Source organism: Ruegeria sp. BE1, from assembly GCF_056538885.1.
This window is the reverse complement of record NZ_JBQFTY010000008.1, coordinates 1-115,343: the sequence shown is the minus strand read 5'-3', so window position 1 is coordinate 115,343 and position 115,343 is coordinate 1. Positions and strand designations below refer to the sequence as shown.

Annotated in this window: 95 protein-coding genes and 1 tRNA gene (1 of these 96 running past the window's edge); 51 read left to right on the top strand and 45 right to left on the bottom strand. The window is 58.4% G+C overall.

Annotation, left to right across the window (positions count from 1 at the left end):
* Positions 1 to 841, top strand: partial view of a bifunctional enoyl-CoA hydratase/phosphate acetyltransferase gene (locus ACR0J5_RS19300; protein ID WP_480656299.1) — the 3' portion only. The gene continues 551 nt to the left of window position 1, outside the view; only the last 841 of its 1,392 coding nucleotides appear in the window; its start codon lies off the left edge, out of view; its stop codon occupies positions 839 to 841.
* Positions 834 to 2,003, top strand: coding sequence for an acetate/propionate family kinase (locus ACR0J5_RS19295; protein ID WP_480656297.1), 1,170 nt, complete (start codon positions 834 to 836; stop codon positions 2,001 to 2,003). Before ACR0J5_RS19300 ends, ACR0J5_RS19295 begins: the two co-directional genes overlap by 8 nt.
* A 6-nt stretch (positions 2,004 to 2,009) precedes the next feature.
* Here ACR0J5_RS19295 and ACR0J5_RS19290 read toward each other — a convergent pair whose 3' ends face one another.
* The 5 genes from ACR0J5_RS19290 to ACR0J5_RS19270 form a co-directional block, all read right to left on the bottom strand.
* The gene (locus tag ACR0J5_RS19290; protein WP_480656295.1) at positions 2,010 to 2,483 is read right to left on the bottom strand and encodes a hypothetical protein; all 474 of its coding nucleotides are present in this window, start codon (positions 2,481 to 2,483) and stop codon (positions 2,010 to 2,012) included.
* 9 nt (positions 2,484 to 2,492) lie between these two features.
* Positions 2,493 to 2,750, bottom strand: coding sequence for a hypothetical protein (locus ACR0J5_RS19285; protein WP_480656294.1), 258 nt, complete (start codon positions 2,748 to 2,750; stop codon positions 2,493 to 2,495).
* Positions 2,751 to 2,815: 65 nt separating this feature from the next.
* Positions 2,816 to 3,487: a D-lyxose/D-mannose family sugar isomerase gene (locus ACR0J5_RS19280; RefSeq protein ID WP_480656292.1), complete on the bottom strand. Its 672-nt coding sequence runs from the start codon at positions 3,485 to 3,487 to the stop codon at positions 2,816 to 2,818.
* Between the two features lie 16 nt (positions 3,488 to 3,503).
* On the bottom strand, positions 3,504 to 4,430 hold the full coding sequence (locus tag ACR0J5_RS19275) for a carbohydrate kinase family protein (RefSeq protein ID WP_480656290.1): 927 nt from the start codon (positions 4,428 to 4,430) through the stop codon (positions 3,504 to 3,506).
* 40 nt (positions 4,431 to 4,470) lie between these two features.
* Positions 4,471 to 6,393, bottom strand: a complete 1,923-nt coding sequence (locus ACR0J5_RS19270) for a family 1 glycosylhydrolase (protein ID WP_480656288.1) — start codon at positions 6,391 to 6,393, stop codon at positions 4,471 to 4,473.
* 419 nt (positions 6,394 to 6,812) lie between these two features.
* On the opposite strand from ACR0J5_RS19270, the gene ACR0J5_RS19265 reads away from it, so the two are divergent.
* The 4 genes from ACR0J5_RS19265 (at position 6,813) to ACR0J5_RS19250 (ending at position 11,356) form a co-directional block, all read left to right on the top strand.
* A complete protein-coding gene (locus tag ACR0J5_RS19265) occupies positions 6,813 to 7,937 on the top strand; it encodes an extracellular solute-binding protein (protein ID WP_480656286.1) in 1,125 nt (374 codons plus the stop codon).
* 117 nt (positions 7,938 to 8,054) lie between these two features.
* Complete coding sequence (locus ACR0J5_RS19260; RefSeq protein ID WP_480656284.1) at positions 8,055 to 9,167, top strand: ABC transporter ATP-binding protein; 1,113 nt, start codon at positions 8,055 to 8,057, stop codon at positions 9,165 to 9,167.
* A gap of 12 nt (positions 9,168 to 9,179) precedes the next feature.
* Positions 9,180 to 10,100, top strand: a complete 921-nt coding sequence (locus tag ACR0J5_RS19255) for an ABC transporter permease (RefSeq protein WP_480656282.1) — start codon at positions 9,180 to 9,182, stop codon at positions 10,098 to 10,100.
* On the top strand, positions 10,097 to 11,356 hold the full coding sequence (locus ACR0J5_RS19250; protein WP_480656280.1) for an ABC transporter permease: 1,260 nt from the start codon (positions 10,097 to 10,099) through the stop codon (positions 11,354 to 11,356). The genes ACR0J5_RS19255 and ACR0J5_RS19250 overlap by 4 nt, the downstream gene beginning before the upstream one ends.
* A gap of 40 nt (positions 11,357 to 11,396) precedes the next feature.
* Here the strand turns inward: ACR0J5_RS19250 and ACR0J5_RS19245 are convergent, their stop codons facing one another.
* The 10 genes from ACR0J5_RS19245 to ACR0J5_RS19200 form a co-directional block, all read right to left on the bottom strand.
* Positions 11,397 to 13,304: a beta-galactosidase gene (locus ACR0J5_RS19245; RefSeq protein WP_480656278.1), complete on the bottom strand. Its 1,908-nt coding sequence runs from the start codon at positions 13,302 to 13,304 to the stop codon at positions 11,397 to 11,399.
* Positions 13,301 to 14,161, bottom strand: a complete 861-nt coding sequence (locus ACR0J5_RS19240) for an SMP-30/gluconolactonase/LRE family protein (RefSeq protein WP_480656276.1) — start codon at positions 14,159 to 14,161, stop codon at positions 13,301 to 13,303. Before ACR0J5_RS19240 ends, ACR0J5_RS19245 begins: the two co-directional genes overlap by 4 nt.
* Complete coding sequence (locus tag ACR0J5_RS19235; protein WP_480656274.1) at positions 14,158 to 14,763, bottom strand: 2-dehydro-3-deoxy-6-phosphogalactonate aldolase; 606 nt, start codon at positions 14,761 to 14,763, stop codon at positions 14,158 to 14,160. The genes ACR0J5_RS19240 and ACR0J5_RS19235 overlap by 4 nt, the downstream gene beginning before the upstream one ends.
* A complete protein-coding gene (locus ACR0J5_RS19230; RefSeq protein WP_480656272.1) occupies positions 14,760 to 15,653 on the bottom strand; it encodes a 2-dehydro-3-deoxygalactonokinase in 894 nt (297 codons plus the stop codon). Before ACR0J5_RS19230 ends, ACR0J5_RS19235 begins: the two co-directional genes overlap by 4 nt.
* Positions 15,654 to 15,657: 4 nt before the next feature.
* The gene (locus tag ACR0J5_RS19225) at positions 15,658 to 16,422 is read right to left on the bottom strand and encodes an SDR family NAD(P)-dependent oxidoreductase (RefSeq protein ID WP_480656270.1); all 765 of its coding nucleotides are present in this window, start codon (positions 16,420 to 16,422) and stop codon (positions 15,658 to 15,660) included.
* Positions 16,422 to 18,131: an IlvD/Edd family dehydratase gene (locus ACR0J5_RS19220; RefSeq protein WP_480656268.1), complete on the bottom strand. Its 1,710-nt coding sequence runs from the start codon at positions 18,129 to 18,131 to the stop codon at positions 16,422 to 16,424. The genes ACR0J5_RS19225 and ACR0J5_RS19220 overlap by 1 nt, the downstream gene beginning before the upstream one ends.
* Before the next feature lie 14 nt (positions 18,132 to 18,145).
* A complete protein-coding gene (gene melA / locus ACR0J5_RS19215; RefSeq protein ID WP_480656266.1) occupies positions 18,146 to 19,486 on the bottom strand; it encodes an alpha-galactosidase in 1,341 nt (446 codons plus the stop codon).
* Positions 19,483 to 20,331 carry a carbohydrate ABC transporter permease gene (locus ACR0J5_RS19210; RefSeq protein ID WP_480656264.1) on the bottom strand — a complete coding sequence of 283 codons (849 nt, stop codon included), beginning with the start codon at positions 20,329 to 20,331 and terminating at the stop codon, positions 19,483 to 19,485. The genes melA and ACR0J5_RS19210 overlap by 4 nt, the downstream gene beginning before the upstream one ends.
* 1 nt (position 20,332) lies before the next feature.
* The gene (locus ACR0J5_RS19205) at positions 20,333 to 21,256 is read right to left on the bottom strand and encodes a carbohydrate ABC transporter permease (RefSeq protein WP_480656262.1); all 924 of its coding nucleotides are present in this window, start codon (positions 21,254 to 21,256) and stop codon (positions 20,333 to 20,335) included.
* Between the two features lie 97 nt (positions 21,257 to 21,353).
* Positions 21,354 to 22,613: an ABC transporter substrate-binding protein gene (locus tag ACR0J5_RS19200; RefSeq protein WP_480656260.1), complete on the bottom strand. Its 1,260-nt coding sequence runs from the start codon at positions 22,611 to 22,613 to the stop codon at positions 21,354 to 21,356.
* A 146-nt stretch (positions 22,614 to 22,759) separates the two neighbouring features.
* Here ACR0J5_RS19200 and ACR0J5_RS19195 point away from each other — a divergent pair, with 146 nt between their 5' ends.
* From ACR0J5_RS19195 to ACR0J5_RS19160, 8 genes are all read left to right on the top strand, one after another.
* Positions 22,760 to 23,566, top strand: coding sequence for an IclR family transcriptional regulator (locus ACR0J5_RS19195; RefSeq protein ID WP_480656259.1), 807 nt, complete (start codon positions 22,760 to 22,762; stop codon positions 23,564 to 23,566).
* On the top strand, positions 23,563 to 24,621 hold the full coding sequence (locus ACR0J5_RS19190; RefSeq protein ID WP_480656257.1) for an ABC transporter ATP-binding protein: 1,059 nt from the start codon (positions 23,563 to 23,565) through the stop codon (positions 24,619 to 24,621). The genes ACR0J5_RS19195 and ACR0J5_RS19190 overlap by 4 nt, the downstream gene beginning before the upstream one ends.
* A 151-nt stretch (positions 24,622 to 24,772) precedes the next feature.
* The gene (locus tag ACR0J5_RS19185; protein WP_480656397.1) at positions 24,773 to 25,732 is read left to right on the top strand and encodes a dihydrodipicolinate synthase family protein; all 960 of its coding nucleotides are present in this window, start codon (positions 24,773 to 24,775) and stop codon (positions 25,730 to 25,732) included.
* A complete protein-coding gene (locus tag ACR0J5_RS19180) occupies positions 25,723 to 26,655 on the top strand; it encodes a 4-hydroxyproline epimerase (RefSeq protein WP_480656255.1) in 933 nt (310 codons plus the stop codon). Before ACR0J5_RS19185 ends, ACR0J5_RS19180 begins: the two co-directional genes overlap by 10 nt.
* Complete coding sequence (locus ACR0J5_RS19175; protein ID WP_480656253.1) at positions 26,652 to 27,890, top strand: NAD(P)/FAD-dependent oxidoreductase; 1,239 nt, start codon at positions 26,652 to 26,654, stop codon at positions 27,888 to 27,890. Before ACR0J5_RS19180 ends, ACR0J5_RS19175 begins: the two co-directional genes overlap by 4 nt.
* Positions 27,891 to 27,899: 9 nt before the next feature.
* Positions 27,900 to 28,925, top strand: coding sequence for a trans-3-hydroxy-L-proline dehydratase (locus ACR0J5_RS19170; protein ID WP_480656251.1), 1,026 nt, complete (start codon positions 27,900 to 27,902; stop codon positions 28,923 to 28,925).
* 75 nt (positions 28,926 to 29,000) lie between these two features.
* Complete coding sequence (locus ACR0J5_RS19165; protein ID WP_480656249.1) at positions 29,001 to 30,122, top strand: tetratricopeptide repeat protein; 1,122 nt, start codon at positions 29,001 to 29,003, stop codon at positions 30,120 to 30,122.
* Between the two features lie 260 nt (positions 30,123 to 30,382).
* Complete coding sequence (locus ACR0J5_RS19160; protein ID WP_480656395.1) at positions 30,383 to 32,596, top strand: NADP-dependent isocitrate dehydrogenase; 2,214 nt, start codon at positions 30,383 to 30,385, stop codon at positions 32,594 to 32,596.
* A gap of 295 nt (positions 32,597 to 32,891) precedes the next feature.
* Here the strand turns inward: ACR0J5_RS19160 and ACR0J5_RS19155 are convergent, their stop codons facing one another.
* The 13 genes from ACR0J5_RS19155 to ACR0J5_RS19095 form a co-directional block, all read right to left on the bottom strand.
* A complete protein-coding gene (locus ACR0J5_RS19155; protein ID WP_480656247.1) occupies positions 32,892 to 33,998 on the bottom strand; it encodes a peptidoglycan-binding protein LysM in 1,107 nt (368 codons plus the stop codon).
* Positions 33,999 to 34,038: 40 nt separating this feature from the next.
* Entirely contained in the window at positions 34,039 to 35,118 is a 1,080-nt protein-coding gene (locus ACR0J5_RS19150) for a peptidoglycan-binding protein LysM (protein WP_480656245.1), read from the bottom strand.
* A gap of 74 nt (positions 35,119 to 35,192) precedes the next feature.
* Entirely contained in the window at positions 35,193 to 36,455 is a 1,263-nt protein-coding gene (locus ACR0J5_RS19145; RefSeq protein ID WP_480656243.1) for a peptidoglycan-binding protein LysM, read from the bottom strand.
* A gap of 22 nt (positions 36,456 to 36,477) precedes the next feature.
* Complete coding sequence (locus ACR0J5_RS19140; RefSeq protein ID WP_480656241.1) at positions 36,478 to 37,260, bottom strand: PP2C family protein-serine/threonine phosphatase; 783 nt, start codon at positions 37,258 to 37,260, stop codon at positions 36,478 to 36,480.
* 3 nt (positions 37,261 to 37,263) lie between these two features.
* Complete coding sequence (locus ACR0J5_RS19135) at positions 37,264 to 38,355, bottom strand: FHA domain-containing protein (RefSeq protein ID WP_480656239.1); 1,092 nt, start codon at positions 38,353 to 38,355, stop codon at positions 37,264 to 37,266.
* A 208-nt stretch (positions 38,356 to 38,563) separates the two neighbouring features.
* Entirely contained in the window at positions 38,564 to 40,753 is a 2,190-nt protein-coding gene (locus ACR0J5_RS19130) for a protein kinase domain-containing protein (protein WP_480656237.1), read from the bottom strand.
* A 336-nt stretch (positions 40,754 to 41,089) separates the two neighbouring features.
* A complete protein-coding gene (locus ACR0J5_RS19125) occupies positions 41,090 to 42,376 on the bottom strand; it encodes a dynamin family protein (protein WP_480656235.1) in 1,287 nt (428 codons plus the stop codon).
* Positions 42,373 to 44,415, bottom strand: coding sequence for a dynamin family protein (locus ACR0J5_RS19120; protein WP_480656233.1), 2,043 nt, complete (start codon positions 44,413 to 44,415; stop codon positions 42,373 to 42,375). The genes ACR0J5_RS19125 and ACR0J5_RS19120 overlap by 4 nt, the downstream gene beginning before the upstream one ends.
* A 67-nt stretch (positions 44,416 to 44,482) precedes the next feature.
* Complete coding sequence (locus tag ACR0J5_RS19115; protein WP_480656231.1) at positions 44,483 to 45,349, bottom strand: hypothetical protein; 867 nt, start codon at positions 45,347 to 45,349, stop codon at positions 44,483 to 44,485.
* Between the two features lie 23 nt (positions 45,350 to 45,372).
* Positions 45,373 to 45,774: a hypothetical protein gene (locus ACR0J5_RS19110; protein ID WP_480656229.1), complete on the bottom strand. Its 402-nt coding sequence runs from the start codon at positions 45,772 to 45,774 to the stop codon at positions 45,373 to 45,375.
* A gap of 20 nt (positions 45,775 to 45,794) precedes the next feature.
* Complete coding sequence (locus tag ACR0J5_RS19105; protein ID WP_480656227.1) at positions 45,795 to 47,483, bottom strand: dynamin family protein; 1,689 nt, start codon at positions 47,481 to 47,483, stop codon at positions 45,795 to 45,797.
* 8 nt (positions 47,484 to 47,491) lie between these two features.
* Positions 47,492 to 49,501, bottom strand: a complete 2,010-nt coding sequence (locus tag ACR0J5_RS19100; protein ID WP_480656225.1) for a dynamin family protein — start codon at positions 49,499 to 49,501, stop codon at positions 47,492 to 47,494.
* 2 nt (positions 49,502 to 49,503) lie between these two features.
* Positions 49,504 to 49,911: a hypothetical protein gene (locus tag ACR0J5_RS19095; protein ID WP_480656394.1), complete on the bottom strand. Its 408-nt coding sequence runs from the start codon at positions 49,909 to 49,911 to the stop codon at positions 49,504 to 49,506.
* Positions 49,912 to 50,631: 720 nt separating this feature from the next.
* On the opposite strand from ACR0J5_RS19095, the gene ACR0J5_RS19090 reads away from it, so the two are divergent.
* A tRNA-Leu gene (locus ACR0J5_RS19090) sits at positions 50,632 to 50,716 on the top strand.
* A gap of 35 nt (positions 50,717 to 50,751) precedes the next feature.
* On the opposite strand, the gene ACR0J5_RS19085 is transcribed toward ACR0J5_RS19090, so the two are convergent.
* Positions 50,752 to 51,846, bottom strand: a complete 1,095-nt coding sequence (locus ACR0J5_RS19085; RefSeq protein ID WP_480656223.1) for a Hint domain-containing protein — start codon at positions 51,844 to 51,846, stop codon at positions 50,752 to 50,754.
* Here ACR0J5_RS19085 and ACR0J5_RS19080 point away from each other — a divergent pair.
* From ACR0J5_RS19080 to ACR0J5_RS19065, 4 genes are all read left to right on the top strand, one after another.
* The gene (locus ACR0J5_RS19080; RefSeq protein ID WP_480656221.1) at positions 51,839 to 52,165 is read left to right on the top strand and encodes a hypothetical protein; all 327 of its coding nucleotides are present in this window, start codon (positions 51,839 to 51,841) and stop codon (positions 52,163 to 52,165) included. The two genes, ACR0J5_RS19085 and ACR0J5_RS19080, sit on opposite strands and share 8 nt — an antisense overlap.
* 28 nt (positions 52,166 to 52,193) lie before the next feature.
* A complete protein-coding gene (locus ACR0J5_RS19075) occupies positions 52,194 to 52,535 on the top strand; it encodes a class I SAM-dependent methyltransferase (RefSeq protein WP_480656219.1) in 342 nt (113 codons plus the stop codon).
* Between the two features lie 218 nt (positions 52,536 to 52,753).
* Complete coding sequence (locus tag ACR0J5_RS19070) at positions 52,754 to 53,149, top strand: GtrA family protein (RefSeq protein WP_480656217.1); 396 nt, start codon at positions 52,754 to 52,756, stop codon at positions 53,147 to 53,149.
* Between the two features lie 90 nt (positions 53,150 to 53,239).
* Positions 53,240 to 54,049 carry a VOC family protein gene (locus tag ACR0J5_RS19065; protein ID WP_480656215.1) on the top strand — a complete coding sequence of 270 codons (810 nt, stop codon included), beginning with the start codon at positions 53,240 to 53,242 and terminating at the stop codon, positions 54,047 to 54,049.
* A 12-nt stretch (positions 54,050 to 54,061) separates the two neighbouring features.
* On the opposite strand, the gene ACR0J5_RS19060 is transcribed toward ACR0J5_RS19065, so the two are convergent.
* Positions 54,062 to 55,918 (bottom strand): sigma 54-interacting transcriptional regulator, encoded by a 1,857-nt coding sequence (locus ACR0J5_RS19060; protein WP_480656213.1) that lies wholly within the window; start codon positions 55,916 to 55,918, stop codon positions 54,062 to 54,064.
* A 203-nt stretch (positions 55,919 to 56,121) separates the two neighbouring features.
* Between ACR0J5_RS19060 and ACR0J5_RS19055 the strand changes: the two genes are divergently transcribed.
* The 5 genes from ACR0J5_RS19055 to ACR0J5_RS19035 all read left to right on the top strand — a co-directional run bounded on the left by ACR0J5_RS19055 (position 56,122) and on the right by ACR0J5_RS19035 (position 66,287).
* Entirely contained in the window at positions 56,122 to 57,513 is a 1,392-nt protein-coding gene (locus ACR0J5_RS19055) for a CmpA/NrtA family ABC transporter substrate-binding protein (RefSeq protein ID WP_480656211.1), read from the top strand.
* A complete protein-coding gene (gene ntrB, locus ACR0J5_RS19050; RefSeq protein WP_480656209.1) occupies positions 57,514 to 58,350 on the top strand; it encodes a nitrate ABC transporter permease in 837 nt (278 codons plus the stop codon).
* A 12-nt stretch (positions 58,351 to 58,362) separates the two neighbouring features.
* Positions 58,363 to 59,268, top strand: coding sequence for an ABC transporter ATP-binding protein (locus ACR0J5_RS19045; protein WP_480656207.1), 906 nt, complete (start codon positions 58,363 to 58,365; stop codon positions 59,266 to 59,268).
* Between the two features lie 39 nt (positions 59,269 to 59,307).
* Positions 59,308 to 59,778 (top strand): cyanase, encoded by a 471-nt coding sequence (gene cynS / locus ACR0J5_RS19040; RefSeq protein ID WP_480656205.1) that lies wholly within the window; start codon positions 59,308 to 59,310, stop codon positions 59,776 to 59,778.
* Positions 59,779 to 60,152: 374 nt separating this feature from the next.
* Complete coding sequence (locus ACR0J5_RS19035; RefSeq protein ID WP_480656203.1) at positions 60,153 to 66,287, top strand: hypothetical protein; 6,135 nt, start codon at positions 60,153 to 60,155, stop codon at positions 66,285 to 66,287.
* Positions 66,288 to 66,397: 110 nt separating this feature from the next.
* Here the strand turns inward: ACR0J5_RS19035 and ACR0J5_RS19030 are convergent, their stop codons facing one another.
* The gene (locus ACR0J5_RS19030; RefSeq protein WP_480656201.1) at positions 66,398 to 67,024 is read right to left on the bottom strand and encodes a TetR/AcrR family transcriptional regulator; all 627 of its coding nucleotides are present in this window, start codon (positions 67,022 to 67,024) and stop codon (positions 66,398 to 66,400) included.
* Between the two features lie 127 nt (positions 67,025 to 67,151).
* On the opposite strand from ACR0J5_RS19030, the gene ACR0J5_RS19025 reads away from it, so the two are divergent.
* The 14 genes from ACR0J5_RS19025 (at position 67,152) to iolB (ending at position 81,739) form a co-directional block, all read left to right on the top strand.
* A complete protein-coding gene (locus ACR0J5_RS19025) occupies positions 67,152 to 68,204 on the top strand; it encodes an ABC transporter substrate-binding protein (protein WP_480656199.1) in 1,053 nt (350 codons plus the stop codon).
* A 2-nt stretch (positions 68,205 to 68,206) separates the two neighbouring features.
* Positions 68,207 to 69,052 (top strand): ABC transporter permease, encoded by an 846-nt coding sequence (locus ACR0J5_RS19020; protein WP_480656197.1) that lies wholly within the window; start codon positions 68,207 to 68,209, stop codon positions 69,050 to 69,052.
* Entirely contained in the window at positions 69,049 to 69,822 is a 774-nt protein-coding gene (locus ACR0J5_RS19015; protein ID WP_480656195.1) for an ABC transporter permease, read from the top strand. Before ACR0J5_RS19020 ends, ACR0J5_RS19015 begins: the two co-directional genes overlap by 4 nt.
* Positions 69,819 to 70,868, top strand: coding sequence for an ABC transporter ATP-binding protein (locus ACR0J5_RS19010; protein ID WP_480656193.1), 1,050 nt, complete (start codon positions 69,819 to 69,821; stop codon positions 70,866 to 70,868). The genes ACR0J5_RS19015 and ACR0J5_RS19010 overlap by 4 nt, the downstream gene beginning before the upstream one ends.
* Positions 70,868 to 71,599, top strand: coding sequence for an MBL fold metallo-hydrolase (locus ACR0J5_RS19005; RefSeq protein WP_480656191.1), 732 nt, complete (start codon positions 70,868 to 70,870; stop codon positions 71,597 to 71,599). Before ACR0J5_RS19010 ends, ACR0J5_RS19005 begins: the two co-directional genes overlap by 1 nt.
* On the top strand, positions 71,599 to 72,630 hold the full coding sequence (locus tag ACR0J5_RS19000) for an alcohol dehydrogenase catalytic domain-containing protein (protein ID WP_480656189.1): 1,032 nt from the start codon (positions 71,599 to 71,601) through the stop codon (positions 72,628 to 72,630). The genes ACR0J5_RS19005 and ACR0J5_RS19000 overlap by 1 nt, the downstream gene beginning before the upstream one ends.
* A 105-nt stretch (positions 72,631 to 72,735) precedes the next feature.
* Positions 72,736 to 73,734, top strand: a complete 999-nt coding sequence (iolG, locus tag ACR0J5_RS18995) for an inositol 2-dehydrogenase (protein WP_480656187.1) — start codon at positions 72,736 to 72,738, stop codon at positions 73,732 to 73,734.
* A gap of 136 nt (positions 73,735 to 73,870) precedes the next feature.
* Positions 73,871 to 74,812 (top strand): sugar ABC transporter substrate-binding protein, encoded by a 942-nt coding sequence (locus ACR0J5_RS18990; RefSeq protein WP_480656185.1) that lies wholly within the window; start codon positions 73,871 to 73,873, stop codon positions 74,810 to 74,812.
* Positions 74,813 to 74,890: 78 nt separating this feature from the next.
* Positions 74,891 to 76,015 carry an ABC transporter permease gene (locus tag ACR0J5_RS18985; protein ID WP_480656183.1) on the top strand — a complete coding sequence of 375 codons (1,125 nt, stop codon included), beginning with the start codon at positions 74,891 to 74,893 and terminating at the stop codon, positions 76,013 to 76,015.
* A 1-nt stretch (position 76,016) separates the two neighbouring features.
* Positions 76,017 to 76,835: an ATP-binding cassette domain-containing protein gene (locus ACR0J5_RS18980; RefSeq protein ID WP_480656181.1), complete on the top strand. Its 819-nt coding sequence runs from the start codon at positions 76,017 to 76,019 to the stop codon at positions 76,833 to 76,835.
* A gap of 92 nt (positions 76,836 to 76,927) precedes the next feature.
* Positions 76,928 to 78,760, top strand: a complete 1,833-nt coding sequence (gene iolD / locus ACR0J5_RS18975; RefSeq protein ID WP_480656179.1) for a 3D-(3,5/4)-trihydroxycyclohexane-1,2-dione acylhydrolase (decyclizing) — start codon at positions 76,928 to 76,930, stop codon at positions 78,758 to 78,760.
* A complete protein-coding gene (iolE, locus tag ACR0J5_RS18970; RefSeq protein WP_480656177.1) occupies positions 78,757 to 79,656 on the top strand; it encodes a myo-inosose-2 dehydratase in 900 nt (299 codons plus the stop codon). Before iolD ends, iolE begins: the two co-directional genes overlap by 4 nt.
* A 48-nt stretch (positions 79,657 to 79,704) precedes the next feature.
* Positions 79,705 to 80,886: a phytanoyl-CoA dioxygenase family protein gene (locus ACR0J5_RS18965; RefSeq protein ID WP_480656175.1), complete on the top strand. Its 1,182-nt coding sequence runs from the start codon at positions 79,705 to 79,707 to the stop codon at positions 80,884 to 80,886.
* Between the two features lie 46 nt (positions 80,887 to 80,932).
* Positions 80,933 to 81,739, top strand: coding sequence for a 5-deoxy-glucuronate isomerase (gene iolB, locus ACR0J5_RS18960; RefSeq protein WP_480656173.1), 807 nt, complete (start codon positions 80,933 to 80,935; stop codon positions 81,737 to 81,739).
* A 2-nt stretch (positions 81,740 to 81,741) separates the two neighbouring features.
* Here the strand turns inward: iolB and ACR0J5_RS18955 are convergent, their stop codons facing one another.
* Genes ACR0J5_RS18955 through iolC form a run of 3 tightly spaced genes read right to left on the bottom strand, consistent with a single transcriptional unit; the run spans position 81,742 to position 84,392 of the window.
* On the bottom strand, positions 81,742 to 82,581 hold the full coding sequence (locus ACR0J5_RS18955; RefSeq protein WP_480656171.1) for a class II fructose-bisphosphate aldolase: 840 nt from the start codon (positions 82,579 to 82,581) through the stop codon (positions 81,742 to 81,744).
* Positions 82,578 to 83,414, bottom strand: coding sequence for a 5-deoxy-glucuronate isomerase (locus ACR0J5_RS18950; protein ID WP_480656169.1), 837 nt, complete (start codon positions 83,412 to 83,414; stop codon positions 82,578 to 82,580). Before ACR0J5_RS18950 ends, ACR0J5_RS18955 begins: the two co-directional genes overlap by 4 nt.
* Positions 83,415 to 83,423: 9 nt before the next feature.
* Entirely contained in the window at positions 83,424 to 84,392 is a 969-nt protein-coding gene (gene iolC, locus ACR0J5_RS18945) for a 5-dehydro-2-deoxygluconokinase (protein WP_480656392.1), read from the bottom strand.
* 126 nt (positions 84,393 to 84,518) lie between these two features.
* Here iolC and ACR0J5_RS18940 point away from each other — a divergent pair, with 126 nt between their 5' ends.
* Together ACR0J5_RS18940 and ACR0J5_RS18935 are read left to right on the top strand one after the other, a co-directional pair.
* Positions 84,519 to 85,622, top strand: a complete 1,104-nt coding sequence (locus ACR0J5_RS18940) for a Gfo/Idh/MocA family protein (RefSeq protein ID WP_480656167.1) — start codon at positions 84,519 to 84,521, stop codon at positions 85,620 to 85,622.
* Positions 85,623 to 85,658: 36 nt separating this feature from the next.
* On the top strand, positions 85,659 to 86,792 hold the full coding sequence (locus ACR0J5_RS18935) for a Gfo/Idh/MocA family protein (RefSeq protein WP_480656165.1): 1,134 nt from the start codon (positions 85,659 to 85,661) through the stop codon (positions 86,790 to 86,792).
* Here ACR0J5_RS18935 and ACR0J5_RS18930 read toward each other — a convergent pair whose 3' ends face one another.
* Positions 86,793 to 87,791: a LacI family DNA-binding transcriptional regulator gene (locus tag ACR0J5_RS18930; RefSeq protein WP_480656163.1), complete on the bottom strand. Its 999-nt coding sequence runs from the start codon at positions 87,789 to 87,791 to the stop codon at positions 86,793 to 86,795. It lies immediately after the preceding gene.
* A gap of 453 nt (positions 87,792 to 88,244) precedes the next feature.
* On the opposite strand from ACR0J5_RS18930, the gene betA reads away from it, so the two are divergent.
* Together betA and betB are read left to right on the top strand one after the other, a co-directional pair.
* Positions 88,245 to 89,930 (top strand): choline dehydrogenase, encoded by a 1,686-nt coding sequence (gene betA / locus ACR0J5_RS18925; RefSeq protein WP_480656161.1) that lies wholly within the window; start codon positions 88,245 to 88,247, stop codon positions 89,928 to 89,930.
* Positions 89,931 to 89,989: 59 nt separating this feature from the next.
* Positions 89,990 to 91,447, top strand: coding sequence for a betaine-aldehyde dehydrogenase (gene betB, locus ACR0J5_RS18920; RefSeq protein ID WP_480656159.1), 1,458 nt, complete (start codon positions 89,990 to 89,992; stop codon positions 91,445 to 91,447).
* A 120-nt stretch (positions 91,448 to 91,567) separates the two neighbouring features.
* Here the strand turns inward: betB and ACR0J5_RS18915 are convergent, their stop codons facing one another.
* From ACR0J5_RS18915 to ACR0J5_RS18895, 5 genes are all read right to left on the bottom strand, one after another.
* The gene (locus ACR0J5_RS18915; protein WP_480656157.1) at positions 91,568 to 92,314 is read right to left on the bottom strand and encodes a hypothetical protein; all 747 of its coding nucleotides are present in this window, start codon (positions 92,312 to 92,314) and stop codon (positions 91,568 to 91,570) included.
* Between the two features lie 89 nt (positions 92,315 to 92,403).
* Positions 92,404 to 93,540 carry a DUF3300 domain-containing protein gene (locus ACR0J5_RS18910; protein ID WP_480656155.1) on the bottom strand — a complete coding sequence of 379 codons (1,137 nt, stop codon included), beginning with the start codon at positions 93,538 to 93,540 and terminating at the stop codon, positions 92,404 to 92,406.
* A gap of 162 nt (positions 93,541 to 93,702) precedes the next feature.
* Positions 93,703 to 94,803, bottom strand: coding sequence for an alpha/beta hydrolase (locus tag ACR0J5_RS18905; RefSeq protein WP_480656153.1), 1,101 nt, complete (start codon positions 94,801 to 94,803; stop codon positions 93,703 to 93,705).
* A gap of 69 nt (positions 94,804 to 94,872) precedes the next feature.
* Positions 94,873 to 95,367, bottom strand: coding sequence for a hypothetical protein (locus ACR0J5_RS18900; RefSeq protein WP_480656151.1), 495 nt, complete (start codon positions 95,365 to 95,367; stop codon positions 94,873 to 94,875).
* A gap of 50 nt (positions 95,368 to 95,417) precedes the next feature.
* Positions 95,418 to 97,115: a sulfatase-like hydrolase/transferase gene (locus tag ACR0J5_RS18895; protein ID WP_480656149.1), complete on the bottom strand. Its 1,698-nt coding sequence runs from the start codon at positions 97,113 to 97,115 to the stop codon at positions 95,418 to 95,420.
* A gap of 173 nt (positions 97,116 to 97,288) precedes the next feature.
* Between ACR0J5_RS18895 and ACR0J5_RS18890 the strand changes: the two genes are divergently transcribed.
* Together ACR0J5_RS18890 and ACR0J5_RS18885 are read left to right on the top strand one after the other, a co-directional pair.
* The gene (locus ACR0J5_RS18890; RefSeq protein ID WP_480656147.1) at positions 97,289 to 98,593 is read left to right on the top strand and encodes a hypothetical protein; all 1,305 of its coding nucleotides are present in this window, start codon (positions 97,289 to 97,291) and stop codon (positions 98,591 to 98,593) included.
* Complete coding sequence (locus tag ACR0J5_RS18885; RefSeq protein WP_480656145.1) at positions 98,532 to 99,593, top strand: class I SAM-dependent methyltransferase; 1,062 nt, start codon at positions 98,532 to 98,534, stop codon at positions 99,591 to 99,593. Before ACR0J5_RS18890 ends, ACR0J5_RS18885 begins: the two co-directional genes overlap by 62 nt.
* Positions 99,594 to 99,620: 27 nt before the next feature.
* Here the strand turns inward: ACR0J5_RS18885 and ACR0J5_RS18880 are convergent, their stop codons facing one another.
* Both ACR0J5_RS18880 and ACR0J5_RS18875 read right to left on the bottom strand, forming a co-directional pair.
* On the bottom strand, positions 99,621 to 101,396 hold the full coding sequence (locus tag ACR0J5_RS18880) for a sulfatase-like hydrolase/transferase (RefSeq protein WP_480656143.1): 1,776 nt from the start codon (positions 101,394 to 101,396) through the stop codon (positions 99,621 to 99,623).
* 221 nt (positions 101,397 to 101,617) lie between these two features.
* A complete protein-coding gene (locus tag ACR0J5_RS18875) occupies positions 101,618 to 102,595 on the bottom strand; it encodes a helix-turn-helix domain-containing protein (protein ID WP_480656141.1) in 978 nt (325 codons plus the stop codon).
* 86 nt (positions 102,596 to 102,681) lie between these two features.
* On the opposite strand from ACR0J5_RS18875, the gene ACR0J5_RS18870 reads away from it, so the two are divergent.
* Genes ACR0J5_RS18870 through ACR0J5_RS18860 form a run of 3 tightly spaced genes read left to right on the top strand, consistent with a single transcriptional unit; the run spans position 102,682 to position 105,331 of the window.
* Positions 102,682 to 102,873 (top strand): hypothetical protein, encoded by a 192-nt coding sequence (locus ACR0J5_RS18870; protein WP_480656139.1) that lies wholly within the window; start codon positions 102,682 to 102,684, stop codon positions 102,871 to 102,873.
* Entirely contained in the window at positions 102,866 to 104,521 is a 1,656-nt protein-coding gene (locus ACR0J5_RS18865) for a sulfatase-like hydrolase/transferase (RefSeq protein WP_480656137.1), read from the top strand. Before ACR0J5_RS18870 ends, ACR0J5_RS18865 begins: the two co-directional genes overlap by 8 nt.
* 57 nt (positions 104,522 to 104,578) lie before the next feature.
* Positions 104,579 to 105,331 (top strand): hypothetical protein, encoded by a 753-nt coding sequence (locus ACR0J5_RS18860; RefSeq protein WP_480656135.1) that lies wholly within the window; start codon positions 104,579 to 104,581, stop codon positions 105,329 to 105,331.
* A gap of 99 nt (positions 105,332 to 105,430) precedes the next feature.
* Here ACR0J5_RS18860 and ACR0J5_RS18855 read toward each other — a convergent pair whose 3' ends face one another.
* Complete coding sequence (locus tag ACR0J5_RS18855; protein ID WP_480656133.1) at positions 105,431 to 106,558, bottom strand: Hint domain-containing protein; 1,128 nt, start codon at positions 106,556 to 106,558, stop codon at positions 105,431 to 105,433.
* Positions 106,559 to 106,935: 377 nt separating this feature from the next.
* On the opposite strand from ACR0J5_RS18855, the gene ACR0J5_RS18850 reads away from it, so the two are divergent.
* From ACR0J5_RS18850 to ACR0J5_RS18835, 4 genes are all read left to right on the top strand, one after another.
* A complete protein-coding gene (locus ACR0J5_RS18850) occupies positions 106,936 to 107,841 on the top strand; it encodes an NAD(P)-dependent oxidoreductase (RefSeq protein WP_480656131.1) in 906 nt (301 codons plus the stop codon).
* Between the two features lie 171 nt (positions 107,842 to 108,012).
* Entirely contained in the window at positions 108,013 to 109,113 is a 1,101-nt protein-coding gene (dctP, locus tag ACR0J5_RS18845) for a TRAP transporter substrate-binding protein DctP (protein ID WP_480656129.1), read from the top strand.
* 75 nt (positions 109,114 to 109,188) lie between these two features.
* Positions 109,189 to 110,520, top strand: coding sequence for a TRAP transporter small permease subunit (locus ACR0J5_RS18840; protein ID WP_480656127.1), 1,332 nt, complete (start codon positions 109,189 to 109,191; stop codon positions 110,518 to 110,520).
* 15 nt (positions 110,521 to 110,535) lie between these two features.
* Positions 110,536 to 111,879: a TRAP transporter large permease gene (locus ACR0J5_RS18835; protein WP_480656125.1), complete on the top strand. Its 1,344-nt coding sequence runs from the start codon at positions 110,536 to 110,538 to the stop codon at positions 111,877 to 111,879.
* 98 nt (positions 111,880 to 111,977) lie between these two features.
* Here the strand turns inward: ACR0J5_RS18835 and ACR0J5_RS18830 are convergent, their stop codons facing one another.
* Both ACR0J5_RS18830 and ACR0J5_RS18825 read right to left on the bottom strand, forming a co-directional pair.
* Positions 111,978 to 112,595 (bottom strand): response regulator transcription factor, encoded by a 618-nt coding sequence (locus tag ACR0J5_RS18830; protein WP_480656123.1) that lies wholly within the window; start codon positions 112,593 to 112,595, stop codon positions 111,978 to 111,980.
* Complete coding sequence (locus ACR0J5_RS18825; protein ID WP_480656121.1) at positions 112,592 to 114,982, bottom strand: ATP-binding protein; 2,391 nt, start codon at positions 114,980 to 114,982, stop codon at positions 112,592 to 112,594. Before ACR0J5_RS18825 ends, ACR0J5_RS18830 begins: the two co-directional genes overlap by 4 nt.
* Positions 114,983 to 115,343: the final 361 nt, after the last annotated feature.

Genomic DNA, 115,343 nt, shown 5'->3' with positions numbered 1-115,343 from the left:
GAACTCGTTAGGCGGTGCGTTACTGGCCAGGAAAAAAGGGATCATCACGCCAATCCTCTTGGGTAATCTGGCCAAGATCGAAGCGGCGGCTGCCGAATTGGGTGCAGACCTTACGGGGATTGAGATCATCCAGGCGAACAACCATCACACTGCGGCCCATCGCGCCGTTGATCTTGTGGTGTCGGGCAAGGCCCACACCCTTATGAAAGGGTATCTGCATACCGACGAACTGCTGCATGCAGTTCTGCGCCGGGACAAGGGGCTGCGGACAGGGCGGCGTCTGTCGCATGTCTTTGTGATGGATGTGCCGGGCATGTCGCGCCCCATCATGGTAACAGATGCGGCGGTCAATATCGCACCCGATCTTGAGACCAAGGCCGACATCGTACAGAACGCCATTCATCTGGCGCAGTCTATCGGTATCGAAACGCCCAAGGTCGGGGTGTTATCGGCGGTCGAAACGATCAATCCACATATGCCCTCATCCGTTGATGCGGCCTTGCTGTCGAAAATGGCGGAACGGGGCCAGATCACAGGCGGTCTGGTAGATGGTCCGCTGGCGATGGACAACGCTGTGGATCTGAAGGCCGCGCGCACCAAGGGCATCCATTCGCAGGTTGCGGGGGTCGCGGATATTCTGGTGGCTCCGAATATCGAAGCGGGGAACATGGTGGCCAAACAGCTGACCTATATCTCGCATGCTGAGGCGGCGGGGATTGTTGTTGGCGCGACGGTGCCGATCATTCTAACCTCGCGGGCGGATGATGATGCGTCGCGGCTGGCCTCTTGCGCAGTGGCGGCGCTGCACGCTTTGGCACTTAAGGGAAAAGTGAATGTCTGATCATATTCTGGCGCTGAATGCCGGCTCGTCCTCGTTGAAATTCGCACTGTACGAATTGGAGGATGGCAACACTCCTGTGCTGCGCTGGAACGGCCAGATCGAAAACCTGCAGGATGTGCCCCGGCTGGAGGCCCGGTTTGAAGACGGCAGAAAGATCAAGCGCGAGCTGACCCAGGTTCAGGGTCACGACGCGGCCATTCAGGCGTTTCTGGGGATGATGGATGAATACATGCCCGGTATGCGCATCCGGGCGATTGGCCATCGGGTTGTCCATGGTGGGACTGAATATTCCGAGCCGGTGCGGATCGACGACAGGGTGACTGAAGTCCTGAGCGGACTTATCCCCTTTGCGCCCCTGCACCAGCCTTACAGTCTGGCCGGTATACAGGCGGCCAGTGCGGCCTTTCCCGAAACGGTGCAAGTGGCCTGCTTTGACACGGCGTTTCATCGAACCCACCCATGGGTGAATGACACCTTTGCCCTGCCGCAAAGCTATTACGACAGAGGTGTGCGCCGCTATGGCTTTCATGGGCTCAGCTATGACTACATCACACAGACGCTAAAAGAGACTGCGCCTGACCTCTATGCGGGTCGGGTGGTGATTGCCCATCTGGGCAACGGCGCATCCATGTGTGCGGTCTCGGGCGGGCGTGCTGTTGCGTCGACCATGGGTTTCTCGGCGCTGGACGGGTTGCCGATGGGAACACGCAGCGGGCAATTGGACCCGGGTGTCATGCTGTACATGTTGCAGCAGGAGGGGCTGTCGGCCGACGAAATCGCCGATCTGTTGTATCGCAAGTCCGGTTTGCTGGGCCTGTCGGGTCTCAGCTCGGACATGCGCGATCTGCTTGAGGCCGACACGCCCGACACACGGGGCGCGATTGACTATTACGTGTCGCGCATCCGGGCCGAACTGGGCGCATTGGCTGCCGCAATGCAGGGGATCGACGCTTTGGTCTTTACCGGAGGTGTGGGCGAGAACGCGACCCAGATCCGGCAACAGGTCTGCGACGGTCTGGGCTGGATCGGGATTGAGATGGATGCCGATCGAAATGCCAACCGCGACACTGTGCTGTCCAAGGATACCAGCCGCGTGCGGGTTCTGACGATCCCCACGAATGAGGAAATGGTGATCGCCCGCGCCGCCGCGCAGATGATCTGAGGGCCACTATTCCTCGGGCTTGGATTTCCGCCGCCGCGCGTATCGGACCAAAACCCCAAGCACGGTACTGATGATATCGGGCGACAGGGCCGCCAGCGGGTCGCGCCGCAGGCCCGCCATGGTGCCCCTTGCGTCGGACAGAGTGTCTTTGACCTCAGATTCAATGTCCTGCAGCGCCATATCCCGCAGCTCGACCGCGGCGGTTGTGTCAGCCTGGGCGTCTTGGGTGTTGGCCAGCATCACAAGCAACAGCGCCAGCACCAGATTGGCCCCGGCCAAAATCAGCGCGGCAGCCGGTTTCGACAGTGTGGCCGATAGCCAAAAGAACCCGGCAATGTTCAGCATGACGACGGCCAGTCCAACCGCCAGCCCGGCTGCTGCATAAAACCCCGTGCGCCGCGCGGCCACGGCCACATGGCGCTGTGCGATCAGCCGTTCAGCGCGCAGAATGATCGAGATGTTTCGTGAAATACGGCTCATGGTCAGCTCCTACCGGGACCGGCCCAGCAGATAGCCAAGCGTGAAAATGCCCAGAGCAAACAGAATGGGCCGGTTATGCGGCAGGTCTTCAAGCTCGGTCAGGGCCTCTTCCAATTGACCCGACCAGTTGTCGATATTTTCGGCAATCTTGTCAGCCACCGTGTCATGGTGCGGTGCCGCTGTCGCTTTTTCAGCGGCGCTTGTTTGCTCGGCCAATTGACGGCGCAGATCGGCGACCTGGGCTTCAAGTTCGGCTTTTGTGACCATGGGCGCGGTCCTTTTCCGGTTTCCACACCCATATTACAGCGATTTTCCCCTTCTGGAAAAGGGGCTTATCCATAATAGTCCGCAACCAGCAGGAAATCGGGATCGGCGTCTTCCTCGATCGAGGCAAAGCGGGGGATCGGGTCCTCGAACACGTTGTCGGTGCGGTCGTCATTGACGGTCGAAACCTCACCAATCAGACAATCGGCCTTTTCTGCCCAGAACGCGTGCCAGACCCCGGGCATCAGCGTGACGCTTTCGCCCGGTTTCAGGCGCAACATCTCACCGGGTGTGATCGTGACCGCGCAGCCGTCACTTGGCACGACAATCGGCGTGTCGCGATCTATACCGCCCTGCGGGTCCGAGGCGTAGATCTCCATCACCAGATCTCCGCCGCCCCGATTGATAATATCCTCGGCCTTGATGATATGGCGGTGCATCGGCGACAGTTGATTGACGCGAGAGATCAGCAGCTTTTCCGCATAGAGCATCCCCCGACCACTGCTCAGATCGGCAACATCGCCATTGCGCAGGGTGAACAGGAACAGGCCCAGTTCATCGAACCGGCCTTGTCCGTAGTCGGTGATGTCCCAGCCCAGACCCCGGTCCCGGATACCTGCGGCTTTGTCGCTGCGCATCTCGTCCGGGGTCCAGTTGGCAAAGGGCGGAAGAACTGCGCCGAACGAGCGGATAAAGGCCTCGGCCTCGGTTTTGATGGCGTTGATGTCAGAGCGTTTCATGGTGGTCCCTTGTGGATCAGAGCTCGTGCGCCCAGGGGGGATTGGCCCCTGCACGCGATACGGTAACGGCGGCCACTTCGGCCCCTTTGGCCAGAGCTGCGCGCAATTGGTCTGCGCTGAGGGTGCGCAACGCGGTTTTGGTCAGGTGACCGCCGCTTTCCAGCTCGGCCAGAACGCCTGCGTTGAACGTGTCGCCGGCGCCGACAGTGTCGACAACCTGAACCGGGCGCACCGGGACCGAGGTTTCGGACCCATCGGCCAGATACCCGGAGGCACCATCGCCGCCACGGGTCACAATGACAACGGCAGGCCCGGCCTGCAGCAACAGCGGAACCTTGTCGGCAAGGCGTTCGGGGCCGGGGATGATCCAGTTCAGATCCTCGTCCGAAACCTTGAGGATGTCGCTCTGTGCGATCATCTGGTTCAGGCGTGTGCGATACCGGGTTTGGTCCTTGATGAAATCGGGGCGGATGTTCGGATCAATCATCACCGCCCGATCCGCCCCGTGCCGGTCCAAAAGCGCGGCATAGGCGTCGGCGCAGGGCTCACAGGCCAGGCTGATTCCGCCAAAATACAGGGCCGAGACCGCGTTCAGCTGATCCGGCATATCTGCGGGCGTCAGCATGCGTCCGGCCGAGTTCTCATCGTTGAACGTGTAAGTTGCATGCCCGTCCTTCAACTGCACAAACGCCAACGTTGTAGGGCGGTCCGAGCGGATCAGGTGGCTGCCATCCACGTGGCTGGCCTGCAAGGCATCGGCCAGCTGCGCGCCAAACATATCCGTCGATATGCCCGTCAACAGACCGGCAGGCGCGCCCAGACGCCCCAATGCGATGGCAGTGTTGAAAATGGCGCCGCCCGAATGCGGCACAAAGCCGTCGCCCCCTGAAACGGTTGGGGCGGGGATCATGTCGATCAGGGCTTCGCCACAGCACAGGATCATAAGGGGGTCCTTTCTTTTGCGCGGAATTCACAGGGGCGGTTTAACGTTCAATGGCAGCCTTACAGAAGTTGTTAGCGCCAACAATGCCAAATTCGTCCTGTTCCGAAACATAAAGGTTGAAGGATTGCCGTAAATCGCTGAACCGCCCGCCCGCGTTAAACGCCGCACGGAAACTGTCACCAAACAGCCAGCGGTTCTTTTCGGCGACGCCCCCCACCAGGAAAACCCCGCCTGCGGGCATCAGAACGACCGCCAGATCACCCATGACAGCACCCAGATGGGTGGTAAAGAGTTCGGCGGTTTTGATGGCGATTGGATCGGTGCCGGCGCGGGCATCCTCAAGAATGTCGCGGGCGCTGCGTTGTGTGGTTTCGCTTTGGCCCGAGGCCAGTTGAGCGGCCCGATACAGGATGGGCAGGCCGGTGCCGCTGAGGAACATTTCGGCCTCCAGCACCAATGTGTCGTCAAAAAAGCACTCGGGCGCAAACTGGCGGGCGGCGCGAAAGATGTCCACCTCATCCGCATGGCGCGGAGACAGGCCGATATGGCCCCCTTCACCCGAAGCGGTGTGATAGCGACCCTCGGAATACAGCAGCGCCCCGACCCCAAGGCCGGTTCCGGGCCCAACCACAAGCCGGGTTCCGGTGGGCGGGGTGGGCGCGCCCTGCAGCACCTCGACATCGTCGCCGGTGATCTCGGCAACGGACCAGGCCGCTGCGGTAAAGTCGTTGATTACAAACGTATGCTGCGCGCCCGTGGCGCCGCCGATGTCATCCTCGGCCAGATCGAGATTGGCGTTGGTCAGCCGGATTACACCACCCCTTACGGGTCCTGCCCCGGCGGCGACGACAGCGCGGGGATCGGTGCCGATTTCATCGCGCAGACTGTGAAACGCGTTGAGCAAGTCGGGTAGCGTGCCGGTGGGGTATTTGCGCAGATCCGTCAGCTTGCCGTGTGTGACGACGCCCAAACGGGTATTGGTGCCGCCGATATCCGCCACCAGGTTCCAGTGATCCCGCAGTGACCCTGCACCTTGCGCAAGGGGCACCGCGACATTGGACCCCGCAAGTAGGGGCTTCAGGGCGGACAAATCCCGATCCTTGTGCCACGGCATGATAAGCACCTGGACAGATGCCCCCAGTGTCACAGCACCATGAACCGCCGCAAGTGTATCGGTGAAATCGGCGTCTCTGTGCCCTTCATTGATCAGAACAAGGGGCTGATCCAGCGGGGTTGGGGGCAGGGCGCTCAGCGCGTTTGGGGCGTCAAAGCTGAGGCCCAGCCAATCCGTCTTGGTACCAATGCTGGCAAAGTCATCCTGCCAGCCCGTTGGCAAATGCGGCTCGAACCGGGTCAGCGTGTTTTTTGAATACGCTTTGTCCAACACGCCCTCCGAAAATGCTGAAAGGACGATGTCATTGGAAACCGACAGGCTTGCCATGGCACCCAGATTCGTCAGCCCCAACCCGCGCATAGCCCCAAGCGCGTGGCTTTGGGCCAGCAACATGTGATGCACGGACCGCGCCGCAGTGCGGGGGTCGCTGGCAAAACTGACCGCGCGCAACGTCTGGCGCGGGTTGAACGGCGCAACACTGTACACCCGATCGCCAAGGTGCCCCATCGCTGTCTCGGTGTATTCGGTGAACCAATGGCAGATGTCGCGGTTCCGCCACCCGCCCTGATCCAGCAGCGTCGGAGGCAGAGTTCCATCGTACAACACCACGCTTGGGCGTAGCCCCCGTTCAAGCAGCGCATCAATCAACCGATCATAGTGGGCCAGAGCATCGGGGGTTGTCTGCCCTTGGTCGGCCGGTGAAACTTGCGCCCAATTCAGGGCAATGTGCACACAATCAAATCCAGTATCGCGCAGTGTGTCGAATGTCTGAGGGGCGGTTTCCACCTGATCGGGACCGGTCACACCAAACAGGAAGTCTGCGGGGAAATCGGAACGGGAATATTGCATGGTCAGAACCTGTTTGAACGGGTGTGCTGCACCTATCAGGATGGCAGCGATTTTGCCAGTTTTATCCGGGGTTTTCGGTGTCTTACCGGGTTCGGGCAGTGTTTGATCAGGTGCGTAGCAGGAAAAATGATAGCGCTATCATATACTAAGCGTCCCGGGTGAGACAGGTCGTCGCAACACTGGTTGCAACGCTTGGATCAGCGCACAGCGCGGATTTGGTTTGAGATTCAGAATTCCCGTCTTATGGTATCGGGATGCAAAGTGGACCGGGACTTGAATCCGGTTCTGTTTCAAACGATTGCAAACTGGACGCGCCGAAACCGGTAACTGTCACTTTTGGACTGACAGCGGTATCGCAAAGCTCTAACCTGCATTCACACAACAAAAAACGACCAAGACCAACAACGGGAGATACGACAATGGCTGAACGGAAAACGCTTTCCAGACGCACGGTGCTAAAGGGCGCAGGCGCGGCAGCGCTGGCTGCACCGCTCTACAGCAAAAGCGCACTGGCATCCTCGGGTGAGATCAACATTCTGATGTGGTCGGACTATCTGCCGCCCACTTTCCTACAGGAGTTCGAAACCCTGACCGGGATCAAGGTGAACTATACCGGCATCGGGTCGAACGAAGAAATCATCAACAAGATGAAGGCCACCAAGGGTCAGGGCTTTGACATCGTGTCGCCCACCAACAACCGGTCCCTGCAGTGGGAGCCGCTTGAGCTGCTGCAGCCTTTTGACATGAACAAAGTGCCGATTGATCTGGTGAACCCGGCGATGGCGGCGATTGGCACGGATGCCTGGAACTTTGCCGACAGCGGCGTGCACTGGCTGCCGCATATCTGGGGCACCGAAGGCATTGCCTATCGCACCGACCTGTGGCTGCCCGAGGGCGACGCGCCATCCTATGGCGACGTCTGGTCCGAAGAGAACGCGGGTAAAACAATGGGCCGTGCGCATTCGATGATGCTGGGTGCGGGTCTGTATATGGAAGCCGCGGGCGAGATGGAGCCAGGCTCGGTCTGGGCCGCTTACGGCGACGAAGACACCATGCGCAAGGTTTGGGGGCAGATCACCGATTGGTGCATTGACCGCAAAAACCGGATCAAGCTGATCTGGAACGACGCGGATACCCAGAAAAACGGTCTGCTGAACGAAGGTGTGGTTGTTGGACAGACCTGGGACGGCCCGCCACTGGCGCTGAAATCGGCAGGTGAGCCGGTGCATTATCAGGCCCCGGTCGAAGGTGCGATGGCGTGGGTCGACGGTATTGCGATGCCAACCGGTGCCACCAATGTCGATCAGATTTATGCCTTCATCGACTTTGCCTATCAGGCGAAACCGGCCGGTGTTGCGATTGACAGCCACGGCTATAACTCGCCGGTTCTGGGGGCTGACCAGTATTCGGGCGACACCTACAAAAAGAACTTTGCCGAAGCCTATCCGGGCGACTCGCTGGCCAACCTCAACCCGTGGCCGGCCGAGGCCCCGTGGTATGCGGAAACACGGACCGAGTTCGTCAACAAGTTCAAAAGCGCCTGATTGCTTTGAAAAACAACCCTCTGCCACGTGGCAGGGGGTTATCCACCCGCGCGCCATTTTGGCGTGACGGACGTTATTTTGGTGCGGCCACCACCCGCACCTGACGGAGATACCAAAATGAGTGCAGGGGTCGGTGTAGATCTTGAGAATCTGTGGATTCGCTTTGGCGATTTCGTTGCCGTTCGCGACGCCAACGTGAATATCAACGGGGGCGATTTCTTTTCCTTCCTTGGCCCCTCGGGCTGTGGAAAGACCACGATCCTGCGGGCCGTGTCCGGGTTTCTTGACCCCAGCGAGGGCAAGGTCCTGATCGGCGGCAAGGATATGCGTGGGATTGGTCCGAACAAGCGTCCCACGGCACTGATCTTTCAGAACCTGGCACTCTTCCCGCTGATGAAAGTGTGGGAAAACATTACCTTTTCGATGGAGATCAAAGGCGCCAGCGCCAAGGAACGTCGCAAGCGCGCGGATGAGTTGCTGGACATGATCGCGCTGCCGGGGCAGGGGGACAAACTGCCCAGTGAGCTGTCGGGCGGCCAGCGTCAGCGTGTGGCCATTGCTCGTGCTCTGTGTGCGGAACCCGATGTGCTGTTGCTGGATGAACCGCTCTCGGCGCTGGACCTGAAGCTGCGCCAGCATATGCGGACGGAACTGCGCGAGATTCAGCAGCGGGTCGGAATCACCTTCATCTATATCACCCACGATCAGGGTGAGGCCCTGACCATGTCGGACAATATCGCCGTCATGCGCGCGGGTGTGATCGACCAGATCGCCGATGGAAAAACCATCTATAACGACCCGAACACGGCCTTTGCGGCCTCATTCGTCGGTGAAAACAACGTGTTCCGCGGCAAGATCAAGCAGGTCATGGGGACTGAGGCCGTGATCTCGACCAACCGCACCGGCGATCTGATGGCGCGGATTTCAACCGCCAATCAGGGCAAAATGCGCGAAGGGGACGAAGCGATGATGTTCATCCGACCCGAGGCTTTTGCCATCGCGTCTAATGATGCGCCGGGTGATCACTGCGTCACGGCCCGCGTCAAGCATGAAGAGTTCGAAGGCAACGCTTTCAACATCTTCACGGAAGGCGAAGGCGGGAAAGAGATCAAGGTCTCCCTGCCAAATGTGGGTCAATCATTTGAGGATCACACAGGCCAGACCATCCGGCTGGAATACGAGACCCGCAACGCGGTTCTGGTGCCAGCCGGTGAGCTGGCGGCGGAATAGGGGGCCTAGCAGATGCCTCGTTTCCTGAAAGAATTTTTCAACCGCAACGGCACCGGCATGGGGCTGACGATTCTGGGTCTGGTGATTTTCTGGACGATCGGACTGATCATCCTGCCGCAGCTGTCGATGCTGGATTTCTCATTCCGTCCCAACCTGCCCCCGCCTGAAATCGGTGGGCCAAAGGACGTCTATACGCTCGAGAATTACAAATACCTGATCTATGGGCCCGAAGGTGGCAGTCAGGATTATAACTCGGTCGATCTGCGCGTGTTCTTCCGCACGCTTGTTGCAGCGGTCTGTGTGACGATCTTCAACCTAATCCTGTGTTATCCCATCGCCTACTACCTGGGACAGTCCAAGGGCAGCCATATCCGCATCTTTGCGATCATGCTGATCATTCCCTACTGGATCAACGAAATCCTGCGGGCCTTTGCCTTGCGGATTATCTTTGGTGAGACCGGAGTGCTGAATTCGCTGTTTGTGGGCCTGGGCATCTGGGACGTGCCGTTTGACTTTATCCGCAATGACATCGCGCTTTATGCGGGGCTTGGCTATGCCTACATCCTGCTGATGATCTTCCCGATCTACAACGTGATCGAAAGTCTGGATCACAATCAGATTGAGGCCGCGCGCGATCTGGGTGCCCCCTGGTGGCGCATCCACTGGCGGGTGGTCATCCCCTATGCCAAACCGGGGATCAGCTCGGGCTGTACGATGGTTTTCATGCTGTCGGCCGGTGCGTTGGCCGCGCCGCAGATTCTGGGCGGGCCGTCCAGCCTGTGGTTCACGCAGCTGATCTATCAGCAGTTCAACGACAATAACGACTGGCCGCAGGGGGCCGCCTACGCCATCGTGCTGCTGGTGACCTGTATCCTGTTCGTGCTGGCCGTGATGCGCCTGTTCAAGGTGAATATGGGGGATATCGGGAAATGAACCTGTCTTTCCTCCGCATCAGTATCTGGGTCTATCTGGCGATCTTCTTCCTGTATCTGCTGGGTCCGCTGGTGATCATGTCGGTGACGGCGTTCAATTCCTCGGAATTTCCGCGGATGACGCCTTGGGAATGCCTGACCTTCCAGTGGTTCGGAGAGTTGTTTCAGGACCAGCGCATCCTGAACGGCATCAAGAACTCTCTGATCATCGGGGCGGGTACGGTGGTTCTGTCGGTGGCGATGGGCCTTGCCGGGGCGCTGATGCTGACGCAGATCTGGCCCAAACTGCGCGCGACCTACTACACCATCATCATTGCGCCGATCCTGATCCCCGGTGTGGTGCTGGGTATTTCGACGCTGGTGTTCTGGGACCGTATCAGCCGGATGCTGGGGCTGGGCGCGGACAGCGTACTGTCGAACGGGATTTTCCTGACGGTGATCGGCCAATCCACCTTTATTGCCAGCTATTGCATGCTGGTGCTGGTAGCGCGGTTGCAACGCTATGACATTGCCCTGACCGAGGCCGCGCTGGACCTTGGCGCGACCCACGCGCAGGCGTTTCGTAAAATCCTGCTGCCCTTCATGCGACCCGCGATTGCATCCGCTGCGGTGCTGGCGTTTCTGGCCTCGTTTGAGAACTACAACACCACCACCTTCACCTTTGGTGAATATCCGACGCTGACGATCGAGCTGGCGCAAAAGGTACGGTATGGCATCACGCCCTCGATCTCGGCATTGGCCTTTATTATCGTGGCGCTGACCGTGTTCTTTGCCCTGTTGAACGAGGCCAAGCTGAAACGGCAGGAACTGGTCGCAGCGGCCCGCAAACAGGCCACGGTTGAGGAACTGGCAGGCAAGATCAAGCTGCCCAGCTTTTTTGCCGGGAACATGGCCGCTGTTCTGGTGGTCGTCTTTGCTGTGGCTACGATCACCGTCGTGGGCACCGCAACCGCCTATAACCCCGGCCAATGCATCGCCGATGTGCGCGCCCAAAAGCAACTGGAGGCCGAACAGCGCATTCAGGAGCTGCGCAAGCAGCGCGAGGAACGCCGCAAACAGCGCGAGGCGGAACAGGCCGAGCAAGAGGGTGCCCAATCCGCGCCAAAGCCGTCCAACAACAGCGGGTTTGGCAATGTCTTTGCACCGAACACGCTGGGCGGCGAGGATGAAGAAGAGGAATCCGAGGCCGAAGACCCACCCGTCAGCAATGGCGGGTTCGGCGGGGCGTTTGACCCAAATAGCCTGCAAAGCGATTGATCGCCCACAAGGTGGGTGAGTGAACCGCGCGCCCGAAGAGTTACAGCTTTTCGGGCGCGTCTTTGTTCAGGATGGCTACGTCGCAGCCTGCAACCTCAACGCCGTTCCAGTGCACAGGAACGGCGTTGTAGTTGATCAGGAACACATGCCGGGCCGTCTCACGCCGTCTCAGGCCAGCGGGCAAGGGATGCAGGGTCAGGCCCACCTCTGTGGCTGCCAGTTGGACCACCCGATCCCACAGCGCCTCATCGGGGAAGCCGGACAGGTACCACAGACTGTTTTCCCCTTTCAGCGCTGGTATGCCGTCTGAATAGGTCAGCAAATCCGGCGCGCTACCGGACAGACGGTCGATCCAATGCTGCGCCGCGCCGCCGCCAACCACGTCGCGCTGCACGTTGGGGGGCAGGGTCTCGACCAGATCCACATTGCAATCCAGCCCGGGCAGACCCGGCCGTCCGGCTTCGGGGATTTGGAAATCATGCGTGATCGCCCCACTGCGCGGTCCCAGTATTGTCAGATCAGCCCGCTGTTCAAACGTCTCATCCAAGGTGGCCAGACCCGGTGCGAGGATCAGTTTGTAACCCGAGGCATTGGCGTCCGCGCCCGAGATAATGTCGACAGACAACCCGGCCCGCCGCAAAGCGCGATAGGCGGCAAAGACCAGCCGGAAATAGTTGAAACCGGCCCCTTGCGGCTGGGTTGTCCATGCCCAGTCTGAGGCGTAGTCGAACAAAATCGCAACCTCGGCCTGCGTTTGCGCCACATCCCCAATCTGTGCCAGATCATCGGCGGTCTGACGCGCCTCGGCCTGTGCCGGGGCGGGGGCGTCTTGAGGGGTCAACAGCCCTGCGTGCATCTGCTCTTGCGCGAAGGGGGCCTGACGCCAGCGGAAATAGCTGACCACTTCGGCCCCATGGGCCACAGCCTCAAGCGACCACAGACGGACCATGCCGGGCAGGGGCGCGGGATTGTAAGGTGCCCAGTTCACGGGGCCGGGCTGTTGCTCCATCACCCACCAGCGGCCACGTCCGACCGCGCGGTAGAGGTCATGGTGAAACGCCTGCATGTCGGGATCGCCCTGCTGCAAATAGGCGGTTTTATGCGCCTCATCCACCTCAAGCCGGTCTGACAGAAAGCCGATGGGATAGCTGTCCCATGTGGCAATATCCAGATCCGCCCCCACCTTGAAATGGTCGAATTCCAGAACCCGACCCATGTAGTTGTGCAGCAGGGGTGCGTCGGTCAGCGGGCGCAGCACATCCACCTGCGCCTTGTTGAACACCGCCACCTGGTCCGAGCTGAACCGGCGGAAGGCCAGTACATGCGCGGGGTTGGGTTCCGTCACGGTCAGGTTGGGCAGGTCGATCTGATCGAAGCTGTTATATTCCATCGACCAGAACACATTGCCCCATGCCGCATTCAGCGCGTCAATCGTGCCGTATTGATCGGCCAGCCATGTGCGGAACGCATGCAACGCAACCGCGCTGTAACTGATCGTGGTGTCATGGCAGCCATATTCATTGTCGATCTGCCACGCAGCGACATGCGGGTTGCGCCCATAGCGGTCCCCCATGATGCGGGCAATACGCGCGCATTCCTCGATATAGCCCTGATGGCTGAAACAGTAGTGCCTGCGCGATCCGAACTTTCGCGGGTTGCTCTGTTCATCCACGGCCAGCATGTCGGGGTGCTTGTCCAGCATCCAGCGTGGCGGCGTTGCCGTGGGTGTCCCCATCACCACCTTGAGGCCAGCCGCCCCCAGCACCTCGACCGCGCGGTCGAGCCAGTCGAATTGCAGATCGCCGGGGGTGGGCTCGAGCCTGCTCCATGCGAATTCGCCGATCCGCACCCAGCTGAGGCCGGTTTCGACCATACGCGCGGCATCGCTGGCCCATGTCTCCTCCGGCCAGTGTTCGGGATAATAGCAAACGCCAAGTTCGGGGGTCATAGCAGGACTCTGTGTTCGGCCTGCCCTTTGCCTGCGCCGGGGGCGGCAAGGACCATGCCATTGGTGGGGTGTGTGGACAGCGTGTCTGCGTCCAGCCCTTCGCGGGCGGTGGTGCAGAACAGGGTCGTCAGGTCAGCACCGCCAAAGGCGGGGCACGAGGTGTGCGCGGCGTCAAACGGGATCGCGTTCAGAAACGCGCCATCGGGGGCGTAGCAGGCCACGCGATAGGCCCCCCATTGGGCAATCCAGATATTGCCGTCCGCATCGACCACAGCCCCGTCGGGGTTCAACCCTTCGTCTCGCAGGTCCAGAAAAACCTCCGCTTTACCCGCAGACCAGCCGGTTTCAGGGTTCAGACGCCAGCGCATGACCTGTTTCGTAGCCGTATCTGCGAAGTAGGCGCAGGATCGATCCGGAGCAAAACAGATGGCGTTCGAGATCGTGACATTCGGAACCAACTGCCGCAGCTTACCCTGCCAATAGCGATAGATCGCCCCTGCACCGCGCTCGGCGCTTTTGCCCATCGTTCCAATCCAGAACCCGCCCCAGGGATCGGCGCGGCCGTCATTGGATCGGGTGATCGGGTTATCTGCCTCAAGCGGGGTGATCAGGTCTTTCTGACCGCTTGTCAGGTTGAATTTCCACAGTCCCGTCTCAGACGCCATCAGCAGCGTATCCATGTCGGCCCAGCCCGCAGCTGAGACATGTTCGTCAAACTGCCAGCTTTGGGCCTTGCCGTTCTCACGGGTCATCAACCGTTTGCCGCGGATGTCGAACCAGAAAAGCTGTTGTCGTTCGGGATGCCACAGGGGGCCTTCGCCCAGCTCGCAGGGGCGGTCGTCAAAGACGGTGCTCATCCGGCGGCCTCATCATAGGCCGAGACGATCTTTGCCGCGCGGTCGGCGACGTCACCGACCGTCATGCCGGGCTTGAACAGAGCCGAGCCAATGCCGAACCCATCCGCGCTGGCCTTGATCCACTGATCGAAATTCTCGGGCCCTGCACCGCCCACGGCATAGACCTGCGTGCCCTTGGGCAGCACCGCGCGCATGGCCGACAGCCCTGCGGTGCCAGCCAGCGCGCCGGGAAACAGCTTGAGCCCCGTCGCGCCGGCCTGAAGGGCGGCAAAGGCTTCGGTTGGGGTGAAGATGCCGGGCCAGCTCTCCAAACCCAGCTTGTGTGTGTGGGAAATCACCTGCGTGTCGCAGTTTGGCGACACGATCAGTTTGCCGCCCACTTGCGCCACTGCATCCACCTGATCGGTCGTCAGAACAGTGCCCGCACCAATCAGGGCGTGGCTGCCAAAGGCGTCAACCATAGCTCCGATCGACTCAAGCGGATCGGGCGAGTTCAAAGGGACCTCGATCTTGTCGATCCCCGCGTCAATCAGGGCGCGTCCGACGGGAAGGGCTTCGGACGGGGTCAGGCCCCGCAGGATGGCAATGATAGGGCGGCTCATGCGGTTTGCCTCGTCAGGTTGCGGGCCTGCAAGAGGCCAGCCAATGTGCATTGGGTGCTGTTGGCGGTTTCGACAAATGCGCCCTGTTGTTGCAAGGCTTTGGCGTAGATGGTGGTCAGCCCTTCGGCCCCGATCAGGGCCAGTTGTTGACCTAGCCAATAAGGGCGCGTGGCGGCCAACTCGGCACCGATCAAATAGCCCGACAATTGCGCGCGCGCTTTGCCACCATCCTGACCTTGCAATAGATCTGCCGCGCGCAGGCCAAACAGCCGCGCCGCCAGTTGTTCAGGTTTGGACAGGGCATCGGCGGCTGCCTCGGCAAAGGCCGCATCGTCCCAACCCTGACCCACCGAATGCCTCAGAACGGATTGCGCGGACAATAGGTCGAACATCTCGCCGGTCAAAAAGGTGCGAAAGCTGACGACCTCTCCGGCGCTGACCTGCACCCATTTGGTATGAGTCCCCGGCAGGCACAGAACGCCGTCCCAGTTTGGACGGGTGGCCAGAAAGCCCGCGATCTGCGTTTCTTCGCCCCGCATCACGTCAGGCTGCGTGTTCTGTTTCAATCCGGGCACCACAAAGGCGCGAATGCGCGGATCGGTTCCGGGCACGCGAAACGGCGCAACCGGGGTGGGTGCGCAAGGCACGGCCGAATAGGGCGCCTCGACCCAGCCCTGCCGGGCACCGACCATGCCACAGGCGATGACGTCAACCGGCGCATCGCCAAGCCAACCCTCGATCAGTTCGAACAAGGCGGGTTGGAACCCGTCCCTGTCCACACGGCCCATGCCTTTGTGCGACTGTGCCTGATCCAATGCGGTGCTGCCCTGCATGGCCCAGACCCGCAGATGAGAGGTTCCCCAATCGACAGCAATCCATTCGGTATTCATGGTTCTACCCCGTTACGACAACGCCGCCGTCGACGGCCATACATTGCCCGGTCATGGCCCGGCTGGCCGCAGAGGCCAAGAACAGGGTCGGTGCAATCATGTCTTGGGGCGTCAGATGTTCTTTCAGGCACTGGCGGTCCATATGCGCCGCCAGATCTTCGGGCGTGGCCCACATATCCAGCTGCTTTTGCGTCAGAACCCAGCCGGGGGCCAGCGCGTTGACGCGGATGTTCTGCGGACCCAGCTCGCGCGCCAGCGACCGGGTCATACCGGTGATCCCGGCATTCGACGTCGTGTAGATCGGATAGCCCGCATTGCCCATCATGTAGCTGATCGAGCTGAAGTTGATGATCGCGCCCCCGTTTGTCATCTGCCGCGCGGCCTCTTGACAGGCAAAGTAATAGGCTTTGAGGTTCACCTCGATCATCCAGTCCCAGAACTCAGGCGTGGTTTCCTCAAGCGAGTGGCGCTTGTCGTTGGCGGCGTTGTTGACCAGCACGTTCAAAGGCCCATGCGCCTCGGCTGCTTTTTGCATCGTGGCGTGCAGCAATTCGGTATCGGTCATGTCGCCTTGCATGAACAAGGGCGCGCGTCCGTGTTTGTCGCGCATCTCTTCGACAAACCCGCTGGCGTCAGACCGGCCGATGAACGCCACATTGGCCCCCTGGGCCAGAAAGCCATCCGTCAGCGCGGCGCCAACGCCCGAGCCACCGCCGGTGATATAGACCGAGGCCCCGTTGAGATCGTGGAAGGTGGCAGGTTGGTCCATCAGTGGCTCTCTCTGGTGACAAGGCGGGTGTCTTTGCCCACAAGGAAATCAAGGTCCGCGCCCTGATCGGCTTGCAGCACGTGATCGATGTAAAGTCGGGCGTAACCGCGCGTGTAATGCGGATCGTCCGGTTGCCATGCGGCGCGGCGGGCGTCCAGTTCTTTGTCGTCCACCAGCAGTTCCAGTTCGCCCTTGCTGGCGGAAACACGGATGCGGTCGCCGGTTTTGACCAGCGCCAGCGTGCCGCCCGCCTGTGCCTCGGGGCTGACATGCAGGATGACGGTGCCGAAGGCAGTGCCCGACATGCGCGCGTCCGAGATGCGGATCATGTCGCGCACGCCTTCTTTGACCAGCTTGGCCGGGATCGGCATATTGCCGACCTCGGGCATGCCCGGATAGCCCTTGGGGCCGCAGCCTTTTAGCACCAGAATGGTTTCGGGCGTGACCGGCAGGTCGTCGCGGTCGATATTGGCCTTCAGGTCTTCGATGCTTTCGAACACAAAGGCTTCGGCCTCGGTTTCCAGCAATTCATCTGTCGCTGCCGAGGGTTTCACGATGGCTCCGTTCGGCGCAAGATTGCCGCGCAGAACGCGCAGACCCGCCGCAGCTTTCACCGGATCGTTGAAGGGGCGGATGACATCGCTGTTGTAACACTCGGCACCCTCATAATGGGCCGAAATGTCCTTGTTCAGAACGGTTGTCGCAGGCCGCAGGAAAGGTTTCAGTTCATTCAGCACGACCGGAACACCACCGGCATAACAGAAATCCTCCATCAGGTATTTGCCTGATGGCATGCAGTTCACCAACAGCGGAATTTCCGATCCGATTTCAAAGTCTTTCAGCGTCAGGTCGACGCCGACCCGACCCGCCAGCGCCAGCAGGTGAACCACTGCGTTGGTCGATCCGCCCACGGCGGCATTGGTCAGGATCGCGTTTTCGAACGCCTCTTTGGTCAGGATGTCCGAGGGTTTGAGGTCTTCGTCCACCATCTCGACAATCCGCTTGCCGGTCAGATGCGCCAGCGCCATGCGGCGGGCGTCAACGGCGGGCAGGGCGGCGTTGGTGGGCAGGGACATGCCCATCGCCTCAACCAGCGATGCCATGGTCGAGGCCGTGCCCATCGTCATGCACACGCCCTTGCTGCGCGACATGCCGGATTCCGCGTTCATGAAATCCTGCAGGGTCATTTCTCCGGCGCGGACCTCTTCCGAGAATTTCCATACATCCGTGCCCGAGCCGATATCCTTGCCTTTGAACTTGCCGTTCAGCATCGGGCCGGAACTGACCACGATTGACGGCAGATCGACCGAGGCCGCGCCCATCAGTTGCCCCGGTGTGGTCTTGTCGCACCCGCCCAGAAGGACAACACCGTCAATGCCATAGGCGCGGATCGACTCCTCGACATCCATGGCCAGCAGGTTGCGGAACAGCATGGCGGTCGGCTTCATCTGGGTCTCGCCCAGCGACATGACTGGGAATTCGACGGGGAAGCCCCCCGCCTCCCACACGCCGCGTTTGACGCCCTCGGCCAGATCGCGCAGGCCCGAGTTGCAGGGTGTCAGTTCCGACCACGTGTTGCAGATGCCGATAATCGGACGCCCGTCAAAGGCATGATCGGGAAAGCCCTGGTTTTTCATCCACGAGCGGTGGATGAATCCGTCCTTGTCCAACTTTCCGTACCAATGTTCTGAACGGCGTTTTTTGGTCATTGGCTAGGCCCCTTTCAAGCGGCTTTGGCGGGCTGGCACCAGTCCGGCAACCAGTCAGAATGCGCGGTCAGCAGATCGCTGACCAGATTGCGGATCTGGCGCAGGTCCAGCTCGGCTGCGGTGTGCGGGTCCATCATCGCGGCGTGATAGATGTGTTCGGGGTTCTGGTCGACCAGCGCGCGGACTGTCAGTTCCTGTACGTTGATCTGACTGCGCATCAGCGCGACCAGTTGTGGCGGGATGTCGGTGACGACCGAAGGCTGAACGCCATTGCTGTCCACCAGACATGGGGTTTCAACCGCAGCACCCAGCGGCAATTGCGGAATCTGGCCCGTGTTGGGCAGGTTGCCATAGGCCACATAAGGCGTATCGGTGACGATGGCGTTCATCAAATCCGCCGCGAATTCGTGACTGCGGGTCACTTCGATATCGCGCCCATCGGTCAGGGTTTTAGCCTGTTCTTTCCAACTGGCGATCTGCTCGACACAACGGGTCGGGTATTCGTCCAACGGGATTGAGAATTGCTCGATCAGGTCCTGCCGTCCGTCTTTGATGAACCACGGCACATATTCGGCCAGATGTTCCGAGCTTTCAGTGCAGAAATAGCCCAGATGATCCATCACCTCATACCGGACCTTGTTGGGGCAACGCGGCATCAGCAGGGGCGATTTGGGGATTTGACCGCTGGCATAGCCCTGTCGCAGCGCGGGGTAAAGGTCTCGCCCCTCATGCTCCAGCCGCAGGAAGAAGGCGACGTGGTTCACACCGGCGACCTTGTAACGGATGTCTTGTTTGGGCAGGTCCAGATCATGGGCCAGTTCTTCGACCGTATTCTGGACGGAATGGCACAGACCTACCTGTTTCAAGGCCGGGAATTGTTCGGCCAGGGCCCAGGTGTTGATGGCCATCGGGTTGACGTATTGCAGTAGGGTGGCGCCGGGGCATAGCTGCATCATGTCCTGCGCGATGTCCCAAAGAACGGGCACAGTGCGCAAGCCACGCATGATCCCGCCAACACCCAGCGTGTCGGCAATGGTCTGGCGCAGCCCGTATTGCTTGGGGATTTCGAAATCCGTCACGGTGCAGGGCTGATACCCCCCGACCTGAAAGGCGGTGATCACGAAATCCGCCCCATCCAGCGCTGCGCGCCGGTCGGAGTGGGTGGTGACGGTCGCACCAGACCCGACGGATCGGATCATTGCATTGGCCACGGTTGCGCTTTCGGCCAGTCGCTCGGCGTCGATATCCATCAGGGCAAAATGGCTGTCAGCCAGCGATGGGGTCAGCAGGGCGTCCCCGACGATGTTCTGCATGAAGATCGTTGAGCCCGCTCCGACAAAGGCGATTTTTTTCATTTTACAGCCCCCAGGGTCAGGCCCGCGATGAAGTGTTTCTGCATCAGGAAGAACATGGCCACAGGCGGCAACGCTGCGACGATGGAACCCGCGCTCATAAGTTGATAGGCGGCGCGGAACTGGGCGTTAAAGCTGGTGATGCCCGCAGTGACGGGTTGGCTTTCGGCGCCTTGTGTCAGCACCACGGCCCAGAAATAGTCGTTCCAGATGAAGGTGAAGATCAGCACGCTGAGCGCGGCGATGGCCGGTTTCATCAGCGGCAGGACCACGTACCAGAAGATACGAACCTCGCTGATGCCTTCGACCCGTGCGGCCTCGATCAGTTCAAAGGGCAGGGCGCGGATAAAGTTGCGCATAAACAGTGTGCAAAACCCGGTCTGGAAGGCGATGTGGAAAAGCACCAGACCGGTCTTGGTGTTGTAAAGCCCCAGTTCCAGTGTCAGATCGCGCACTGGCACCATCAGAATCTGGAACGGCACAAAGTTCCCGGCCACGAACATGAAAAAGATCCAGAGGTTCGATCTGAACTTGTAGATGCCCAAAGCGAACCCGGTCATGCAGCTGAGCGCCACCGCGCCGATCACCGTTGGGATGGTGATCATGAACGAATTCAGCAGATAGCGCGGCATGTCCGAGTTGAAAAAGACCTGCCCATAGTTGAACGCGCCCTCAAAGCTGGAGGGCAGGCCCCAGTAATTCGCATTGGTGAAATCCGCCGCCGGTTTGACCGAAAACAGCGCCACCGCCAGCAGTGGCCCCAGCCACAGCAGCAAGGCGATGGGCAGCATGGCCTGATAGGTGATCTGCGCCGGCCGAGATTGTTTTTCGATGGGTTTGGGAAACATCCTAGTGCCCCCTTTCTTCGCGGTACATCGACCACAGGAAGTAGGCGATGAAGCAGAGCATGATCAGGAACAGGATCACGGCAATGGCCGCGCCATATCCCATACGGAAGCCATATTCGGACAGCGCGACCTCGAACATGTAATAGGCCAGCACGCGGGACGACCCAAAAGGCCCGCCCTGCGTCATGATCGAGATCAGGTCAAAGGAGCGCAGCGCGCCGATGATGGTCACGACAAAGGCGATGAAGGTGGCGGGGCGCAGTTGCGGCAGGATGATGTGCCACAGCATCCGCAGGCCGTTGGCGCCGTCCAGACGACCGGCTTCGATCTGCTCGGGGTCCACGGCGTTCAGGCCGGTGAGGTACAGGATCATGCAATAGGCGGTTTGCGGCCAGAGACCGGCAAAGATGATGCCATAGGTCACAAAACGCTCATCCCCCAGCACGTTCAGCGGGCCGAGACCGAAGAGCCCTAGGAATTCGTTCAGCAACCCAAACGTGGGGTCATAGAACCATGTGAAGACGAGGCCCACGACAACCTGTGAGATCACGAAGGGGAAGAAGAACAGCGATTTATAGAGGCGGATGCCCCAGACCGTCTGGTTGAGGAACAATGCGATGAACAGCCCTGCCGGGATCGCTGCCAGATACAGGATCAGCCAGATCAGGTTGTTCTTGAGCGAGGTGTAGAACGCGTCGCGGTCGACCCATTCCCAATAGAGGTCCTCGTAGTTTCTGAACCCTACATATTCAGCCGCACCAAGCCCGTCCCATTCGTACAAAGACAGGTTAAAGGACTGAAAGACCGGTATGATCACGTAGACCATGAAGAACAGCAGGCCCGGGGCCAGGAACAGCCAGGGCGCGATGCGTTGCTGATTTCTGTGGAACCAGCTTTCCTGTTCAGGGATTTCGACGGCAGACATGCGGATACCCGGGGTTTAGGTCGAAGGAGTAAGGCGGGTTGAAACCCGCCTTACGCAGAATTTGGATCAGACCGGGCCGGGGCCCGGTCTGCCCGGATCAGTTCTCGTAAATCCGGCCGCGTGCGCGTTCCAGCTTGGCGAGAATGCGGTCAAGATTGTCGGGTTTGACCATGAATTCCTGGAAGCCTTCCATCGAGACTTTGGCCATTTCCGCAGGCGCGTCACGGTCCCAGAACTGGGCGACACCGCCGGGGCTGTTGGAGGACAGCATCTCAAAGCCTTGCAGCAGGAATTTGTCGTCATCCACTTTCGACTGCGCGTTCACCGGCAGCTGGCCCAGGTTTGCACCGTTGTTGATCTCGGTCTGTTCATCCGCCGAGACGACAAAGCGCAGGAATTCACGCGCGGCTTCTTTGTTCGAGGCGTTGGACGGGATGTGGAACGTATCGGTCGGCGCATCCTCGGCCAGTTCGACATCGGGGTTGATCGAGACGAACTGGTAGAAGTCCAGCTGGTCATCCGTCAGGCCCGCCTCGCGCAGCGGTGCCACGGCGAAGTTGCCCATGAGGTAGGCCGCGGCTTCACCATTGACCATGAAGGGCAGGGCTTCTTGCCAGCTATAGGTCTGGTGGTTGTCGATGAACGCGCCCATGTCGATCAGCTGTTTCCAGTTCGCGAAGGTCTGTTTGACCCGGTCGTCTTCCCAGCTGATTTCGCCATTGGCGAGCTGGTTGTGGAAGTCGAACCCGTTGGTGCGCATGTTCAGGTAGTCAAACCAGCCACCAGCGGTCCACAGGAACTTGGTGCCGATCGTATAGCAGGCGCGGCCTGAATCGACGATCTTCTGGCAGTTGGACAGTTCCTCTTCCCAGGTGGTGGGTTCGCTCAGGCCCAGTTCGTCAAAGATGTCTTTGCGATAGTAAACGCCCCACTGGTAATAGGTATAGGGCACGCCCCATTGCTTGCCATCGATGGTCATCGCGCCTTTGGTCGAGGCCAGGTTGTCGCCGATCTCGGGCTCGGCCCACAGGTCGGAGACGTCTTCGAACAGACCGGCCTCAACATAAGGCTTCATACGGTTGGCGGCGTACCAGTTGGCCACATCCGGCGTGTCTGCGGTCAGGAAGTTGCGGATCTGCGTCTTGTACGCTTCGCGGTCGATCACCGTGGTTTCGATCTCAAGCCCCGGATGCTTGGCTGCGAACCGTTCGATCATCGCCTCCATCGTTGCGCGCGGCGCCGGGTTCGATGTGTCCAGGAAAATGCGCAGCTCGCCGGTCAGTTCGGCGGCAACGGGCGCGGCAAGTGCCACACTGGCGGCCAAAGCTGCTGCAGTGCGCTTGAACATGGAATTCATGGTGTCCTCCCTTTGATCCCACTTTTATGTTAGTTCCAAATAATGAAACAGTGTTTTACATATTGAAAACTACACATCGAATCGGTTAGCCTTGTCAAGACCCGCGTGAAAGCCGCGATGGGTCATTGGGAGGAGATCGAAAGCCAGTGGCTGGTGACGGAACAATAGGCAAAGCATGTGATGTGCTGGATCAGGTGGCAGGGTTTGCCCGCCCGGTCCGGTTTGCTGAGCTGTTGGAAAGCAGTGATTTTCCCAAGGCAACGCTGTACCGGTTTCTGCAGTCGCTGACCAATCAAGGCATGCTGTCTTATGATCCCGACCGGCAGACATACGCTCCGGGGTTGCGTCTGGTGCGTCTGGCCCATGCGGCCTGGACGCAAAGTTCAATCGCCCCGATCGCGCGGCCTTTTCTGGACGCGCTGAGCCGCGAGACCGGAGAGACGGTGCATCTGGCACAGCTTGATTCCAGTCAGGTCCTGTATGTCGACAAGCGAAACGCCACCCAACCGGTTGAGATGTTCTCGCAGGCGGGCAAGGTAGGCCCGGCCTACTGTACCGGCGTGGGTAAGGCGATGATGGCGTTTCTGGACGATGACGCACTGAACCGCGCGGTGACACAGCAAAGCTATCATCGGTTCACCGACAAGACCCTGGCGTCCGAAGCGGAATTGCGGGCCAATCTCGATCTGATCCGCAGCCGGGGCTACGCCATCGACGATGAGGAGCATGAGCCCGGCATTATCTGCATCGCTTGTCCGATCCTGACATCGGGTGGCCGCATGTTGGGGGCGATTTCGGTGACGGGATCGACCGAAAGAATGAATTTCGAACAATTAGAAGCCTGGGTGCCGCGGGTTCGGCGGGTTGCCGATCAGATCGGGGCTGAGGCACAGGCGTGGCGGTTTCCCGAGACCCGTCCAAACACCGACACAGACAGGATGCAGGCAACATGACCGGAGTGACTCTGAACCAGGCGATCAAGCGGTACGGCGAGACGCAGGTAATTCACGGCATTGATCTAGAGATCGAGGATGGAGAGTTCTGCGTTTTTGTGGGCCCCTCGGGCTGTGGCAAGTCGACGTTGCTGCGGATGATCGCTGGTTTGGAAGAAACGTCCGAAGGTCAAATCCATATTGGTGCGCGCGATGTGACCCATATGGATCCGGCCAAGCGCGGTGTGGCGATGGTGTTCCAGACCTATGCGCTGTACCCGCATATGACGGTGGCTGAAAATATGGGCTTTGGTCTGCGCATGAATGGCGTTGCCAAATCGGAAATCGACCAGAAGGTTCAGCAGGCTTCGAACATTCTGAAACTGGATCAGTACCTCAAGCGCAAGCCCAAGGCCCTGTCGGGTGGTCAGCGTCAGCGGGTTGCGATCGGGCGCGCCATTGTGCGTGGGCCCGAGGTGTTTTTGTTCGACGAACCTCTGTCCAACCTCGACGCCGAATTGCGGGTCGAGATGCGGGTTGAGATTGCGCGCCTGCACAATGAGATCGGGGCCACGATGATCTACGTGACCCACGATCAGGTCGAAGCGATGACCATGGCCGACAAGATCGTCGTGTTGCGCGATGGTCGGATTGAACAGGTTGGCGCGCCGATGGATCTGTATCGGGATCCTGACAACCGCTTTGTGGCGGGGTTCATCGGGTCTCCGGCAATGAATTTTCTGGAATGCGACTATGCCGATGGCAAGGTGTCTCATCCGGCGCTGAGTGCACCATTGGCCGTTTCGGCGAATGTGCCCGCGGGTTTGGACAAGGTCACGCTGGGTATTCGCCCCGAGCATATTGAGGTGGACCGCGCCGGCGACACCTGTACCGTTGATCTGACCGAGGCGCTTGGCGGGGTCAGCTATTCTTACCTGCTGACGCCAAATGGCGACAAGCTGATCGTGGAAGAGCGTGAAGACGAACGTTCAAAGCAAGGGGCAAAGATCGGCATCACCGTGCGCCCCGAGCGCGCCATGTTGTTTGATCCGGACTCTGGTCTTCGGTTTAGGTAAGTGCATTTCAAACATCGAACCAAGCGCGCCGATCCGGCGCGTTTTTTTTGGCGTCGCAAATTTTATGGATTTTGTATCCAATATCCTCTATGACGCAATCATCGGGCGTCACCCGATTGCGCCGCCTCTGACCTTTTCAAGGATTTATCCCATGTCGACCACTGTTTTTTCGGGCACGATGCCCGCACTGATGACCCCCTGTACCGATGACCGAAGCCCGGATTTCGACGCGCTGGTGCGCAAGGGGAAACAGATGATCGACGCTGGCATGTCGGCGGTCGTCTATTGCGGATCAATGGGGGATTGGCCGCTGTTGACCGATGACCAACGGATGGAAGGGGTTGAGCGTCTGGTCAAGGCCGGGTTGCCGGTTGTGGTAGGCACCGGGGCGATCAATACGAAATCGGCGGTGGCGCATGCCGCCCATGCGCAAAAAGTGGGGGCCGTGGGTCTGATGGTGATCCCGCGCGTGCTTTCGCGGGGCAGCTCTGCAACAGCGCAGCGCAACCATTTCAAGGCCATTCTGTCGGCTGCACCGGATGTTCCTGCGATTATTTACAACAGCCCGTATTATGGTTTTGCCACGCGCGCTGATCTGTTCTTTGCGCTGCGGGCCGAACATCCGAACCTGATCGGGTTCAAGGAGTTCGGGGGCAAGGATGACCTGCGCTATGCGGCAGAAAACATCACCAGTCAGGACGATCAGGTGACCCTGATGGTAGGCGTTGATACCGAGGTGTATCACGGGTTTGTCAACTGTGGCGCGACCGGCTCGATCACCGGGATCGGGACCGCCCTGCCGCAAGAGGCTTTGTTGCTGGCTGCTCTGTCGAAAAAGGCGGCGCGGGGCCATGCCGAGGCCCGGCAAAGGGCGCAGGAACTGACCGAAGCCATCCACGTTTTGTCCAGCTTTGACGAAGGGCCGGATCTGGTGCTGTATTACAAACATCTTCTGGTGTTGAACGGGGAACAGGAATACCGCTTGCATTTCAACGAAACGGATGCGTTGACCGATGCGCAGCGCAATTATTGCGAAGAACAATACGCGTTGTTCCGTGCTTGGTTTGCGGATTGGTCAAAACAGGGCGGGGTGATTGCTGAATGCATGTGATCGACAGCCACACCGGGGGTGAGCCGACACGGGTCATTCTGGATGGCGCACCCGATCTGGGCTCGGGCCCTCTGGCAGAGCGCGCCCGAAAGCTGGCAACCGATCACGAAACATTCTACCGCTCACTCATGTTAGAACCGCGCGGCCAGCCCGCCATGGTTGGGGCCCTGCTGGTCGAGCCGGTGGATCCCACCTGCGTGACCGGCGTGATCTTTTTCGACGTGGATGCGGTGCTGGGCATGTGTGGGCATGGCACGATCGGTCTGACGGTGACGCTGGCGCATCTGGAACGTATCGGCTTGGGGCGTCACAAAATCGAAACGCCCGCAGGTGTTGTTACGGTCGAGCTGCACGACGCCAATACCGTTACAGTGACGAATATCGAAAGCCGCCGGGTGCATAAGGATGCGGTGCTTGACGTGCCCGGCCTTGGGCTGGTGACTGGGGATGTGGCCTATGGCGGCAACTGGTTTTTCATCGTCGATCCCAGTCCGATCCCGGTTGAAACTGCCAATATCCCCCAGTTGACCGATCTGGCAATTGCCATCCGCGACGCCTCAATCGCGCAAGGGATCGGAGGAGAGCAGGGCGAGCCCATCGACCACGTGATCTTTCAGGACGCATCACACGACCCGAATGTGCACAGCCGCAACTTTGTGCTGTGTCCCGACAACAACTATGACCGCTCACCCTGTGGCACCGGCAGCTCAGCCCGGCTGGCCTGTTTGGCGGCGGATGGGGCGCTGGCCCCGGGCGAAGAGATTGTGCAGCACAGCGTTATTGGCAGCGTCTATCGTCTGTCCTATCAATCGGGGACAAACAGTGGCGTTATCCCTTCGATCACCGGGCAGGCTTATGTAATGTCCGAGGCAAATTTGATCTTTGAGGCAAACGATCCGTTCAGGACGGGAATCGAGACATGAGCAATCAGGTTGTTGTTGTCGGCGCGGGTGTCATCGGCATCACGACCGCGCTGGAACTGCAGCGGCGCGGGCATTCGGTATTGGTACTGGACCGCAAAGGCGTGGCCGCCGAGACCTCGGCAGGCAATGCGGGCGCCTTTGCCTTTGCCGAGGTTGAGCCACTGGCCACACCGGGCATCATGAAGAAGGCTCCGAAATGGTTGCTGGACCCGCTGGGGCCGCTGTCAATCCCGCCCGCCTATGCGATGCAGATTGCACCATGGATGTACCGGTTCTGGCGGGCCAGCCAGCCCAAAAACTACCGCGCCGCCCTGCAGGCGCAGGTCGATATGATGGGGTATTCCAGTCAGGCGCTGACGCGTCTGATCGCCTCGGTCGAGGGCGAACACATGTTGCAGCGCGACGGGCAGATGCAGCTGTATGAAAGTGAGGCGGAGTTCCGCGCCAGCCTGCCCTCATGGGAGTTGCGCCGCCAGCACGGGATTGAGTTCGAACTGCTGGAAAGCCCCGAGGCCATCGCCGAAAAACAACCCGGTCTCAGCCCGCGTTTCACCCATGCCGGGTTCACACCGAACTGGATGAATGTCGTGGACCCCAAAAGCTGGGTGGAACTTTTGGCCCAAGCCTTTCGGGATCGGGGTGGCCGGATCGAAGCCCGGGATGTTCTGACCCTGACGCCATTGGACCGAGGGGTGCGGATCACCACCTTGGATGGGGATGTCGAGGCGGGCAAAGCTGTCTTGTGTGCCGGCGCATGGTCACATCACCTCGCCCGAACTCTGGGCGACCACATCCCGCTTGAGACCGAGCGCGGCTATAACACGACCCTGCCCGAAGGGGCCTTTGATCTGAGGATGCATCTGACATTCTCAAGCCACGGGTTTGTCGCAACGCGGATCAATGGCGGCGTGCGGATCGGTGGGGCGGTAGAATTGGGCGGCCTGAAACTGCCTCCGAATTTCAAACGCGCGGATGTTCTGTTGAACAAGGCCGCGGACTTCTTGCCGGGTTTGCAGACACAGGGCGGTACGCAATGGATGGGCTATCGCCCGTCACTGCCCGACAGCCTGCCCGTAATCGGCGCGGCACCCAAGGCGCGGGATGTGATCTATGCCTTTGGTCATGGCCATCTGGGCCTGACCCAATCTGCGGGTACGGCCGAGTTGGTTGGCGCCTTGGTCGATGGCCAGCCCACGCCGATTTCACTGACCCCCTATTCCGCTTCACGGTTCTAAGGGGGTGACATGCGCAGTTCCAAAACCATTCATGTGATCTCGGCCCATGCCGAAGGTGAGGTGGGCGATGTCATCGTTGGCGGGGTTCAGCCGCCCCCCGGCGCCACCCTTTGGGAACAACGCGCCTTTATCGCGCAGGATAAGACCCTGCGCAATTTTGTCCTGAACGAACCCCGCGGGGGGGTCTTTCGGCATGTCAATCTGCTTGTGCCGCCGAAACATCCCGATGCGGATGCGGCGTTCATCATCATGGAGCCTGAAGACAACCCGCCCATGTCCGGGTCGAATGCGATCTGCGTCTCTACCGTTTTGCTGGATGGCGGGATCATTCCGATGCAAGAGCCGCACACCCAGCTGACGCTTGAGGCCCCGGGCGGGTTGGTCAGGGTACGGGCCGACTGCCGGAATGGCAAGGCCGAGCGTATCTATGTGCAGAACCTGCCCAGTTTCGCTGATCAGATCTCGGTCCCGCTTGAGGTTCCGGGGATCGGCACCCTGACGGTGGATACGGCCTATGGCGGCGACAGTTTCGTTGTCGTGGATGCAGCCGCATTGGGTTTTGACATCACCGGGGATGAGGCGCGCGAGCTGGCACGCGCAGGCGTCGCCATCACCGATGCGGCTAACGAACAGCTTGGCTTTACCCATCCTGAGAACCCGGATTGGAACCACATCTCATTCTGTGCGTTCTGCGGTCCGGTCGAGGCGACCGAAATCGGCCTGACCGGCAAGTCAGCTGTCACGGTGAAACCGGGCAAGATCGACCGGTCGCCAACGGGCACAGCCGTCTCAGCACGCATGGCTTTGATGGCGGCCAAGGGTCAGATGAAGGCGAGCCAGACGTTCGAGGCGGTTTCGATCATCGGCTCACGCTTTACCGGGCGGATTGTCGGGGAAACCCAGGTGGGCGACCGCCCAGCCATCACGCCCGAGATCAGCGGTCGGGGCTGGATTACCGGCATACATCAACACATGCTGGACCCCGATGACCCCTGGCCGGGCGGCTATCGTCTGAGCGATACCTGGGGTGTTTGAGCCAACAGGCATTGCTTGAATTTCGGCGTGTAGATATCTACCTAAAAGAGAGTTAATTTCGACACACGAGTTTAAATGAAGATACGCATTGCCGCCCTGATTATTGTGATCGCGGCCCTGATCTGGGCGCTTAATCCAAACCCCAATTACGCCGAAATGTCCGCCAAGTGTTTGGACAACACAGGTCGCATGACTGATGTTGTCGCGACATGCACCGCGTTGATCGAGGTCGGGGGTTTGACCTCGGAACAGTATAGCAGCCTGCTCAGCGCGCGCGGTTGGGCCTATTCCAGCGGCGAACAGTATGATCAGGCCCTCGCGGATTACGACGCGGCATCAAAGCTTCACCCCAAGGACGCCACGCCGGTTTTGCGGCGTGCTTTGGCTTTGGAAGCGATGGGCGACATTGCGGGCGCTGAGGCGGCCCACAATAAGGCGGTTGCGCTGTTTCCCGATAATGCAACGGCTCACATGAACAAAGCTCGGTTTGCATACCGCCAAGGTGATTTCTCTGAGGTCATTGCAAGCTATGAAACTGCATTGGAAATTGACCCGGCGAGAGAGGATGCAGCTGCGGGTTTAACCAGGACGCTTCTCGAAGTGGAAGGTGCTAACAGTCTTGGGCTTTTTCTTCAGCGGGCTAAGCTGCGCTGGCCGAAACAGCAATGGGTCCACATCGCCGACGTGAATTACAATGTAATTCATACTGCCGACCAGGCAAAAGCATGGAAAGCTCTTGCGCAGCTTGCCCGTTTAAAACCAGATCCCGCGTTTGTACTTTGGCTTGAAGGATATTTCCACTTGAATATCGGTGATGAAATCAAAGGCATCGAAAACATCCGGAAGGTCGCAGCGCATCAGAGCGTCGGGGATGAGAGCAAAGAGGATATTCTGATTGAGCGTTGGTACAATGCCGCGGTTGAATGGTATCTGTGGAGAGGCAACGAAGAATTGCTGCTGAGCGGATACCTCTTTGCCTTAGCGGGACGGTCGGATTTGGCGGAACCGGACTTGAACACTGCTTTGCAGGGTTTTGGCTATACCGGACGGTCAGAAATACTTGATGTATTTGTTGAGGATGGGGTGGTTGTGCCGAAAGAAGCGTATGAGGGGTCAACACCTCAATTGGAAAAGGTTGTTGCTGAATATGTTGCGCGCATTGCAGAGAGCCGGAAAATGCGGTCCATCTTACGGTGATGTAGGAGTCAGCCAGCTGTTTTGTTAGGAACGCGGTTCAAATCGATTTGTTCGGTCATTCAAAACCGATCCCCTCATTACCCCGTGTCAATTTGCGCGCCCACTATAGGATTGATCCGAACCGCATCCTGTTTTAAGGGAAACCTGTCTAATCAGAGTCACCCTTGGGGCGGTCGGATACCCGCGCCCCTTTCGCCCCACGCAGATGTGGCGCACTCTTGGAACGCACGCCCCGAAAGGCTTAAAAAAGGTAAATGAATATGGCAGAAAAATCGAACTTCGATGTATTGTATACCATTGTAGACGAAGCGCCCGAGCTGGCCAGTGCCTCGTTCCTGCCAATCATTCGCAAATTCGCCAGCGCCGCCGGCGTCAGTGTTGGCACCAAGGATATTTCGCTGGCGGGCCGCATCCTGTCGACCTTTCCCGAAAACCTGACCGAGGCTCAGCGCATCACCGATGATCTGGCTGCGTTGGGTGAATTGGTGAAAACGGCTGATGCCAACGTGATCAAACTGCCGAACATCTCGGCCTCGGTCCCGCAGCTGGTTGCGGCCATCGAAGAGCTGCAGGGGCAGGGCTATGACATCCCCAGCTATCCCGAAGAACCCGCCACCGACGCGGAAAAAGCAATCCGAGCGCGCTATGACGCAATCAAAGGCTCGGCTGTGAACCCGGTGCTGCGTGAAGGCAACAGCGATCGTCGTGCCGCAAAGGCGGTCAAGAACTACGCCCAAAAGAACCCGCATTCGATGGGTGAATGGGCGTCGGACAGCAAAACCAAAGTGTCGTCGATGGCAGACAATGATTTCTATGCAAATGAGAAATCGGCCACGATCACGGCGGCGCAGGCCGGTGAAGCAAAGATCGAATTCGTCGGCAAAGACGGCAGCGTCAGCGTCCTGAAAGACAGTTGGCCGCTGGAAGAAGGCACCGTGGCGGATGCGACCTTCATGTCGGTCAAAGCTCTGTCTGCCTTCCTGGCCGAGGCCATCGAAGACACCAAGAAAGACGGCACCATGTTCTCGCTGCATATGAAAGCGACCATGATGAAAGTGTCGGACCCGATCATCTTTGGCTATGCGGTCAAAGCCTGGCTGGCCCCTGTTTTCGAGAAATTCGCAGCTGAACTGGACACGCTGGGTGTGAACCCGAATTCGGGTCTGGGTGACTTGTTGGATCGTGTCAAGGACAATGCCGAGATCGTGGCGGCCATCGACGCGCTGAAAGGTGACCGCCCGTCCATGTATATGGTCGACTCGGACCGCGGCATCACCAACCTGCACGTGCCGTCGGATGTGATCATCGACGCCTCGATGCCCGCCGTGATCCGCGCGGGCGGCAAAGGCTGGGATGAGGCCGGTGCGAAAGGTGACACCAATTGTGTGATCCCTGACCGCTGCTATGCCAGTGTCTATGATGAGACGATCAACTTCTTCAAAGCCAACGGTGCGCTGAACCCCGCTACCGCCGGTGCTGTGGCCAATGTTGGCCTGATGGCGCAGAAGGCCGAGGAATACGGCTCGCACCCCACCACGTTCCAGGCGCCGGCGGATGGCACCATTCGCGTAGTTTTGGCCAATGGTGAGACGCTGCATGAGCACGCGGTGGAACAGGGCGACATCTGGCGGGCCTGCACAGTCAAGAAGGCGCCGATTGAAAACTGGATTCAGCTGGCCATGGATCGCCAGCGCCTGACCGGGTCCGAGGCGATATTCTGGCTGGACGCAAACCGCGCCCATGATGCCGAACTGATCAAATACGTCAAACCGGTGCTGGAGGCCGCAGGTGTGGCCGACAAGTTCCAGATTCTGGCCCCGCGCGAGGCAACCCGTCAGTCGCTTGAGACGATCACGGCGGGTAAGGACTCAATCGCGATCACCGGCAACGTGCTGCGGGATTACCTGACGGACCTGTTCCCGATCCTGGAGCTTGGGACATCGGCCAAGATGCTGTCCATCGTCAAACTGATGAATGGCGGCGGCCTGTTTGAAACGGGTGCCGGTGGGTCGGCGCCGAAACACGTGCAGCAGCTGGTTGAAGAAAACCACCTGCGCTGGGACTCGATGGGTGAGTTCTGTGCGTTGGGCGAGTCGCTCAACTTTTTGGCCGACAGCAAAGGCAACGCCAAGGCGGGTGTTCTGGGTGCCGCGGCCGAGGCAGCAACGCAGGGCATTCTGGACAACAATAAGTCGCCCAGCCGCAAAGTCGGCCAGCCCGATAACCGCGACAGCCACTATTGGTTCGCCCGATATTGGGCCGAAGCGCTGGCGTCGCAGTCTGACGACGCTGAGCTGGCGGCAGAATTCGCCCCGGTTGCCAAAGAACTGGCCGACAATGAGGCGAAGATCCTGGGTGAGCTGGCAGCGGCCCAGGGCGCGGCGGCTGATCTGGGTGGCTACTATCACACCGACCCCGTCAAGACGGCTGCGGTGATGCGGCCCAGTGCAACGCTGAACGCCATCATCGACTGAACATGCAAAGCCGCGCCATCGGTGCGGCTTTTCCAGATGCTTTCAGAGACTTGATAGAAAAAGGGGCCGACCCCCAAAGTCGGCCCCTTTTTGAGTGAGTGGAGAGGCACAGCCTCACCGGTATAGTTACATTCAGAATATTGGTACTGAGCTGTTTTAGGTATTAGGGGTTTCCCGTAGTTGCATCTGAGGAACGCTTGTAAAACGCGGATTTGACAGCGTTTTTGATGTGATCAATACGAAAAAAGGGCCGGTCCGAAGACCAGCCCTGATTGCTGTTTGAATGGTCGAAAAATCAGTTCGACGCAGTGTTCAGCTTTTCGTTCTGCTCGCGCAGGGTATCCGAGATAATCGCGTACCATTCGCCGGATTCACGCATCTCGTTCAGGCCCTTGTTCATCATCGCAATGTATTCACGTGCGAACGGGTTCGAACGGTGCGCGAGGAAGCTCATCGACGACAGAGTGGACACATAGGGGTTCTCGACGATCTCTTGCGAGGTCAGGCCCATTTCGTTCATCGTCGCCGCGAACAGTTCGACCTCAAAAGCGGCGACATCGGCGGTGCCGGTCAGAACCGCATCAAGGCATTCGCGGGCCGAGTTGGGGTGGATCAGGTTCAGGTTGTTGGCATTCAGGCCAACTTCTTCCAGAACCACCATGCTCCAGCCGGTCATACGGCAGAGGGTTGCGCCTTCGAAGTCTGCGAAGGTGGTCGCGTTCGTATAATCGCTTTCCGGCAGCGTGAAGAAGCCACCGACAACGTCATACACAGGGACGGTCCCTACGAATTCGGTGCAACGGGATTTTGTCGCTTCGGACCATTCATAAGAACGGTTTGTACAGTCCGGCAGGGTCCAGGCGATCGAGATGTCGAACGCACCTAGGGGCAAGAGCGTTTCCAGATGCGACGTCCAGTCATCCACGAAGCTGACCGAATATTCGCGCTGGTTTCCGGCACGCTGAAGGCTGGTTGTAGCCAAGCGGGTCATGATGCCGCCGCCGCTCAGTGATTCCGTGGTGAACGGCTCCCAGCCGTTGCCGGCCACCATTTTGATCGGCGGGGCATAGATGTTGGAGCGTTTTACGCTTGCCGCACGTTGTTCTTCTGCGGCGATGATTTCCTGAGCGGACTGGCCGTTCGGCAGGCTTCCGTCTTCACAGGGCAGGGCAAGGACCAGGCCAGGGGCCAGATCGTTGGGGTTGGTGATCAGGTTGCGGTTCGCGTTAAAAATCGGCTGATAGTTCGAGGTGCCGTAGGCCGCAATCGCGATCGTTGCCATCGTGTCACCGTCTGTGACGGTGTAGTTCGAACAGGCTTCCTGCGCTGCAGCTGCGCCTGCGGTGAGTGTGAGGACGGCCGAGGCCGTCATCACTTTGGCGTTGAGTTTTTGATTAAGCATTTATTCTTCCTCCCATGAGTTGGAATGTGAATATGAGGCTTTAGTTGATGGCCTCTAACAGTCGGTCGTTGTGCTCGTTCAACGTGTCCGAGATGATGGCGTACCATTCACCTGTTTCACGCATTTCGTTCAGGCCCTTGTTCATCAGCGCCAGGTATTTTTGACCCTGAGGATTTGAGCGGTGGGTGATGAATCGAAGCGCGGACAGAGTTGAGACATAAGGGTTTTCGACGATGTCATTCGTGTTCAGACCCATTTCGCTCATGGCATCTGCGAACAGTTGCACTTCGAAAGTGGCGAGGTCAGCCGATCCTGTAATGACCGCATCAAGGCACTCGCGTGCCGTGGCCGGCTGAAGCACGGTCATTGTTTCATCGCGGCGCAGACCTTCTTGTTCCAGATCGTGCAGTGGCCAACCTTCCATGCGGCAGATTGTGGCGCCGTGCAGATCGTCAAAGCTGGTTGCGCTTGCGTATTTGCCTTCGGGCAGGCTGTAGAAACCGAACACGATGTCATAGACCGGTGCCGACGCGTGGAACTGGGTGCAACGCACTTCGGTTTCCCAAGACCATTCGTAGGTGCGGTTGGTGCAGTCAGGAATGTTCCAGGCCATCGAAACGTCAAACGCACCCAAAGGCAGCAGTGTTTCGATATGCGAGTTCCAGTCATCCACGAAGCTGACCGAGAACTCTTCGTTGTTGCCAGCCCGTTGCAGGGTTGTCGTTCCCAGACGTGTGATAAAGCCACCACCGTTCAGGGTTTCGTCAGCGAAAGGGGCCCATCCGTTGCCGGTGACCAGTTTGATCGGCTGTTTGAACGCCCGGTTTTTTGACGAGTTTGCGTAACGCTCCTGCTGTTCGGCGATAATGTCGCGTGCGCTTTGTCCGTTCGGCAGGCTTCCGTCCAGACACGGCAGGACCAGGGACAGCCCGGGGCTCAGCGCGTTCGGATTTGTAATACTCTCGCGGTTCGCGTTGAAGATGGGCTGGTAGTTAGATGTGCCGTAGGCAGCAATTGCGATGGTCGCCATGGTGTCACCATCCTGCACGGTGTAATTCGTGCAAGCTTCCTGGGCGGCAGCGGCTCCGGCGCTTAGAGCGATGACAGCAGCAGTGGTCATCGCAACGTTATGGAGCGTGAATTGAGGCATTAGTTAGTTTCTCCAGATTTAAATTGAGGTGGCTTGTAGTTGTTTCAGCCGTTTTCCATTTGATGGCGAAGGGCGGTGGACACGATATCGCGCCATTCACCGGATTGCTGCATGATCGCCAGACCCTGATTGAGCGTCTCAAGGATCGCTTCCCCATCCGGATTATCTTTGTGGGTCATGACGTTAAGCGACTTGATGGCCGCCAGGTTGGGGTTTTCGATAATACGGTGTTCGTAGCCCAGGCGCGCGATTGTCGCGACGGCCAGGTGGGCCTCGATTGCGACGATGTCGGCGGTGCCGTCCATTACGGCGTGAAAACAATCATCCGGTGAAATCGGACGCATCAGCTTGATCGCGGGTTCGTACAGCCCTACCGCATCCATGTGCGACAAAGACCAGCCCTCGGGGCGGCAGATCGTGGTGCCTGCGAAATCGGCATAGGTCAGGGTCTGTTCATAACCTGAACCTTCGCGGGCGAAATATGTGTCCACGACCTCATAGAAGGGGTTCGAGAAGTTGTAGGTCTCGCAGCGTGTGCGGTCGTTTTCGGACAGGGATGCTGCCTCTTCGCAGTTCGGGCGCGACCAGGGGAAGGTGGCGTCAAAGGCAAGCGTTGGCATCAGCAGGTCCAGATGCGAGGACCAATCATTCACGAACTGAATCTTATAGCCCTGCTCTGGTGCCGCGCGCAGCATCGCCGTTTCCACCAAGCTGGTGTAGAGACCGCGATTAGGCAGAGTCTCATCCGTGAACGGTGCGTAGCCACCTGCGGTGATCATCAACACTTGACGGTCGCGGATTGCTGGGCGTTCCCCCTGATCTGCGTTCCGGATCAGGGCTGCGCCCTCGGCACGGGCGGCTTCGATCTCTTTCCGGGCTTCGGCGCGCGCCGCGATCACGGCATCCTCGCTGACCTTTTTGGCCTCGGCTTCGGCTTCGGCCACGCGGGCCTCGGCCTCAGCGATTGCCTTTTCGGCGCGTTTTTCCGCAGCTTTTACCAATTCGGCTGCCATTTCCGCGGCCATCGCTTCGGCTTCGGTTTGCGGGGCGGCAGGGGCGCGGCCGATTTCTTCGAGGCACGGCATCGTCAGAACGTCGCCCACGCGGATGATGTTCGGATTGTTGCCAATCACATCGCGGTTTGCGTCAAAAATGATCCGAAAATCTTCAGTCGAATACACTTCGATCGACAACTCGCGCAGGCTGTCGCCACGCTGAATGGTGTAGGTCGAGCACGCTTCTTGTGCAGAAACGGCCGCTGCAGAGGCGGCGAGCGCCAGGCTTGAAATAAGGAGTTTATGTCTCATTGCCCTGTATCTTTGCCTTTGTTTATTTTTTCAGTTTGACGACGCCAATCGCCGCATTGTCTTGATCGGGATGGCCTTTGGCCCGAAGGGCCTGCCACAGCGCGTCTGCGATGTCTTCTGCCCATGCATGGGCATTGTCTTGCAGGATCGCCTCGATTTCCGCATTGCTGATGAACTGCAGACCGTCACTGCCAAGGATCAGAATGTCCTGCGCGTTCAGCTCAAGCGGGCTTTCGGGGCAATCAACTTTGGGGATTGCGGCCCCCATGATGACGGATGTCAGTTGATTGCGGTCCGGGTGCGCCTTCGCCTCGGCCTCGGTCAGGCTGCCATCGGCGACCTGGGCGTCGATCACCGGAGCCATCGAGTGATCTTCGTTGAGTTGACGCAACGCACCATCGCGGAACAGGTACAAGGGGCTGTCACCGATTGAGATCCAGAACAGCCGGTTGCCCAGCAAGAGGGCACCCAGCAATGTTGACCCCATGTTGAAGCCTTCGCCCTGTTCCTCGGAATGGGTCGAAATCGCACCGTTGGCCTGCATTGCGGCCAGCGGCAGTGCATCCAACACGGCGGTTTCGGATGCCGAGTCCCCCTCAAGCTCGGGGTCCAGGGCTTCGCGCCAGGCGCTGACCACCAGGTCCGAGGCGACTTCGCCTGCGGCGTGCCCGCCCATACCGTCAGCGACCACGACATATCCTGCCTGTGCGGCATCGAACATGCGCGCGGCAATCGCGTCTTCCTGCGAGTCTCGCCGACCCTGATCCAGGATCAGCGCAATATCATATGCAGGTTGCGCCAGCATCAATTATGCATCCCGCCAGTCAAAGCCGTCATCGCAGAAGGCTGCAAACCGGATCGAGGTTTCACTGATGCGGATCAGGTCACCGCTGGACAGCGCAACCGTGCTGAGAACGGGCTTGCCGTTCAGGCGCACAAGGTTGGCCTTGCCGCCGTGACCCAGATAGCATTTGCGGTCTTCGGGGTCATACGCGATCACAGCGTGGCTGCTGCGCGAGATGCCCGTATCGCCGAAATCCAGCTGAATGGCCTGATCGTCATTGCGGCCAATCTGCATCAGACCTTCGGTCAGGGTGATGCACGCACCACGGCCCGGCCCCGAGGTGACAACCAGCCAGCCAACGGGAAAGGTCTCTTTCGCGGTTTCGGTCTTGGCGACAGGTTCTGCCGTTTCAATCAGGTCCTGAACATGCGTATCGGCGCGTTCAAAGCCAAGGAACGTGGTTTTTACCCGACCCCGGCGGTCTTCCTGCGCAGGGGCAGGGGCTGCCACGGCCTCAGGTTGCGAAGCAGGTGCGACCTCGGCCATCGGCTCTGGCTGCGGTTCAGGCGCAACTTCGATCACGGTTTCCGGTTGTGGTTCTGGCGCGACCTCGGCCATGGGTTCCGGCTGCGGGGCTTCGGCGACCTCTTCTACAGCTTCAGGTTCGACCATGACTTCTACGATCGATTCCTCTTGCTGGGGTTCTACCTGTAGAACTTCGGCCTGTTCGGAAACTTCCACTTCATCCGCCGCAACATGCAGAGTGATAACCGGCTCTTCCAGCTCGACCTCGTCTTGCGGGGCTTCAAGCACAGGCTCCTGCGTCTGCGCGACAACTTCTGTGATCACAACGTCATCGTCGAACAGGGTTTCAGGCTCATCATCTGACAGCTCGGGCATATCCTCTTCGGGCAGAAGATCGTCAGAGTCTTCGTAGCTGTCCGACGACGGCATATTGCCACCACCCAAAGCCGCGCGCAGAGCGTTCAGGTCCGCAATGGGCTGAGGCTTTTCCGCTACTTCGGGTGCTGCGGTTTCTTCAGCCGCGGGTTCGGCCTCTTTTGCTTTGCCGGCACCTTCGAGAAGCCGGCTGAGAGGGCTTTTATATTTGAACATGGTGACGACACCTTTGCTTCTATTTTCCAGAACCTGCGTCCTGTTGGGCTTCTGTTCACCTTTGCGCGTTGCTGCGCATCGGCACTCGTGATCTGGAAACCAAACCAAATCTTGTCTGCAGCGATGGGCCGGTTCCCATCAGGGTGGCGGATTTCCAGTCACCACCCTCAGCGTTTGCGGGGCTGCAAATCTTGAAAAACCGGTCAGATTACTCCTGCTTCAGCTGCATGACGGCCTGTGTTTCGGCGCCATCTCGCAACACGGTCAGCTGGGCCTGCGCCTTACCGTCGGCCACCAGGCTGTCCAATATGATGTCCAGGCTGATCTGATCATTCAGGGTCAGATCGGTTTGGGCCTCGGACACCAGCACATCGCCGCGTTTCAGATCGCCGCTGGCCTCGGCCGGAACAGAGGTAACGGTCGTAACCCAGTTGTCGCCATTGGCGTTTCGCACATCAAAGCCATAGCCGTTCTCAAGCCCGACCATGCGGTGTGCAGGCAGCGCCAGCAAACCGTTCTTGGCCAGCGTTTCGCCCAGCGAACGATAGCGCGCGGTGACACGGATAAAGCCATCAGGATCGATCGAAATATTGTTCAGGACCTGAGCCTCAAAGCTTGCATTCGCACGAATGGGTTCGCCGTTGAGGGTATAGATCGTTGCGCCGCGTTGGACCCAGTCACCAATTACGGACATATCCTGCGCCGGGTCGACATAGGTGACGGCAATGATATTGCCGGTCGATGCGCGACGTCTGGAGATTTGGAAGGGGACTTCCACATCCCAATGCGCAAAGGCCACCTGAACATCTGCGGGAATACCGCCGTCAGTTACAGCGACCGGTTCAGATTCGGCTGCTTGAGGTTGTGCCTCTTGTTGTTCAGCCGCTTCGGTCTGGGCCTGCTCGACAGGCGCCTGAACGGGGTCTGCCGCGTCCACAGTGCTTTCTTGCGAAGCATCAGGTGTTGCGACGGGCTCGATAGTGTCTTGTGCTGCGGCCGGTTGCTCTTGTGGCTCTGCGGCTGCGACCTGTTCCTGGGATTCTGAACCGGCGGCCTGTGCTTCAGGTTCAGCCGTGGCGGTTTGTTCCGGCGCGGAGGGTGCCGCCGCGACTTCGACGTCCTGCGCCGGTTCGGGTTTCTCGCCCGACATCAGGAAGAACCCGCCTGCGGCCAAGCCAACAGCGACGACGGCCACACCCGCCAGCAGTTTGCCATTGCCGCCCGAGCCGCTTTTGACCACGGTATCTACGGCAACTGGCGCGTCGTCCTTGGATGTGAACTTGGCCAGTTCGTCTTCACCCTTGTCTTCGTGACCCAGGGCAAGATCAGCGTTTCCGGCCAGCAATGCGGTTACCACGGCCTCGGCGTTTTCGCTTTCGGCTTTGATGCGAGCTTTTTCGGCCTCTTCATCTTTGTGATCCATGCCGACAATCACGGAAACGGGGCGCTGGTTGAACGTGTCGAACTTGACGCTCGGGCCACGGAACATGCGCAGCCAGTCCAACGCGGTCTGCAGACGGTCCGGCGTGTGGATTTCCATCGCCTTGTCCAGCGCCTCAAGGAAGCCATCCGGATAGCCGCTGAAACGCCCGGCCAGCGGTGTGTATGGGTCGTCCTGACCGTTGTTGAACGCGTTAAGGCGCGTCTGACCGTCAATCGGGCGCTCATCGCTGATCGCGTGATACAGCGTGGCGGCCAGCACATAGAGATCGCTGCTGGGCCCCTGTTCCGCTCCGCGTACGTAGAATTCATGTGGAGAGTAGCCGTCCTTGATGACTCGCAGAGTCATGAGGGCCGCAGATTGGTTTGCAGCCCGCTCGCGCGCGGCGCCAAAATCGATCAGAACGGGGTCGCCGTTTTCATCGATCAGAATGTTGTCCGGCGAGATATCGCGATGCAACATGCCGCTTTGGTGGATGAAGGACACCGCCGACAGCATCTTTTCTGTAACTTTGACGATGAAGTCCGGACCGGCATTGTTGTCTTTGTTCTCGACATAGTCCAGCAGATCGCAACCCTTGATGAAGTCCATCGCGATATAGGCGGTATCATTGTCTTCAAAGACCTGATGGACGTTCACGATATTGGGGTGAACCAGGCGCGCGTGATTGCGGGCTTCCTGAATAAACAGGTCGATGATGGCGCGCAGGTCGTTTTTGTATTCCGGATTTGATGGCTCGACCGCATCTCCATTGCGGTGACACAGCGCGCCGGGATAGCACTCTTTGATGACCACGTCGCGTTCCAGGCTGTCGCGGGCCAGATAAGTAATGCCGAACCCGCCATTGCTGAGGTAACGCAGGATTTCATACTGCCCGCGCAACAGCTTTGCGCCGGGTTGAAGTCCTTCAATCTTCGGTTCGTCGTGCGATGCATCGACCGCCTGGTTGTGGCTCATTTCATTCCGCCCGTTACTAATCGTTTTGCGGTTAAAAAGATGGGTAAAATCACCCGAGCACTCACAACCAAACACAACCGCAGTACTGTTAAGACGGTTAGACGGTTCAAATTTGACTTTATTGGGGCCGCCTCGTGGCTTCACTAAGGATCGTGTTTTCGTGAGCACAACATGTTGTTCAGGAGTGCAGTTGAAAACAATATATAGAAAAACGGCCTGCACAAAATGCAGGCCGATCGCTATTTGTCTCTACTTGGTCAACGGAGTCGTTATTATTTTGGCGCGATTCTGGGCGCTTCGAATCGGGGATTACAGCGCAATCTTAACGAGAAATTACTAGGTTCCGGTTTTTGGCTGCGCCGAATCCACGCGGCTGCCAGCCCAGGCGAGGTTGTCGCTGAGCTGCGCAAGGATGCCGATGGCGTCTTTCAACGGGGCATCACCGCTTTCAAATTGCAGCAACAAGAGCAGATCAGTGGCCTTTTCGAACTCACCCGGAATCCAGTCGGCCTTGGGGTCGATTTCGTCGCCTTGTTCCAGCCGCTCGGCGAAATCCTCGACAATTTCCTGGCAGGCATGCAGGAAGGCCGATGGTTCGATATCAGAGGATTCCCGGAGGTCTTCGTATATGCTGGCAATCGCGGCCAGCCAATCTTCGAGGATCGGGTTTTCCAACGGCGGCAGCGCTGATTCGAGAGTTGTCTGAAGCGACACAGTGTCGGGCTCGGCCGCCTCGGCCTCGGGACCGTCGAGCGTTGCGAGGAAGGGCAGGAAGTCCTGCTCAAGATCGCGGCGTGCGGCTTCAAGATCGGCGATGCGGCGGTCGGACGCGATTTGCAGAACCTGCTCGGCCAGATCCTGTCCGCCGCAGGTTTCCCACAGCGCAAAATCGGGCTCGGGTTCTTGTGCCATGGCCCGCACGGCGACGGGTGTCCCGATGGGTACGACCGAGCGGAACAACTCACCCTTTTCTTTGTTCAGACGCGCCACCACCCGGTCCAGCGCATCCCGCACCGGGGGCAGATCGGCATGAGTGACAGCCATCAGACTATTGGCGCGCAATTCCTGCGGGACCTGGGCCCAAAGATGGCGCTCAGTCTCGCGCCAGGCATTTGTTCCGTTGGTGCACCAGATCGCACAATCGACGAATTTCAGCAGATCGAGCGTCGCCTTGTAGGTGTCGTCCAACGCCCCGGTTCCGGGCAGGTCGAACAGTGAAATCTCTTCCAGGGCCGGGGTGTTCAACCCAACCGAGATGAAATCGGGCTCGTCCGCCGCGGCTTTTTCCAGCGCGATTCCGGAATAGACCTTAGGTTCTTTGTCCCACCAGCCGACCGTGGTTTCGGGCGTGTCCGAATAGGCAACGATCACCAGCGGCAGTTTCAGATGCTGCGGACCTGTGGGCAGAATGTCAGCCCCGGCCAACATGTTTGCGAGGCTGGATTTCCCAGCCCCAAATTCCCCGGCGAATCCGATGTTCACCGCGTTGGACAGCCGTTCGGCATGCGCCAGAGCACGGGCGCGCAACGCGTCGAGGGCGGCGTCTGCCGGAAGGCTTTCGGTCGCGGTCAGAAAGCGCTCAAGTTGCCTGACTTCCTGTGCGGTTCCGGGGAATTCAATCATTCAGCAGCCTCTGCAAGTCTTTTGTCTGGGTTATGCGCACCGAACACTGCGCCCAATTCTTCGACAAGACGCTGGGCGTGGTCAAACGCCGCCTGCGCCTCGGTCCGTTCATCTTTCTCACCAGAGCTGACACGATGTTCAAGATGTCCAGCCAGCAGCGCCATGTAGTGATCCAGAACGGTGTTCAAACGTTCAAGCAGGTCGGCGCGTGCAGTATCGACCAGATCGTCCCCGATCATTTCGAATTCCTGCACAAGCATGCGCTCGGCCCGGGTCACAACGCTTTTGCGGGAAATCAGGCGCGACAGCCAGCTGACTCGCAATTCGACCGTGATGCCGCGGGTCAGTGCGGTTGTATCTGGACGGAACCAGCGAACGGCACTGGTGTTCATGCGGTTCTCGGTAGGTTCCTGCCAGCCGGGCAGGGCCCGCAGGGCAGCGTTGCTTTGCATGTCAATGGCATACAGCTCGCTCAACATCCGTTGCCGCACGACTTGTGTGGCCCCTTGCACCAACTCGCGCATACGATCGCGCAGCGGAGAAAAGTTCAGCTCGGTGTCCCCGCCCTTGGCCAGCAGGGGCGAGTCGCCGTTCGGGCCGCGCACCACAGCGGATACGGCTTCGGCCACGGTGTCATCCATGACGCCGCGCAAATTGGCCAGGACATCATCCAGGTCATTTACGATCTCGGCAGTTTTCTGGGTCACAAGCCCGCGCAATTCAGACAGGGTCTTGTCATTTTCGCCGACGTTCTCCGTGGTCGGACCGCTGCTGTCTTCAATCACGCGCAGGTGGGCCTTGCTGCGTTCAACTTCGCCCTGGGCAAAGCTGTTGAGGTGTTGCCAGGCCATGCGCAACTGTTCGTTGCGGGGGCCGTCAGCCAGCGCATGGGTCACATGACGGCGTAGGTCGGGCAGGCCCGATGCGATCATGGCAGCAAAGCGCAGAACGCCTTCGCGGCTGATCGGACCTGCACCCTGTTTGATTTCTTCGACACCGTCGAGATACTGTTTCATCTGTTCCGGATGCGCCCGCAGCCAGGCCAGTACCTCATCATGGTTGATGCCCGTCTCGTCGCCGGTCAGGGCATAATGCGCCCATTGCGCGCTGCCCATCAGAACGTCGATATCCGCGTTTCCAAGGGCCTTTTCCAAACCCTCCAGCACGTCGGCGCGCACCTTGCCTGCGTCTTCTGCACCGCCGCCCAGTTCATCCACGCGGTTGATAAACACCACAATCTGACCCAGTTCCAGCGCCTGCATCAGGCGGAACAGCTTCAGGTCAGCCCGCGACAGCGCCTGATGCGCTGACAGGACGACCACAAAGAAATCGGATTCCTTCAGATACTGACGCGAGATTTCCTCGCGGATCAAAAGCGGGTCATTGACGCCCGGCGTGTCCGTCACCGTCAGAGGGAACGGAAAATGACCGATGTCGAAATAGACCTCGGCCTTGCGGGTAATGTCGCTGTACAGGCCCCGATCCGAGCCGGGATCATGGGTGCCTTCCTCGGTCGGATCGTCCCCGGCACAGACATAGCGGGCAAGGTCATCCGTGGTCAGCTCTTCCAGATCGTGGTGCTGACCCAGCAGGTGTTTATAGCTTTCGCCCAGACGCAGCTTGGCGCGGGTTTTCATCGCTTCGACCTGCTCTTCGATCATTTCGCGCTTATAGCTGTCCTCGTCATCGGGGAACATGTTGCGCAGCTCTTCGCCCTCGGCGATCAGCGCCTGCCACTGGCGGTTGTCGAAGAAATGGAACTCGGCCCCGGCAGTACGCCCCGAGGGATGGCCGAAATGCATGTCAGTGATCACCGTCGTCCAGGGGTTCACATCAGACGGCAGATATTCCGCCTGCCCGGTAAAGCCGTTGATCAGGCGCGATTTACCCGCCTTGATCTGCCCGACAAAGGCGATTGAGGGTTTCAGGTTCGTCAAATCATCAACGATGCGAGAAATGAACTGACGGGTCTCCTCATTGGACGTCCCGTTCATGTCTTCTGCAATACGGATTAACTCGCGACGGTTGCTTTCACTCATACTCTTTACCCTGGTAACTTGATCTCACGGATCGAATTCATCGAAAAATTGAATAAAAGGGGTGGCGTCATTCGCCTGCCTCCCGAAGGGACGACCACAGATTTACAACAGCACCTAGTTTTCGGGCTTCATGAACTGCGATCGCGAAATTTTCGCCATCGTTCAGAACGGCCAAACCGGTGCCTTTACCGCCCGACGGGCGCATGACGATCAATTGCGGATGGTCCATCACAGCCTCACTGTCGCTGTCCCATCCGGCAAGATCGCGGGCAAACCGGGCCAACAAATCAGCGGAAGGGGTTAGCGATCCTGCACCATCGCAGGCGTCGCTGGTCTGCAAAACGGTCCCGTCGGTGCTTAGGGCAAGAATGCGGCCCTGGGCGACCCGAGCCGACCCATCGTAGAATTGCTGTGCCAGAGAGCCATCAAGCTCTTCAATTGCGACCTCGGGTTGCGCCTCAACCTCGGGTTCTTGCGGAACAATGGCGATGACAGGCTCAGATGGGAATTCGACCGATTCACAGGCGGCTTCGATCTCGGAAAAAGTAATGCCGACATCATCCGCTTCAAGCGCCGTATCCGGTTGGAGCGATACCAGTTCCAAAGGGGTAGGTGCTGCGGCGATGTCTGTGACCAGTTGCGCCAGCTTGCCAGCCAGCACATCGCGCGGTTCGGTTTCGAAATCCGGGGCGATGCCGGATTGCACCCGGAATACATCCGTCACGCGTGAGCTGTTGACCTCAATCGCAAGGCAATCGCCGTTGGCTGCGGTAAATTCCAGACGGCGGGGCAGAATGGTGCCGCGAATGGTGCGCAGAATCTTTTCGCGCCGCAGCTGCGCAGTGTCGCCGGCAACGCTTACCGCCGGATTCAGGCGGGCCACAGAAGATCGCCCGATGTCGTCGAGCATCTCAAGTATGTCTGTATCCATCATGCCGTGACCCCCTCTGGTCCCGTCTATACTGCGGCCGCAACCGGCCCCAGGCTGAGATGCGATTTCGTCAGCGCCAACCCGACATTGGCGCTGCCGCGACAGATGTAGCAGATCACGTGATCAGGATAATCCCGTGTCCGCAGAAAAATGTTCAACCGATCCTTTGAAAACACAGCGATTTCCCCAAATCCCGGATTTTCAGTGTCATCGGTGCCAGATGCGCGTAACAGCTCTTCGAACGCGTTGACGCCCCGTCCCTGAAACAGGTTGGCGACAGCCAAAGCAAGGCTGTCCAGCACATCGGCGCTTTCGGAATCCTGGCTGTTGGTCCCCAGCAACATACCGGTTTCCATATCGACATACCCGGCTGCGATGCAGTCGGGTATGGTTTCCATCGCGGTGTTCAGTGCGGCTTCGATTGTCATCGTCTGTTACCTGATTCTGGTCATAACGCACGAATCTCCGGGCCACCGCGATCGGGTGCGTTGGGAACAGAACCCGCGGCGTCCTTGGTGTACCGAGCGTAGTGTTCGGCTGCAATCTGGTCGAATTCCTCAAGGAAGGCCCGGAATACGTTTTTCATTCCCTCGGCATCCTCGGGCAATTCCTCATCCGCAGTGATTTCACGCCACATGGACGCGGCACTGAGCGGAATTCCGGCGGGGACGTTCAGCAGGTCTTCAAGCTGTTCGTGTTTTTCCTCGGCCGCATCCTCGTTCGTTTCGGACACAGCGACGATCTGCATATCCACCAACCCGTTCGATTCCGGTTCCGGCTCATATTCATCGTCGGTTCCGGTGGATTGCTCTGCCAGAAGCGCGGTGATCGACGAAACCGAGACCTCGGCGCTGGGTTCTTCCGAGCCGTCGTCATCCAGTTCCATTGTCCCTTCATCGGACGCGACAGCGGTCGTATCCAGAGCGTCAGCCGGGTCGTCCAGCTCGGAAACGGAAAGGATATTGTCCTCGTCTTCTTCCAGTTCCTCTTCGCTCAGAAGATCGAAAGAATCCTCTTCGGCCGCGTCATCGCGGAATTCGCCAAGGTTCAGGCTGTTTGACCCGGTATCCTTGAAGACCGCGCGCAGCTCGTTCCCTTCGGTTTCGGCTTCAGGGGTGGCTTCGGGGGTTTCAGGGACCATTTCGGCACGCAGACGTTCGGCCTCGGCGGGGTCGATGCGCTCTTCGCGTGCCACTTCTTCGGTCCGGCGTTCCACGCGGGCAGGACGGATCGGGAAGTTGGTGACAACTTCGTCTTCTTGCGCCTCTTCCGTCTCAAGAACCGGATCAACCAGTTTCAGCGGTTGCTCGACTTCACCTTTTCGCTTTGGACGGATCGGATGTACACGCCCGCCTTCAGTCAGGCCGTGGTCAATCTGATAGCGCGAGAGCATATCGGCGCGGTTGTCCATGATCTGTTCGGTGATCTGCAAAAAGCTGTCGACCATTTTGCCACCGCCGCTGCGTGCCCACAGTTCGGCATCGCCGCTCTTGTCGCGTGCGTTGATCGCATCGCGGGCCGAAAACAGAATCGAGCGGTTGAACAAATGCCCGGCTTCGCGATTCACGCGGCGCAGAACTTTTTGACGGTCTTTGGCCCCCAGCACATCGGCCCGGGTCACCAGCAACAAGGAGTTGTTCTGCAGACGCTCGGGAAGGGAAACCCAGGTTGCGCGTTCGGTCTCGCGCCAGGCCTGGGTTGCGTGGGTGCACCACAACACGCCGTTGGCCTGACCAACTGCACGGCGCCAGACGTCGCTGGAGATTTTGGGATCCGAGATTCCGGGCGTGTCGATCAGATCGACTGCTTCGAGAATATCAGCCTCCAGGAAGATACGCACAAATTGGGCATCGTTGACGCCTACGTTTTCCAGCTCATCCAACGAGATGTTTTCGCGGGTGCCATCAGGGCGGTGTACATAGGCGGTGTTTTTACCCCAGCTGAACCAGACAGGGGGCAGCTGCGTTGCAGTTACCTGTGTCGGCAAAGCCTGCGAGCGCAGCAAAAAGTTCATCAGCGTGGATTTCCCGGCACTGAATTCGCCCATCAGGGCAAAGATCGGTTTGCGCCGGGACCACTGCTCGACGCGTTCCCATGCCTTAGGAGAGACGAAGCGGGTTTGTGTATCTTTTGCCATGTCGCTACTTATGCTGCCTCGTTACTTAGATCTTTCAGGATGTCGCCCAGAATATCGTCGCGTGATTTCTTGGGCGTCATGCCCGCCATCAAGGCGGCCTGGTTGGGGTCCTGCTCGGCCGAGGCCGAGATGCTCAGCAAGGTTTCTTTCTGCTCGCGCAGGAAGTCCGACAAAGCGGCCCGTACATTTTCCAGAACGGCTGCGATCTGGTTTTCCTCAAGGTCCTTGGTGATCGAGTTCGCCTCGGACGCGATCAAACGTGTGTAATCTGCGGCATAGGCCTCGAACCCTTTGCGCCGTTGCCACCAGCGCCGCCACCACGTGCTTTGCAAATCCAGTGCGATGGTGCGTCCGATGCCCAGCGGCGGCGGAACGCGGGGAACGATGGGCGCCTCGATGCTGAACTCACCCAGATGGTTGCCCAACAGCTTTTGATACAGCGCCTCAACATCTGCTGCCGAGGCATTGTACAGCGCACCGGCCTCTTTCCGCATTGCGCGGGCAAAGCTGAAGTAAGCCGCCTTTTGAAGGGTCCGCAGACCGGCCGGATCATATTGCCACGTGCCTTGCTCACCGTTTTGTTCAAGATGAGAAATCAGGGAATCCGTGGCGCGTTTCACAAAATTGGATTCGGCCGAGTTCAGCCGCTCCAGCACTTTGTCACGCAAAGAGGTGGTAAGGGCCGCCGCTTTTTTCTCATATTCCTCAATGACTTTTCCGATGGCCTCTTCGGGGGCAACTCCGTCCAGATCGCGGACCACGCCTTGCCCTTCGGACAGGTTCTTGGCCACTGCAGTTGCCCTGATCTGGCTGGCAATGTTGCGCGCACGATGGCGCACACGGTCCAGCAAACGGTTTCCTGCGCCTTCGACGATACGTTCATTCATGGCCAGTAACAGGTCGGGCAGACCGGACAGGGCCCAAATCTTGTCCAGCGACGGGGCCTGATCGCCAAACCCGGCCGCCAGGTAGAAGGTGTTCAGCGCCTGACGAGACTCCTCGGTCATGATGTCGGGGTTGCCGGTCAGGGCCGCCTCGGCCCACATGGCGCTGCCGAACACCACACTGGTATCTTTGTCGATATTGTTCTGTTTCAGCGTGTCCTGAATACGGTCGCGAATTTCAGGGACCTGATTGACCGGGTCCGACAGTTCATCAATCCGGTTTACAAACAGGATGATCTGACGATTTTCGAACTGCGCGATGATCCGCATCAGCGCCATATCCATGGTGGTCAGGGCCTGGCTCGCGGCCAGAACCACCACGCAGACCTCGGACCCGCGCAAGCTGCGCAGGGTGATCTGTTCGCGCACCATGAATGTGTCGTTCACGCCGGGCGTATCGCATAGCTTCAGTGAGATCGGGTATTGCGGAATGTCCATGAACAGTTCCGCCGATTTGGTCACATCGGCAAACCGTCCAGTCTTGGGGTTGATATCCGGGTCCTCATCGTCGCCCAGACAGACATAGCGCTGAATCAGTTCGTCGTCGAAATAGTCGTACTGATGACTTTGCCCCAGAATCAGATCGAAATGCTGACCCAGACGGGCCTCGGACTTGGCCTTCATCTCGCCGATCTGACGGCGGATGTCTTCCATCTCATCATCGGCACCGGCGCGGTTGGCCAACTCACCCAGTCGGCCGCCGCCGACCATCAGATTGTCCCATTCTTCCTGCTCAAAGAAGGTGAACTTGGCCTTTTGGTCGCCTTCGGTCCGGGTGTTGATGTTCAGCGTGGTTACCACCGACGTCCACGGGTTCACATCCGAGGGCAACAGGGCAGGGCGCCCGGACAGGATGTTCACGATCGAGGACTTGCCCGCTTTAACCTGACCCACCAGCGTTACGCTGGCGGTAAAATTCTCCATCCGAGTCTTGAGCGTCGCAAGTCGCGCCGAGGACCGCGCATCCGCCACCTCTGTCAGTTGGTCGATCTGTGCCGAGAGCGCAGACATAGCCGAGGTCATCGGCGTCAGGGCTTCGTTTCCTACGGACAGAAGATGGTCGTTACGGGCCATGGTTAGCCTCCGGTTCCAGTAGCAGCGATATGGTGTTGAGCCTGACCGGCCGCATCGCTGGTCAGAATGTCGATTCGGGCGATCAGGTTGAGCGCATTGCCCAGAATCGCGGCTTCATCGCCGGGTGAGATTTCCTCATAAGCGTTGGCATCCGCCAGAACTTCGATCTCACTGAACTGATCGCTATTTTCCAATAGCGCCAGACGGCGCCCGGTCGGAAAACCATCAGATTTGGTTTTGGGCAGCGGCATACGTGAATTGGCCAGCAAGTAGTGCCCGCCTGAATGCGTACGCAAGGACACGCCGAAACCGGTGTTCGGGTGGTCGCGATTCAGGGACTTCAATTCACCAAGAAAACTTTCGCGGGCAAGACCAATGGCGTCTTGCTCAGCAGCAGCAGAGTTCATCATGTTGGTCACGGTTAAGACCCTTTTGTTCGAGTTGAGCAACAAACTGGTATTGTGCCAGTGGGCAAAAAAGACTCATTAACTCCCGCTCACCATCATTGTGGGTAAGCCAGTGTTATTTTTTGACGCGAATAAGATTTTTTGGCGTTTGAATTGTGGCGCAAACATGGCTTGCTGAACGGATGTTGATCAACCTAGGGCAGTATCGTTTCCAAATCGGCGGATATTGCCACGTATCTCGGGCTTTGGATCTATGATCTTTCGGATCATTAAAATAATAATAAAAACAATATATTGTCGTGTGTTGACGTGGTGGCCTGCCACGATAGAGAATGGCTTCTAAGGGTTTCTTGATTGTTTCCTCGTGCCCGGCGAAGTGCAGTGTTGGTCCTTCTGTTTCGGCAGTTCAACGTAAACGCGTTTAAAAAAGTGACCTTTAACTCATTAATGTTCTCGATTTAGGAACAATAATTACAGCGAATAGCTTTGGAGAAATTCTTGCCGCTGAACCCAACATGCTGAGAAAGCCCCGAGTAAAATACAAAGTGGGACGGGGTGGCGTGCGTAAACTGACCGGCTGCGCCCGCTGTTCCTGCCTCTGGCATACTTGATGATTGTTGCGGATTAGCGGTCAATAATCTTGCCACTGTTCGATTTTACCTCTCGCACTCTCCGATTTGCTTTGCTATTGAGCACGCCATCCCGGCAGGCGTTGCCGGAGTTGCGGGTGTGGCGAAATTGGTAGACGCACCAGATTTAGGTTCTGGCGCCGCAAGGCGTGGGGGTTCAAGTCCCTCCACCCGCACCACTGTTTTCCAGTGCGAATCGTCATAGGAATTGCTGTCAGGCCGCCTGAGCGCCGGTGCTTTCTGAGTGTTGCGCAAAAACGACCGAAGCTTCAAAAGACTTCAGAATCGGGCGGGCTGCTTTGCACATTTGGTCTGAGGTGACGTCCAGTTCCGGGAACAGCGTTTGAATTTCAGCGACGCTGTCTTCATCCAGCGCGGCCACTCCAACCTGGCCCAAAAGCAGGCTTTCCGATGCAACACCGTTTGCCCAGATGATCTGATGATCGTCGAATAGCAAATGAAAATACTCGACCTGTCCACCCTCTCGTACAGACAGATAATTGCCGTCGACCAGATGTTTCGCCGCCGCGAAAACCTGCGGGGTGCCAAACTGCAGATCGACATGCGCCCCCTGCAGCAGAAGGCGGTGCTGTGGGCTGACTTCGAGGGTATCTGTGGCCCCCAAAACACCTGTGTGGATACGGATGGGCGCAAACTTTCCAATGGCCGTCATCCTGCGATGACCAATCCAGCGGATCGGTTGCGCGCCATGGTCCATCGTCAGGACCAGATCACCGACGCACAGCGACTCGATCGGGCGGGGGCCACCAGGGCATTCGATCATAGCGCCCTTGGCAAAGCATAAAGGATCGGCTTCCTCCCGCTCGCCAAACATCGAATAGCCCGTGTTGAACCCGTTGGCATAGACGGGGGACACCAGTTCAATCGATTGGATCGCCTGCGCGCCAATGGCATCCTGATCGCCGTTTTCTTCAAACTCAGGGGACCAGTAGGTGTTTCCGTTCGTGTCCTGAAAAACAACCGCTGTTATATTGGCCGTCGTGCCGTCTGTATACGTAATGACAGCGTTGAAGATCATCGATGCATCAAAGGTTTGCGGGGCTCCGCCATCGATGCTGAACTGATCATTCGACACGTTGTTGTCGATGTCATAGGTGTCCGGGTCGCCACCGCTGAATCCGTTGCCTGCTTCGGAAAGAGTTTGTCTGTCGTCGAAAAGGGGATCAGCGGCTGAGCCATACGTACCCAAGGCCGAGTCCACCGCGAATGTCGAGAGGGTCTGGTTGCCTTCAACAGGATCCCAGATTGGAAGATTCCCAAGGGAGAAGACGGTGAATGTCGTGGCCATTGGATACTCGCGAAAACAAAAACAGTTATACGGTCAACACAAAGACAATAATATTCGGTTAACACAAGTGTTAAATCCTAGGCTTTGGAATTGCGCGAATCAGTGTTCTTTTTTTGACGCGCTGACCGACAATCCCCAACTGCGTTCCCGCATCTTGGGCAACACTGACCCTGCTGAGCTGAAAGGTGCGACAGGTAAGTGGTCAGGTCCTCAACTTCACCATTTGGGATTGCAATATAGCGAGGCATCCGGTTCCTTTAAGGTCAAGCCGGTGTCGAAAGGCACCTTTCCTTCAGGCTGGTGCGGGGAAAATCCGTGACATCCGCAATGATTTTGAAGCACGGGGGTTGGATGAGGAACCGGCGAACATTTTGGATTTCGGTGGAGGGATAGGGGCATCGGCCCCGTATTTCGCGTCTTTCTTCCCAAATAGCGACATTACGCTTGCTGATGTGTCTCAGCGGAGTCTTGATCTTGCCAACCAACGCAAGGTTCCACGCTGTACGACCCTGCATTTTGATGGAAGCACCTTACCTTTGCCGGACAACAGTCAGGATATTGCATTGGCGGCTTGTGTTTTTCATCACATTCCGAAGAGGCGCATGTTGGCCTGTTTCGTGAAATTCGCCGGACCTTGCGTCCCGGAGGGCGGTTTTTCGTGTTTGAGCACAACCCCCGGAACCCTCTGACAGTGCGTGCGGTGAACACTTGCCCGTTTAATGAAAATGCCGTCCTGATCAACGCACGCACTTTGCGTAAACGGATGGAGGCGAGTGGATACTCACCCAGCGATGTTGATGTGAAGTTCCGAATCTTTTTTTCCGCATGTCCTTAAATCCTTACGTCCGCTTGAAGCGTGGTTGACCAAGCTGCCGATAGGTGCGCAATACGCAGTCCGGGCCCAAAAATGAAACAAACGGGACTGCAAATCCTCAAATTCGGCTTTGTCGGTCTGGCGAACACGGGCGTTGGGCTGTCTGTTATTTTGGCCTGCATGTATCTGCTTGGGTTTTCTCCTGTTTCGGCGAATATGGCGGGCTATGCTGCGGGGCTGTGTTTTTCTTATTTTGCAAACAGCCGATGGACTTTTGGCCGGGGCGCATCCTGGTCGTCCGGGGGCCGCTTTTTGGTCGCGTTTGCGATCAGCTACGTGATGAACCTGGTTGTATTGCTGGTCTGTGTTCGTGGTGTGCATGCGACGCCTCTGGTGTCGCAGATTGCCGCATTGCTGACCTATACGGCGGTTTTCTTTCTTCTCAGCAAGCTGTTCGTGTTTCCCGACCGGTCGTGCCACACACCATAGGTCGCCAAAGAATCCCCGCGTTGGCTTGGGCTTGGCAGGTCTTTGACCAGTACCTAAGTAACTCCTAGGTACGACCCAAAAGGCCCTGAAATGAGTTTTCGCGTTGACAGCAATTTTGTATTCACTGACCTGTCCTCATACGACACAAACGCGTCCCGCAGGTTTTACGCTGAGGTTTTTGGCTGGAAAACACAGGACATGGGCAAAGCAGCGGCAGCATCGGATGACCGCTTCGGTATGGATCAGGTGACATATCATGCCGCAATGCAGGGCGCTGAAATGGTGGCCGGTATCTATGATATGCCTCCGTTTTTTCGAAAACTCAAAATGCCACCGTTCTGGATGTCTTACCTTGCTGTGGATGACATCCATGGCGTTGTCGCCCGTGCCAAAGAAACGGATGGTGTGATCGTTGATGTCCCGCCCACGCCTTTCGGAGATGGCACCATGGCGCTGATCCGTGATCCGCTTGGGGCAGGCTTTACCTGCTATGACGGCCCAAGTATCGACAGCAAAGGCGATGGCAGCGGTTACGGGCGCATGGTCTGGAACGAGCTTTTTACGTCTTCGATCACTGGGGTTGCGCCGTTTTACAGCCACGTACTGGGGCTTGATGTTGTGCCCGATGACCGTTTTCAGGGCACCCGCGCCAAGCTGCTTAACCGAAACGGCCAAGAGATCGCCGGGATACGTGCGCTGGACAAGACCCTGCGGGGCGACAAGGTCTACTGGCTTCCCTCCTTCAGTGTGGACAGTGTCGGCTCTTTTTCCGCTCGTGCCGTGTCTGCTGGCGGTACGTTGCTGTCGCAGGATGAGGATAGCGCGCTCTTCTTCGACAATAGCCGGGCCGCTTTTGGGGTGATCCAAACGGGGGCCCCATACGGCAATACCAGGCATTGATGGAAACTTGGCTTATTGCCATTCTGTGTCTGCTATTTTCATCGATTTTATCCGCGAATACAACGTCGTCGGCTTAACGCCGAGCAATGCCGCTGCGCCGGATGACCCGGAAACCGCCCCCTTTGTTTCGCGCAACACGGCAATCAAATTCGCCCGGATGAGTTCTTGTATTTGGGGTTCGGTGCGAAAGGACGTGCTTGCCTGTACGCTTGATACAGCCCCCTCCAATTCGACCACCAGCTTTGCGCCTTGCGAAACGATAGCGGCACGTTCGATCACGTTGTGAAGTTCGCGCACATTTCCGGGCCAGTCGTAGCTTTGCAGTTGTTGTACCCCGTGTTCCGTCAGAACGGGCACCCGTCGGTTAAGCCTGCGACCGGCGATCTTCAGCAGATGCGCGGCCAAATGCGGGATATCCTCGCGGCGTTCGCGCAGAGGCGGGCAAGTGATCGGAAACACGTTCAGGAACAGATACAGGTCTTCGCGAATGCGATCGGCACGACGAGCCTGCGCCTCGGTCAACGAGGTCGCGGCGATGACGCGCAGGTCGATCGGTTTTTCCCGTGTGTCGCCCAGCCGGGTGACGACCCCGTTCTGAAGCACCGCCAGAAACTTGCCCTGAATCTCCAGCGGCAGCTCTTCTACATCGTCTAAAAACAATGTGCCGCCATGGGCCAGTTCCAGTTTGCCGGGTTTATCCCGTGTGGCGCCGTTTGGGGCGCCGCGCACCTGTCCGAACAGCTCGGCCTCAATTTCTTCGGGGGCCAGAGAGCTGCATTTGAAATGAATGAGCGGCCGGCGGGCGCGGGGACTGGCCTTATGTATTTCGGTCGCCACCAGAGACTTGCCAGTGCCCGTCTCGCCCGAGATCAGCACGGTTGCATCCGTTCCGGCGACCAGATCAATCCGCGTGACGATCTGGCGGATCGCAGGCGAGGTGCCGATAATGTCGTGATGCGCCCGTTCCGACGTGATCGCCTCTTGCAGATAGGCGTTCTCTTGCTCCAACCGGTCGCGCAGCGCTGCGACCTCATCCAGCGCGTCGCGCAGTTTACGTTCGTTCTCTTTGCGTTCGGTGATGTCGCGAAAGATCACCACCGCTCCGGCCAGAACCTGTTGGTCGTAGATCGGGGTCGACACGTATTCGACGCGGATTGGTTTGCCGTCCTTGCGCCAGAACACCTCATCCTCGATCCGGTTGACCTGTTCGAACCGGAAGGAGCGATAGATCGGACATTGTTGCGATGGGTAAACCTCGCCATTCAAATGATGGTGGTGGATCATCGAATGGATGTCCTTGCCCAACAGGTCCTGCGTGGTCCAGCCCAGCATTTCTTGTGCCGCGCGGTTGACGAAGGTGGTCTTGCCCTCGGCATTGACGCCATAGATGCCTTCGCCGGCCGCGTTCAGGATCAGCTGGTTTTGTCGCTCCAGTTCCGCAAAGAAACCTTCGGTCCGCTTCCACTCCAGAATCCCGCCCCGAAAGGTCTCGGCCATTGCGGTCAGTTCGGCCCGATGATCCAGCGCATCCAGATCCGTCAGCGTCATCATCAGCCACCCCGACTTGCCCGTCAACAGCCGCGCGCGCAGCTCGCAGCGTTTGGTTTTGCCCTGTGTCGAGGTCAGGGGAATATCGCGGGTCCAGCTTTCGCTGCGGTGATCGATCTCTTCGATGAACACCACGAATTTTGGCAGCGCTGACTGCAAATAGCGTGAGAAGGGCAGGGGGTCGTCTTGCGGCTTTGCATCCAGAAAATCCCGGGCGTGCGTGTTCCAGTCCACAATTCGGTCAGTAGAGGTGTCGAGCACCAGCGCCGCCTCGGGCAGCGCGTGCAAAATGGAATCGGGGGGCAACAAGGTAAGCGTCATACCCACAGTCTAGTGCTGCGGCGCGGCATCTGAATTCGAGATTTCGTAATTTACGAAAGATCGTAACCATGTGCACAGAGTTGGACGCTTATATCATTGATTAAAAGTCATTTTCTATTGCGCACAAATTTTGTGCGGCTGCTGTTTTGGGCGAAATTCGACTGGCACCATCATGGCAACTTAACCGACACAAGGGGAAAACCATGACGATCAAGAGCCTTGGAAATCCGTTTTCCGCAAAGACCGACCTGCGCCACGGGGCCGATTGCGGTTGCGAGGGGTGCCTGTCCGGCCACGGCCATGACAAGGACTATGCCGAGCCCGAGGTTATGACCTCGGAACAGATGACCGAACGCGTGGTCGAAAGCGCGATTGTGCGGTCAGTGTTTGGGCAGAGCGACATCAACCGTCGGTCGTTCATGGGGATGCTGGGCGGCGGGACCGCTGCGGCGGCGCTGGCCTCGGTCTTTCCGCTGGAACAGGCCAAGGCCGCCATCCTGGACAATCTGGGCACGCCCGAGAAGACCGACCTGAACATCGGCTTTGTTCCGATCACCTGCGCCACGCCGATCATTATGGCGCAACCGATGGGATTCTATGAACGCTATGGCCTGAATGCTCAGGTCATCAAAACAGCCGGCTGGGCCGTGGCCCGCGACAAGTCGCTGTCGGGCGAATATGACGCCAGCCACATGCTGACACCCATGCCATTGGCGATGACCATGGGCGCGGGTTCGGTCGCAACGCCCTACATCATGCCTGCAGTCGAGAACATCAACGGGCAGGCCATCGTTCTGTCGAATGAACATCTGGACAAGCGCGATCCGAAGCAGTGGAAGGGCTTCACCTTCGGCGTGCCGTTCGAATACTCGATGCACAACTTCCTGCTACGCTATTACGTGGCCGAGTTTGGGCTGGATCCCGATGTTGATATCCAGATCCGCGTTGTGCCCCCGCCAGAGATGGTTGCGAACCTGCGCGCAGGAAACCTCGACGGCTATCTGTCGCCGGACCCGTTTAACCAGCGCGCCGTGTGGGAGGGGATCGGCTTTATCCACACCCTGACCAAGGACATCTGGGAAGGCCATCCCTGCTGTGCCTTTGCCGCGCCGCTGAGTTTTGCGACCGAGCTGCCGAATACTTATGGCGCGCTGCTCAAGTCGATCATCGACGCCACGCAATTCGCGTCGAACCCCGATAACCGCAAGGATATCTCAGAAGCGATTGCGCCAACCAACTACCTGAACCAGCCGGTGCCTGTGATCGAGCAGGTCCTGACCGGTACCTATGCCGATGGGCTGGGCGAGGTGCAACAAGTGCCCGACCGGATCGATTTCGATCCTTTCCCATGGCACTCGATGGGTGTCTGGATTCTGACGCAGATGAAGCGTTGGGGCTATATCGAAGGCGATGTGGATTACAAAGGTGTGGCCGAGCAGGTCTATCTGGCTGCGGATGCCAAGAAGATCATGACCGACCTGGGCTATGACGCGCCGGACGTGACTTATAAATCCCACACCATCATGGGCAAGACCTTCGACCCGAAAGATCCCGAAGGATATGTGTCCAGCTTTGCAATCGGGAAAGCGTCGTAAATGTTGGACAACCTCTCGATAAATCAGCGCGCGGCGCTGCTGTCGGTGGTGATGCTGGTGGTTGGCCTTCTGATATGGGAGGCCGCCATTCCCGCCCAGAAAGCTGCCGGAGAACTCACCGAATACGAACGTCTGACCGGTGGCGGGGCGCAAAAGGCCGGTGTGCCGCCCCCAAGTCAGGTCATCGCCAAAGCTTGGGAGCAGCTTTCGAACCCGTTCTATGACGCCGGCCCCAACGACAAGGGGATCGGCATTCAGATCGGCTATTCGATCTATCGTGTTCTGGCCGGGTATTTCATGGCTGCCCTTGTGGCGATCCCGCTGGGTTTTCTGATCGGGATGAGTCAGGTCGCCTACAAGGCGTTCAACCCATTCATTCAGGTGCTTCGGCCGATTTCCCCACTGGCGTGGATGCCGCTGGCCCTGTTCATCATTCAGGACAGCGAGGCGAGCGCGATCTTCGTGATCTTCATCTGCTCGATCTGGCCAATGCTGATTAACACAGCCTTTGGCGTCGCCGGTGTCCGGCAGGATTGGGTGAATGTCGCGCGCACGCATGAACTGGGGCCGTTTCGCACCGCCTTTACCGTCATTCTGCCCGCCGCTGCCCCAACGATCATTACAGGTATGCGGATTTCCATCGGAATCGCGTGGCTGGTCATCGTTGCGGCCGAGATGCTCGTGGGTGGGACCGGCATTGGCTATTACGTGTGGAACGAATGGAACAACCTCGACCTCACCTCGGTGATCTTTTCCATCCTCATGATCGGCATTGTGGGCATGCTGCTGGATTCGGCCTTTGCCTACCTGCAGCGCGCCGTTGCCTATGCCGAATAAGGAACAACACTCATGAGCAAACCGTTTCTGAATATCGAATTGCTGACCCAGCAGTTCCCCGACGGTCAGGGCGGCACCCTGACCGTCTTCGAAAACGCCAGCTTTGGCATCGAAAAAGGCGAATTCGTCTGCATTCTGGGTCATTCCGGCTGTGGAAAATCGACCATCATGAACATCCTGGCCGGTCTGGCGGAGCCCACATCAGGCGTGGTCAAGATGGACGGGTTCGAAGTATCCGGCCCCTCGCTGGATCGCGGCGTGGTGTTCCAGAACTACTCGCTGCTGCCGTGGCTGTCGGCGCTCAAGAACGTGACCTTCGGCGTCAAAGCCCGCTATCCCGGCTGGCCCGCCGCCAAGGTTGAAGAACACGCGCGCGCCTTTCTGGCCAAGGTGGGGCTTGAGGGCGATGTGGTACACCGCAAGCCCAGCCAGTTGTCGGGCGGAATGCGGCAGCGTGTGTCCATCGCGCGCGCCTTTGCCAACCAGCCAAAGCTGTTGTTGCTGGACGAACCCTTCGGCGCGTTGGACGCGCTGACCCGGGGCACGATTCAGGACGAATTGCTGAAGGTTTGGGGCGAAACCGAGCAGACAGTCTTCATGATTACCCATGACATTGATGAGGCGATCCTGCTGGCCGACCGCATCCTGCTGATGACCAATGGCCCGTTTGCACGGGTCGCCGAGTCGGTCGAGATCACCATTCCCCGGCCACGAACCCGGACGGAAATCGTCGACCACCCCAATTACTACGCGATCCGCAACCATCTGGTGCAGTTCCTTGGACAGCGTTCCAAGGAACTCGCCGGTCAGGCCAGCGACGGTGCGGCGCAGCGGCCAGAATCCGTTGTGATCGACCTGACGGACCCGGCCCCCGATGTAGCTGAGACCAACCCTCAACTGCGGGCCGTCAACGACTGAAAGCCCCGCGCACGGACATTCAAATCAGGAGGAACCCCAATGAAAGACACAATCGAAATCCCCGCCATGATGACCAAAGAAGATGTCACCATGATGATCCTGTCGGCCAAGAAACAGGCTGGCCTGACCTGGGAAGGCATCGCCGAGAAGATCGACATGTCGCCGGTCTGGACCCATTCGGCCTGCATGGGCATGAACGCTTTCCCCGCCGACAAGGCCGACGCCATGGTCACCTTGATGGGCCTGCCGCAAGAGGCCGCGAGCGTACTGGCCGAGCCGCCCACAAAGGTCTGGGAACAAAGCGTCCCCACCGATCCCTGCATCTATCGGTTTTATGAAATCGTTGGCGTTTATGGCCCGACCCTGAAGGCGCTGATCGAAGAGAAATTCGGAACCGGCATCATGTCGGCCATCGACTTCGACATGCAGGTCACCCGTGTGCCGAATGAAAAGGGCGACCGGGTCAAGGTCGAGATGTCGGGCAAGTACCTGTCTTACAACTCGTGGTGAACGACGTCCAATAACACAGACCATTTTGTAAAAGGAGTGAGCCGGGCCATTTGGCCCGGTTTTTTCGTGCGATACTTGTGTTGGCGGTTATTGTAGGGCCACTGATGTTCCCAACTCCGGGCTTTGGGCGAAGAGCTAAAATGACCGGCACACGGGATGATCCGATCGACAGAGTCAGGCAAACTCTGACGGCTGGATTTCGAAAACTGAACAGCCAAAACTCAGTTCGCGTTGCAGTTGCGCAACCCAAGCATGCCCAAAGCGTGCGCAGGGTACAGATGTGCTGGTCATTCAACGCGGCATCGCGAACAAGTGAAGACCAGACGGTCTGAACTAAAAACCGTCCAAATAAAAAGACGTCAAAGGGGTCGAAGGTGAATACGGTGCTAAAACAACATCGCGCGCAGGCGCAGGTGGCCAAAGGTGGTCGGCTGGTTAAATGGAAGGGCACGGTTGCCAGTATCGCTCCTTCGGTCTTTGCGGTGTCGTTTTCCGGACTGGCAACACTCGGGTCCGGGGCCTTGGCGCAAACGGTTGTGTCCTCTCCGCAGGTGACGGCGGTTCAAATAACGACCGACGAAGACCTGACGATCACTGCAACCGGCGCGGTCAATACGGCGACAACGAATACACCTACGGTCACCATTGTGCCGGATTACTCCAGCACCCTGACCAACGATGGCACGATTTCGAATACACTGACGGCCTTTCCCTCAGGCACCACAGCGCACCAGACAAGCGCGACCGCAGTTCTGCTGAACGGCGATGTCACATCGACCGGGCAGATTGTGAACAACGGCACCATCCTGGTCAGCGTCGATCGCGGCACGTCGGTCACCGACCTTGTTGCCAATGGCGTGCACGGCGTTGGGGCATTGGCTGGCAGTTTTTCAAATACCGGCACCGTGACAGTCGACATCAACGCAGGTTCAGACCCGATTGCGGCAAACGGGGTGCAATTCGAGCAGGGCATTGCGTCAACCGGCAGCTTCTCCAACTCGGGGGTTATTTCGGTCCAATCCGATTTCGGCTCCTATTTCTCAACTGTCGAAACACACGGTGTGCTGCTGGGCGGGGATGCTGAAACCACGTTGCAAAACTCGGGCACGATCAGTGTTTCTTCGGTCAATGCCTACACGCAATCGGCAGCGGGTGTTTTGGTCGAAGGCGCTCTGACCGGCGGAATTGAGAATTCGGGCACTGTCGAGGCGTCGGTCGACATGTTTGCGGTCAGGGCCACGGCGACGGGCTTTGCGGTGGCGGATCTTGTGACAGGTGATGTAGACCAGAGAGGCGACCTCACAGTCCAGGCGCAAGGCCATACGCGGGGGACGGCCTATGGCTATCACTTTCAAAACGGGCTGAACGGAAACTTCAGCAACAGCGGCTCCATCACGGCTGAGGCGCAATCCGAAACCGGTGAGATGAACGTGGCCGGTTTGTACATTACCGGAAACACGGTTGGAAACATTACAAATTCGGGCACCCTGACCGCGTCAGCCAGCGGCAGTGTCGTGCAGGCTGCAGCGGGCTATCTGCTGGATGGGACCTTGGACGGAAATTTCCAAAACACCGGCAGCATTCAGGTCACGAGTGTCTCTGACCGGGACAACTCGTCGCCCTATTCTGCTTATGCTCTGTCTGTCGGTGGCGACATGACCGGCAATATTGAAAACTCGGGCACGATCGCCATCGACGCAAGTGCAAATACTATTGTTCGCGCTGGTGGGTTCAACGTGGCGGGCGATTTGGACGGAAGCTTTACAAACAGCGGCACGATCACGGTTGATGCAACGTCGGATGACAGCACCGTGTTTGGCTATGGTCTGAATGTGCGCGGGGCGGTTTCGGGGGATGTGGCGAACTCGGGCACCATCACTCTGACCACAGAAGACGCTTCTTATGGTGGTGAGCTTGTTGGGATCAACATCACAGGCAACCTGGGCGGCGGTGTGTCCAATGACGCCGCGATTTCGGCCATCGCAGCGGGTGATGACGCGTTTCTGACCGCTGCGGGAATTCGTATCGGCGGCGATGTCGCCGGACCGATAGCAAACAGCGGAACAATCAACGCCGAAGTAAATACAGGTGACGACATCGGTCGCGCCTATGCGGTCTTGGTCGAGGGCGACGTGGGCGGCCCAATCACCAATGAAGGCGGAACGTTGCGGGCTGTGGTAAGTGGTGGAACGGATGTGTCCGTCGCCGCAATCCGGGTCGAAGGCGCACTGAACGGAGCTCTGATCAATAGCGGTACGATCATTGCCTCGACAACGAATTCAACCGACAGTGTGTTTGCCGCAGGGATTCAGATAGAACAGGGCATCACGGGGGATTTCCAAACAACGGGGACTTTGACAGTCACGGCGATCGGCTCTTCTGCGGCGTCGGCTTTTGGATCGTTCATTTCAAATGGTGCAGATGGCAGCTATTCGAATGCAGGAACCGTGTCGGTTGTGGCGCAATCGGGTGCGGGGTCGGATGCCAAAGCGGCGGTACACTTGGTAGAAGGCGGCATGACCGGCGGGCTTTCGACCGCCGCCACCATGACCGTCGCGGTCAACGCGTCCTCAGCCGCAGATGCGGATGGCATTTGTGTCAGCGGAAGTCTTACGGGCAATATCACGCACTCGGGCAGCCTCGTTGTTACCGGGGTGAGTGATCTGACCGAAGCCGATGCTGACGGATTTTATGTCAGCGGCGGCATGAATGGCGGTTTCCTGAACTCTGGCAGCATTATGGTCAGCGCTGAAAGCAACTCGGGCGAAGCAGATGCGGACGCCCTCTATATCAGCAGCGGGTTGACCGGGGATATCGCGAACCAGGGCGCAGTTACGGTCAAAGCCAACGGATCGTCCGAGGTAGATGCCAACGCCTTTTATGTATCCAGCGGGTTCCAGGGCAATTTCAGCAACGCGGCAAATGTCTCGTTGACGGCCAATGGCGGCAGCGAAGTTTCGGCAGAGGCGCTGCATGTCGCCGGAGGCATGACGGGTGCCATTGCGAACTCTGCCGCCGTGACCGTAGTGGCAACAGGTACAACCGAGGTGCGCGCGGACGGATTTGACATCAGCAGCGGCCTGATGGGGTCCGTCTCGAACACCGGTACGATTGCCGTAAGTGCATCGGGTACAAACGAAGTTTCGGCCAAGGGCATAGATATTGCCGGCGGTTTGATAGGTGATCTGGATAACCAAGGCGCCATTACCGCGCAGGCTGAGGCGGGCGGGTCCAGCGCCCTTGCAATCGGCCTCGACATCACCAGCGGCATGACAGGGAACATCACCAATTCAGGTCATATCGGGGCCAAAGCCGACGCTGCGGCAGACCCGGCAGATGCGGCTGGCATAAACGTCGGAGGCGGACTGACCGGCGATTTTAGGAACGCAGGTACCGTTGTGGTTAACGCCCAAGGTGGTTCCGATAACACGGATGCAGATGCGTTTTATGTCAGCGGGGGCATGACCGGGACTATTACAAATTCCAATATGGTGACCGTAAACGCCATGGGACTGTCTTCGGTCGATGCCGACGCATTCTATGTCAGCAGCGGTTTGACTGGAAATTTCCTGAATTCCGGTACCATCACCGTATCGGCAGAAAGTGACCTGAGCGAAGCCGATGCTGATGGATTCTACGTCAGCAGCGGTATGGCCGGAAATGTCACGAATAGCGGGACGGTAACAATCAGATCGGTGAGCAGCACTTTGGCAGAAGCCGATGCCTTTAACATTTCAAGCGGGTTCGAGGGAATGTTTGCAAATGCCGGCACGATATCCGTTGCCGCCGAAGCGGGTTTTAGCCGGGCGTCTGCCGAAGCCCTGCATGTCGCCGGTGGGATGGATGGAAACCTCATGAACTCAGGCACTGTCACCGTTGTTGCGACAGGGTCCTCAGAGGCGCGTGCCGATGGGTTTGACGTCAGTGGCGGTCTGACAGGTACGGTCACGAATACCGGTTCTATCACCGTACAGGTGTCAGGTGCGAACGATGCTTCTGTCAATGGTATCGACATTGCGGGCGGGCTGACAGGCGATCTTGGAAACGCGGGCAGTATTAAGGTCCGCGCCGACGCCAGCGGCACCAGCGCTCGGGCAAACGGTGTCGATATCACAAGCGGCCTGACGGGCAGCATCACCAATACCGGCAGCATCATGGCCATCGCGCATGCAGGGTCGGATACTGCCGATGCCGCAGGATACCGCATAGGCGGCGGCCTCAATGGCAACGTCTCCAACAGCGGTTCGATCCAGGTTGCGGCCGTTTCTTCGTCGGTTGCGTATGCCTATGGCATGGCCTCGCTCTCCGACATGACTGGCCAGATTCTCAACGAGGGCGTGGTTTCTGTATCCGCGGTCGGAGTGGACACGGCAGAGGCTGCAGGTTTTCGTGTCGACGGCATGTTCTTGGGAGCATTTGTGAATTCGGGCGCGATTTCCGTTGTGACGCAAAGTACAGCGAATGACGCGCTTGGCTATGGTGTTTCGGTGGTGTCGGGTCTGGACGGGGATATCGTCAACTCGGGCGTGATCTCAGTTCAGGGTGTCGGCGCGACCCGGGCGACTGTTGCAGGGGTCTACGTCAATCGGGAATGGACCGGCGCATTCACTAACTCTGGAACGATCCACGCCGTGGCGGATGCAGGGACCGAGCAGGCCGTCGCCTATGGCCTGCTGACGCGAATCGATCAGGTGAATGCGGACATCACGAATTCCGGCTCGGTCCTGGTGCAGGCCAGTTCTGATGATGAATATGCCCATGGGTTTGGGGTGTATTTTGGCCACGAAGACGCGAACAGCAGCCTCAGCAATACCGGTTCTATGAGCGTTCAGACCGATGCGCGGGAACAGGCCCGCGCCGCCGCGATCTATGCCGAAGACGGGCTGACGGGCGATGTCCGAAACGGGGGGGAAATCGCGGTTCGGGCCAATTCATCGACCTCTGATGCGCAGGCTTATGGCCTGTACGTCGCAGGTGGCACCAGCGGTCTGGTGCAAAACGATGGCGGCATCGTGGCTTTTGCCCAGGGCGCCGAAAGCGCGCGGGCGCAGGCCGTTTCATTGTATGATACGATGGCGGGCAATGTGTCCAACACAGGCTCTGTCACGGCAACAGCGGCGCTTGTCAACGCTACATCCAGCGCCGGCGGAATGGCCGCCGGGTTTTACATTGAGGATATGCAAGGCAGTTTCGCCAACAGCGGTGTCATTCAGGCAACCGCGACAGGCGGGGATATGGTTAATGCCTATGGGCTGTACTTCGAAAATTTCGACGGTGAAATCACCGCTGTCGGTGACATATCGGCGATGTCTGCCTCAGGCGATGCCTATGCGATCTATCTTGGAACGGGCAATGGCACGCTGAACGTTGTCAGCACCGATAGGGTCGGCGGGCTGATCCGTGTGCAGGACCATAACGTCAATCTGGATGCCAATGGCGGCAGTGCGATCTTTCGGTTCGAAGATGCAGCGGCCGGGTCCGGTGCGTTCAACACCACGGTTTCGGACGGGCGCTCGGCCTGGTTTGTTCAGGACGAAGGCGGCGCGGCACCTGTCTATGCCAGTGTTGATGCCTCGGAACTGCTGAATGCGGCCGAACTGACGGCTTTTTATGGTGGAGCCGTCAACGGATCGGTCAATGCGTTGACCTATGATCGTCAGGCGCAGGTCACGCGTAGCTCAGCAACGGGGCGGGTGTCAGCGGTGTCCTTTGGACCATTCCGCCCGTATGTGATGATCGACGGCGCGTCGCGGCAGTTCGAAAACGATGCAGGCACAGATACTGATGTTGCATTGTTCAATGGCAGCGTGGGGTATTCCGGGCAGTTGGACAATGGCGTGTCACTTGCCCTGGGTTTGGGCGTGTTCCGGTCAGACGGAGACACGGATACCACAAGCTTCGATACTGATGGCGTCTATCTGGATGCCTCTGTCGGCCGCCAATTCGGCCTGACGACGGTTGAAGCGGGCGTGGGTTTCGGCTGGATGTCGACCGACCGGTCCCGTCAAATCACCGGCAGTGCCGATGCTGAGGGAGAATACGATAGCACATTGATTACCGCCTATCTGGGGGTAGAGCGGCCATTTGACGTCAGCAATGCTGTCTCGCTGATTGGTTTTGGTGACCTGCGGTACACCAGTCAGATGGATGACGGCTATACCGAAAGCGGCTCTGCCGCGAATGCCACGGTCGGGGACAGCACGACCGAAGTGATCGAGGCGCGCCTTGGCGTTGATTTGGAAAGGGAAATCGGCACTGGTGGCGTTTTGATCGGTCAGGTGTCCGGTGTCGTGCGGCGCGAATTGGGTGAGACTGACGCCGATATCACGGTATTCTCTTCAACCCAGAGCCTGTCTTTTGCCTCAAACGACTTCAGCGGGGGCAGCGTTCTGATCGGTTATGAGCACGAGTTTGCGCCTGACATGCTGTTCCGGGCCAATGCCGAACAGGAAATCGGCGGGGGGGCGCAGGGGCCGAACTTTCAGGCAGGGATACGCTGGTCGTTCTGATCTTGTCCCGCTGCCCGCTTTTGGCGATAAAACCTGTAAGCGCCATCATCGCCAGATCGCGGCGATGATGGCCGACAGGCTCAGTCCCTTCTTTCCGCTCAACGGGTTGATCACTCGATCGACTGCTCGGCGATCAGATGCGCCACGGGTAAAATCTGGCCAGCAACCTGATCCTTCAGCTGGAGCAGGGTCATTTCATCCGTTTTGACGAATTCTATGAACACCTGATTCAGAACGTTGAAGATCAGCGCGCCCAAATCAGACGGGACCAAGCCTTTGCGCACCTGTCCGCGCTGTTGCAAAACCGCGATCAGCTCGGTCACTTGCGCTGCCAGCCGCCGATCCTGTTCCGCGTAACGGCGGCCTCGGGGGGTGTCGGGGTACTCGATAGAAAGGGCAATCGCGGTGCGCCACATCTCTTTGGACAGATATTCCAGCGAATGGTCGTAATACTGATGGATGAGCGCGAGGAGGGCCTCTTCGACGCGCGCCGGCGGTTCGTCCAGAATGGGGGCGCCGGCGGCGATGACCTCTTCGACCTCCATCGCGACGGTTGCGATCAGAATGTCGCCCTTGGTTTCATAGTAATTATAGACCGTGCCAACCGACACTTCGGCCATTTCCGCCAGATCCTCGATTCGAACGGATCGGTATCCATGTGTCCGAAACTTTGCAGATGCGGCTTCAAGGATTCGACGTTCTCGCGCCGCTTTCTGCCGCTCTCTTAATCCTGCCATGGGGAAATCCGACCTCGTTTGGCGTAAAAACAAATTTAGAGTTGACTATAAAGGTGAGGCTGTTCAAGTTTTTTCTGACAGACCCACTGAAAAACCGGGCGACCCGAAATCAACAGGAGATGAACGAATGCAAACCAGACGGATAATCCTTGGTGTATCGGCACTGGCTCTGATGGCTGGTCACGCCTGGGCTGAGGGCGAATTGAATGCGCTGGTGTGGTGCGACCACACGGACCCCGCACTGATTGAACCTTTTGAGGCGGAACATAACGTCAAGGTCAATCTGCGCGAATATGAGGGGACCGGCGCGGCACTGGCGCTGCTGGAACAGTCCCGGCCCGGCGACTGGGACGTGCTGGTGGTCGATGGGATCGACGTTTTCCGCGCGGTCGAGGCCGGTGTGCTGGCCCCATTGCCCGAGGGCGCAATTTCCACTGCCGACTACTTCCCCGAGGTGGTCATGGCGGAAAACAACACCATCGACGGCGTGACCTATGCCGTTACCGAGAAATTCGGCTACAACACGATCTCGTACAATTCCAGCAAGGTCGATCCTGCGGATATGGAAAGCCTCGCCAGCGTCTGGTCCGAGAAATACGATGGCCGCATCTCGATCTATGACTACTATCTGCCTGTCATGGGTCTGGCCGCAATCGCCGACGGGATTGCGACCGACGCTATAGGCGCGGGCGATCTGGCGAAAATCGGAGACGTCCTGTCCACCATGCGCAGCCGCGCGGCATCGGTCGCGGGGGTTGTTGCCGCGCAAACGGCTCTGGCCACCGGCGAGGTCGATATCGTTGTCGGCGGAGGCGAATGGCTGACAGCGGTGCTGGCATCGGAACAGCCAGAACTGACCTGGACCATCCCAAAAGAAGGCGCTGTGCGGTGGGCCCAGTCCATCGGCGTTGTCGAGGGGGCGGAAAACCCTGATCTGGCGGTTGAGTTCATCAAATACATCACCAGCCCCGAAGGGCAGGCGCGTCTGGCGACATCGTCCTGCTTTTGGGGTATGCCCGCAAACGCCAAGGCCGGGGATGTTCTGACGGATGAGCAGAAAAAAATCCTGCGCTGGGATCAGCAGCCTGATTACCTGTCCCTCACACAGCTGTACCCGGCGCCGGACGCCGATCTGGACATCGAAATGCAGGATCTGTGGCTGGAAACTCTGCAACAGTGACCATGCCCAAAGATCAGTTTCGGGGCTGGGGCTTTGTCACCCCGGCCCTGCTTTGGACGGTTGCCTTTTTCGTGGTGCCCTTTCTGGTGATGGGCGCCATGAGCTTTGCGTCGCTCGAAGGGCGAACGCTTGTCTGGGACCTGTCACTTGCGAACTATGCCAAGCTGTTTGAGAAAGCCTATTTGTGGCGTGCGATAATCGTTTCGCTTGAGATCACACTGACCGTCACAGCCATCTCGGTTATTCTGGCCTATCCACTGGCGTGGGTCATTGCCTTTCGCGTGCCGGAACGGTGGCAGCGGCTGGCCCTGTTGCTGGCGATATTGCCGTTTTGGACATCTTACGTCGTCCGGTCCTATGCTTGGTTGCTGGTTCTGGCCCGCGAAGGTGTGGTCAACGAAACCCTTCTCTGGATCGGGTTGATCGCTGAACCGATGACTCTGGCGAACACACGCTTTGCCACCATCACCGGGTTCGTGCATTTCTTCGTGATGCTGTTGACGCTGACGATCTATGCAAACCTGATCCAGCTGTCGCCAAACTATCGCAAGGCCGCGATGGATTTGGGCGCGAACGCATTTCAGACGTTCCGCCATGTGATCCTGCCCCTGACCCTGCCGGGCATCGTAACCGGTGCTTTTCTGACATTTGTGCTGTGTATCGGGGATTACGTGACCCCACAGATACTGGGCGGCAATACCGAGTTGACGGTGCCCCAGATCATAATGGTTCAACTAGGCCGGCGCGCTGATTTCCCACTGGCCTCGGCCCTCGCAATCGTGCTGATGAGCATCGTAGCACTGGCCTACCTCCTGTCAGCAAAATGGCTGAGGATCGACCGTCTATGATGCGTGTTCTGCCCTGGCTTTACCTGATTGTGGCCTTTGTCTTCATCTACCTGCCGGTCGGCGTTTTGGTGTTGTTTTCGCTGCAGGACGGCACGCTGCCGGTGCCGCCGTTCAACGGCCCGTCGTTCAAATGGTACCAGACGATATTGGGGGATGAGGATCTGATGGCCGCTCTGCGCAACTCGCTGATCGTGGCGTTCGGGTCATCTGCCGTTGCCGTGACCTTGGGCTTTTTGGCAGCTTATGGGTTGGCGCGGCACATGTTGCCTGGATCGGCGTTGATCCGGGGGCTGCTGATTGCTCCTTTGACGGTCAGCTATCTGATCGTCGGGCTGGGGCTGCTGATCGTTTTGACGCGCACGGGGCTTGGCATTTCGCTATGGACGGCAGCCATCGGGCATGTCGTCATCAACCTGCCGCTGGCCTTTGCGATCATCTATGCCTCGATGGGGGCGCAGCAACAGAACGCCGAGCGCGCCGCCCGGGATTTGGGCGCGTCCGAACCACAGGTTATCATGCTTGTGACCGTTCCAATGCTGCTGCCGTCGATTGCGGCGGCGTATTTTCTGTCAGTTACGCTAAGTTGGGATGAGTTCATCATCTCATTCCTTCTGACGCGCTTTGATGTGACCCTGCCGGTTGAAATCTGGTCGCTGCTCAGATCGGGCCTGTCGCCGCAACTGAACGCAATCGGCAGTTTCGTGTTCCTTATCTCGGTGGCTGTTGTCCTGTTGCTGGAACTCACCATCTTTCGGAAAGGCCGCCAATGACTGCGTCGGTAACGTTCTCGGGTCTCAACCATCGGTTTGGGCAGTTTCAGGCGCTGTCGGATATCGACCTGCAGATCAAGGCGGGTGAGTATGTTACGCTGCTGGGTCCGTCCGGTTGCGGCAAAACCACCTTGCTGTCCATTCTGGGCGGGTTTCTGGAACCAACCCAGGGCCGCGTCCTGATCGGGGGGCAGGACATGACCCGGGTCGCGCCGGTCAAACGCCCGACGACAACGGTGTTCCAGGATTACGCCCTGTTCCCCCATATGTCCCTGCGCGACAATGTGGGCTTTGGCCTGCGTATGGGGGGTATGGGCCGGAAAGACCGCCACGCCCGCGCCGAACAGATGCTGGAACTTGTGGCCCTGAAAGACGCCGCCCACAAACGTCCCCACGCATTGTCCGGTGGTCAGCGTCAGCGCGTTGCACTGGCGCGGGCCTTGGCTGTGAATCCCGATGTCTTGCTTTTGGACGAGCCGTTGGGGGCGCTGGACCTCAAGCTGCGGCGCTCGATGCAGGATGAGCTCAAGAGCATTCAAAGGCAGATCGGCACAACCTTTGTCCATGTCACCCATGATCAGGAGGAAGCCATGGCCATAGCCGACCGGATTGTCGTCATGAGCAAGGGTCGCATCGAAGATCACGGAACACCGGACCGGGTGTACCGGCATCCTGCCACGCTGTTCACCGCTGATTTCATGGGGGAAAACAACCACATCACAGGGAAAAAAGCAGCAGATGGCGTGACCACCCCCTTTGGTTTTTTGCCCGGGGAAAATGTCCCCGCATCACCCACCGTCGCAATCTGTCTGAGACCCGAGGACATTCGTGCCGATGATCAGGGGTCGTTCCAGATGGGTCCGGCCACAATAACCTCAGCCGCGTTTTTCGGAACCTATTGCCGGGTCCATTTCGCACCCGAGCGCGCGCCGGACCTCAGCCTGACAGCTTATTTGGAACCGGATCGCCCCTGGACGCAAGGCGACACCGTCCACCTTTCAGCTGAGGTCGAAAACGTCCGTCTGTTTGAACCGGAGGAGATCTGATGCAGCGCGCGCAACCGCAAGACTGGTACAGAACCACACGCAAGGGTCAGGATGTGACCCTGATTGATGAGCCGTTCATCACGCCTTTTTATCGGTGCAACATGTGGCATGTGCGCGGACGGGATCGCGATATGCTGGTGGACAGCGGTATGGGTGTTGTATCGCTGCGGACATGGGTGCCGCTGGTGACCGAGCGGGCTTTGACCGCGGTGGCAAGCCATACGCATTTCGACCATATCGGATGTCATCATGAGTTCGAAGACCGCGCGGTGCATAGGGATGAGGCCGATATTCTGGCCGATCCGACCCGTGTGTCCACTCTGGCCGATCCTTACGTGACAGATGACATCTTTGACCGTTTGCCACCCGCGCCGTACCGCTCCGACAGCTATGCTGTCACTGGCGCAAAGGCGACGCGCCTGCTGGATGATGGCGATATCGTTGATCTGGGGGATCGTCATTTCGAGGTCATTCACACGCCGGGTCACTCTCCGGGCGGTATCGCCTTGTGGGAGGCGGCAACCGGCATCCTGTTTTCCGGCGACATTGTTTATGATGGTGAGCTGATCGAAGACACGTATCACAGCAATGCAGAGGATTATTACCGGTCCATGGTGCGTCTGTACGATCTGCCGGTTCAAACGGTTCACGGCGGCCATTTCCCAAGCTACGGCCACGATCGCCACCGCGCGATCATTCGGGCGTGGCTGGATGGTAAGGAGACGGCCTAATGGCGGATCTGCCAGAGGTAATGAAAGCGGCGGTTTGTACCGGCCCCGGGGCTCCTTTGATTGTCAAAGAGGTGCCGCTGCCGCGGATCGGGCCGGATCAACTTTTGGTCAGGCTGGAAAGCTGTGGCGTCTGCCACACCGATTTGCATTTGCGCGATGGCGGTCTGCCGGATGATGCCTATCCCAGAATTCTGGGGCATGAGGGCATCGGACGGGTCGTCGCAACAGGCGCAGGAGTGCGGAATGCGCCCGGGATCGGCGCGCGTGTCGGATTACCTTGGCTCTTTGAGACATGTCTTGACTGTAAGCCTTGCAGAACGGGGCTTGAGAATTATTGCAGCACGCAACAGGCACGCGGCGTTGCGCAAAACGGTGCCTTTGCCGAATATGCCGTGCTGAATGCGCGCTTTGCCTGCGAAATTCCCGGTGCAATCGACCCCGTCAAAGGCGCGCCGCTGTTATGCGCGGGTCTGACTGCTTGGAGTGCGCTGGGGCGGTCAAAGCTGGAAGCCGGGCAAAACGTGCTGGTCATCGGGGCCGGAGGGTTGGGGCAATACGCTATACTGATTGCAAAAGCCCGGGGCGCGCAGGTGATCGTTGTGGATCAGGATCCCGCCAAGCTGGACATCGCCACTGGTCTTGGGGCCGATTGCGCTATTCTTGCGCGGCCAGAGGCCGGAAAAGCCGTCCGTAAGGCGGGCGGTGCGGATGTCACGCTGAACTTCGCGCCCTCTCCCAAAGTGTGGGAGACGATCCAGAACGCGGTAAATCCGCTGAGTGACATTGTGGCAATCGCGCTGGTGGATGAGCCGGTGGACCTGTCGATGCTCTGGTTGATTGATGGTGGACACCGGGTGTTTGGCTCGTCGGTCGGAACGCGACAGGATCTGGTGGATTTTCTGCAATTCGCGGCGCGTCATCCTTTGAATGTCGATGTTGAAACGCTGCCGTTGGACGCGGTCAACACGGCGCTTGACCGCTTGCGGGCCGGGGACGTAACCGGCAGGCTGTGTATTGACTTTGGCCTATAGCGGGTCAGCGCGAATGAGCTGATTTCCGGCGCGCTCAGAAAAAACTTGCAACCGGTTGCAAAACTGGTGATTGTGTCCCCGAAACCGTGGATTCGAGGGTGACCAATGCTCAGGATAGGATTGCTAGGCGCTGGACGAATTGGTCGTGTGCATGCCAAAGCGATTTCCGCGCATCCTCAAACTAAACTGACAGCAGTGTCGGACGCGCTTGCCGATGCGGCAGAGAATGTAGCGGCCGAGTTTGGCGCGCGGGCGGCAAGTTCCGATGAGATCATCGCCGATGCGTCGATTGATGCAGTTTTGATTGCAACGCCCACGGACACGCATTCCGACCTGATCGAGAAGGCAACCCAGGCGGGCAAGGCTGTGCTTTGCGAAAAACCCGTCGATCTGGACCTTGAACGCGCAAAAATCTGCCAAAAGACGGCTGAGGCGACGGGTAAGCCCGTAATGGTGGGCTTTAATCGCCGGTTTGACCCCAATTTTCAAACGCTCAAATCGGCCTATGCTGCGGGTGATGTTGGCGGGGCCGAGCTGTTGTCGATCACGTCCTTCGATCCCGCGCCGCCCCCGGTCAGTTATGTCAAGGTTTCGGGCGGTCTGTTTCGGGATATGATGATTCACGACTTTGACATGGCGAGTTTTTTGACCGGGCAGGTGCCCGTTGAGATACACGCCGTTGGAACCTCGGTTATCGATCCCGAAATCGGGCGAGCCGGAGACTATGATACCGCCGTTGTTACAATGACTTATGCAGATAACAGCATCGCGGTCATCAAAAACTCGCGCCGTGCGGCCTATGGGTATGATCAGCGGGTTGAACTGCTTGGGTCCAAGGGGCTTTTGCAGGCGCAAAACGTTCTGGAACATTCGGTCGTGACCTCGACAGCCAGCGGAGTGACAGGGGCGAAACCGACATATTTTTTCCTCGAACGCTATATGAATGCCTATCGGGCTGAATGGGCTGCGTTTGTTGAGGCTCTGCAAACGGACACTGAGATGCCCGTGACACTGCGGGATGGCGTTGCCGCCCTTGCAATGGCCGAGGCGGCGACACGGTCCGCGCGCACAGGTCGCCCCGTTGCGATGGAGGAGGTTTTTTGAAACCGGTTGCAAAATTGCTGGATATCCGGAAACTGGAACAATTCCGGTCGCTGATCGGGGCACAGGAGAATCGGTTGAGCCGAAAGACAGGGCGCAACTGGCATAAAGACTAACTTTTCTATTGGGAGGAATGGAAATGAATAAGTTCGTAAAAGGGGTGTTGATGGCCAGCGCCGTCGCATTTGCCGGTGTCACCGGTGCGGCGGCCGAGGGTGAAAAGTACATTCTGGTCAGCCACGCCCCCGACAGTGACAGCTGGTGGAACACCATCAAGAACGGTATTGCCCTCGCAGGTGACCAGATGGGCGTCGAAGTTGAATACCGCAACCCACCTACTGGCGACTTGGCCGACATGGCGCGGATTATCGATCAGGCCGCTGCCTCGGGTCCGAATGGGATCATTACTACGCTGGCTGATCCCGACATTCTGGAAGGTCCGATCAGGGCCGCCGTGGATTCAGGAATCGACGTGATCATCATGAATACCGGCACGCCGGAAAAGGCGCGCGAAGTGGGTGCGCTGATGTATGTGGGTCAGCCCGAATATGACGCTGGTTACGCCGCCGGTCTGCGGGCGAAGGGCGACGGGGTCGGCTCGTTCCTGTGTGTGAACCACTATATCGTGCAGCCTTCCAGCCAGGAACGGTGTCAGGGCTTTGCCGACGGTCTGGGTGTGGAATTGGGCGAGCAGATGATCGACGCTGGTCAGGACCCGGCCGAGATCAAGAACCGCGTTCTGGCCTATCTGTCAGCCAACCCCGATACGGATGCCGTTCTGACCCTGGGGCCGACCTCGGCTGATCCGACCATTCTGGCGCTGGAAGAGAACGGCATGGCCGGTGACATCTATTTCGGCACCTTCGATCTGGGTGGTGAAATCGTCAAAGGTATCAAAAGCGGCGTGATCCAGTGGGGCATCGACCAGCAGCCGTTCCTGCAGGCCTATCTGCCGGTTGTCGTGATGGCCAATTACCACCGCTATGGCGTTCTGCCGGGCAACAACATCAACTCGGGCCCCGGTTTCGTGACCGCAGACGGGCTGGAGAAAATCGAAGAATTCGCGGGCGAATACCGCTGATCTTCTGATCGGTGCGGGCGCCGAGTTTGCGTCCGCACCCCATAATCTAAGCATTCTATAGCGCGAGGGGAGGCACCCATGGCTGAATCAGCGCAATCCGCAGCGGGCGGCGACGAACGGGTCAAAGAGATCTCACCGTTGCGCCAGGCCCTGATCCGTCCTGAACTGGGCGGCATGGTCGGCACAGTCGCCGTGTTCACATTCTTTCTGCTGTTCGCCTTTGACAGCGGCATGTTCAACGCGCAGGGCGTGATGAACTGGTCGATTGTCTCGGCCCAGTTCATGATCATTGCCGTAGGCGCCTGCCTGCTGATGATCGCGGGTGAGTTCGATCTGTCCGTCGGTTCGATGATCGGCTTTGCGGGGATGATGATTGCGATTTTTTCAGTCACGCTCAGCTGGCCGGTCTGGATGGCGATCATTGTGACCTTTGCGCTATGTGTCTCAATCGGTGCGGTGAACGGCTACATCGTTGTGCGCACCGGATTGCCCAGCTTTATCGTGACGCTGGCCTTTCTGTTCATCCTGCGCGGCTTCACCATCTACCTACCCCAAACCATCGAACGCAAAACCATCATCGGCGGTATCCGTGATGTGGCCGAAGGCGACTGGCTGGCTTCGGTCTTTGGCGGCAAAGTCGGGCAGGGGCTGTTTGTCTGGCTGGGTGACGCGGGCATAATCGAGACCTTTGAACGCGGCACGCGCGCGGGTCAGCCTGTGGTGGATGGCATTCCGATGCTGATCATCTGGGCGATTGTCATCATCATCTTCGGCCACGTGCTGTTGACCAAGACCAAGTTCGGCAACTGGATTTTCGCTGCCGGCGGTGATGCCGAAGCGGCGCGGAATTCAGGCGTTCCGGTGAACCGGGTCAAAATCCTGATGTTCATGTTCACTGCCTTCTGCGCCACGGTTTTCGCTACCTGTCAGGTGATGGAGTTCGGCTCGGCTGGGGCAGATCGCGGCTTGCTGAAGGAATTTGAGGCGATCATCGCCGTGGTCATTGGTGGCGCGCTGCTGACTGGCGGCTATGGCTCGGTTCTGGGCGCGGCCCTGGGGGCATTGATCTTTGGCGTGGTGCAGCAGGGGCTGTTCTTTGCGGGGGTTGAAAGCTCACTCTTCCGGGTGTTTTTGGGTGTGATCCTTCTGGGTGCGGTGATCCTGAACACCTATATCCGCCGCATCATCACAGGAGAGCGCTGAGATGACCGAAGATACCAAATTCCATCACGGCGACGCGCAGGAACAGGCTCCGATCATTCGGATGGTAGATATCCAGAAACACTTTGGCTCGGTGATCGCCTTGGCCGGGGTCAGCTTTGATCTGAAGCCGGGTGAGTGTCATTGCCTGCTAGGCGACAATGGTGCGGGAAAATCGACCTTTATCAAAACCATGTCGGGGGTGCACAAACCAACGGCGGGTCAGATCTTTTTCGAAGACAAACCAATGCATTTCGAAGATCCGCGCGACGCGATTGCGGCGGGGATTGCGACAGTGCACCAGCATCTGGCCATGATCCCGCTGATGAGCGTGAGCCGCAATTTTTTCATGGGCAATGAGCCGACGAAAAAGGTCGCCGGGGTCAGCTTCTTCGACAAGAAACTGGCCGATGAAATCACCATGGAAGAGATGCGCAAAATGGGCATCAACTTGCGGGGCCCCGATCAGGCCGTAGGCACCTTGTCAGGGGGTGAACGCCAGACGGTCGCCATCGCCCGTGCGGTGCATTTTGGCGCGAAGATTCTGATCTTGGACGAGCCGACCTCGGCCCTTGGGGTGCGTCAGACCTCAAACGTTCTGGCGACCATCGACAAGGTGCGCAGTCAGGGGGTTGGCGTGGTCTTTATCAGCCACAATGTGCGACACGCGCTGGCCGTGGGGGATCGGTTTACCGTGTTGAACAGGGGACAGACCCTTGGCACTGCAAAACGCGGTGAAATCTCGCCCGAAGAACTGCAGGACCTCATGGCTGGTGGACAGGAACTGGCCCAACTGGAAGGGTCGCTGGGCGGAACCGTTTGACACGGCCCCGTCACGCATATTGGCAAAACTGAAATTCAACGGATCGCCCACATAGGTATTGCATGCGGGCCGTGTGTTGAAAGGAAACACGAATGAGCAAGACAATCCGACTGACCGCGGCGCAGGCCTTGGTGCGCTATCTGGGCGCGCAGATGAACGAGGGTGGCGAGCCATTCATCGCCGGTGTTTGGGCCATCTTCGGCCACGGCAATGTGGCCGGGCTGGGTGAGGCCCTGCATGCTGTGAAAGACACTCTGCCCACCTATCGCGGTCATAACGAGCAGACCATGGCCCATTGCGCGATTGCCTATGCCAAGCAAAAGCGGCGCACGCGGGCGATGGCGGTGACGTCCTCGATCGGGCCAGGGGCGACGAATATGGTAACGGCGGCGGCGCTGGCTTATGTGAACCGCCTACCGGTTCTGCTGCTGCCCGGTGACGTGTTTGCCACGAGAGGGCCCGACCCGGTGCTGCAACAGCCCGAAAACTTCAGTGACGGTACTGTCAGTGCCAATGATTGCTTCCGTCCGGTCAGCCGATACTTCGACCGGATCACGCGGCCCGAACATCTGTTGACCGCGCTGCCGCGCGCCTTTCGCACCATGACGGACCCTGCCGATTGCGGGCCCGTCACGCTGGCCTTTTGTCAGGACGTGCAGGCCGAGGCCTATGACTATCCCAAAAGCTTCTTTGAACCGCGCGTCTGGTATCAGCGCCGTATCCGCCCGGATGAGGGCGAGTTGGCCCGTGCTGTGGCGGCGATTAAGGCGGCCAAACGGCCTGTGATCATCGCGGGCGGCGGCGTGCATTACTCGGGGGCGACGGATGCTTTGCAGAGCTTTGCCGAGACGCACAATATTCCGATCACCGAAACGCAGGCAGGTAAGTCTGCGCTGGCCTGGGATCATCCGCTGAACCTTGGGCCAGTCGGCGTGACGGGCGGTGAACCGGCCAATGATGTCTGCGCCAAGGCTGATCTGGTGCTGGCCGTGGGCACGCGGTTGCAGGATTTCACCACCGGCTCATGGGGCCTGTTTTCGAACCCAGAGCGTGAGATGATCTGCCTGAACACCGGCGCATATGACGCCGAGAAACACGGCGCGATGCCCTTGCAATCGGATGCCCGAGTTGGGTTGGAAGAGCTTGGCGCGGGTTTGCAGGGCTATCGCGCCGATCCGGTTTCGGACACGCTCAAGGCCGATTGGTATGGCAAGGTTGATAAGCTGACCGATGCGCCCGGTGACGGGAATGCGTTGCCGACGGACATGCAGGTTGTGGGCGCGGTCCAGCGTGCCTCGCATAACGACACAGTTGTGATGTGTGCCGCGGGCACCATGCCGGGTGAGTTGCACAAGCTGTGGAAAGCCCCGCGCCCCGGTGCGTATCACATGGAATATGGCTTTAGCTGCATGGGGTATGAGATCGCGGGTGCCATGGGCATCAAAATGGCTGAGCCTGAGCGCGATGTGATCTGTTTCACCGGCGACGGCACCTATATGATGGCCAATTCCGAGATGGCCTCGGCGGCGATGATGGGCGTCTCGTTTACCGTGGTGATCACGGACAACCGGGGCTTTGGCTGCATCAACCGCCTGCAGATGGGCACTGGCGGGGCCGAGTTTAACAACCTGCTGGACCATGCGGTGCATGAGACGCCGTCGGCCATCGACTTTGCCGCCCATGCGGCGGCGATGGGCGCCACCTCGGTCAAGGTTGGTTCAATTGCCGAGTTGGAGGACGCGCTGGCCAAGCGCGCCGACATCAAGGGTCCATATGTGGTTGTCATCGATACCGATCCGTACCCCTCGACCGAATATGGCGGCACGTGGTGGGAGGTCGCTGTGCCCGAGGTCAGCATCCGCCCAGAAGTGAACGAAAAACGCGCGGCCTATGAGCTGGCGATCAAGGAAAGAAACACCAAATGAACGTGAAAATCGGAATCTCTCCGATCGCGTGGCAGAATGATGATCTGCCGGATCTGACGGCTGCTTACACCATGGAGCAGGCGCTGAAAGAGTCGCGCCAGATCGGCTATACCGGCGTCGAACGTGGCCAGCGCATGCCCGGCGATACCGAAGGGTTACGTGCCTATCTTGAGGCGAACGACATCGCGCTGTGTGGGGGCTGGTGCTCGGGCGCGTCGCTGGTGAACGATTTCGCAACCGAGCGCGAGGCCGTGCGCGAACAGGTCGAACAATTCGTGGCGCTGAACAGTCCCTGCATCGTCTATGCCGAATGTTCGAACACCGTGCAGGGCCAGATCGGAACGCCGGTCAATGACCGACCCAAACTGTCGAAAGACGAGGTTCTGGCCTATGCGGCCAAGATCACGGAACTGGCCAAGTGGATGGCCGATCAGGGCATGCCGATGGCCTATCACCATCACATGGGCACGATCATCGAAAGCGAAGACGACGTGAACTGGCTGATGGAGGGGTCGGGCCCCGAGGTGAAGCTGTGTTTTGACACAGGCCATCTGCTGTTTGGCGGAGGCGATGTGTTGGCCACCCTGAACCGTTGGGGCGACCGCGTGCACCATGTGCATTTCAAGGACATCCGCCCCGCCGTGGTGCAAAACACGCGCGAGAATGAGCGCAGTTTTCTGGACGCCGTGATTGCCGGCGCATTCACCGTCCCCGGCGATGGCTGCATTGATTTTCAGGCCGTGGCGAACGCGCTGAAAGCAATGGAGTACAGCGGCTGGATCGTGGTTGAGGCCGAACAGGACCCGGCCAAAGCCTCGCCCTATGAGTATTCGAAAAAGGGCTATGAGCACATTGTCAAAGTCTGTGGGGAGGCCGGGCTGACGATCACCGCATAACTCACCGCCCGCAGGGGCAACACCCAAGCCATGAGAAAGGAGAAAATCATGGTGCATCAAGAACTTGGATATGTCGGATATTTTGACCGGGAATCCTGTGATCTGGATGAATTCAAGGTGTTGACCTCGCAAAGCCTGACCACTGACGCGGTGCCCCACGCGGTATCGGTCGAAAAGAACGTACCGGTCTATGACATGGATTCATTGCGACCGGCGTTGGAGGATACCCAGCAGCGAAAGCAATTGCTGGCCGAGTGGGGACATGTCCTGAACAGCTCGGCGGGTGTGATCGCCTTGAAGGGGGCTTATGCGGATACCTCGGTGATCGACCGGGCGACTGACGTGTTCCGCGACATCATCGCCCAGGAACGTGAAGGCGGCGGCGGTGAGGGCGATCACTTTGCCGCCTCAGGCGCGAATGACCGGGTGTGGAACGCGTTGCAAAAACAGTGCATGCACGATCCCGAAGGCTTTGCGCTTTACTACGGGAACCCGGCGATTGCCGCTGCGTGTGAGGCGTGGCTGGGGCCGAACTATCAGATGACCGCGCAGGTCAATCAAGTACGCCCCGGCGGTCAGGCGCAGCAAGCGCATCGCGACTATCACCTGGGGTTTCAAAGCGCTGAAATGGCGGCGCGCTACCCCGTGCATGCGCATATGGTGACAGCAACTCTGACCCTGCAAGGCGCAGTGGCCCATTGCGATATGCCGGTGGAAAGCGGGCCGACCAAGCTGTTGCCGTTTTCGCAGCTCTATGCGCCCGGATATCTGGCGTTCCACGATCCCGCCCATCGGGAGTATTTTGAGGCGTCCTGTATTCAGCTGCCATTGTCCAAGGGCGACGCGGTGTTCTTCAACCCGGCCCTGTTCCACGCAGCTGGCGCGAACCGCAGCGCGAATATCGACCGGATGGCCAACCTGTTGCAGGTATCATCGGCTTTTGGCCGCGCGATGGAGGCCATCGACCGCCGCAGCATGTGTCTGACGGTTTACTCCGCGCTGATCGCGTTGAAACAACGTGGGGCGCTGACCGGATTGGCTTTGGACGCGGCCATCGCCGCCACGGCCGAGGGGTATCCGTTTCCCACCAATCTCGACACCGACCCACCCGTTGGCGGCAATGCCCCCGCCAGTCAGGCGGACATTCTGCGGCAGGCTCTGTCCGAAGGGTGGAGCGAGACTCAATTGGCTGAAACGCTCGCAACCCAGCATCAGCGCCGGGCCGCGTGACGCAAGAACCGGGCGGGCCCATCCCGCCCGAAAGGAGAAGAAGAGAATGGCAGACCTGCTCAAGAAACCTTTTGGCACACGGGGCAAAGTGCATGACATCACCCCTGCCAGCGCCGGTTGGCGCTATGTCGGGTTTGGCCTTTACCATCTGAAAGCAGGCGACAAGGCGGCTGAAGTAACCGGCGACCGTGAGGTTATTTTGGTCATGGTTGAAGGCAAGGCACGGATCTCAGGCGCGGGGCAGGACTGGGGCGTTCTGGGCGACCGGATGAATGTTTTTGAAAAGACCGCGCCCCATTGCTTGTACCTGCCAAACGGGACCGAGTGGGAGGCCGTGGCGGAAACCGATTGCGTGCTGGCGGTGTGTTCGGCCCCCGGCAAGGGCGGGCATAAGGCGCGGCGCATTGGGCCGGACGGCATCACGCTGACCGAGCGCGGCAAGGGCGTGAACTCGCGTCATATCAACAACATCGCGATGGAACATGAGGATTACGCCGACAGCCTGCTGGTGACCGAGGTGTTCACGCCAAACGGGCACTGGTCATCCTACCCCAGCCACCGCCATGACGAGGATGACTATCCGCGCATCACCTATCTGGAAGAGACCTATTACCACCGCCTGAACCCGGCCAATGGCTTTGGTATCCAGCGGGTCTATACCGATGACGGTCAGTTGGACGAAACCATGGCCGTATCGGACGGGGATGTAGTGTGCGTGCCGCGCGGCCATCACCCCTGTGGCGCGCCCTACGGGTTCGAGATGTATTATCTGAACGTCATGGCCGGACCTTTGCGCAAATGGCGGTTCGTCCCGGCGCCCGAGGTCGAATGGATCATGGAGCGTGACGCCTGATCCTACCGCTGAGGCGGCGCGCCAAACGCCCGGATGACGGTGCGGGCGGCGGCCTCGACCGGATCATGCGTTTCTTTCAGGATGGTCACGCGGTCAAACCGGTCGGGGTCACTGTTCACGGCCTCACGCAGCGCGTGACCAAAGGCCATCCGCAATTCGGTGCCGATGTTGAACTTGCAGATCGAAGTGTCGCGCGACAGGCGCGCGCGTTGTTCCACCGGCACGCCCGAGCCGCCATGGATCACCAGCGGGACATCGGTCAGCGTGTCGATCTCGGCGATGCGGGCCTCATCCAGCCCGCCCTCTTTGTCTTGTTGCAGATGCACATTGCCAACCGAGATCGCCATCGCGTCGACGCCGCTTTGCCGGGCGAATTGCGCGGCCTCTGCCGGATCGGTACCGTTTGATCCTTCGCCTCCGGAATAGCCGACAAACCCGATCTCACCCTCGCAGGAAATCCCGGCGGCGTGGGCCATCTCGGCAATGGCGGCGGTCTCATCGATGTTTTGCTGCAAGGGTTTGCGCGACCCGTCAAACATCAGCGAGGTAAAGCCGCTCTCCAGCGCGATCCTGCACTCTTCGAAGGTATAGCCATGGTCAAGATGCGCCACAACGGGGACCGAGGCGTTTTCGGCCAGATGCCGGAACATCTTGCCAAGGATCGGCAAGGGCGTGTGCTCGCGACAGCTTGGGCCCGCTTGCAGGATCAGGGGGGCGTTTTCGGCCTCAGCTGCGGCCACATAGGCACGCATGTCTTCCCAACCCAGCGTCACCAACCCGCCAACGGCATAGCCTTGTTCATATGCGGGCTGCAGGACGTCTTTCAGAGTAACAAGCGTCATTTGAACTTGGCGATCATGTCTTTGATGCCCGGGATCGTTTCGATCTGATAGGCATGGGTGGGCTGGAAATACTGCACCAGCGACCGCTGGCTCAGGCCGGCGAGGATGGTGAAATAATACATCTCGTACCCCGGCAGAACACAGCAGGGGTGGTAGCCATTGTCGATGCAAACGGTCGATCCATCGACGATGTGATACGCATCGCCGGGTTCGTTGTCTTCACGCTGCAGCATCTGCAGACCCGAGCCCCAGTTGGGTTTGAAGCGGAAATTATAGGTCTCATCATGCCGCGTCTCATCGGGCAGGCGGTTGGTGTCATGCTTGTGGCTGGGGAAACCCGACCAGCCGCCCTGGCCGACGGTGAACAACTCGCTCACCAGCAGGCGGCCCACCTTGTCGTGTTGTTTTTGGCCTAGTATGTGCTTGATCTTGCGATGGGTTTTGGTGTCATCGCTGCCATATTGCACTAGGTCATGTTCGCGCACATCGAACGGTTCCAGCACCTTGTCGTATTTTGCACCGGCCACGAACACCTCGGCGGACTCGGACAGGCAAACCATCTGCGCCTTGGCCCCAACAGGGACATAGACCCCCTCGGGTTCGCCGTCCCAGACATCCTCGCCCCGGTTTCCCAAAGCGGGGAAGGGGACGCCGTCGATGTCGACATCGACGCTGCCGGTTGCCGGAACAATGCAGGTCTCATAGCCGGGCACCTGATATTCGAACGCGTCGCCCTTTTTCAGTTTGACGATGTTGAAATAGTTCAGCGGAACTGTTGGATCATCGGCATCCACGATGGGCTTGTTCTGATTGTCGAATGGGGCGATGTGCATGGGGACCTCCTAGGTCGTCGGACCGGGGTGGGACGCCAGAAATGCGTCCAGTTCAGACGTGGTCGGCATGGCCGGAGAGCAGCCGGGATGCGACACGACAATCGACGCACAGGCCGACCCGCGCATCACCGCCTCTTTCAGCGGATAGCCCGCCGCGATTGAGGCCAGCAGCCCGGCCATGAAACTGTCGCCGGCACCGACGGGTTTGATCGCGTCAACGGGGTAGATGCCGGTTTCGATCTCCTGCCCGTCCGCCAAAGTGACCGCGCCCTTTTCGCCCATCTTGTAGATCACGACGCGCCCCGGCTTGCGGGCCAGGTCCTGAGCCTTGGCAAAACCTTTCTCAATGCCGCCTGCCATGAAGCCGAACTCTTCGTCATTGCCGACGATCAGGTCGCTGGCGTCACCGGCGCGTGACAGCACATCGGCGGCCACTTCGGGCGATGGCCAGCTGTAGGGGCGGTAGTCTATGTCGAAAATCACCGGCAATCCTGCCTTGCGGGCGTTTTCAAAGGCTCGGAACGTGGCGCTGCGCGACGGCTCGGCGGCGAACACTGTCCCGGCGGACAGCACGGCTGTAAAGGCGGTGTAGTCTACCTTGTCCACGTCTTCTTCGGTGACCTGAAAATCAACCGCTCCGTTGCGGTAGATGACGTTTTGGAAATCCTCTGTCCGGCTTTCATACAAGGCCAGTGAGGTGCGATATTCGCCGCCCTGAACGCGGATATACGATGTATCCACGCCGTAATGCGCCAGCCGGTTCATGCAGAACCGCCCCACCGCATCGTCCGAGATCGATGTGACCAGTGACGCCTGACTGCCCAGCTTGACCAGCCCCGCGCAGATATTGGCCGAGGACCCGCCCAGATCGGCGTGAAAGGTGCCTGCATCCTCGCTTTTGACATTGATGGGCTCGGCGAACAGATCGATGCCCGCGCGCCCGAAGACGGCAAACCGGTTTCCCTTGATCCCATCCATCAAAGTGCTCACGTCGTGTCCTCCGGCAAAAAGGGCGGGCAGGGATCGTTGGTCCTTGCGTTGAATCGATTCACACGATACTCATTTTGCAACCGGTTGCAAATACAATGTTCGGAGCCGTTGCACATGCCTGAAATCGGAATAGGAATCGTCGGTGGCGGCTATATGGGCAAGGCCCATTCCGTTGCGATGGCCGCCGTGGGGGCCGTGTTCAACACCGTCCTTCGCCCCCGGCTTGAGGTGATCTGCGCCTCAACCGCCGACAGTGCCGAACGCTATCGCGCAGCCTATGGGTTTCAGCGCGCGACCAAGGATTGGCGCGCGCTGGTGAATGACCCTAAGGTAGAGGCAATCGTGATCGCCTCACCGCAAACCACGCACCGTCAGATTGCCGAAGCGGCCTTTGCCTTGGGCAAGCCGGTGCTGTGCGAAAAACCACTGGGGGCCTCGCTCGATGACAGCCGCGCGATGGTGGCAGCAGCCGAGGCTGCAAGCGCGATCAATATGGTTGGGTTCAACTATATCCGAACCCCGGCCAGCCAATTCGCAAGGCAGCTGATCGCGAATGGTGAGATCGGGGATATCACATGGTTTCGGGGCGAACATACCGAAGATTTTTATGCCGATCCGCAGGCTCCGGCGAGTTGGCGTACAACGGGCATGGCCAATGGCACGATCGGGGATCTGGCACCCCATATGGTCAACGGTGCGCTGGCTCTGATCGGGCCGATCACGCAGGTCATGGCGGATGTCGAAACCGTGCACCGTCATCGTCCGGGTGGCGAGGTCACCAATGATGACCACGCCCAGATGATGTGCCGCTTTGAGAATGGCGTCATGGGCAATCTGTATTTCAGCCGTGTCGCGACGGGGCGGAAGATGGGCTATGCCTATGAAATCTCGGGCACGAAGGGCGCGATCCGCTTCGATCAAGAGGATCAGAACGCCCTGTGGTTGTATCGCAGCGAAGGGCCTGAGGCGACGCGGGGCTTTACCAAAATCCTGACCGGCCCTGCCCACCCTGATTATGAACCCTTCTGTCAGGGGCCGGGGCACGGGACCGGGTATCAGGATCAGATCATCATTGAGGCCAAGGATTTCCTGCACGCCATTCACACCGGCCAGAATATCTGGCCCACGTTCCGCGTTGGGCATGAGGTCAACCGGGTTCTGGCGGCAGCACTTGCATCCTCGGACCAGCGGCAATGGCAGGCGGTCAGCGATTTCTGACGCAAATATCGGCATGATAGAAGAGAGACTAAGATCATGGCAAAACTGAAATGGGGCATGATTGGCGGGGGCGAGGGCAGTCAGATCGGACCCGCCCACCGTTTGGGTGCATTGGCTGACGGGATGTTCGAATTCACTGCGGGCGCACTGGATCATCGCCCCGATGTCGGGCGCGAATATGCGCAACGTCTGGGGGTAGCGCAGGACCGTGCCTATGGCGACTGGCAAGAGATGCTGGCCGGTGAAAAAGACCGCGCCGACCGGATCGATCTGGTAACGATTGCAACACCGAACGCCACCCATTTCGAGATTGCGAAAGCCTTTCTTGAGGCCGGGTTCCACGTGCTGTGCGAAAAGCCGATGACCATGACGGTGGAAGAGGGCGAAGAGATCGTCCGCGTCGCCGAAGCCTCGGGTAAGATTTGTGCGGTCAATTACTGTTATTCCGCCTATCCGATGGTCCGGCAGGCCCGCGCGATGGTGCGGGCGGGGGACATCGGCAAAGTGCGTCTGGTGGTGACGAATTTCAGCCATGGACACCACGGGGATGCCACGGATGCCGACAACCCCCGTGTGCGCTGGCGTTATGATCCGGCGATGGCAGGCGTGTCCGGGCAGTTTGCCGATTGCGGTATCCACGCCCTGCATATGGCAAGTTTTATCAGTGATGATGAGGTCAAAACGCTGTCGGCGGATATGGCCTCGACCATCCCCAGCCGCGCGCTTGAGGATGACGCCATGGTCAACTTCCGCACCGAGGGCGGCGCGGTTGGGCGGTTGTGGACCTCATCCGTGGCCATCGGGCGGCAGCACGGGTTCGACATTCAGGTCTTTGGCGAAACCGGTGGTTTACGCTGGATGTCGGAACAACCGAACCAGTTGGTCTATACCCCCGTCAATGGCCGCACACAGATCATCGAAAAGGGCGAAGGCGGCTTGCATGAAGACGCGCAGCGCCTGTCCCGTGTCGCCATTGCCCATCCCGAAGGGTTCCCGCTGGCGGTTGCGAATATCTATTGCGATCTGGCTGACGCCATTCAGGGCGAAACCCGCGATGGCTTGCCGACACCCGCGGACGGCGTGCGGTCTATTGCTGCCGTGCATGCGGCGGTGGCTTCGTCGAAGAACGACGGCGCCTGGACCGATGCGCGCCCGCCCATGTTCCGTTGATCAGGTGCGGGGCCGTAACGTGCCCCGCTCGATCACGCGGCAGGGAAAAATCCGGGCTTCGGGATAGCGCGCAGGATCTTTCAGCATCTCTTCGACCAGATCGACTGAGGCGGTGATGATCTGTTTGATCGGCTGGTGGATTGTGGTCAGATCAACGCTTTGCCAGCGCGACATCTCCATGTCGTTCAGACCGATTATGCCGATGTCCTTGCCGGGTTGCAGGCCATGGTCTGACAGCGCGGACAAGGCCCCGATCGACAGAATGTCATCGCCGCAGAAATACCCTTCGGCGGGCTGACCCTGCAACAGGCGCAACATTTCCGCGCGCCCCGCCTCAAACGAATAGGCACCCGCAAAGGAATGCGTCACATTCAGGTCGGGGTGCTTTTCGGCCTCTTCCATGAAACCGCGATAGCGGTCCATGGCGGATGTGGCGTCTTTGGGCCCACCCAGATAACCCACATGGCGGTAACCGCGCGCCAAAAGCTCGCGGGCGGCCATGCGTCCGCATTCCACGTTGTCGATGCCAACCACATGCACCTCGGGCGAGGTTGCCGAGCGGCCAAACGTATGCACAACCGGAACGCCCGCATCATGAAATGCCTTGGCAAAGCTTGGGGGCAGGGTTGATGAGGCGACAATCGCCGCGTCCACCGAATATTGCCGCAACATCCGCACAGAGTTTGTAGGTTCCGTCTCATCCGTCAGGTTCACGATCAACGGGCGCAGCCCGCGTTCCTGCAGGGCACGGGTGAACTGATCGAACACTTCCAGAAAGATCGGGTTGTGAAAGTTGTTGGAAATCAGACCGATCAGCTTGGTCCGCCCGGTGGTCAGGGAAGAGGCCAGCGCGTTCGGGCTGTAGCCCAGTTCTGCTGCTGCTTTCTCGACCTTGCTGCGCGTCTTGGCTGAGACGGAAGCCCCTTTTGTAAACGTGCGCGACACGGCTGAGCGCGATACACCGGCCAGAGCCGCGACTTCTTTGAGGGTGACACTCATGCGATGGGCCAGAGCGTATTGTGTTGGCGTGTGAACGACTGCATGGGGAAACAATAGGCCCGATCAATATCCACGCGCAATCCGTTACCCAACCATCCTGAAAATTCGCGCCGCGGGTCGCCACCGTACCCTCAAGGGTGAAAAGACCCTTAGCCGACTTCAGCCACATTTTGACAATCCCGACGGCGGCTTTCTGAAAGTCGGATGTACCCCTGACCTCGCGCCTGATGGCAACGCGTCGTTTTTTGTTGACTGGCAAGTCAGTCAATGTCAGCTAGAGCTCCAAGAAAATCGTTTTTGACTGATCAATCAGTTAAAAATCGATAACAGAGTTAAGTCAACAAAACTGCGTCAGCTCGCGACGGCAAACCCAGCGTCGCTGCGCGGTGCACAGGTGATCAGGTCGCAAGCCTTCGTGTTTGCTGACATCGCCGGGAAACATGGGAAACGACGATGGAACAGTTCGATTATGTCATCGTGGGCGCGGGTTCGGCTGGTGCGGTCCTGGCCAACCGACTGACCGAAGATGCCGCCAATACAGTGCTGCTGCTTGAGGCCGGAGGCGAGAATGACAACCTGTTTGTCAACATGCCCGCCGCGATGACGTATCCGATGAAGTTTGACCGCTTTAACTGGAAACACGTGACGGAGCCTGAACCCTACATGAACAATCGCCGGATTGGTCAGCATCGGGGCAAGGGTTTGGGTGGATCGTCTGCGATCAACGGCATGGCCTACGTGCGTGGCCACGCCTGCGATTATGATGAATGGGTCGAACTGGGTGCCAAGGGCTGGGGCTATGCGCAGGTGCTGCCCTATTTCAAACGCAGCGAGCAATATAGAGGCAGCGAAGATGAATATCGCAACACGGATGGATACCTGAGAGTCTCGCGCGGAAATGACATGGTTGGTACGCCCCTGTATCAGGCATTTATCGACGCGGGCGTCGAAGCGGGCTATCCGGCTACGACCGACTATAACGGTTACCGGCAAGAAGGGTTCGGCCCCTACCAGATGACAGCGTTTGAAGGGCGGCGCAGCTCAACTGCGCGGTGTTTCTTGAAACCGATCCGCCACCGCAAGAACCTCAAGATCGAGACCTGGGCTTTTGCCAAGCGTATCGTACTGGACGGCAAGCGCGCCACCGGGATCGAATATGATCGTAAGGGCCAGCGCAAAATCGCCAAGGCGAACAAAGAGGTGATCATCGCCGCCAGCGCCTTTAACTCTCCGGCCTTGCTGCAGGTTTCGGGTATTGGCCCGGCAGATGTTCTGCGCAATGCCGGGGTTGAGGTGGTGCATGATCTGCCCGGTGTCGGCGAAAACCTGATGGACCACCTTGAGGTGTTCTTTCAAATGCGCTGTTCGCAGCCCGTCAGCCTGAATTCCAAGCTTGGGCTGTTCAACGAGGCGAAGATCGGTCTGCAATGGCTGCTGACCAAAAAGGGCATCGGGGCCTCAAACCAGTTTGAATCGGGTGGGTTCATACGGTCGCGCGCAGGGTTGCGCTGGCCTGATATCCAGTTCCACTTCTTGCCCGGAGCGATTTCTTATTCCGGCGATCCTGCCTTCAAAGAAGACGGGTTTCAAGTACATGTCGGTCCGAACAAGGCCAAAAGCCGCGGGCATGTGCGGATCCAAACTCCGAACATGGAAGACCACCCCAAGATCCTGTTCAATTACCTCAAGGAACAAGAGGATATCGAGGATTGGCGGCGCGCGGTGCGTCTGACGCGGGAAATCATGAATCAACCGGCGCTTGACCCGTTCAACGCAGGCGAATACGCGCCCGGCACGGATGTCCAGACAGATGATGAGATTGACGCCTGGGTCCGGCAAGAGGCGGAAACCGCCTACCATCCATCGGGCACCTGCAAGATGGGTGCCGATGACGATCCAATGGCCGTTCTGGACCCTGAATGCCGGGTCCGCGGAATGGAAAACCTGCGCGTGGTGGACTCGTCCATCTTCCCGGTGATCCCCAACGGCAACCTGAACGCCCCGTCGATGATGGTAGGGGAACGCGGCGCGGATTTGATCCTGGGGCGCGACCCGCTGCCTGCATCTAATGCCGATGTCTGGATCGATCCGGAATGGGAAACCCGCCAGCGACTGAACCCACCAGCGCGCGCCATTTGAATGCAATGTCAAAGCTGCCCTGTCCCCCACGGCGCAGCGACTTCTTCCACGAGGACAGAATGAAGTACCAACCCAAGGCCAGCCATTTCATCAATGGCGCATATGTCGAAGATACCGACGGTGAGGCCATTGATGTGATCTACCCCGCAACAGGCGAGGTTATCGCCCGGGTGCACTCGGCCACGCCTGCGATTGTCGAACAGGCCATTTCCAGTGCCAGGGCGGCGCAAAAAGCATGGGCTGCGACCCCAGCCGTTGAACGGGGCCGTGTATTGCGCCGCGCAGCCGAACTGATCCGTCAGCGTAACGAAGACCTGTCTAAGATCGAAACCCACGACACTGGCAAGCCGATTCAGGAAACACTGGTCGCAGACGCTCTGTCGGGGGCAGAGGCATTGGAATATTTCGGTGGGCTGGCCGCAACTTTGACCGGAGAATACATCCCCGTCGGCAACGGAGATTTCGTCTACACCGTACCCGAGGCGCTTGGTGTGTGTCTTGGCATCGGCGCATGGAACTATCCCATCCAGATTGCCTCATGGAAAGCCGCCCCAGCCTTGGCCTGTGGCAATACGATGGTGTTCAAACCGTCCGAAACGACCCCGCTGACAGCGCTGAAACTGGCCGAGCTTCTGACCGACGCCGGCGCGCCCGCCGGTGTTTTCAACGTGGTGCAGGGCCTGCGTGACGCCAGCGCCGCGATGGTGGCCGACACGCGGATAGACAAGGTGTCTCTGACCGGCTCGGTCCCGACGGGCAAAAAGGTTTATGCCGCCGCCGCCGAAGGCATGAAACACGTGACCATGGAATTGGGCGGCAAATCCCCCATACTTGTCTTCGACGATGCCGATCTTGAGAATGCGATCAGCGGCGTGATCAACGGGAACTATTACTCTTCTGGGCAGGTCTGTTCCAATGGTACCCGTGTGTTCGTGCAAAAGGGCATAAAGGACGCCTTTGTCAAACGCCTTTGCGAACGGCTGGAGGGCGCTGTGATCGGTGACCCGATGGACCCGCAGGTGAGTTTTGGCCCCATGGTCAGTCAGGCACAGCTGGACATCGCCCTTGGCTATGTTGAAAAGGGCAAGGCCGAGGGGGCGACACTGGCCTATGGCGGCGCACGTCTTGATCGCGGCGCCGGTTTCTACATGGAACCGACCCTGTTCACCGATGTTACCGACGACATGACCATTGCCCGCGAAGAGATTTTCGGCCCCGTCCTGGCTTTGTTGGAGTTTGAAACCGAAGACGAAGCCATTGCCCGTGCCAACGAGACCGAGTTTGGTCTGGCCGCTGGCGTATTCACCAAAGATCTTGCACGGGCTCACCGGGTTTCGGCGGCGTTTCAGGCAGGCAGCTGTTATATCAACACGTATAACCTGACTCCGGTCGAGGCGCCGTTCGGTGGCATGAAAGGATCGGGTGTAGGCCGCGAAAACTCCAAAGAAGCGATTAAACACTATTCGCAGGTCAAATCCGTGTATGTCTGCACAAACGACGTAGAGGCCGCCTTCTGACAGGCGGCAGGGCCCGCCGCAGCTGAGACAAGCGGCCAAACCGAAAGTCTGCGTGTGGTTTCCCCAACCACGCGCAGCTTACGACCCTATCCGGAAACACCGTTCACCCGGTGGCTCATCCTAGAATTTCAGCTTCACACCGAACAGAGCACCGTTTTGCTCGACATCGTAGACAAAGCCGTTCCCATCTTCGCGATCGACCGAGAAATACCTGTACCCCCCGACCAAATCCACCGTTTCGCTGATTTTATAGCCGACGCCCCCGAAAACATCTGCGGCCAAATCCGAACCGCCGCCACCCACAAAAGACCATCCGGTAAGATACCAGTTATCGTCGATAAAAGACTGTCCGCGTACTCCGACAATCCCATCCCACCAGTCGTCTCCACCGGTGACATCCCGGCCCGGCAGCGCACCCGCGGTCAGAGAGCCGTTGATCGAAACGTCATAGTACCGAACGCCCGCGGCCAGGCGCAGCTCGGACGTTGGCGACCCATAGGCCACATATTCCAGCCCCAGCGTTGCAATCGTGATGTCCGTATCAACAACGGCTGAGCTGAAAAGCGGGCCGGGCGATGCATCCCCCGAATTGAAATCAAAGTATTGAAGGTCACCAAAGACCCCGATCCTGTCCTTGGTCGCCGAGCCCGCGATCAGAAACCCTATGTCCAGTTCCTCAAGAAGATCGCTAAAGGACGCATCCACGCTCAGGGTAGGGGATCTTGGGCCCGGCGATACGTCGCCGGTTAAGCCCGGTGCCCACAAATAGGGGGTTACAACAAAATCCCATTCCCCCGCCGTGTTCTGAGCGTGCCCCGGTAGCGCGGACATCGCCAGCAGTGCCGCCGCACCCATGTGTCGTGTCATAGGACCGTTTGTCCCTTTACGCGTAACACCAGACCTTTGTTGCAAAACTCAACCCTCCTTGTTCTGCACCGCGTGGCGGAACAACTGAATTACTTTCTTCTCGGCCCGTCGGCACCCCGCGTCGGGCGCCCCTGCGGCCTTCCGGGTCGCGATGGTTCACCCGGCGCTGTGTTGTGCCTGGGTGTTTCTGCGCCCCTCGGCCTATTAGCCTGATCGCCGGTGTTTACGTTGTTCCGAACATCGGTCGTGCCGCTGCCCACATCCGGACGGGCGTTGTCCGGAATACGGGCAGGATCGGATATCTGACCGCTCTGCGGACGGGTGATATCCGCCGCACCGGTCCGATCACTCAGATCGCGCCGCAGTTGGTCGCCCCGGTTGGGACTGCGCGCAGGCAGTGTCGTGGCGCCACCCGGAGCCCGCCGATCCTGAATGGTTCGACGCGCTTCGGCCTCGCGCCTTGGGTCAGGTTGCCATCCGACAGTCACATCACCGGTATTGACGAACACGTTCCGATCATTCCCGATGGCAATCCTGCCGGGGTCATGATGGATCGGCCGGCCATGCCAGCCGCCGCAATTGAGGCAGCCCCAATACCTGTACCAATCGTCGTCATCGTCAAAAATGGCATCGATCAGCACGGCTGTCCCAAAGAAAAGCAAGGCGGCGGACACGGCCTCGTTCGCGCCGGAACTGCCACCGTCTTCCTCAACGACATAAACGGTTTCGGTGTTGTACTGCGGCACATAGACGACCTGAGGGTCTGTCGGCGCAATGGTGATGGTCTGGTCGCCGTTGTCCTCTTGCGTCACCTCGACGATCTGCTCTTGACCGCTGTCAAGCGTGCCCGCCGCCTCGGCCTCGGCGCGTTTGACCTGAACGGCGTCCATCAAATCCTCGCTCTGGACCAGCATCGCGGCGCCGATGGTTTCGGTCCAGGCGATGTTGTCGGCCATTCTGGACAACGTATCGGGGAAGGCCGTCGCAAGTACGGTCACGCTGGCGTCCCAGCCCTGCTCTTCGATCAGCGCCTTGCGTGCTTCGGGCTCTGAGTCAGCCGTGTCTTCGGCAAACTGATCCGCTTTGGACACCTCCAGCGGATAGGTGGCCGCAACAAGGATTTGTATCAACAGCGTATCGGGGTAAAGGGCGACGGGCGCGACAAGCTCTTGCAGTTCTTCTGTCGTGAACTGCGCCTCTGTCCCGGCGCCTGCCGTTTCTTCCACTGACCCGGTCTGGTCACTCTGCGCCGCAGTCAGTGAGGGCAGAGCGCAAGCTGCAAGGAAGAGGGCCGAAGCCGTTTGAAAAATGCCGGTCCTGAACGCATGTTGGGCCTCTCTTTGCGATTGTCAGGTGGTTTTTGCCGCGCGCACTGCGCCTCGGCCCGCTCATCCATCGATCTGCACGACCTGAAGAACCCCATCGATTCCTGTGCCGATTGTGCGCCCCACCGAAAAGTCGAAATCCGATTCAAAACTTGAACTCTGCGTCAGGGCAGTGCCCATCAGCTGTGCGATTTGCGGCGAGTCCTTGAATTTCGAATGGGCCAGCGTACCGGTGTCATCCACGGTGCTCAGATCGATGGCATTGATCCCCAGGTCCGCCAGCTCGTCGGCGGGGATCTGGCCAAGGCGCGCAACGCCACCCGCAACCCGCTGGCTGGCCTTCAGCGCTTTGTCATCCTGCGACACCAACACAACGAACCGCCTGTATTGTTCGGGGAAACGGCGGATCTGCGTCAGGAAAAGGTCGATATCGATGTCCGGTGCCGCCAGCACCACGTTTTGCGCCTTTCCTGTGGGATTCAAACCGGTTGTCATCGACACCTGCCGTCCGGCCTCCATGACCAGAAACGTACCCATCGAATGCGCCACCAGATCATATCCGTCGATTGCCGAGTCCTCCATCACCGAAAACATGCTGATCAGGTGATCTCGGGCGATCAACGCGCTGTTGATGTCGTAAACGTATTTGACCGTCTGACCGCTTGAGGCCCAGGTGAACAGGATGGGCACACCCTGGTATCCGGAATCCTCGACAAACTGGGCCATCTGCAAAACCGCACTGGTCAGGTTTGTGTTGTACCCATGTACGAACAGCAGAACTTCGCGGTTTTCCCTTGGCAGGGATTTTGCCGCATCGCCGACCGCCTGCTGAAACTGCGCTTTGTCAGAAAACAAGCCCGGCGTCTCGATAACAAAGTGTTTGCGCGGATCAGGGGGCAGTGAGGCTGGTCGTTCAATTTTGCCTTTCTGATGATCGGGCGGAATCGTGACGTCGATCGCCGCAAAGCTCAACTCGGGGGCGCGCGCGCCGGAAAAGAACTCTGACGGGTCTTCTGACAGCGCACGCGGTGTTGCGACGTAGATCCGATGGCGGGTGAGATCCGGAACGCCTTCGGACGGCACGGCCGTTTCCACTCCGACAAGGTTTTTGGGACCTGAACAGCCCACCAGTGCGGTCAAAACAAGGATGATCAAAAGACGCATCGATTCAGGTTCCAAGATGTTTTGGTGGCACAGGGGGCTGACCGCCCCCATAAGTGGTCGCGGATGCGGTCACTGAAACTGGATTTTCACGGACTGCTCTGCCGGCACCGACAGGGTTACGCCCGTGGATTTGTGCCGCGCCACGATTACGACGCATGAGGAATTGACCAGCGTGATATCGCCGGACGACTGCACCGGGACAAGGCCGCCCGCCGAACCATAGTATTGCCCGACAAAGTCCACAGGGTCGGTCAGGCCATAAACCTCGCCTTCGATCTCACCCACACGGACGCCGGATTCCAGGGCCTTCATGCCATTCGCGGAAAACGGAATCTCCTGACCGTCGTTCAGCGTCAGAACACCTTTGCCCCAGCGGACGCCAACCAGTACCGATACCGATTGGCCATTAAATGTAAGCGTGCCGGACAAAGGCAGATCCGTTCCGCACGAGGCATTGGCCGTTTGCGCAACAGCGTCCGACAGCGGCGCGACCGAGAGGGCGAGCAAAGCACATGCCAGTGTTGCGGTTCGGACAGATGAGATTTTGGTCAAAAACGGGGTCATATCGTTCTCCTTCCTGGAGCAGTTTTTCAAACTGGATTTGCAAGGGGGCTTTATTGTTCTGGGGTCTGCCGCATGAAGAAGAACTCTTCGACGGTTGCCTGTGTCTCGGGGCGCAGGTTGACAATCCCGTCATAGGGAACGCCGGTACCGGGCGGTGTGTCGGGATATTTGTTTTTGCGTTGGAAATGGCGCTGGATCATGTTGACAAACTTTGCGCTGCCCCAGGCTCCGATCTCAGTTGAGACGGGGTATTTCTCTTGCGGGTCGCGAAACAGATCGTAGAAATCCGCAAGGATCGCGTTTTCAATGTTTCCACCGGGAATGGCGAGCTTGTACTGCTCTTTTATCACAGCCTCTAATTTGTTGATATTGTAAAGAAAGACGTAATCACGCCGGCCATGGGCCTCGCCATTGAACAACAGAGACGTCTGATCAATCCCATCAATTACTCGATCACGCGGTATGGCGTCTGTTACTCCGGCGACCCGTGCCAGCGTAGTGAACAGATCTGTCACGTGGATCATATCGCCCACGACCGACCCTGCCTGGATCATCTCGGGCCAGCGCACAAAGGCGTCGACGCGCACCCCGCCTTCGGTGGTCGCGCCCTTGCCCCCACGGAAGATCATGGGCGTATAGCCCGATTGCGGCGCATACTTTGTGAAATGACCGTTGTCGCCCATGATGATGACGATGGTGTTGTCGGCAACGCCCAGTGTCTCCATCTCGGCCAGCAGGTCACCGATCCAGCTGTCGACCAGCTTCATTTTCTCGACATAGTGCCCGCCATTTGGCGTTGTGTATTCATCGGTCGTCGTCCGCGGGCCTGTCAGGGGGTAAAGCGGCCAGTATTGCAGGAAAAAGGGTTCATCCTGCGCGGCAAGCGCGCGCAGCTGATCCATTGCCTGATCCTGATAGCGCAGGTTCATTTCGTGGTATTTTGCTTCGGTCCAGCGCTCGCCCGGTTCCATATGGACTTCGCGAACATCCTCGTTCCGCACGCCTTCTACCCCAGTCGCCAGCCGGGACGCATCCGTGCGCAGCCAGCGATCCATGGTGTAGAGATCGTCATAGTTATTGTTGCCAATCCCGACCGAGACCTCTTCGTCTGCGGCATCGTCATGGTAAATGGTCAGCTGACCCTGTTGATGGATCGGGAAGGCCGCGAAATCGAAGCCCTGGAAATTCGGCCAGGACTCGCGAATGTCGCCCATGTGCCATTTCCCGATATGGGCGGTGTTGTATCCGGCATCTGACAAAAGCTCGGCCAGGGTCACCTCATCCTCGGCTAGGCCAAAGCCCGAAAGCTCGACCTGTGTGTTGCCCATGCCGTTGCGGTGCGGCTGACGGCCGGTCATGAACGCGACACGGGTGGGTGTGCAGGAGGGTTCGGTATACATTCTCGCCAACCGCATGCCTTCGGTGGCAAATTGATTGATCGAAGGGGTCTTGTAGCCACGAATGGCATTCAGGGTCTCGCTGCCCAGATCGCCAAAGCCGATATCGTCGATCAGAATGTAAAGAACATTGGGCGGCTTACCGTTATTGACCTCTTGGAATGCCGCCAGTGCATCGTCGATTGCCTGGTCCTCTTGGGCCCAGCGTTCACCGTTTTGTGCCTCGAGTATGTAGTACTCTGCATCGCGCACGATGGGCGCGTCCTGTGCCAGGCTTTGCGCGCCGAATAACACGGATAAACCTGCGATCAACGACGTTGCAAGGCCGTGGCGTTTGGACAAATCTACCATGTTTTCTTCCTGTTTTTATGGTTCAAGGACCCCGTTAACCGCGTTCAAGAGACACGTCCGATATCGACGCAATCACAGATCGCGATGCGGCCATTTGAGAGATGCAAAGCGCAGTCGAACAATGTAACTTGGGGTATGTAACCGTTACAGATTGTCTGTGAGGCTTTCCGCACATGGCTGAACCCAAGATCGACAGGCAGGAGAAACAGGCTGCTCTGTATCGCGTTGTCGAAAGCAGCGAATTCAGCGGTGCCGAACGCCTGAGGGCCTTTTTGACCTACGTGGTCGAGCAGGAACTGGCAGGCCGGCATGATATGATTTTGGGCAAGACAATCCTTGAGGATGTGTACCAAAAAGGCCCGGGCGAAGACGGCAACCCCGACGCTGTGGTACGGGTGGACGCCACAAGACTGCGTCAGCGATTGGACCTGTACTATGCCGCCGAAGGGCAGGACGATCCGGTGCGCATTCATATCGACAAGGGCGGGTATGCGCCCCGGTTCGAGCGGATGTCATCCCCGGAAATTCAAGACCGCAAACGGTTTTCCAGACCTATGGCCCTTTGGGTGCTTGGGGGAGCAATAGCCGCAGTGGTGGCTGCAACGGCCGTTTTTATGATGCCGGGTTCCAACACATCCTCAAAGCCGCAGAATCTGTCGCCCGAGGCGCGATCGGCGTTGTTTGAAAACAAGCCCACGGCCCTGTTGGCCCGCAACATGTCCGAAGAAGCCCGCGCATTGCTGTTCCCCGCACCAGAGTTGCTGCGCGTTTCGGCGGCGCTGGAGATGTTCGAAGAAGCGATGCGACTGGACCCGAACTACTACGGCAGCTACGCCGGAGCGTCGCAAGCCTCGACCATTCTGGCTGGGCTTTCGCCCACCCCGCAAGAGCGCGAGGTTCATTTGAATGCCGCCGACGCCTTTGCGGAACGCGCGTTGGAACTGGATTCGACCAAAGCCTGGAGCCATTCGGCCAAAGCTTTTTCTCAGCTTGTCCATCGTGATTTTGCTGCGGCTCAGCAATCCAGCCAACGCGCGTTGCAGCTTGAGCCGGACAATTTGTATTCGCTTGAAATCGATGCTGTGATTTCCGTGTTCTCCGGCGATTTCGAACGGACAATCGCCAATGCCAACCCAAAGCTGCACCGGGGTCGCTCGGGCACCGGGTTACCTTGGCGGAATGCACTGGGAACCGCTTTTTTTCACACCGGTGACTATGACAAATCGATCCAGCACCTGACTGAGGCAGTGCGCACCGGCGGACCCATCAGCGAGATCAACACCGCCCATCTTATCGCCGCCTATCAGGCATCCGGGCAGCATGACAAAGCCAGCGAGATGGTCGGCGCTTTTCAAACCTCGTGGCCGGAAAGCCGTGTGTCATTTGTCCTCAAATCCCTGTTCGAGGACAGGGCGGATGCCGAGCGGGTTCTTAGACAGCTTTCTGCTGCGGGTTGGGTTGACCCTGTGTCCCGCTAGGGCGGGGCCAACCAATTCCCTCTCGCCCAAACCTGTAACCGTTACACACCGCGCGTTGCGTTGCTGCGGCCCAACTATCCATCATAACCTGACTGATATGCGCAGAACGGGGCGACCAGAGCAGGCATGCTCTCCGCGTGCAGAAAGATTGGCGATGTACAAAGAACTAAATGAGATCAATGACAAACCCACAGTCTTTGGGGTCTATACCGCTGAGGCTCTGTGGGCTGATGAGCACCGATCCAGACAGATGCTGGAATTTCATCTGAATGAAACGGTCGACATCGCGTCCAGAAAGCGCGCCTTTATTGAGGCGTCCTCAGAGTGGATCATTGACCATTTTGATCTGCAACCGGGGAAGTCCGTTTGTGACTTTGGCTGCGGTCCGGGGCTGTATACGTCTCGGTTTGAAAAATCCGGGGCAAACGTTACCGGATTGGATTTTTCGGCCACGTCTATCCGATATGCAAGACAGCAGGCGCAACAATCGGGCCAGAAGATTGAGTATCTTCAAGGCAACTATCTGGCGTTCGACCAGACAGATCAATTCGATCTGATCACGATGATCATGTGCGATTTCTGTGCCTTAAGCCCTGCGCAAAGATCGGATTTACGTCGTATTTTTCACAAAGCTCTAAAGGCGAACGGCGCGGTGCTGTTGGATGTCTATTCCATGGCCGCCTTCGCCGAGCGTAAGTCTGCCAGTTTCTACGAGCGCAACCAGCTCAATCATTTCTGGGCCGCAAGTGACTATTATTGTTTTGTGAACACGTTCAAGTACGAACAAGAAGCGGTCATGCTCGATAAATACTCGATCTTCCCGGAACGCGGTCGGCCCGAGGTCATCTATAACTGGTTGCAGTATTTCAGCCCGGACAGCCTGACGCGCGAATTGGAGATGGCCGGGCTCTCGGTCGGACACATCTACAAGGATATCAGAGGCTCACCCTATTCCGAGCAGCATAGCGAATTCGCGGTCATCGCTCGGAAGACCACTTAAGGCTTTTTGCAAACAGGCGGGCAATGCTCACTCGCCACTGCGGCTGCCAATGCCCCAGTTCGCTTCGGTGTTTTCCCATTCAGGAATGTTCCGAATAAGGTCCGCCGGGTCAAATGGCACATCCTCTGCGTTGACGCGCGGTTGGCTTGCTTCGACCGTCTCGGGGCGCGCGTTTTCCAGATTTCGGAACGGGAAATCGCGGTTCTGGCCCTGATCCGGATAGTATTCCTTCATCAGCAAGTGGCGCATTTTCATTTGGTTGAACATGCCTTTGGCCGGGAACATCGGCAGCATCTTGCCCTGAACCTCACGCGGGTCGTTGTACATGTCATAGAACTCAGGCCCGGACAAACCCGGTTTGGCCCCAGTCCAGTGCTTTTTGTAACGACCCTTCACAGTCGCGGCCAGAACCGGTCCGGTATAGATATGCACATAGTCGCGGCGGCTATACGTGTCACCCTTTAGGAACAACGCGGTCTGGTCGACGCCATCGATAATGCGATCCCGAGGAATGTGCTGTTGCGCCCCTCCAAGGGTTGCGAATGTCGTGAACAAGTCGGTCAGATGCACAATATCCCCGACAATCTGCCCCGCATCTATGACGCCGGGCCACCGGGCCAGCGCGGGGACACGAACGGCCCCGTCCGTATAGTCACCCTTGCCCCCGCGATACAGCGTTTCAACCATGCCCGGGGGGCCATCATGCGTCATCGGCCCATTGTCCGCCATCAGGATGACCAGCGTATTCTCTGCCACCCCGGCAGCCTCAAGCGCCTCGGTCAGGCGCCCGACGAAACGGTCGATATTGGCCAGCCCCTCCTGTAGCACTCCGAAGGACACGGTGCTGGGCGTTTCCGAGGGGCGGATGTTCAAAAACGAGTTGATGTTGGGCCAATACGAGATGAAGAACGGCGTTCCATCGGCAGCACTGCGTTCCATGAAAGCGATTGTCTTGTCTTGCCAGACCTGTTCGAGTTGGTAATAGCCCTCCTCGTCGGTGGGTGGCAGGCCGCCGTCTTCCCATTCGCGGGTTGGGCCATCTTTGGTTCCGATCAGGGACCAGACATATCCCTTTGGCCGCCATCCCAAGTCTATGTCATACGGATCTTTCGGGAACATCTCTGGAAACAGCACACCCGGCACCAGCGCGCCTCGCTGACCGCGCGGTACATAGAGACTGGGCACCTGATTGTAAGGCGTCCAATGGGCGTCATCAAATCCCTGCCTGTTCAAATAGCTGGATTCAACATCTCCCAGATGGGATTTCCCATAAAATGCAGTGGCATAGCCTGCAGCGCTGAGGACCTCGGCAATGGTCACTTCATCGGCGGCCAAGCCACCGTACTCGTAGGGAAACCCCACATTGTACATTCCGTTTCGAACGGCGTGTCGCCCGGTCATCGCAGCGGCACGGCTGGGCGTGCAGGAGGGCTCGGTATACATGCGTGTGAAATAGATACCCTCGGCCGCAAACCGGTTCATGTTGGATGTTTCGAAACCCCGGTTTTTCTGGAGGTGCGGGATGCCCACCTCGCCAACGGGTGTATCGTCCCACATGATATGAATAATGTTCGGCGGCGTTCCAAACCGCTGTTCCAGCGCGGCAAGCTGTGCCGCGAGTTCGAGGTCTTCTTCCTCCCACCGGTCTGCGTGTTGTGCCTTGAGGACGTAGTGTTCTGCGTCATGTACGATTTCTGCGTCTTGCGCGTTTGACCCGTTGGTCAGCGCAGTCGCAAGAACACAGGTCAGCAATGCTGTGATACGGAACCGGGTTTTGTGCGTGGTGCAGGTCTGCTGTTGCATTCGTTTCTCCACGTTCCGTGATCGACTCATCAGTGACGCTCCCAGCGCCGCGGAAAAAGCGGTTGAAGCACGCCAGACACTTTGCATCTTGGTGAAATGTCACTCTGACTTGGGTTGCCGGGCAACGTAACTTGACGCATGTAACCGTTACAGCGCGCTGCCTGTCAAAATCGCAAAGTCACTTCCCCGGCAGTTGCTTGACTGGCCCAACAGCGTGTCGGTCACTGAAGACGCCGGCGGGTTTCGGACGGCAGGTCGCCAAAGAACAGTTTATAGTCCCGCGCAAACTGCCCCATATGCCAGAATCCGTGACGGTTCGCTGCGTCTGTTATCGTTCCGCCGAATGAAGACCCCAGTAAATCCTCACGAACACGATTTAGTCTCAGCCGCATGTAGTAGGTCTTTGGACCGTGGCCGAAATGCTCTTTGAAAGCCCTGTTCAGTGTACGCCAGGATGCGCCGCATTGAAGGCATATCTCTTCTATCGAAAGCGGCTCATCCAGGGTTTCAAGCATCAGGTCGATCGCACGGCTCAGGGCTTTTCGCCGTGTTTCTGAGTGGCTCTTGTCATCATGCGCTGTGCTGTCGGTCAGCATCGCCAACGCTTCGAGCATAAGGCTTTCTTCCGTCTCGCCGGTCCAATCCGCTTTTGGGTCGGTCAGCAGAGCCGCAATCCTGCGTTGCAACCTTTTCAGGCTGGCCATTCCGGAAACAGATGCCATTGCCCGTGCATCCGGAGTGCATTCACTCAGGTCAAAACCGCAGGCCTGAGCCAGGTTCCGCAGCCGAGCGGTTTCAAATGAAACAACGCCGCCTGCAAAACCACCGGTCGAGATGCCGTCAAATCCATCGCTGTCTCCGAATGACAGAAACGTATTCTTTGTCATCCGGTTGCCCTTCCAGCTATCGATCGCGCCGGGCCCCGGAATGCCCAAGGTCGTCCACCCCTCTGGCGACGCGCCGCGCTGATGGACCCGTTGGTTCATCGAAATGTTCAGGGCCAAGACCGCGTGGCCTGCGCGGACTGTGACTTGGGTCTTTAGCCGACCCGGGTCCAACTGTCGGAAGTCGACCTGCCAGGGCGTAAAGGTTCCGATGGCGTTGGGGTGGTCCAGATCAACCGTCCTCGCCGCAGGGGTATCGCGCAGTTCCGAGGCCGCCGCGTTCTGCAGATTTGGCGAATTTTTGATGTGGTCCATTCCCAGAGCCTGACAGTTTACCGGTAATGTAGCGATTTTGGACTGCGATCTGTCAAGTGTCTGAGGATGACCCAAACGAAGCAACAATGGGCCGCCCGCGTCTGCCGAAAGGTGATGCGCGGTCGGAACGCGTTGTGACGTTTCTTACACCGCCGGAACTTCAACGTCTGACGGAACTGGCACAGGGATCAAACCAATCGCTATCGGCCAAATGCCACGAACTGATCGTTCAGGCGATGGAAGATACAACCAATCAGGGGGAAATCAGGGGTGCTTAACACAAACTGGAAATCTGGCGTCGTGGCCGGGGTGATGACGGCTCTGACATTGGGGCCCGCCACCGCGCAGGATGGCGCAATCGTACATGACGGAGAGTTTGAATTTCTGCGGGCCCAATTCGGTGAAGAATGGGACGCTCAGGATATTGAGATCGAAGCCCGGCTGTCCGAAATTCGCGCGGCCAATGGGGGAAAGCCACCAAACTTTCTGTACATCCTGATTGACGATATCAGCTTCGGTCAGATGGGAGAGCGTAAGCTGAACTACGTGATGGGGATTGAGACACCCAACATCAACAGTTTTGCCCGCGAAGGCATGTCATTGATGCGCATGTACACCGAGCCATCCTGCACGCCGACACGCACGGCGATGCTGACAGGGCGTCATCCGATCCGCGCCGGTGTCAAAGAGGTCAAGGTGGCTCTGGTCGGTGAAGGATTGCCCGCGAGCGAGATCACGCTGCCGGAAATCCTGAAACAGGCGGGCTACACCACCACTCATGTCGGCAAATGGCATCAGGGGGATATCGAAGAAGCATACCCCCATAATCAGGGCTTCGACTGGGCTGCGTTCCCCTTGCATCAGCAGGTTCAGCTGAGCCTGATGACACGCGAGGCGATGCAGGCGAACAATATGCTGGGCTACCACTCATCGGGTCAGAACAACCAGTTCTTGCTGGATGAACGTTTCAAACCTTACGGGCTGGTCACCGGCGTCGAGGGCGAAGCAGGCGGGCCCGCGCGCGAGGTTGACATGACCCCGGGCGAAGAGTGGACCCAGGCCAAATATGAGGAAATGAACGAACGCTATCAGGCGCAGGCGCTTGAACAGCTTGAACGTGTCGCGGCCCTGGATGAACCGTTTTTTCTGCAATACTGGCCGCTTTATCCGCTGAATTTTGTCTACCCGGATCAGGCGATCTCGCGGAATGGTGGGTTTCACGCCGACAAGCTGCAGCTTTTGGATGGTTGGATTGGAGATTTGCTGGCCAAGCTGGATGAAACTGGCGAGGCCGACAACACCATCGTCATGCTCATGGCGGATAACGGGTTGATGTACCAATATGAGGGGACATCCGGCCTGAATCAGCTGATCTATCGTGGTGGCAAGACCCAGCATCTGGAGGGCGGTGTGCGGACGGATGCGTTCATTCGCTGGCCCGGTGTGATTGAGGCCGACAGCGCCGCGGGTGATATCTTTCACGTCTCGGATATATATACCACGATGGCGCGCATCGCTGGTGCGACCGACTATATCCCTCGGGATCGGGTGATTGACGGGATCGACCAGACCGCCCTGCTACTTGAAGGCGAGGGCAATGGTCGCCGCGATTATGTCTACGTTTATGAAGGTCCAGTGCTGCGGTCTGTCGTCAAACAGGAATTCAAGATGCACCTGCCCGCGCCCGGACAACCCGGTGCCGCAGCCCCCGTTTTCAACATCTATCGCGATCCCCGCGAAGAAAATGCTCTGGTCGGGAACGCGTTGTGGTCGGGCGCGTCTTTTCAGGACATGGTCAAGCGTCATGAGAAGATGATGTCGAAATATCCAAACTCAGAGATTGGAACGGACATCCCCTATGGTGGCATCGAAAACCTGCGCCCTGAAAGCGAAGAAGCGCGTAGCGTGTTCATGAGCTGGCAATGACGACATTGATTCATTTCGGCAGGAAACCAAAGCGTGGACCAGAAGCAGGACAATAGCATGACAGGTAAAGACGTCGCCATCTTGCCAAATCTGCTGCGCGCTTTGGTGTTTGCCCCATCGTTCTGGCTTGGGACAGGGGCGCAGGCCGAGACCAAGAACTGGGATTTCAATGGGTACCTGTATCTTTGGGGACCGGCGCTGAGCGGTGAAACCACGACAGGCCAAAACCTCGACCTGAGCTTCAGCGATATTCTGGACAATCTCGACTTTGCCCTGATGGGCGCGGTCGAAGCCCGCCGGGGACAGCTGTCTGTGTTTGCGGATGCGCTATATCTGGACCTGAGCGATGACCGGGATTCAGCAGTGGGCCCGGGTATTCCTGCCACGGCAGATGCCGATGTCCGGGGGTTCGTGTTTTCCGGGTCGCTTGGGTATGACATCCTTGATACCGGCACCAATCGCGTTGCTGTGTTGGGCGGCTTTCGGGCCATGGACCTTGATACCAGCGCCAATCTCTCGGTCGGCACAGGATCGCAACGGGTGTCCGGCGGTCTAAACAATTGGGACGCTATTGTCGGAGTTCGCGGCGTTGCAAGCCTGTCCGATCGATGGGGCGTATCCTACTATGCGGATATCGGGACCGGTGAAAGCGACCTGACGGCGCAATTGAGTGCTGCGCTCAACTATCGGGTCAATTCATGGGATTTGGTGTTCGGCTACAGGTATCTGACATGGGACTTGGGCAATTCGCAGGTTTTGTCTGAGCTGACGTTTGAAGGGCCGTTTTTCGGTGCAAGGATTGGGTTTTAGATCAGCCGGATTGGGATGTTTCACTCATGTCCAACACAACAAAACACGGCAACACTCCCGTGTCCAAAAGGCAAACTGCCGTGCCAACGCTCCAAAACGCTAGGTAAGCACGACCGGGCCAGTGAAGAGGGGTTTTCGATTTCCCTGATGGCGCTGGACCAGTTTTGCCATCAGCTTGCCCTTTTCAGGAATGAAACGGGCGGGCAGGGGCTGAAATTCCGGGTTAAGGCATTCCGGAAACAAATCCCTGATTTCTTGCTGCGCTTCGGCGGATACGGATTTTAAGGCTTCGGGTCCCAGGAAAAGACTTTCCGTGGGCGCGCCATTGGACCAGATGATTTCGTGCTGATCGAACAGGATGTGAAAGTACTGAACCCCGTCCGCCAAATCTTCTACGGTGTCGACGCCACTCAACGGCAGTAATTTCTTTGCCGGCAGCAGAACGTCCTGGCAGTCGAACATGCGTTTGGCAATTGCAGAAGACACCAGTACACGATGCTGCGGTGATACGATCAGGTCATGCTGGGGATATCCGATCCCCAGCGCGTCGGCGCGGATCAGAATGGGTTTTAGCCTTGGCACCGCCGCAAGCTGGGTCGGGCTCAGGCTGCGTGAGCCGATCCAACGGATGGGCTGTGCGCCGTTGTCATAGGTCAGAATCTGATCACCGACCTTTAAATCCTCAACCCGGACAAGACCATTCGGCGTTTCGATCAATGTCCCGGATGCAAAACAGGGCACATCATCGAACTGACCGCTCGCGTTTGTGGGGCCCGTCTGCGATTGGTTGATTGTGATGGTGTTCGAGCCATCATCATCCCAGGCTGCGGCGATTGCATCGGTATTGACCGTCAGACCGTTGACCAGCTGGAGGGGCACCAGCGTCCCGTCATCTGCCTTTACCCCGAACAGTTGGATGGTTCCGTCCGGGTTTACCTCAAGCCGGACAACGGGGGCATCATCCGAATTGGAAAGCTGCCAGACCGCAGGCGTATCAATTTCATACCTGTCGCCATCTGCGAACTGAACCGTTTGCCCGGCTGTGCCGGATATCTGGAACTGTAGCTCGTTCGGGGCGCCCGCGGGTCCGCTAACGAACAGTTCCACATCGTTGACCTGCAGACTGAAACTGTTGTCCAGCAAAGCAAAATCGACAACAAAACCCCCTCCGGGCGTCGTATCTACGAACGTCGCGGGATTGCCGTTAACGATGCTGAAATCTTGCATAGATGCCTCGTCTGCTCTTAAAGTCTGCAGCCTCTCCTAAACGCGCATATGCTGGTGTGTCCAAGACAAAAATGCGTTCATTTTGTGGTATGTCCTTTCGGACACGGAAATTCGGCTGAAACGGCCAGAATAACACGTAACCTCAAGCAGCTAACGGCATATCTGTTGCAATTTCCTTAAGTGCAAAACGCGCTACCTCACGCGTGGTTGGCAACAGCCCCGTTCATCTGAAGCGCTTTGGCCGAAGTATCACATCATGGGCAATCTGACATCACGTCCGGTAAACTCGCCGCGATCTGCGCACAGACCTACACTTGCGCTCAGGTTTTGTTAGCGCAATCTTCGGGCCTCAATCCGGTTTGAGAGAGGACTCGCAAATGAACAAACCCGTTATTGGTTTTATCGGTGTCGGCCTGATGGGGCATGGCATGGCCAAAAACATCCTTGCAAACGGGTATCCGTTGATCGTGATGGGGCATCGCAACCGCCAACCTGTCGATGATCTGGTGCAGCGCGGCGCGTCCGAGGTGAAAACGGCAAAAGACATGGCCGCCCAATGTGACATCATCCACCTGTGCGTCTCTGGCAGTCCGCAGGTTGAACAGCTTGTGCGCGGCTCTGACGGGATACTGGCCTCGGAAAAGCAGGGGCTGATCGTGATAGATTGCTCAACTTCTGATCCGGTCTCAACCCAGCAACTGGCGCAAGAGCTGCGCGACGCGGGTATGGACTTGGCCGATGCACCCCTTGCGAAAACCCCGAAAGAGGCCGAAGCCGGTACGCTGGATACAATGGTGGGCGCAAGCCCGGAAACGTTCGAGAAAATCAAGCCGGTGCTGGACTGCTGGTCCGCGTTGGCGGTGCATCTGGGCGAAGTTGGCCTGGGGCACAAGATGAAGCTGATTAACAACTTTATCTCACTTGGCTACGCAGCGCTCTATTCCGAAGCGCTTGCGATTGCTGAAAAATCCGGCCTGACTGTTCAGCAAGTGGATTCCATCATCCGCCCTGGGCGCCTGTCTAACGGGTTCTATGAAACCTTCATGAAATGGACATTGGACCGGGACGAAAACGCGCACAAATTCTCGATCACCAATGCCCATAAAGACATGCGCTACCTGGCAAATCTGGCCAATAGTGTCGGGGCTGTAAATCCGGTGCAGGCTGATGTGCGAAACGCATTCGCGGCAATGGAGGCCGCAGGGCAGGGGGATCGCTATTTGCCGATGCTGGCGGATTTCATCGCTCAATTGAACGGCCTGAATCGAGAGCCCGAGCACTAAGCGAGACGAAAATTGGCAAACCGCGTTTAACAAAGGAGTCCCTGATCGCGAAAACGTGATTTATCCGATATTGGAAAAATAATTTTACCAATTTCTTTATTTGGGTCTATGCTGAGGGTGAACTGATCGTTCTTTTGTCGAAGGCGCGCAGTTCTCAAAGGGAGGAAAGAAATGACGAAAAAGCTCATTACGCGCCGCAGCGCGTTCAGAACCATTGCCGGCGCAAGCGCCGCCACGCTGGCCGCCCCTCATATCGCAACCGCCGCCGGAGAAGGGACAACCTGGAAGATTCAGACGTCGTGGCCCGGTGGGATCGGGTTGCAGACCTTCAAGGATTGGTGCGCAACCATTGAGGAAAAAACCGGTGGGGAATTGGCCTTTCAGGCCTTTGGCGCTAATGATGTTGTTGGCGATTTCCAGTTGGCCGACGCGGTGAAAAACGGTGTGTTGGACGCGATCAACCCGTTCACCATTTATTATCAGGGCATCATCCCGGCGGCTGTGTTCCTCAGCTCATACCCTCTGGGTCTGCGCCAACCGCATGAATATGATGTGTTCTTCTATGGCCTTGGTGGCATCGATATCGCGCGTGAATTGCTGGGCCGTCAGGGTCTGCATTTTGTTGGGCCGGTGCATCACGGGCCGAACATCATCCACTCCAAGGTTCCGATCCGCTCGATCGATGACTTCGAGGGCCGCAAGATGCGCCTGCCGGGTGGTATGGTGGCCGAGGTGTTCTCGGAGCTGGGGGCCGAGACAACGGTTCTGCCCGGTTCGGAAATCTTCCCGGCGCTGGAAAAAGGCACCATTGACGTGGCCGACTTTGTGGGCCCGGCCGTGAACCATGCGTTGGGCTTCAGTCAGGTGACCGATTACATCGTCATGGGCCCTCCGGGCTTTATGTCGGTTTACCAGCCGGTCGACATCATGGACATCACCGTCGGCAAGACGGCATGGGACAAGATCAGCCCGCAGATGCAGGAATTCGTCGAGATGGAAACTCATGTCTATTCCGACCTCCACCACGCCGCGATTCAGGCTGCCGATCAGGAAGCCTGGAAAAAGTTCGAAGCCGAAGGCACCGAAATCACGCGCCTGTCGCAAGACGATGTGGAACTGATGACGGAAATCGCCGTACCGATCTGGTTTAAATACGCCAACCGCGACAAGGACGCAGCACGCGTGTTCAAGATCCAGCTGGATTATATGATGTCCGGCTCATTGGGCTATGTCACGCCCGAAATGATCGAAGGCCAGACTCTGGACCTGTAAGTCAAGGGCCGTGTGCCCCGCAGTCCGCGCAGTTTCTGCGCGGGCCATCTTTTCCTTTGGACTTCGGAACTTACCATGCCAAGCGTCGATTTTACGCTGCCACATTGGCTATACTGGGTCGGGCTGATCGCCTTTCCGGCCCTGGCCATGATTCTGGCGCGCCGCACGCAACCTCAGACCCGCACATACGGGATGCCTCTGGGATATCTGATCCTTGTGACCGGCGGGATGCTGGGCCTCCACCGGTTTTATCTGCGCAGCCTTCTGGGGCTGGTCTACCTGCCGATCTTCCTGCTGATCCTTTTTGCCAACGGGCAGGAACGTGAGGCACGGAACGAGTTTTCCAACGCGATCAACGTGGTGCGTCAGGCCGAGCGTGTGATCGACCGCGAAGCCGGACGGGTGGAAGCTGCCGAAGCCGAACTGGACGAGCTGCGCGCCGCAGCCGAGGCTGCGCAGGACGGCACTGCCTTGCAGAAACGTCGCGCCGAACGCGCTCTGGATCGCGCGGAAAAGGCGATCAGTACCGGGCGTGAGCGACTGGACGAAGCCAACGCCGATATTGAACAATCGCGACCGCTTGCCGAGACCGCCGGTAAGACCCGCGCCACCTGGGGCGCCGTCGCCCGTTATGCGTTCTACACGATCCTCGCCCTTCTTGCGATTGACGCACTTTTGATGCCGCGCCTTGTTGCGCGGGCACGCGAAAAGGCCGCGGCTGACCCGGAAGAACCCGAAATCGAGATCGACGAGGAAACGGCCGCCCGTGCCGCGGAAATGGACCCCGGTGCGCGCAAAGCCGATCACGAATATGCCGAGAACTGGATTGACCGTCTGTCCCTTTATGCCGGGGAATTCGTCAGCTATTGGGCGGTGATCGCAGTCTTTGTCTACTACTATGAGGTGATCGTCCGCTACGTCTTTAATGCGCCGACCAACTGGGCGCATGAATCGATGTATCTGATGTTCGGCATGCAATATCTGATCGCCGGATCATACGCGATGCTGACCGAAAGCCATGTGCGGGTCGATATCTTCTATGCCCCTTTGACCAAGCCGAAACGGGCCTGGGCCGATCTGGTCACCTCGATCTTCTTCTTCATCTTTGCCGGAACGCTTCTGGTGACGTCCTACATCTTTGCAATGGACGCGATTGCAGTGCCCACCGGCAACTCGGTCGTCTCGGACTGGGCGCGCGGCGAGATGAGTTTCTTCCAGATGTTCGGAGCGCTGACCTTTGGCGACTGGACTGATCCGAACATCCGCTGGGGTGAGATCAGCTTTAACGAATGGGAAATCCCGCTGTGGCCGATGAAATGGATGATGGTCGTGGGCGCGGTTCTGTTGATTTTGCAAGGGGTGTCGAAACTGTCCAAAGACATCCGAACGATTGCACGGGGGTACTGACCGATGGGTCTTGATATGTCCATCGAGCTGTTGACGCTCGTTATGTTCGGCTCGCTGCTGGCGCTGCTTATGGCCGGTCTGCCGCTGGCCTTTGTCACCGGCGGGCTGGCGTGTGTCTTTCTGTTCGTTCTGGGGGATGCGCGAGCGCTGAATATCGTGCCCAGCCGAATTTTCCCACTGATGACGAACTATCAGCTATCAGCCATTCCGCTGTTCATCTTCATGGCCTCGATGCTGGAAAGGGCCGGGATCATCAACGACATGTTCGATGTGATCTACAAGGTTCTGGGCGGCCTGAAAGGCGGTTTGGCAGCAGCGACCATCATCGCCTCGACCGTTCTGGCGGCCATGGTTGGCGTGATCGGCGCGGCTGTGGTGACGATGGGGATCATCGCGCTGCCTGCGATGCTCAAACGCGGCTATGACCCAAAAATCGCCATGGGGTCGATCATGGCCGGGGGCACGTTGGGCATCCTGATCCCGCCCTCCATTCTGGCCATCATCTACGCCGTGGTTGCCGAGCAATCGGTGGGCGAGCTGTTCATCGGAGCCGTGATTCCGGGGTTGATGCTGTCGGGGATGTATATCCTCTATGTGGTGATCCGGTCCTATATCAATCCGGTTCTGGGGCCGCCCATTCCGGTGAACGAGCGGATTTCGAACCGGGAAAAAATGCGTCTGCTGGGTAAGATGTCGGCCCCGATTGCTCTGATCGTCATTGTTCTGGGCGTGATCTTTTCGGGCGTAGCTACTCCGGTTGAGGCTGCGGGCATCGGCACCTTTGGTGCCTTCATAGTCGCCGCAATCCACAACAAGCTGGATTGGCCCACGGTGCGCGAGGCGTGCCTGACCACGCTCAAAGCCTCAGCCATGGTGATCTGGATCATGTTCGGTGCGACCATCTTTGTGGGGCTTTACGTTCTGGAAGGGGGCCAGCAATTCGTGCAGGAAACCATGCAGGGGGCCGGACTGGGCCCGTGGGGCATCCTGATCGTCATGCAGATCCTGCTGGTGGTGCTGGGCATGTTCCTGGATTGGGTCGGCATCCTGTTGCTGTGTGTGCCGATCTTTGTGCCCATCATCAAGGCGCTGGGGGCTGCCGCCTTTGGCTTTGACGATCCCAACGATCTGGTTCTGTGGTTCGGTGTGCTGTATCTGGTGAACATGCAGATGAGCTTTCTGTCGCCACCCTTTGGCTATGCGCTGTTCTATCTGCGCGGGGTGGCACCGCCGACGATTCCGATGACAGATATCTTCAAAGCTGCTCTGCCATTCCTGTTCCTTCAGATCGTGGGATTGGTGATCTGCATGCTGTTCCCGCAGGTCATCACGTGGCTGCCGAACCTGGTCTACGGATAGCGAAGGCACAGTTTGAAACTGTCAACCATCCGACATGTGTACAGAGCTTGTCGGATGGCAAATGGCTGATGGTGCAGGGTGACCTGTGAGTTGATCATTCACGGCATTTGGGCAAACAGTTCATACAGTTCGATTGTGGTCTTTACCCCCACCTTCTGTTGGATGCGCCCTCGGTGAATCTCAACCGTTCGCGGGCTGATCCCCAGCTCGGCGGCAATTTCTTTGCTGGAGGTGCGCGCGGGATGAGTCAGGATGTGATGCAGAACCTGTTCTTCCCGCTCGGTCAACAGGCTGCGTTTCTCCGCCAGGTCCTGCCGCCTTTGCTTATCCGCACGCAGCTGCGCGCCAATCTCCCATGCGGAGTCTATCCGCTCGATCAGCACGGTCAGGTCAAATGGTTTTTCCAGAAAATCAATGGCTCCGGCCTTTGTGGCCCGCACCGATTCAGGGATGCCGCCGTGACCTGAGACAAAGATGATCGGCAGAGTCGAGTTCTGACGGACCAGATGATCCTGCAGCTCCAACCCATCCATGCCCGGCATGCCGTAGTCGAGGATCAGACAGCCTGCTGCGTCTTCATCGACCTGTTCCAGAAAAGTTTGCGCGTCGGCAAAGTGTTCAACGGTCAACCCGCGTTTACCAAGAGATCTGGAAAGGGCAATGCGCACGTCGTCATCATCGTCGACAATGAAAACAGTCAGCGGCTGGTCGTTCATACATCGCCTCCGGCATCGACGTCGCTGCGACGCAGGGTGAAACAGAACCGGGCCCCCGAGCCTTCGATAGGGTCATGCCATATCCGGCCGCCATTGGTCTTGACGATGGTTCGGCAAATCGACAGGCCCAACCCCAGCCCGTCGGTTTTCTGTGTGTCAAACGTATTGAACAAGGTGACATCCGCGCTGATACCCGGCCCGTTGTCCTCGACCTGGACTTCCACACAGTCCCCGTTGATCTGCGTGGCTATCGTGATCCGCCCCGTCTTGGCGGGATGGCGGGCCAGCGCGTCTATGGCGTTGCGCAAGAGGTTGACCAGGACCTGCGCGATTTGCGTGCGATTTCCGATGACCGGTGGCAGGTCAGAGTGGCGATAGACGATCCTGATGTCATGCTCACGGGCATCGGTCTCCATCAGAGTAACCGTTTGCCGGATCAACCCATCCAGTTCGAACGGTGTTTGCCGTCCACGATCTTTGCGCACCACATCGCGCAACGCACGGATAATATCCCCCGCCCGACGCGATTGGCGGTCGATATCGGTCAGAATCTCGTTTAGCTCGGGATCGGGATCGCCAATTTCGTCCAGCGTGATCTTGGCCGCATCCACATTGTAAGAAATCGCGCTCAGCGGCTGGTTCAGTTCATGCGCCAGCCCCGATGCCATCTCGCCCATCAGGTTCACGCGCGCCACATGAGACAGATCACGGTTCAGGCGGCTGGCCTCTTCTTCGGCCTGTTTGCGGTCGCTGACGTCATCAACAATCGCAACCGCATGATCGGGAACGCCATTTTCGTCGCGGATCAGGATCGCGTTGACCCGCAGCCAGATGGGTGAGCCGTCTTTGCGGATGAATTGGTTCTCGGCAATGAATTCGGAATCCTGCAGTAGGGTTTCACGGAACGTCACGGCCAGCTGCTGGCCATCCTCGGGCAGAATATCGGTCAGTGTCATGGTCGCGAATTCGGTGTCCGCGTAGCCCAAAATATCGCATAGCTGCGCGTTGAACCGTTCAAATCGCCCTGTTTCCGGCGATATTTGCGCCATCCCCCGTGAGGCCAGATCAAAAGTACGTCCATAGGCCGCTTCGAACCGTTGCCGTTGTCGGACTTCTTGCGCCAGGGCAGCGCCGCTATCCTCCAACTCGCGATACGGGCTGCCCAGGTCTTCGGCGGGCGGAATCTCACCGCTGGACAGGCGTTGCGTCTGGCTGGCAAAACTGCGCACCGGGGCATAAATCCGGTCGGCCAGGGCCAGCCCGATGGCCCCGGTCAGGATTGCGATGGACAAAGCGATCCAGATGCCCTGCACCCGGTTTTTCTTGATCTCACCGATGAAATTGTCCTCGGCCGCATAAAGCCCGATCAGCCAGCGCAGACCCGGTTCGGACACCTCGATCAACATGGCGACATAATCCTGACCGTTCTGTTCAAAATCCGTGTAGACGGGCCCTTCGATTTCGGTGCGGTCCACTTGCGTCAATGCCCCAAAGGCCTGACGGGCCAGCGGGTCGTCGATCTGGTCCACCATCGGCAGTTCGGGATTGTCGTAATCCGCGTCCTGCGGGATCAGCACCAGCGTCGGATGCGCCAGAACCGAGCCATCCTCGTTCAGTACCAACGCTGCACCGCGCCGTTCCGACCAGATATCCAGCAGGAAGCCCGACAGCGCATCGATCTGAATATCGATACCCAGAATGGCCCGGATGTTGCCCGCCTCATCCAGCACCGGCACACTGTAGGTGATGCCCGGTTGGCGCGTGGTGAAGAATATGTAGGGTCGCGTCCAGATCGGCGCTTTCGCCTCTTGCACCATGGTGAACCAAGGGCGGGTTCGAGGCTCATAGGTGTCGATCAGCGTGTCCGAGCTGTCCAGCAGGGTAAACCGGTCATTGCGCCACTGGAAATCCGCCGGATGCTGGCTGAGGTCGGGTGGAAACGGGGGAATGACCTTAGTGCGATATTGCCCCGGTTCATTGGTCCGCATCACATAGACAAACCGCCCGGTTTCATCCGCCATGTAAATCCCCGCCAATTGCGGTGCGACCTGTAATTGCTGAAAGAAATGGCTCTCCAGTGCAGCGGTGTCGTGGATGTCCAGAACATCGTTCTCCGCCAGCCGCCGCGTCGCATCCAGTGCCTGTCGCGCGGGGTTCAGAAAGCTTTTGACCTGACCGATGACATTGACGCTGACCTCATTCAGCGAAAGGCGCGATTGCCGCAGCAAAGCGTTCTCGGAACTGACAAACGTCGACAGAGTCACGGACAACACAGCCACGAATTGCAGCCCCGCCAGACACAGGGCCAACGTGGCCCGCAACGATCTGCGTCTACGGGCCGGTTCGGCCTGATCCCGGGGGAAATCCTGTTGTGCTGTTGTATCCAATCTTTGGTTCCAGCCGCCTTGAAACATGGGTTGGGACACGGTTCGGCGCCCTTCGGCCCCCAATCATATACGTAACTTACCGTATAGACACGTGCTGTTTGGTTTCGCTTTGGTCTTTGACATCCGGGGGGCTGATTCTAAAGCCGTTTTCTACGTGTTTTGACTAGATCAGACACCCCCGTGGGGAGCAATAAAACGGACAACAGGAGTGTCATAGTGTTCAACAAAGTTTCAATCACAGCATTTGCAGCCGCATCCATGCTGTCGACCGCCGCATACGCCGAAGAGTTTATCACGATTGGTACGGGTGGTGTTACTGGGGTTTATTATCCGACGGGTGGCGCGATTTGTCGGTTGGTGA

Excerpts from the sequence above, each read along its gene's own strand:
- ACR0J5_RS19235 (WP_480656274.1), bottom strand. The coding sequence starts at position 14,763 with ATGAGCCGCCCTATCATTGCCATCCTGCGGGGCCTGACCCCGTCCGAA.
- ACR0J5_RS18980 (WP_480656181.1), top strand. The coding sequence starts at position 76,017 with ATGACCGAAGATACCAAATTCCATCACGGCGACGCGCAGGAACAGGCT.
- ACR0J5_RS19120 (WP_480656233.1), bottom strand. The coding sequence starts at position 44,415 with ATGAGTGAAAGCAACCGTCGCGAGTTAATCCGTATTGCAGAAGACATG.
- iolE (WP_480656177.1), top strand. The coding sequence starts at position 78,757 with ATGAACGTGAAAATCGGAATCTCTCCGATCGCGTGGCAGAATGATGAT.
- ACR0J5_RS18940 (WP_480656167.1), top strand. The coding sequence starts at position 84,519 with ATGCCTGAAATCGGAATAGGAATCGTCGGTGGCGGCTATATGGGCAAG.
- ACR0J5_RS19205 (WP_480656262.1), bottom strand. The coding sequence starts at position 21,256 with ATGTCTGCCGTCGAAATCCCTGAACAGGAAAGCTGGTTCCACAGAAAT.
- iolB (WP_480656173.1), top strand. The coding sequence starts at position 80,933 with ATGGCAGACCTGCTCAAGAAACCTTTTGGCACACGGGGCAAAGTGCAT.
- ACR0J5_RS19275 (WP_480656290.1), bottom strand. The coding sequence starts at position 4,430 with ATGATCCTGTGCTGTGGCGAAGCCCTGATCGACATGATCCCCGCCCCA.
- cynS (WP_480656205.1), top strand. The coding sequence starts at position 59,308 with ATGAAAGACACAATCGAAATCCCCGCCATGATGACCAAAGAAGATGTC.
- ACR0J5_RS19045 (WP_480656207.1), top strand. The coding sequence starts at position 58,363 with ATGAGCAAACCGTTTCTGAATATCGAATTGCTGACCCAGCAGTTCCCC.
- betA (WP_480656161.1), top strand. The coding sequence starts at position 88,245 with ATGGAACAGTTCGATTATGTCATCGTGGGCGCGGGTTCGGCTGGTGCG.
- dctP (WP_480656129.1), top strand. The coding sequence starts at position 108,013 with ATGACGAAAAAGCTCATTACGCGCCGCAGCGCGTTCAGAACCATTGCC.
- ACR0J5_RS19180 (WP_480656255.1), top strand. The coding sequence starts at position 25,723 with ATGCATGTGATCGACAGCCACACCGGGGGTGAGCCGACACGGGTCATT.
- ACR0J5_RS18955 (WP_480656171.1), bottom strand. The coding sequence starts at position 82,581 with ATGACGCTTGTTACTCTGAAAGACGTCCTGCAGCCCGCATATGAACAA.
- ACR0J5_RS19020 (WP_480656197.1), top strand. The coding sequence starts at position 68,207 with ATGCCCAAAGATCAGTTTCGGGGCTGGGGCTTTGTCACCCCGGCCCTG.
- ntrB (WP_480656209.1), top strand. The coding sequence starts at position 57,514 with ATGTTGGACAACCTCTCGATAAATCAGCGCGCGGCGCTGCTGTCGGTG.
- ACR0J5_RS19005 (WP_480656191.1), top strand. The coding sequence starts at position 70,868 with ATGCAGCGCGCGCAACCGCAAGACTGGTACAGAACCACACGCAAGGGT.
- ACR0J5_RS19110 (WP_480656229.1), bottom strand. The coding sequence starts at position 45,774 with ATGACAATCGAAGCCGCACTGAACACCGCGATGGAAACCATACCCGAC.
- ACR0J5_RS18950 (WP_480656169.1), bottom strand. The coding sequence starts at position 83,414 with ATGCACATCGCCCCATTCGACAATCAGAACAAGCCCATCGTGGATGCC.
- ACR0J5_RS18905 (WP_480656153.1), bottom strand. The coding sequence starts at position 94,803 with ATGCGTCTTTTGATCATCCTTGTTTTGACCGCACTGGTGGGCTGTTCA.
- ACR0J5_RS19165 (WP_480656249.1), top strand. The coding sequence starts at position 29,001 with ATGAAGATACGCATTGCCGCCCTGATTATTGTGATCGCGGCCCTGATC.
- ACR0J5_RS19115 (WP_480656231.1), bottom strand. The coding sequence starts at position 45,349 with ATGATGGATACAGACATACTTGAGATGCTCGACGACATCGGGCGATCT.
- ACR0J5_RS18860 (WP_480656135.1), top strand. The coding sequence starts at position 104,579 with ATGACAGGTAAAGACGTCGCCATCTTGCCAAATCTGCTGCGCGCTTTG.
- ACR0J5_RS19190 (WP_480656257.1), top strand. The coding sequence starts at position 23,563 with ATGACCGGAGTGACTCTGAACCAGGCGATCAAGCGGTACGGCGAGACG.
- ACR0J5_RS19150 (WP_480656245.1), bottom strand. The coding sequence starts at position 35,118 with ATGACCACTGCTGCTGTCATCGCTCTAAGCGCCGGAGCCGCTGCCGCC.
- ACR0J5_RS19060 (WP_480656213.1), bottom strand. The coding sequence starts at position 55,918 with ATGACGCTTACCTTGTTGCCCCCCGATTCCATTTTGCACGCGCTGCCC.
- ACR0J5_RS18870 (WP_480656139.1), top strand. The coding sequence starts at position 102,682 with ATGGGCCGCCCGCGTCTGCCGAAAGGTGATGCGCGGTCGGAACGCGTT.
- ACR0J5_RS19155 (WP_480656247.1), bottom strand. The coding sequence starts at position 33,998 with ATGCTTAATCAAAAACTCAACGCCAAAGTGATGACGGCCTCGGCCGTC.
- ACR0J5_RS19210 (WP_480656264.1), bottom strand. The coding sequence starts at position 20,331 with ATGTTTCCCAAACCCATCGAAAAACAATCTCGGCCGGCGCAGATCACC.
- ACR0J5_RS18915 (WP_480656157.1), bottom strand. The coding sequence starts at position 92,314 with ATGACACGACACATGGGTGCGGCGGCACTGCTGGCGATGTCCGCGCTA.
- ACR0J5_RS19220 (WP_480656268.1), bottom strand. The coding sequence starts at position 18,131 with ATGACCAAAAAACGCCGTTCAGAACATTGGTACGGAAAGTTGGACAAG.
- ACR0J5_RS18855 (WP_480656133.1), bottom strand. The coding sequence starts at position 106,558 with ATGCAAGATTTCAGCATCGTTAACGGCAATCCCGCGACGTTCGTAGAT.
- ACR0J5_RS19260 (WP_480656284.1), top strand. The coding sequence starts at position 8,055 with ATGAGTGCAGGGGTCGGTGTAGATCTTGAGAATCTGTGGATTCGCTTT.
- ACR0J5_RS18890 (WP_480656147.1), top strand. The coding sequence starts at position 97,289 with ATGGCTGAACCCAAGATCGACAGGCAGGAGAAACAGGCTGCTCTGTAT.
- ACR0J5_RS18900 (WP_480656151.1), bottom strand. The coding sequence starts at position 95,367 with ATGACCCCGTTTTTGACCAAAATCTCATCTGTCCGAACCGCAACACTG.
- betB (WP_480656159.1), top strand. The coding sequence starts at position 89,990 with ATGAAGTACCAACCCAAGGCCAGCCATTTCATCAATGGCGCATATGTC.
- ACR0J5_RS18935 (WP_480656165.1), top strand. The coding sequence starts at position 85,659 with ATGGCAAAACTGAAATGGGGCATGATTGGCGGGGGCGAGGGCAGTCAG.
- ACR0J5_RS19065 (WP_480656215.1), top strand. The coding sequence starts at position 53,240 with ATGAGTTTTCGCGTTGACAGCAATTTTGTATTCACTGACCTGTCCTCA.
- ACR0J5_RS19225 (WP_480656270.1), bottom strand. The coding sequence starts at position 16,422 with ATGGACCAACCTGCCACCTTCCACGATCTCAACGGGGCCTCGGTCTAT.
- ACR0J5_RS19105 (WP_480656227.1), bottom strand. The coding sequence starts at position 47,483 with ATGGCAAAAGATACACAAACCCGCTTCGTCTCTCCTAAGGCATGGGAA.
- ACR0J5_RS19185 (WP_480656397.1), top strand. The coding sequence starts at position 24,773 with ATGTCGACCACTGTTTTTTCGGGCACGATGCCCGCACTGATGACCCCC.
- ACR0J5_RS19290 (WP_480656295.1), bottom strand. The coding sequence starts at position 2,483 with ATGAGCCGTATTTCACGAAACATCTCGATCATTCTGCGCGCTGAACGG.
- ACR0J5_RS18875 (WP_480656141.1), bottom strand. The coding sequence starts at position 102,595 with ATGGACCACATCAAAAATTCGCCAAATCTGCAGAACGCGGCGGCCTCG.
- ACR0J5_RS19265 (WP_480656286.1), top strand. The coding sequence starts at position 6,813 with ATGGCTGAACGGAAAACGCTTTCCAGACGCACGGTGCTAAAGGGCGCA.
- ACR0J5_RS19070 (WP_480656217.1), top strand. The coding sequence starts at position 52,754 with ATGAAACAAACGGGACTGCAAATCCTCAAATTCGGCTTTGTCGGTCTG.
- ACR0J5_RS19010 (WP_480656193.1), top strand. The coding sequence starts at position 69,819 with ATGACTGCGTCGGTAACGTTCTCGGGTCTCAACCATCGGTTTGGGCAG.
- ACR0J5_RS18990 (WP_480656185.1), top strand. The coding sequence starts at position 73,871 with ATGAATAAGTTCGTAAAAGGGGTGTTGATGGCCAGCGCCGTCGCATTT.
- ACR0J5_RS19160 (WP_480656395.1), top strand. The coding sequence starts at position 30,383 with ATGGCAGAAAAATCGAACTTCGATGTATTGTATACCATTGTAGACGAA.
- ACR0J5_RS18830 (WP_480656123.1), bottom strand. The coding sequence starts at position 112,595 with ATGAACGACCAGCCGCTGACTGTTTTCATTGTCGACGATGATGACGAC.
- ACR0J5_RS18880 (WP_480656143.1), bottom strand. The coding sequence starts at position 101,396 with ATGCAACAGCAGACCTGCACCACGCACAAAACCCGGTTCCGTATCACA.
- ACR0J5_RS19175 (WP_480656253.1), top strand. The coding sequence starts at position 26,652 with ATGAGCAATCAGGTTGTTGTTGTCGGCGCGGGTGTCATCGGCATCACG.
- ACR0J5_RS19140 (WP_480656241.1), bottom strand. The coding sequence starts at position 37,260 with ATGCTGGCGCAACCTGCATATGATATTGCGCTGATCCTGGATCAGGGT.
- ACR0J5_RS19125 (WP_480656235.1), bottom strand. The coding sequence starts at position 42,376 with ATGATTGAATTCCCCGGAACCGCACAGGAAGTCAGGCAACTTGAGCGC.
- ACR0J5_RS19055 (WP_480656211.1), top strand. The coding sequence starts at position 56,122 with ATGACGATCAAGAGCCTTGGAAATCCGTTTTCCGCAAAGACCGACCTG.
- ACR0J5_RS19135 (WP_480656239.1), bottom strand. The coding sequence starts at position 38,355 with ATGTTCAAATATAAAAGCCCTCTCAGCCGGCTTCTCGAAGGTGCCGGC.
- ACR0J5_RS18835 (WP_480656125.1), top strand. The coding sequence starts at position 110,536 with ATGTCCATCGAGCTGTTGACGCTCGTTATGTTCGGCTCGCTGCTGGCG.
- ACR0J5_RS19000 (WP_480656189.1), top strand. The coding sequence starts at position 71,599 with ATGGCGGATCTGCCAGAGGTAATGAAAGCGGCGGTTTGTACCGGCCCC.
- ACR0J5_RS18930 (WP_480656163.1), bottom strand. The coding sequence starts at position 87,791 with ATGAGTGTCACCCTCAAAGAAGTCGCGGCTCTGGCCGGTGTATCGCGC.
- iolC (WP_480656392.1), bottom strand. The coding sequence starts at position 84,392 with ATGGATGGGATCAAGGGAAACCGGTTTGCCGTCTTCGGGCGCGCGGGC.
- iolG (WP_480656187.1), top strand. The coding sequence starts at position 72,736 with ATGCTCAGGATAGGATTGCTAGGCGCTGGACGAATTGGTCGTGTGCAT.
- ACR0J5_RS19170 (WP_480656251.1), top strand. The coding sequence starts at position 27,900 with ATGCGCAGTTCCAAAACCATTCATGTGATCTCGGCCCATGCCGAAGGT.
- ACR0J5_RS19015 (WP_480656195.1), top strand. The coding sequence starts at position 69,049 with ATGATGCGTGTTCTGCCCTGGCTTTACCTGATTGTGGCCTTTGTCTTC.
- ACR0J5_RS19255 (WP_480656282.1), top strand. The coding sequence starts at position 9,180 with ATGCCTCGTTTCCTGAAAGAATTTTTCAACCGCAACGGCACCGGCATG.
- ACR0J5_RS19145 (WP_480656243.1), bottom strand. The coding sequence starts at position 36,455 with ATGAGACATAAACTCCTTATTTCAAGCCTGGCGCTCGCCGCCTCTGCA.
- ACR0J5_RS19100 (WP_480656225.1), bottom strand. The coding sequence starts at position 49,501 with ATGGCCCGTAACGACCATCTTCTGTCCGTAGGAAACGAAGCCCTGACG.
- ACR0J5_RS19250 (WP_480656280.1), top strand. The coding sequence starts at position 10,097 with ATGAACCTGTCTTTCCTCCGCATCAGTATCTGGGTCTATCTGGCGATC.
- ACR0J5_RS19295 (WP_480656297.1), top strand. The coding sequence starts at position 834 with ATGTCTGATCATATTCTGGCGCTGAATGCCGGCTCGTCCTCGTTGAAA.
- ACR0J5_RS18885 (WP_480656145.1), top strand. The coding sequence starts at position 98,532 with ATGCCGAGCGGGTTCTTAGACAGCTTTCTGCTGCGGGTTGGGTTGACC.
- ACR0J5_RS19085 (WP_480656223.1), bottom strand. The coding sequence starts at position 51,846 with ATGGCCACGACATTCACCGTCTTCTCCCTTGGGAATCTTCCAATCTGG.
- ACR0J5_RS19025 (WP_480656199.1), top strand. The coding sequence starts at position 67,152 with ATGCAAACCAGACGGATAATCCTTGGTGTATCGGCACTGGCTCTGATG.
- ACR0J5_RS19130 (WP_480656237.1), bottom strand. The coding sequence starts at position 40,753 with ATGAGCCACAACCAGGCGGTCGATGCATCGCACGACGAACCGAAGATT.
- ACR0J5_RS18840 (WP_480656127.1), top strand. The coding sequence starts at position 109,189 with ATGCCAAGCGTCGATTTTACGCTGCCACATTGGCTATACTGGGTCGGG.
- ACR0J5_RS19030 (WP_480656201.1), bottom strand. The coding sequence starts at position 67,024 with ATGGCAGGATTAAGAGAGCGGCAGAAAGCGGCGCGAGAACGTCGAATC.
- iolD (WP_480656179.1), top strand. The coding sequence starts at position 76,928 with ATGAGCAAGACAATCCGACTGACCGCGGCGCAGGCCTTGGTGCGCTAT.
- ACR0J5_RS19270 (WP_480656288.1), bottom strand. The coding sequence starts at position 6,393 with ATGCAATATTCCCGTTCCGATTTCCCCGCAGACTTCCTGTTTGGTGTG.
- ACR0J5_RS19200 (WP_480656260.1), bottom strand. The coding sequence starts at position 22,613 with ATGAATTCCATGTTCAAGCGCACTGCAGCAGCTTTGGCCGCCAGTGTG.
- ACR0J5_RS18850 (WP_480656131.1), top strand. The coding sequence starts at position 106,936 with ATGAACAAACCCGTTATTGGTTTTATCGGTGTCGGCCTGATGGGGCAT.
- ACR0J5_RS19230 (WP_480656272.1), bottom strand. The coding sequence starts at position 15,653 with ATGAATACCGAATGGATTGCTGTCGATTGGGGAACCTCTCATCTGCGG.
- melA (WP_480656266.1), bottom strand. The coding sequence starts at position 19,486 with ATGAAAAAAATCGCCTTTGTCGGAGCGGGCTCAACGATCTTCATGCAG.
- ACR0J5_RS19095 (WP_480656394.1), bottom strand. The coding sequence starts at position 49,911 with ATGATGAACTCTGCTGCTGCTGAGCAAGACGCCATTGGTCTTGCCCGC.
- ACR0J5_RS18895 (WP_480656149.1), bottom strand. The coding sequence starts at position 97,115 with ATGGTAGATTTGTCCAAACGCCACGGCCTTGCAACGTCGTTGATCGCA.
- ACR0J5_RS19285 (WP_480656294.1), bottom strand. The coding sequence starts at position 2,750 with ATGGTCACAAAAGCCGAACTTGAAGCCCAGGTCGCCGATCTGCGCCGT.
- ACR0J5_RS18985 (WP_480656183.1), top strand. The coding sequence starts at position 74,891 with ATGGCTGAATCAGCGCAATCCGCAGCGGGCGGCGACGAACGGGTCAAA.
- ACR0J5_RS19245 (WP_480656278.1), bottom strand. The coding sequence starts at position 13,304 with ATGACCCCCGAACTTGGCGTTTGCTATTATCCCGAACACTGGCCGGAG.
- ACR0J5_RS19240 (WP_480656276.1), bottom strand. The coding sequence starts at position 14,161 with ATGAGCACCGTCTTTGACGACCGCCCCTGCGAGCTGGGCGAAGGCCCC.
- ACR0J5_RS18965 (WP_480656175.1), top strand. The coding sequence starts at position 79,705 with ATGGTGCATCAAGAACTTGGATATGTCGGATATTTTGACCGGGAATCC.
- ACR0J5_RS19280 (WP_480656292.1), bottom strand. The coding sequence starts at position 3,487 with ATGAAACGCTCTGACATCAACGCCATCAAAACCGAGGCCGAGGCCTTT.